The organism is Streptomyces boninensis, assembly GCF_048572725.1.
Lineage (GTDB): Bacteria > Actinomycetota > Actinomycetes > Streptomycetales > Streptomycetaceae > Streptomyces > Streptomyces boninensis.
This window is the reverse complement of record NZ_CP183837.1, coordinates 5332501-5444378: the sequence shown is the minus strand read 5'-3', so window position 1 is coordinate 5444378 and position 111878 is coordinate 5332501. Positions and strand designations below refer to the sequence as shown.

At 70.5% G+C, this 111878-nt stretch carries 108 protein-coding genes, 6 tRNA genes and 2 rRNA genes (2 of these 116 only partly in view); 50 read left to right on the top strand and 66 right to left on the bottom strand.

Annotated elements, in window-relative coordinates:
- Positions 1-40: the 5' portion of a basic amino acid/polyamine antiporter gene (locus ACNNMR_RS24875; RefSeq protein ID WP_419996901.1), read on the bottom strand. It extends 1388 nt beyond the left edge of the window; 40 of the gene's 1428 nt are visible here — the first part of the coding sequence; its start codon is at positions 38-40; the stop codon falls past the left edge of the window.
- Positions 41-305: 265 nt separating this feature from the next.
- Between ACNNMR_RS24875 and ACNNMR_RS24870 the strand changes: the two genes are divergently transcribed.
- Genes ACNNMR_RS24870 through ACNNMR_RS24860 form a run of 3 tightly spaced genes read left to right on the top strand, consistent with a single transcriptional unit; the run spans position 306 to position 3698 of the window.
- On the top strand, positions 306-1598 hold the full coding sequence (locus ACNNMR_RS24870) for a uracil-xanthine permease family protein (protein ID WP_420000455.1): 1293 nt from the start codon (positions 306-308) through the stop codon (positions 1596-1598).
- A complete protein-coding gene (locus tag ACNNMR_RS24865; protein ID WP_419996900.1) occupies positions 1582-2991 on the top strand; it encodes an amidohydrolase family protein in 1410 nt (469 codons plus the stop codon). Before ACNNMR_RS24870 ends, ACNNMR_RS24865 begins: the two co-directional genes overlap by 17 nt.
- Positions 2988-3698, top strand: a complete 711-nt coding sequence (locus ACNNMR_RS24860; RefSeq protein WP_419996899.1) for a sulfite exporter TauE/SafE family protein — start codon at positions 2988-2990, stop codon at positions 3696-3698. Before ACNNMR_RS24865 ends, ACNNMR_RS24860 begins: the two co-directional genes overlap by 4 nt.
- Here ACNNMR_RS24860 and ACNNMR_RS24855 read toward each other — a convergent pair.
- Positions 3695-4726 (bottom strand): LacI family DNA-binding transcriptional regulator, encoded by a 1032-nt coding sequence (locus ACNNMR_RS24855; RefSeq protein ID WP_419996898.1) that lies wholly within the window; start codon positions 4724-4726, stop codon positions 3695-3697. The two genes, ACNNMR_RS24860 and ACNNMR_RS24855, sit on opposite strands and share 4 nt — an antisense overlap.
- Positions 4727-4870: 144 nt before the next feature.
- Here ACNNMR_RS24855 and ACNNMR_RS24850 point away from each other — a divergent pair, with 144 nt between their 5' ends.
- Positions 4871-6097 carry a cytochrome P450 gene (locus ACNNMR_RS24850; protein WP_419996897.1) on the top strand — a complete coding sequence of 409 codons (1227 nt, stop codon included), beginning with the start codon at positions 4871-4873 and terminating at the stop codon, positions 6095-6097.
- Here the strand turns inward: ACNNMR_RS24850 and ACNNMR_RS24845 are convergent.
- The 6 genes from ACNNMR_RS24845 to ACNNMR_RS24820 form a co-directional block, all read right to left on the bottom strand.
- Positions 6060-6869, bottom strand: coding sequence for an ABC transporter permease (locus ACNNMR_RS24845; protein ID WP_419996896.1), 810 nt, complete (start codon positions 6867-6869; stop codon positions 6060-6062). The two genes, ACNNMR_RS24850 and ACNNMR_RS24845, sit on opposite strands and share 38 nt — an antisense overlap.
- Positions 6866-7849, bottom strand: coding sequence for an ATP-binding cassette domain-containing protein (locus ACNNMR_RS24840; protein WP_419996895.1), 984 nt, complete (start codon positions 7847-7849; stop codon positions 6866-6868). The genes ACNNMR_RS24845 and ACNNMR_RS24840 overlap by 4 nt, the downstream gene beginning before the upstream one ends.
- A 49-nt stretch (positions 7850-7898) precedes the next feature.
- Positions 7899-8324, bottom strand: a complete 426-nt coding sequence (locus ACNNMR_RS24835; protein ID WP_419996894.1) for an SHOCT-like domain-containing protein — start codon at positions 8322-8324, stop codon at positions 7899-7901.
- Positions 8325-8362: 38 nt separating this feature from the next.
- Complete coding sequence (locus ACNNMR_RS24830) at positions 8363-8623, bottom strand: hypothetical protein (protein WP_419996893.1); 261 nt, start codon at positions 8621-8623, stop codon at positions 8363-8365.
- Positions 8620-8985 carry a DUF2089 domain-containing protein gene (locus tag ACNNMR_RS24825; protein ID WP_419996892.1) on the bottom strand — a complete coding sequence of 122 codons (366 nt, stop codon included), beginning with the start codon at positions 8983-8985 and terminating at the stop codon, positions 8620-8622. The genes ACNNMR_RS24830 and ACNNMR_RS24825 overlap by 4 nt, the downstream gene beginning before the upstream one ends.
- Positions 8986-9092: 107 nt before the next feature.
- Positions 9093-10484, bottom strand: coding sequence for a serine hydrolase domain-containing protein (locus ACNNMR_RS24820; RefSeq protein ID WP_419996891.1), 1392 nt, complete (start codon positions 10482-10484; stop codon positions 9093-9095).
- Positions 10485-10584: 100 nt separating this feature from the next.
- Between ACNNMR_RS24820 and ACNNMR_RS24815 the strand changes: the two genes are divergently transcribed.
- The 3 genes from ACNNMR_RS24815 (at position 10585) to ACNNMR_RS24805 (ending at position 12484) form a co-directional block, all read left to right on the top strand.
- Complete coding sequence (locus ACNNMR_RS24815) at positions 10585-11307, top strand: TetR/AcrR family transcriptional regulator (protein ID WP_419996890.1); 723 nt, start codon at positions 10585-10587, stop codon at positions 11305-11307.
- A 51-nt stretch (positions 11308-11358) separates the two neighbouring features.
- Positions 11359-11982 carry a LysE family translocator gene (locus ACNNMR_RS24810; protein ID WP_419996889.1) on the top strand — a complete coding sequence of 208 codons (624 nt, stop codon included), beginning with the start codon at positions 11359-11361 and terminating at the stop codon, positions 11980-11982.
- Between the two features lie 61 nt (positions 11983-12043).
- Positions 12044-12484, top strand: coding sequence for a hypothetical protein (locus tag ACNNMR_RS24805; RefSeq protein ID WP_419996888.1), 441 nt, complete (start codon positions 12044-12046; stop codon positions 12482-12484).
- Here ACNNMR_RS24805 and ACNNMR_RS24800 read toward each other — a convergent pair.
- Positions 12481-13860 (bottom strand): glycoside hydrolase family 6 protein, encoded by a 1380-nt coding sequence (locus tag ACNNMR_RS24800; RefSeq protein WP_419996887.1) that lies wholly within the window; start codon positions 13858-13860, stop codon positions 12481-12483. The two genes, ACNNMR_RS24805 and ACNNMR_RS24800, sit on opposite strands and share 4 nt — an antisense overlap.
- Before the next feature lie 358 nt (positions 13861-14218).
- Between ACNNMR_RS24800 and ACNNMR_RS24795 the strand changes: the two genes are divergently transcribed.
- On the top strand, positions 14219-15184 hold the full coding sequence (locus ACNNMR_RS24795; protein ID WP_419996886.1) for a glycoside hydrolase family 6 protein: 966 nt from the start codon (positions 14219-14221) through the stop codon (positions 15182-15184).
- A 51-nt stretch (positions 15185-15235) separates the two neighbouring features.
- Positions 15236-17263 carry a glycoside hydrolase family 48 protein gene (locus tag ACNNMR_RS24790; RefSeq protein WP_419996885.1) on the top strand — a complete coding sequence of 676 codons (2028 nt, stop codon included), beginning with the start codon at positions 15236-15238 and terminating at the stop codon, positions 17261-17263.
- On the opposite strand, the gene ACNNMR_RS24785 is transcribed toward ACNNMR_RS24790, so the two are convergent.
- From ACNNMR_RS24785 to ACNNMR_RS24755, 7 genes are all read right to left on the bottom strand, one after another.
- The gene (locus tag ACNNMR_RS24785) at positions 17260-17793 is read right to left on the bottom strand and encodes a hypothetical protein (protein ID WP_419996884.1); all 534 of its coding nucleotides are present in this window, start codon (positions 17791-17793) and stop codon (positions 17260-17262) included. The two genes, ACNNMR_RS24790 and ACNNMR_RS24785, sit on opposite strands and share 4 nt — an antisense overlap.
- Positions 17794-17799: 6 nt before the next feature.
- Entirely contained in the window at positions 17800-18423 is a 624-nt protein-coding gene (locus ACNNMR_RS24780; protein ID WP_419996883.1) for a hypothetical protein, read from the bottom strand.
- Positions 18420-19052 (bottom strand): hypothetical protein, encoded by a 633-nt coding sequence (locus tag ACNNMR_RS24775; protein WP_419996882.1) that lies wholly within the window; start codon positions 19050-19052, stop codon positions 18420-18422. The genes ACNNMR_RS24780 and ACNNMR_RS24775 overlap by 4 nt, the downstream gene beginning before the upstream one ends.
- Positions 19053-19095: 43 nt before the next feature.
- The gene (locus tag ACNNMR_RS24770; RefSeq protein WP_419996881.1) at positions 19096-20370 is read right to left on the bottom strand and encodes a hypothetical protein; all 1275 of its coding nucleotides are present in this window, start codon (positions 20368-20370) and stop codon (positions 19096-19098) included.
- A 6-nt stretch (positions 20371-20376) separates the two neighbouring features.
- Positions 20377-20649, bottom strand: coding sequence for a hypothetical protein (locus tag ACNNMR_RS24765; protein WP_419996880.1), 273 nt, complete (start codon positions 20647-20649; stop codon positions 20377-20379).
- 78 nt (positions 20650-20727) lie between these two features.
- A complete protein-coding gene (locus ACNNMR_RS24760) occupies positions 20728-21792 on the bottom strand; it encodes a LacI family DNA-binding transcriptional regulator (RefSeq protein ID WP_419996879.1) in 1065 nt (354 codons plus the stop codon).
- Positions 21793-21868: 76 nt separating this feature from the next.
- Positions 21869-22225, bottom strand: a complete 357-nt coding sequence (locus tag ACNNMR_RS24755; RefSeq protein ID WP_419996878.1) for a PRC-barrel domain-containing protein — start codon at positions 22223-22225, stop codon at positions 21869-21871.
- A gap of 171 nt (positions 22226-22396) precedes the next feature.
- On the opposite strand from ACNNMR_RS24755, the gene ACNNMR_RS24750 reads away from it, so the two are divergent.
- The 4 genes from ACNNMR_RS24750 to ACNNMR_RS24735 all read left to right on the top strand — a co-directional run bounded on the left by ACNNMR_RS24750 (position 22397) and on the right by ACNNMR_RS24735 (position 25524).
- Positions 22397-23779 (top strand): M14 family zinc carboxypeptidase, encoded by a 1383-nt coding sequence (locus tag ACNNMR_RS24750; protein ID WP_419996877.1) that lies wholly within the window; start codon positions 22397-22399, stop codon positions 23777-23779.
- Between the two features lie 93 nt (positions 23780-23872).
- Positions 23873-23947: transfer RNA gene (locus ACNNMR_RS24745), tRNA-Asp, on the top strand.
- Between the two features lie 3 nt (positions 23948-23950).
- Positions 23951-24024 (top strand) — tRNA-Phe (locus ACNNMR_RS24740).
- A gap of 153 nt (positions 24025-24177) precedes the next feature.
- Positions 24178-25524, top strand: a complete 1347-nt coding sequence (locus ACNNMR_RS24735) for a ferric reductase-like transmembrane domain-containing protein (protein ID WP_419996876.1) — start codon at positions 24178-24180, stop codon at positions 25522-25524.
- 25 nt (positions 25525-25549) lie between these two features.
- On the opposite strand, the gene ACNNMR_RS24730 is transcribed toward ACNNMR_RS24735, so the two are convergent.
- Positions 25550-26617, bottom strand: a complete 1068-nt coding sequence (locus tag ACNNMR_RS24730; protein ID WP_419996875.1) for an ABC transporter permease — start codon at positions 26615-26617, stop codon at positions 25550-25552.
- 105 nt (positions 26618-26722) lie between these two features.
- Between ACNNMR_RS24730 and hrpA the strand changes: the two genes are divergently transcribed.
- From hrpA to ACNNMR_RS24715, 3 genes are all read left to right on the top strand, one after another.
- The gene (hrpA, locus tag ACNNMR_RS24725) at positions 26723-30697 is read left to right on the top strand and encodes an ATP-dependent RNA helicase HrpA (protein WP_419996874.1); all 3975 of its coding nucleotides are present in this window, start codon (positions 26723-26725) and stop codon (positions 30695-30697) included.
- 85 nt (positions 30698-30782) lie between these two features.
- A tRNA-Asp gene (locus tag ACNNMR_RS24720) sits at positions 30783-30857 on the top strand.
- A 128-nt stretch (positions 30858-30985) separates the two neighbouring features.
- Positions 30986-31162 (top strand): DUF6274 family protein, encoded by a 177-nt coding sequence (locus tag ACNNMR_RS24715; RefSeq protein ID WP_419996873.1) that lies wholly within the window; start codon positions 30986-30988, stop codon positions 31160-31162.
- 415 nt (positions 31163-31577) lie between these two features.
- Here ACNNMR_RS24715 and bldC read toward each other — a convergent pair whose 3' ends face one another.
- Positions 31578-31784, bottom strand: a complete 207-nt coding sequence (gene bldC / locus ACNNMR_RS24710; RefSeq protein ID WP_033321412.1) for a developmental transcriptional regulator BldC — start codon at positions 31782-31784, stop codon at positions 31578-31580.
- 541 nt (positions 31785-32325) lie between these two features.
- On the bottom strand, positions 32326-33201 hold the full coding sequence (locus ACNNMR_RS24705; protein WP_419996872.1) for a hypothetical protein: 876 nt from the start codon (positions 33199-33201) through the stop codon (positions 32326-32328).
- A 164-nt stretch (positions 33202-33365) separates the two neighbouring features.
- Here ACNNMR_RS24705 and ACNNMR_RS24700 point away from each other — a divergent pair, with 164 nt between their 5' ends.
- Positions 33366-34481, top strand: a complete 1116-nt coding sequence (locus tag ACNNMR_RS24700; protein WP_419996871.1) for a Leu/Phe/Val dehydrogenase — start codon at positions 33366-33368, stop codon at positions 34479-34481.
- A gap of 339 nt (positions 34482-34820) precedes the next feature.
- Entirely contained in the window at positions 34821-35090 is a 270-nt protein-coding gene (locus ACNNMR_RS24695) for a DUF3073 domain-containing protein (RefSeq protein WP_419996870.1), read from the top strand.
- A 59-nt stretch (positions 35091-35149) separates the two neighbouring features.
- Here ACNNMR_RS24695 and purM read toward each other — a convergent pair whose 3' ends face one another.
- The 8 genes from purM to purS all read right to left on the bottom strand — a co-directional run bounded on the left by purM (position 35150) and on the right by purS (position 43350).
- Positions 35150-36217: a phosphoribosylformylglycinamidine cyclo-ligase gene (gene purM, locus ACNNMR_RS24690; RefSeq protein WP_419996869.1), complete on the bottom strand. Its 1068-nt coding sequence runs from the start codon at positions 36215-36217 to the stop codon at positions 35150-35152.
- A 42-nt stretch (positions 36218-36259) separates the two neighbouring features.
- Entirely contained in the window at positions 36260-37777 is a 1518-nt protein-coding gene (gene purF / locus ACNNMR_RS24685) for an amidophosphoribosyltransferase (protein ID WP_419996868.1), read from the bottom strand.
- A gap of 105 nt (positions 37778-37882) precedes the next feature.
- A complete protein-coding gene (locus tag ACNNMR_RS24680; RefSeq protein WP_419996867.1) occupies positions 37883-38734 on the bottom strand; it encodes a M23 family metallopeptidase in 852 nt (283 codons plus the stop codon).
- A 28-nt stretch (positions 38735-38762) separates the two neighbouring features.
- Complete coding sequence (locus ACNNMR_RS24675; protein WP_419996866.1) at positions 38763-39275, bottom strand: ArsR/SmtB family transcription factor; 513 nt, start codon at positions 39273-39275, stop codon at positions 38763-38765.
- A 55-nt stretch (positions 39276-39330) separates the two neighbouring features.
- Complete coding sequence (locus ACNNMR_RS24670) at positions 39331-40137, bottom strand: sterol carrier family protein (RefSeq protein WP_419996865.1); 807 nt, start codon at positions 40135-40137, stop codon at positions 39331-39333.
- Between the two features lie 38 nt (positions 40138-40175).
- Positions 40176-42425: a phosphoribosylformylglycinamidine synthase subunit PurL gene (gene purL, locus ACNNMR_RS24665; protein WP_419996864.1), complete on the bottom strand. Its 2250-nt coding sequence runs from the start codon at positions 42423-42425 to the stop codon at positions 40176-40178.
- Positions 42422-43102 (bottom strand): phosphoribosylformylglycinamidine synthase subunit PurQ, encoded by a 681-nt coding sequence (purQ, locus tag ACNNMR_RS24660; protein WP_419996863.1) that lies wholly within the window; start codon positions 43100-43102, stop codon positions 42422-42424. Before purQ ends, purL begins: the two co-directional genes overlap by 4 nt.
- Positions 43099-43350, bottom strand: a complete 252-nt coding sequence (gene purS, locus ACNNMR_RS24655) for a phosphoribosylformylglycinamidine synthase subunit PurS (RefSeq protein ID WP_419996862.1) — start codon at positions 43348-43350, stop codon at positions 43099-43101. The genes purQ and purS overlap by 4 nt, the downstream gene beginning before the upstream one ends.
- A gap of 262 nt (positions 43351-43612) precedes the next feature.
- Between purS and ACNNMR_RS24650 the strand changes: the two genes are divergently transcribed.
- From ACNNMR_RS24650 to ACNNMR_RS24610, 9 genes are all read left to right on the top strand, one after another.
- The gene (locus tag ACNNMR_RS24650; RefSeq protein WP_419996861.1) at positions 43613-43930 is read left to right on the top strand and encodes a histone-like nucleoid-structuring protein Lsr2; all 318 of its coding nucleotides are present in this window, start codon (positions 43613-43615) and stop codon (positions 43928-43930) included.
- A gap of 93 nt (positions 43931-44023) precedes the next feature.
- Positions 44024-44095, top strand: a tRNA-Gly gene (locus ACNNMR_RS24645).
- 27 nt (positions 44096-44122) lie between these two features.
- Positions 44123-44195: transfer RNA gene (locus ACNNMR_RS24640), tRNA-Gly, on the top strand.
- 126 nt (positions 44196-44321) lie between these two features.
- Positions 44322-45269: an ABC transporter ATP-binding protein gene (locus ACNNMR_RS24635; protein WP_419996860.1), complete on the top strand. Its 948-nt coding sequence runs from the start codon at positions 44322-44324 to the stop codon at positions 45267-45269.
- Positions 45266-46084, top strand: a complete 819-nt coding sequence (locus ACNNMR_RS24630) for an ABC transporter permease (RefSeq protein WP_419996859.1) — start codon at positions 45266-45268, stop codon at positions 46082-46084. The genes ACNNMR_RS24635 and ACNNMR_RS24630 overlap by 4 nt, the downstream gene beginning before the upstream one ends.
- 20 nt (positions 46085-46104) lie before the next feature.
- The gene (locus ACNNMR_RS24625; protein WP_419996858.1) at positions 46105-47334 is read left to right on the top strand and encodes a sensor histidine kinase; all 1230 of its coding nucleotides are present in this window, start codon (positions 46105-46107) and stop codon (positions 47332-47334) included.
- A complete protein-coding gene (locus ACNNMR_RS24620; protein WP_419996857.1) occupies positions 47331-47936 on the top strand; it encodes a response regulator transcription factor in 606 nt (201 codons plus the stop codon). Before ACNNMR_RS24625 ends, ACNNMR_RS24620 begins: the two co-directional genes overlap by 4 nt.
- 78 nt (positions 47937-48014) lie before the next feature.
- Positions 48015-48090 (top strand) — tRNA-Gly (locus ACNNMR_RS24615).
- 83 nt (positions 48091-48173) lie between these two features.
- Positions 48174-49079, top strand: coding sequence for an A/G-specific adenine glycosylase (locus tag ACNNMR_RS24610; protein ID WP_419996856.1), 906 nt, complete (start codon positions 48174-48176; stop codon positions 49077-49079).
- Positions 49080-49091: 12 nt separating this feature from the next.
- Here the strand turns inward: ACNNMR_RS24610 and ACNNMR_RS24605 are convergent, their stop codons facing one another.
- The 3 genes from ACNNMR_RS24605 to ACNNMR_RS24595 all read right to left on the bottom strand — a co-directional run bounded on the left by ACNNMR_RS24605 (position 49092) and on the right by ACNNMR_RS24595 (position 51818).
- Positions 49092-49529, bottom strand: coding sequence for a VOC family protein (locus ACNNMR_RS24605; protein ID WP_419996855.1), 438 nt, complete (start codon positions 49527-49529; stop codon positions 49092-49094).
- A gap of 25 nt (positions 49530-49554) precedes the next feature.
- On the bottom strand, positions 49555-49953 hold the full coding sequence (locus ACNNMR_RS24600; protein ID WP_420000454.1) for a helix-turn-helix transcriptional regulator: 399 nt from the start codon (positions 49951-49953) through the stop codon (positions 49555-49557).
- A 284-nt stretch (positions 49954-50237) separates the two neighbouring features.
- A complete protein-coding gene (locus ACNNMR_RS24595; RefSeq protein ID WP_419996854.1) occupies positions 50238-51818 on the bottom strand; it encodes an MDR family MFS transporter in 1581 nt (526 codons plus the stop codon).
- A gap of 129 nt (positions 51819-51947) precedes the next feature.
- Between ACNNMR_RS24595 and ACNNMR_RS24590 the strand changes: the two genes are divergently transcribed.
- Positions 51948-52505 (top strand): TetR/AcrR family transcriptional regulator, encoded by a 558-nt coding sequence (locus ACNNMR_RS24590; RefSeq protein WP_419996853.1) that lies wholly within the window; start codon positions 51948-51950, stop codon positions 52503-52505.
- A gap of 82 nt (positions 52506-52587) precedes the next feature.
- On the opposite strand, the gene ACNNMR_RS24585 is transcribed toward ACNNMR_RS24590, so the two are convergent.
- A complete protein-coding gene (locus tag ACNNMR_RS24585) occupies positions 52588-55116 on the bottom strand; it encodes an ATP-dependent Clp protease ATP-binding subunit (RefSeq protein WP_419996852.1) in 2529 nt (842 codons plus the stop codon).
- Positions 55117-55538: 422 nt separating this feature from the next.
- Here ACNNMR_RS24585 and ACNNMR_RS24580 point away from each other — a divergent pair, with 422 nt between their 5' ends.
- Complete coding sequence (locus ACNNMR_RS24580) at positions 55539-55952, top strand: hypothetical protein (protein WP_419996851.1); 414 nt, start codon at positions 55539-55541, stop codon at positions 55950-55952.
- A gap of 55 nt (positions 55953-56007) precedes the next feature.
- Here the strand turns inward: ACNNMR_RS24580 and ACNNMR_RS24575 are convergent, their stop codons facing one another.
- The 11 genes from ACNNMR_RS24575 to ACNNMR_RS24525 form a co-directional block, all read right to left on the bottom strand.
- The gene (locus ACNNMR_RS24575) at positions 56008-56340 is read right to left on the bottom strand and encodes a histone-like nucleoid-structuring protein Lsr2 (protein WP_419996850.1); all 333 of its coding nucleotides are present in this window, start codon (positions 56338-56340) and stop codon (positions 56008-56010) included.
- A 132-nt stretch (positions 56341-56472) separates the two neighbouring features.
- On the bottom strand, positions 56473-56991 hold the full coding sequence (locus tag ACNNMR_RS24570; protein ID WP_419996849.1) for an amino-acid N-acetyltransferase: 519 nt from the start codon (positions 56989-56991) through the stop codon (positions 56473-56475).
- 9 nt (positions 56992-57000) lie between these two features.
- Complete coding sequence (locus ACNNMR_RS24565) at positions 57001-57396, bottom strand: BlaI/MecI/CopY family transcriptional regulator (RefSeq protein WP_419996848.1); 396 nt, start codon at positions 57394-57396, stop codon at positions 57001-57003.
- 66 nt (positions 57397-57462) lie between these two features.
- Positions 57463-57633: a hypothetical protein gene (locus tag ACNNMR_RS24560; RefSeq protein WP_419996847.1), complete on the bottom strand. Its 171-nt coding sequence runs from the start codon at positions 57631-57633 to the stop codon at positions 57463-57465.
- Between the two features lie 16 nt (positions 57634-57649).
- Positions 57650-58465: a hypothetical protein gene (locus ACNNMR_RS24555; protein ID WP_419996846.1), complete on the bottom strand. Its 816-nt coding sequence runs from the start codon at positions 58463-58465 to the stop codon at positions 57650-57652.
- A gap of 99 nt (positions 58466-58564) precedes the next feature.
- Complete coding sequence (locus ACNNMR_RS24550) at positions 58565-60160, bottom strand: hypothetical protein (RefSeq protein ID WP_419996845.1); 1596 nt, start codon at positions 60158-60160, stop codon at positions 58565-58567.
- Between the two features lie 82 nt (positions 60161-60242).
- Positions 60243-61040 carry a type III pantothenate kinase gene (locus ACNNMR_RS24545; protein ID WP_419996844.1) on the bottom strand — a complete coding sequence of 266 codons (798 nt, stop codon included), beginning with the start codon at positions 61038-61040 and terminating at the stop codon, positions 60243-60245.
- A gap of 7 nt (positions 61041-61047) precedes the next feature.
- Complete coding sequence (gene nadC / locus ACNNMR_RS24540) at positions 61048-62049, bottom strand: carboxylating nicotinate-nucleotide diphosphorylase (RefSeq protein WP_420000453.1); 1002 nt, start codon at positions 62047-62049, stop codon at positions 61048-61050.
- 41 nt (positions 62050-62090) lie between these two features.
- The gene (locus tag ACNNMR_RS24535) at positions 62091-63851 is read right to left on the bottom strand and encodes an L-aspartate oxidase (RefSeq protein WP_419996843.1); all 1761 of its coding nucleotides are present in this window, start codon (positions 63849-63851) and stop codon (positions 62091-62093) included.
- Positions 63848-64708: a pantoate--beta-alanine ligase gene (gene panC / locus ACNNMR_RS24530; protein ID WP_419996842.1), complete on the bottom strand. Its 861-nt coding sequence runs from the start codon at positions 64706-64708 to the stop codon at positions 63848-63850. Before panC ends, ACNNMR_RS24535 begins: the two co-directional genes overlap by 4 nt.
- On the bottom strand, positions 64705-65613 hold the full coding sequence (locus tag ACNNMR_RS24525; protein WP_419996841.1) for a Rossmann-like and DUF2520 domain-containing protein: 909 nt from the start codon (positions 65611-65613) through the stop codon (positions 64705-64707). Before ACNNMR_RS24525 ends, panC begins: the two co-directional genes overlap by 4 nt.
- Before the next feature lie 148 nt (positions 65614-65761).
- Here ACNNMR_RS24525 and ACNNMR_RS24520 point away from each other — a divergent pair, with 148 nt between their 5' ends.
- Positions 65762-66904, top strand: coding sequence for a threonine aldolase family protein (locus ACNNMR_RS24520; RefSeq protein ID WP_419996840.1), 1143 nt, complete (start codon positions 65762-65764; stop codon positions 66902-66904).
- Here the strand turns inward: ACNNMR_RS24520 and ACNNMR_RS24515 are convergent.
- Entirely contained in the window at positions 66888-67037 is a 150-nt protein-coding gene (locus tag ACNNMR_RS24515; RefSeq protein ID WP_419996839.1) for a hypothetical protein, read from the bottom strand. The two genes, ACNNMR_RS24520 and ACNNMR_RS24515, sit on opposite strands and share 17 nt — an antisense overlap.
- A gap of 107 nt (positions 67038-67144) precedes the next feature.
- Here ACNNMR_RS24515 and ACNNMR_RS24510 point away from each other — a divergent pair, with 107 nt between their 5' ends.
- Complete coding sequence (locus tag ACNNMR_RS24510; protein WP_420000452.1) at positions 67145-68230, top strand: DUF5937 family protein; 1086 nt, start codon at positions 67145-67147, stop codon at positions 68228-68230.
- Here the strand turns inward: ACNNMR_RS24510 and ACNNMR_RS24505 are convergent.
- Both ACNNMR_RS24505 and ACNNMR_RS24500 read right to left on the bottom strand, forming a co-directional pair.
- A complete protein-coding gene (locus tag ACNNMR_RS24505; RefSeq protein WP_419996838.1) occupies positions 68227-68904 on the bottom strand; it encodes a response regulator transcription factor in 678 nt (225 codons plus the stop codon). The genes ACNNMR_RS24510 and ACNNMR_RS24505 overlap by 4 nt on opposite strands.
- A gap of 52 nt (positions 68905-68956) precedes the next feature.
- On the bottom strand, positions 68957-70186 hold the full coding sequence (locus tag ACNNMR_RS24500) for a sensor histidine kinase (protein WP_419996837.1): 1230 nt from the start codon (positions 70184-70186) through the stop codon (positions 68957-68959).
- A 135-nt stretch (positions 70187-70321) separates the two neighbouring features.
- On the opposite strand from ACNNMR_RS24500, the gene ACNNMR_RS24495 reads away from it, so the two are divergent.
- The 5 genes from ACNNMR_RS24495 to ACNNMR_RS24475 all read left to right on the top strand — a co-directional run bounded on the left by ACNNMR_RS24495 (position 70322) and on the right by ACNNMR_RS24475 (position 74096).
- Positions 70322-71269, top strand: coding sequence for an SAM-dependent methyltransferase (locus tag ACNNMR_RS24495; RefSeq protein WP_420000451.1), 948 nt, complete (start codon positions 70322-70324; stop codon positions 71267-71269).
- A gap of 183 nt (positions 71270-71452) precedes the next feature.
- Positions 71453-71818: a dihydroneopterin aldolase gene (gene folB / locus ACNNMR_RS24490; RefSeq protein ID WP_419996836.1), complete on the top strand. Its 366-nt coding sequence runs from the start codon at positions 71453-71455 to the stop codon at positions 71816-71818.
- The gene (gene folK, locus ACNNMR_RS24485; RefSeq protein ID WP_419996835.1) at positions 71815-72408 is read left to right on the top strand and encodes a 2-amino-4-hydroxy-6-hydroxymethyldihydropteridine diphosphokinase; all 594 of its coding nucleotides are present in this window, start codon (positions 71815-71817) and stop codon (positions 72406-72408) included. The genes folB and folK overlap by 4 nt, the downstream gene beginning before the upstream one ends.
- A gap of 33 nt (positions 72409-72441) precedes the next feature.
- Positions 72442-72924 carry a DUF3180 domain-containing protein gene (locus ACNNMR_RS24480; protein ID WP_419996834.1) on the top strand — a complete coding sequence of 161 codons (483 nt, stop codon included), beginning with the start codon at positions 72442-72444 and terminating at the stop codon, positions 72922-72924.
- A gap of 26 nt (positions 72925-72950) precedes the next feature.
- The gene (locus tag ACNNMR_RS24475) at positions 72951-74096 is read left to right on the top strand and encodes an NADH-quinone oxidoreductase subunit D (RefSeq protein WP_419996833.1); all 1146 of its coding nucleotides are present in this window, start codon (positions 72951-72953) and stop codon (positions 74094-74096) included.
- 14 nt (positions 74097-74110) lie between these two features.
- On the opposite strand, the gene ACNNMR_RS24470 is transcribed toward ACNNMR_RS24475, so the two are convergent.
- From ACNNMR_RS24470 to ACNNMR_RS24455, 4 genes are all read right to left on the bottom strand, one after another.
- Complete coding sequence (locus tag ACNNMR_RS24470) at positions 74111-75016, bottom strand: hypothetical protein (RefSeq protein WP_419996832.1); 906 nt, start codon at positions 75014-75016, stop codon at positions 74111-74113.
- Between the two features lie 103 nt (positions 75017-75119).
- On the bottom strand, positions 75120-76109 hold the full coding sequence (locus ACNNMR_RS24465) for an ABC transporter substrate-binding protein (protein WP_419996831.1): 990 nt from the start codon (positions 76107-76109) through the stop codon (positions 75120-75122).
- Positions 76110-76174: 65 nt separating this feature from the next.
- Positions 76175-76891, bottom strand: coding sequence for an ABC transporter permease (locus ACNNMR_RS24460; RefSeq protein WP_419996830.1), 717 nt, complete (start codon positions 76889-76891; stop codon positions 76175-76177).
- A 4-nt stretch (positions 76892-76895) separates the two neighbouring features.
- On the bottom strand, positions 76896-77633 hold the full coding sequence (locus ACNNMR_RS24455) for an ABC transporter permease (RefSeq protein ID WP_419996829.1): 738 nt from the start codon (positions 77631-77633) through the stop codon (positions 76896-76898).
- 123 nt (positions 77634-77756) lie between these two features.
- Here ACNNMR_RS24455 and ACNNMR_RS24450 point away from each other — a divergent pair, with 123 nt between their 5' ends.
- On the top strand, positions 77757-78917 hold the full coding sequence (locus ACNNMR_RS24450; RefSeq protein WP_419996828.1) for an ABC transporter ATP-binding protein: 1161 nt from the start codon (positions 77757-77759) through the stop codon (positions 78915-78917).
- Positions 78918-79033: 116 nt separating this feature from the next.
- Here ACNNMR_RS24450 and folP read toward each other — a convergent pair whose 3' ends face one another.
- From folP to ACNNMR_RS24420, 6 genes are all read right to left on the bottom strand, one after another.
- Complete coding sequence (folP, locus tag ACNNMR_RS24445; protein ID WP_419996827.1) at positions 79034-79894, bottom strand: dihydropteroate synthase; 861 nt, start codon at positions 79892-79894, stop codon at positions 79034-79036.
- Positions 79895-79946: 52 nt separating this feature from the next.
- Positions 79947-80552, bottom strand: a complete 606-nt coding sequence (folE, locus tag ACNNMR_RS24440; protein WP_419996826.1) for a GTP cyclohydrolase I FolE — start codon at positions 80550-80552, stop codon at positions 79947-79949.
- A gap of 122 nt (positions 80553-80674) precedes the next feature.
- The gene (ftsH, locus tag ACNNMR_RS24435; RefSeq protein WP_420000450.1) at positions 80675-82744 is read right to left on the bottom strand and encodes an ATP-dependent zinc metalloprotease FtsH; all 2070 of its coding nucleotides are present in this window, start codon (positions 82742-82744) and stop codon (positions 80675-80677) included.
- Positions 82745-82991: 247 nt separating this feature from the next.
- The gene (hpt, locus tag ACNNMR_RS24430; protein WP_419996825.1) at positions 82992-83531 is read right to left on the bottom strand and encodes a hypoxanthine phosphoribosyltransferase; all 540 of its coding nucleotides are present in this window, start codon (positions 83529-83531) and stop codon (positions 82992-82994) included.
- Between the two features lie 45 nt (positions 83532-83576).
- Complete coding sequence (gene tilS / locus ACNNMR_RS24425; protein WP_419996824.1) at positions 83577-84623, bottom strand: tRNA lysidine(34) synthetase TilS; 1047 nt, start codon at positions 84621-84623, stop codon at positions 83577-83579.
- Between the two features lie 166 nt (positions 84624-84789).
- Positions 84790-85923: a zinc-dependent metalloprotease gene (locus ACNNMR_RS24420; RefSeq protein ID WP_419996823.1), complete on the bottom strand. Its 1134-nt coding sequence runs from the start codon at positions 85921-85923 to the stop codon at positions 84790-84792.
- Between the two features lie 254 nt (positions 85924-86177).
- Here ACNNMR_RS24420 and pstS point away from each other — a divergent pair, with 254 nt between their 5' ends.
- The 4 genes from pstS to pstB all read left to right on the top strand — a co-directional run bounded on the left by pstS (position 86178) and on the right by pstB (position 90292).
- Entirely contained in the window at positions 86178-87308 is a 1131-nt protein-coding gene (gene pstS, locus ACNNMR_RS24415) for a phosphate ABC transporter substrate-binding protein PstS (RefSeq protein WP_419996822.1), read from the top strand.
- Between the two features lie 114 nt (positions 87309-87422).
- Positions 87423-88424: a phosphate ABC transporter permease subunit PstC gene (gene pstC, locus ACNNMR_RS24410; protein WP_419996821.1), complete on the top strand. Its 1002-nt coding sequence runs from the start codon at positions 87423-87425 to the stop codon at positions 88422-88424.
- Positions 88421-89488 carry a phosphate ABC transporter permease PstA gene (gene pstA / locus ACNNMR_RS24405; RefSeq protein ID WP_419996820.1) on the top strand — a complete coding sequence of 356 codons (1068 nt, stop codon included), beginning with the start codon at positions 88421-88423 and terminating at the stop codon, positions 89486-89488. Before pstC ends, pstA begins: the two co-directional genes overlap by 4 nt.
- Before the next feature lie 27 nt (positions 89489-89515).
- Positions 89516-90292, top strand: a complete 777-nt coding sequence (gene pstB / locus ACNNMR_RS24400) for a phosphate ABC transporter ATP-binding protein PstB (RefSeq protein ID WP_419996819.1) — start codon at positions 89516-89518, stop codon at positions 90290-90292.
- Between the two features lie 80 nt (positions 90293-90372).
- Here the strand turns inward: pstB and ACNNMR_RS24395 are convergent, their stop codons facing one another.
- Both ACNNMR_RS24395 and ACNNMR_RS24390 read right to left on the bottom strand, forming a co-directional pair.
- Complete coding sequence (locus tag ACNNMR_RS24395; protein ID WP_419996818.1) at positions 90373-91368, bottom strand: anion permease; 996 nt, start codon at positions 91366-91368, stop codon at positions 90373-90375.
- A gap of 5 nt (positions 91369-91373) precedes the next feature.
- Complete coding sequence (locus ACNNMR_RS24390; protein ID WP_419996817.1) at positions 91374-91994, bottom strand: DUF47 domain-containing protein; 621 nt, start codon at positions 91992-91994, stop codon at positions 91374-91376.
- A 203-nt stretch (positions 91995-92197) separates the two neighbouring features.
- Here ACNNMR_RS24390 and ACNNMR_RS24385 point away from each other — a divergent pair, with 203 nt between their 5' ends.
- The gene (locus ACNNMR_RS24385; RefSeq protein WP_419996816.1) at positions 92198-92542 is read left to right on the top strand and encodes a metal-sensitive transcriptional regulator; all 345 of its coding nucleotides are present in this window, start codon (positions 92198-92200) and stop codon (positions 92540-92542) included.
- Positions 92543-92626: 84 nt separating this feature from the next.
- Here ACNNMR_RS24385 and ACNNMR_RS24380 read toward each other — a convergent pair whose 3' ends face one another.
- A complete protein-coding gene (locus ACNNMR_RS24380; RefSeq protein WP_419996815.1) occupies positions 92627-92806 on the bottom strand; it encodes a hypothetical protein in 180 nt (59 codons plus the stop codon).
- A 202-nt stretch (positions 92807-93008) separates the two neighbouring features.
- Complete coding sequence (locus ACNNMR_RS24375; protein WP_419996814.1) at positions 93009-93863, bottom strand: hypothetical protein; 855 nt, start codon at positions 93861-93863, stop codon at positions 93009-93011.
- A 491-nt stretch (positions 93864-94354) separates the two neighbouring features.
- On the opposite strand from ACNNMR_RS24375, the gene ACNNMR_RS24370 reads away from it, so the two are divergent.
- A complete protein-coding gene (locus ACNNMR_RS24370; RefSeq protein WP_419996813.1) occupies positions 94355-95938 on the top strand; it encodes an FAD-binding oxidoreductase in 1584 nt (527 codons plus the stop codon).
- A 9-nt stretch (positions 95939-95947) separates the two neighbouring features.
- On the opposite strand, the gene ACNNMR_RS24365 is transcribed toward ACNNMR_RS24370, so the two are convergent.
- The 3 genes from ACNNMR_RS24365 to ACNNMR_RS24355 form a co-directional block, all read right to left on the bottom strand.
- On the bottom strand, positions 95948-96688 hold the full coding sequence (locus tag ACNNMR_RS24365) for a phosphatase PAP2 family protein (RefSeq protein WP_419996812.1): 741 nt from the start codon (positions 96686-96688) through the stop codon (positions 95948-95950).
- Between the two features lie 253 nt (positions 96689-96941).
- Positions 96942-97964 carry an NlpC/P60 family protein gene (locus ACNNMR_RS24360; protein WP_419996811.1) on the bottom strand — a complete coding sequence of 341 codons (1023 nt, stop codon included), beginning with the start codon at positions 97962-97964 and terminating at the stop codon, positions 96942-96944.
- Between the two features lie 67 nt (positions 97965-98031).
- Positions 98032-99777 carry a serine/threonine-protein kinase gene (locus ACNNMR_RS24355; protein ID WP_419996810.1) on the bottom strand — a complete coding sequence of 582 codons (1746 nt, stop codon included), beginning with the start codon at positions 99775-99777 and terminating at the stop codon, positions 98032-98034.
- 332 nt (positions 99778-100109) lie between these two features.
- Here ACNNMR_RS24355 and ACNNMR_RS24350 point away from each other — a divergent pair, with 332 nt between their 5' ends.
- The 7 genes from ACNNMR_RS24350 (at position 100110) to ACNNMR_RS24320 (ending at position 108762) form a co-directional block, all read left to right on the top strand.
- The gene (locus ACNNMR_RS24350) at positions 100110-100418 is read left to right on the top strand and encodes a hypothetical protein (protein ID WP_165237338.1); all 309 of its coding nucleotides are present in this window, start codon (positions 100110-100112) and stop codon (positions 100416-100418) included.
- Positions 100419-100893: 475 nt separating this feature from the next.
- On the top strand, positions 100894-101811 hold the full coding sequence (locus ACNNMR_RS24345) for a hypothetical protein (protein ID WP_419996809.1): 918 nt from the start codon (positions 100894-100896) through the stop codon (positions 101809-101811).
- Positions 101801-103147, top strand: coding sequence for a hypothetical protein (locus ACNNMR_RS24340; protein ID WP_419996808.1), 1347 nt, complete (start codon positions 101801-101803; stop codon positions 103145-103147). Before ACNNMR_RS24345 ends, ACNNMR_RS24340 begins: the two co-directional genes overlap by 11 nt.
- Positions 103144-104709, top strand: a complete 1566-nt coding sequence (locus tag ACNNMR_RS24335; RefSeq protein WP_419996807.1) for an SCO6880 family protein — start codon at positions 103144-103146, stop codon at positions 104707-104709. The genes ACNNMR_RS24340 and ACNNMR_RS24335 overlap by 4 nt, the downstream gene beginning before the upstream one ends.
- A 7-nt stretch (positions 104710-104716) precedes the next feature.
- Positions 104717-106159 (top strand): ATP-binding protein, encoded by a 1443-nt coding sequence (locus ACNNMR_RS24330; protein ID WP_419996806.1) that lies wholly within the window; start codon positions 104717-104719, stop codon positions 106157-106159.
- Positions 106160-106162: 3 nt separating this feature from the next.
- Positions 106163-107830: a type VI secretion protein gene (locus tag ACNNMR_RS24325; protein WP_419996805.1), complete on the top strand. Its 1668-nt coding sequence runs from the start codon at positions 106163-106165 to the stop codon at positions 107828-107830.
- Positions 107831-107934: 104 nt separating this feature from the next.
- Complete coding sequence (locus ACNNMR_RS24320; RefSeq protein ID WP_419996804.1) at positions 107935-108762, top strand: alpha/beta fold hydrolase; 828 nt, start codon at positions 107935-107937, stop codon at positions 108760-108762.
- A gap of 12 nt (positions 108763-108774) precedes the next feature.
- Here the strand turns inward: ACNNMR_RS24320 and ACNNMR_RS24315 are convergent, their stop codons facing one another.
- The 4 genes from ACNNMR_RS24315 to ACNNMR_RS24300 form a co-directional block, all read right to left on the bottom strand.
- A complete protein-coding gene (locus ACNNMR_RS24315; protein WP_419996803.1) occupies positions 108775-109365 on the bottom strand; it encodes a dihydrofolate reductase family protein in 591 nt (196 codons plus the stop codon).
- Between the two features lie 106 nt (positions 109366-109471).
- Positions 109472-110314, bottom strand: coding sequence for a DUF6597 domain-containing transcriptional factor (locus ACNNMR_RS24310; RefSeq protein WP_419996802.1), 843 nt, complete (start codon positions 110312-110314; stop codon positions 109472-109474).
- A 95-nt stretch (positions 110315-110409) separates the two neighbouring features.
- A 5S ribosomal RNA gene (rrf, locus tag ACNNMR_RS24305) occupies positions 110410-110526 on the bottom strand.
- A gap of 90 nt (positions 110527-110616) precedes the next feature.
- Positions 110617-111878: ribosomal RNA gene (locus tag ACNNMR_RS24300) — 23S ribosomal RNA — on the bottom strand; it runs 1863 nt beyond the window's last position.

Sequence of the window (111878 nt, the reverse complement as noted above, 5' to 3'; positions counted from 1 at the left end):
TCAGCTTGGCGGTGGCTGGCTGCTGCCGGGTTTCTTCCATATTCGCTAAGTGTGTGGCGGTATGTGGCGGGGCGCACACGCTGTGCCTCCAGCGGGTCACCGATGGATGCCCGGCAACTGGTTGACGTCCCGCCACGGCCGCCTTACGGTAACGGCCAAATCGATTTGGCCAAATCGATTTGGCCGTTTACCCAGCGAACGGAGTGTCCACCGTGTCGACGCACACCGCTCCACATCTCGCACCACCCAGTCAGGACCCCGCAGCCGCCGTGCACCCGGTCGACGAATACCGGCCGCTGCACCGGATGCTGCTCTTCGGCGTCCAGCACGTGCTCGTGATGGCCGCGACGCCGATCTCCAGCGTCTTCCTGGTCAGCGCCACCCTCGACCTCTCGGCCGAACTCACGGTCAACCTGCTCGCGGCGGCCTTCGTCCTCTCCGGGCTGGGGTCGCTGCTGCAGTCCTTCGGGCCGTGGAAGGTCGGCGTGCGGCTGCCGTTCGTGATGCTGCCCGGGGGTGCGCCGCTGATCCTGTTCCTGGCGATCGCCCAGGAGCACGGGGTGCGTACCGCCAGCGGGGCCGTGATCATCACCGCCGCCTTCTACTTCGTCGTGCTGCCGGTCTTCTCCCGGCTGCTGCGGTTCTTCCCGCCGCTGGTCATCGGCACGATGATCGTGATCGTCGGCGTCAACCTGGTGAAGGTCGGCGGCCTCCTGGTCACCGGGCAGCCGGGCAAGCCGGGGTTCGGCGAGCCGCGGAATCTCGTCCTCGGCCTGGCCACCATCGGCTTCACCGTCGCCGCGTACTGGCTGCTGCGCGGCGTGCTGCGCCAACTCGCCGTCATGATCGGGCTGATCGCCGGCACGGTGCTCGCCGTCTTCTACGGCGGCCTGGACACGGGCACGGGCGGCCACGGCGGCATCTTCCACGCGCCCGAGGTGCTGCCCTTCGGCGCACCGGAGTTCAGCCTGGTCGCGTCGATCCCGCTACTCATCTACAGCCTCGCCTCGATGGCCGAGGCCACCGGGCAGACCGTCATCAACGGCGAGGCGGTGGGCAAGGAGATCGACGCCCGGCGCGACGCCCCGAAGACGATCCGCGGCGACGCCGTCGCCTCCCTCGCGGGCGGCTTCTTCGGGCTGCCGCTGATGGTCACGAGCGGCGAGAACATCGGCATCGTGCGCCTCACCGGCGTCCGCAGCCGGTACGTCACCGTCGCCGCCGGGCTCATCCTCATCGCCATCGGCTTCCTCGCCCCCATCACGCAGGCGGTCAGCGCCATCCCGGAGGCGGTCGTCGGCGGCACCGCAATGATCGTCTTCGGCGTGATCACGGTGCTGGGCATCCAGATGCTCGCCCGCAGCCGCCTCGACGACCACACGAATGTCTTCATCGTCGGCGTGGCCCTGGCGCTCGGGCTGCTGCCCATCCTGATTCCCGGGGTGTACGACGCGCTGCCGGCCAATGCGGCGATCCTGCTGGAGAGCGGCGTGGCCGTGGGGGCGTTCACCGCCGCGGTGCTGCACGCCCTGTTCAGCAGGTCGGCTTCTCCGGACGACTCACACAAGGAAAAGGAAACGAATGCGTCACCCAGCTGAACCCGGCCACCTCACCAGCGACCGGCTCCTCCTGGTGCCCGACGTGGTGCTGCTGCCCGACGGACCGGTCCGCGACCACGCCGTCCTCGTAACCGGCGGAATCTTCCAGGCCGTCGGCCCGACCGAGCAGCTGACCCGCGAACATCCGCAGCACACCCCGCAGCACCTGCCGGGAACCGCCCTGCTCCCGGGCTTCATAGACGCCCACCACCACCTCACCCAGAGCTTCGGCTCCGCCCTCGCCTTCGGCGAACCCTCGGAGATCTTCCGCCGGGTATGGCTACCGCTGGAGGGCTCCCTCGACGAGGAGTCGGCGTACGTGGCCGCGAAGATGGCCGCGTGGGAGGCGCTGCGCGGCGGCTTCACCACCGTGGCCGACGCGGGCACCCGTGCACCGGTCGACGTGGAGGCGGTGGCCGCCGCGGCCCGCGACGCCGGCCTCCGCTGCGTACTCGGCCTGGTCTGCAACGACGCCGACGAGCCGCGCCAGGCCGCCGACGCGACCGACGCCCTGGCCGCCGCCGACAAACACCTCACCCGCTACGCCACCGACCCCCTCATCCACCCGTCCCTGGCCATCTCGATCCCCGAGTCCGCTACCGCCGCCACCCTCGCGGCGACCGCGCAACTGGCCGCCGACGCCGGGACGGTGGTGCAGATCCACGTCAACGAGCACCTCGCCGGCGTCGAGCGCTCTCTGATACGGCACGGCCTGCGCCCTCTCGAATACCTCCGCCAGGTCGGCGCCCTCGGCCCGCAGCTGCTCGGCGCCCACGCCACCCTGCTCACCCCGGCGGAGCTGAGCATGCTGCGCGACAGCGGCGCCGCCCTCAGCTACAACCCGGTGGCCAGCGCCTGGAAGGGCAACGCCGTCGCCCCGGCAACCACTTGGGCCGAGCGCGGCATCCGCTTCGGGCTCGGCACCGACGGCACCCGCGGGGACGCCTTCCGGCTGCTGGACGCGGCCGAGTTCGCGCAGCGGCTCACGTACGGGCTGGCCACCGGCGACTCGTCGTGCGGCGCCGGCTGGACCTGGCTGGACCACGCGACCCGGCTCGGCGCCGACGCCGTCGGGCTCGGCGGGCACACCGGCCGGATCGCCGCCGGACTGGCGGCCGACTTCCTGCTCGTCGACCTGGACGCGCCGGAGCTGACCCCGTCCTGGGACCTGCCGTGGGAGCTCGTACGGCTCGGCAACCGCGATCAGATCACGGCCGTTTACGTCGCCGGGGAGCTGCGCATGTGGCAGGGCCGGCCGACCGGTTTCGACGGCGACGCGCTGCGCTCCCGGGCCGCCGAGCTCGGCCGGAAGGCGGTGGAGCGGGCGCCGATCGTGCGCGCCCACCCGACCTCCGCCGAGCACCGCACCACGGGTGCCGGCGGCGCCCGATGAGCCCCGAGACCATCGCCCTGCTCGCGCTGACCGTGGCCGTGGCCGCCTTCGTGCAGGGCGCCAGCGGCCTCGGGTACGCGCTGATCGTCGCGCCCGTCGCCGGGATGCTGGATCCGCAGATGATCCCGGTGTTCCTGCTCGCGTCGATGATTCCGCTGAACGGCTACATCGCCTGGCGCGAGCGCTCCAGCCTCGACCTGCGCGGCGCCGGCTGGGTCACCGGCGCGCGGCTGGCCGCCACCCCGGGCGGGCTGCTGGTGCTGTGGGTGATCCCGGCCGGGGACCTCGGCCTGTACGTGGGCGCGGCGACGATGCTCGCCGCGCTGGCGAGCCTGGCCGCGCCGTCGTTCGCGCCCGGCCGCGGGGCGTACGTGGGCGCCGGGCTGATCACCGGCGTCACCGAGACCGCCACGGGGGTCGGGGGCCCGCCGCTGGCGCTGGTCTACCAGCACCGGCCGCCCGCCGAGCTGCGCGCCACCGTCTCCGTCTGCTTCCTGGTCGGCGAAGTCGCCTCGCTGGCCCTGGTCTTCGGGACCGGCAAGGGCGATGCGGACCAGCTGTGGCCCGCACTGCTGACGCTGCCCGCGCTGGCCGCGGGGGCGGCGCTGAGCCGACTGGTGCACGAGCGGATCGACGGCCGCCGGATGCGGCTGCTGGTGCTGGTCTTCGCGCTCGTGTCGGGGGCGGTGCTGATGCTGGGGGTCTAAACGACGTGGCGGACCGACGACGCGCGCCGTACCAGCAGCGGCTCGGGCGTGCGCAGCACCGCGGCGGTCTCCTCGCCCCGCAGCCGCCCCAGCAGCAGCTCGACCGCCTCGGACGCGGCCTGTTCCAGATGCAGGTCGACCGCGGTCAGCGGCGGCTCGCAGATCCGGGCCCGCACCCCGTCGTACCGGGTGACCACCAGCACGTCCTCCGGCACCGACCGCCCGCTGTCCCGGACGGCCTGCACCGCGCCGACGGCGAAGGCGTCCACCAGCACGCACAGCGCGTCGATCCCGGGGTGCTCCGCCAGCAGCGCGGCGGTCGCCTCGTAGCCGCCCCGCTCGCCGTCGGCCTCCGGAGCCACCGCCGTGAGCTGCGCCCAGCCGTGCTCGGCGCCGAGCCGCCGGAAGGCGGCGCGGGCGTCAAGGTCGGCGTACCGGGCGTCGGCGCCGGTGATCAGCGCCGGATGCCGTACGCCCTGCTCCCGCAGATGCCCCAGCAGCAGCTCGGCGACCGCCTCCCCGCGCAGATCGACGTACGGGGCGTCGCTCTCCCCCACCGGCCGGCCGAGGCATACGTACGGCAGCCCGCGCTCGCGCAGCGCCGCCACCACCGCGTCGGACTCGGCCGGCTCGACGACGATGGCGCCGTCCACATCCACGCTGCCCAGCGCGGCGCCCGACTCCCCCGGCGGCAGCAGGATCAGCGCGAAGCCGTGCCGGAAGGCGTGCTCGGCGGCGGCCGCCGCCACCTCCATGGAGAAGCCGAGCCGCGACGGCCCGCCGGCCACCGCCAGCGGCATCGAGGACACCAGCGCGATCGTCTGCGCCTCGCCCAGACGCAGCCGCTGCGCCCGCAGGCTCGGCAGATAGCCGAGCTCGTCGGCGATCCGCCGGACGCGGGCGCGGGTTTCGGCGTTGACCTTGCCGCGGTCGTTGAGCGCGTGGGAGACGGTGGTACGGGACACCCCGGCGGCCCTGGCGACATCGGCGATGGTCGGCTTGCGGACGCCGGACCCCGTACGGGACATCTGCGCACCCTCTCCTCACTGCCGCGACACTGCCGCGAATCGCCACGGCGCAACATTCTCCCCCAAGGCCTGGACCCGGCGAACGGGTAGTTCACTCGGGCCACCGCGGTCGCCGACATCCGCCGCCGCGGCAATAGTGGCGGTATGTCTGCAGAGAAGGCTCCGGCCGCGGAGCAGGACCCGGCGATCCGCACCTGGCCGGTCGAGGATCTCCCGGGGCTCGACTACGACCCGCTGCTGCTCCAGGTGCTCGCCGAGGATCCGGTGACCCGTATCAAGCTGCCCTTCGGCGAGGGGCATGCCTGGCTGGTCACGCGGTACGACGACGTGAAGCTGGTGACCTCCGACCCGCGCTTCAAGCGGGACCTGGTCGTCGACCGGGACGTCACCCGCTCCATCCCGGCGCCGGTGGCGGCGCAGCGGGCCAGCCTGCAGTACCTCGACCCGCCGGACCACACCCGCCTGCGCAAGGTGGTGGCCCGGGCCTTCACCGCTCGGTCGATGAAGCGGCTGCGGCCGATGGCCGAGGCCAAGGCGGCCGAGCTGCTGGAGAACATGGCGGGACAGGGGGCGCCGGCGGATGCCGTCGAGCACCTCAACGACCCGTTCCCGCAGGCCGTGGTGAACGACCTGCTGGGCGTGCCCGAGGAGGGCCGCGAGGTGCTCGGCGCCCTGGGGGACCAGATCCTGAGCGCCGACGACGACCACGAGCGCCGCCGGCAGGCCAGGGCCGCCGCCCGCAAGGTGATCGTCGACCTGCTGGCCAGCCGCCGCACCGATCCTGAGGAAGACCTCGCGGGGGTGCTGGCGCAGGCCACCGACGCGGGCGAGATCAGCGAGGACGAGGCCGTATCGCTGGCCACCGCCATCCAGATCAGCGGCGGCCATGCCGTACGGAACAACACCGCCAACATGATCTACGCACTGCTCACCCACCCCGAGCAGCTGGCCCGGCTGCGGGCGGAGCCGGAGCTGCTGCCGCAGGCGGTGGACGAGCTGCTGCGCTACATCCCGCACCGCAACGGCGTCGGCATCCCCCGTATCGCCACCGAGGACGTCGAGGTCGGGGGCCGGACCATCAAGGCGGGCGAGGTGGTCTACAACTCCTACGTGGCCGCCAACCGCGACCCCGCGGCCTTCCCCGACCCGCACGCCCTCGACATCACCCGCCCCGCCCTGTCCCACCTGTCCTTCGGGCACGGCCCGCACCACTGCCTGGCCGCGGCGCTGGCCCGGATGGAGTCGGAGGTGCTGATCGCCGCGCTGCTCGGCCGGTTCCCCGACCTGCGGCTGGCCGTGCCGGCCGAGGAGATCGAGTGGCACACCCGCGCCCTCATCCGCGGCCCGAAGGCACTTCCGGTCGCCTGGTGAAGAGGGACCTGGACCAGTAGTAGCCGAGGACCGTCAGGCCCACGCACCAGGCGACGGCCAGCCAGCCGTTGGGCCCGATCTCCGTGCCGAGGAGCAGGCCGCGCAGCGTCTCGATGGCCGGGGTGAAGGGCTGGTACTCGGCGACCGGCTGGATCCAGCCCGGCATCGTCTCCGCCGGGATGAACGCGGTGGAGATCAGCGGCAGCAGGATCAGCGGCATGGCGCTGTTGCTCGCCGCCTCCACATTCGGGCTGGCCAGGCCGAGGCCCACCGCGATCCACGTCAGCGCCAGCGAGAAGAGCGCCACCAGACCGAAGGCCGCCAGCCACTCCAGCACCCCGGCGTCGGTCGAGCGGAAGCCGATGGCCACCCCGACGGCCCCGACGAGCACCACGCTCAGCACCGACTGCAGCACGCTGCCCGCGACATGCCCGATGAGCACGGATCCGCGGTGGATCGACATCGTACGGAAGCGGGCGACGATGCCCTCGGTCATGTCCATCGCCATGTAGACCGCGGCGCCGATCGTGGTGCTGCCGACGGTCATCAGCAGGATGCCCGGGACGATATACGCGACGTAGTCGGAGCGGTCCGCGCCGCCGCCGCCGAGGCCCGCGCTCATCGCGTCGCCGAAGATGTAGACGAAGAGGAGCAGCAGCATGACCGGGGTCAGCAGCAGATTCAGCGTCGCGGACGGATAGCGGCGGGCGTGCAGCAGATTGCGGCGCAGCATGGTGCTGGAGTCGCGTACGGCCAGGGACAGCGAACTCATCGGACGGCCTCCTCGGCCTGGGCGGTGACGCCGCTGCCGGTGAGGGCGAAGAAGACGTCGTCGAGGTCGGGGGTGTGGACGGTGAGCTCGTCGGCCTCGATGCCGGCGGAGTCCAGCCAGTCGAGGATGGAGCGGAGCTCGCGCTGGCTGCCGTCGCTGGGGAGTTGCAGGGCGAGCGCCTCGTCGTCGCGCTGCACCTCGCGCAGTGCGGTGGCGGCGTTCTGGTACGCGGCCGGGTCGTGGAAGCGGAGCCGGATGTGGCCGCCGGGGATCATCCGCTTGAGCTCGGCGGCGGTGCCTTCGGCGGCGATCCTGCCGTCGTTGAGTACGGCGATGCGGTCGGCGAGTTCGTCGGCCTCGTCCAGGTACTGGGTGGTGAGGAAGACGGTGACGCCGTCGGCGACGAGGCCGCGGATGATGCCCCAGGTGTTGTGGCGGGAGCGCGGGTCGAGGCCGGTGGTCGGCTCGTCGAGGAAGATGATCCGGGGGCTGCCCATCAGGGTCATGGCGATGTCGAGGCGGCGCTTCATGCCGCCGGAGTAGCTCAGCACGGGCTTGGCGGCGGCCTCGGTGAGGTCGAAGCGCTCCAGCAGCTCGGCGGCGCGGCGGCGGCCCTCGGTCTTGGGGAGGTGGTTGAGGTCGGCCATCAGGCGCATGTTCTCGGCGCCGGTGATCAGGCCGTCGACGGCGGAGAACTGGCCGGTGACGCCGATCGCGGCCCGTACGCCGTCGGGTGCGGTGGCGATGTCGTGGCCCGCGACCTGGGCCTGGCCGCCGTCGGCGGCGATGAGGGTGGAGAGGATTTTTACGGCGGTGGTCTTGCCGGCGCCGTTGGGTCCGAGGAGTGCGAAGACCGAGCCCGCCGGGATGTTGAGGTCGATGCCGTCGAGGACGGTCTTGTCGCCGTACGACTTGCGCAGGTCGATGGCCGAGATGGCAGGCGTAGTGTTTTTGGGCATGGGCATGACAGATGAAGGCATGGCGCCCTCCCTTATGAAGGCTTGAATCAGATGGGGCTGCGAGGGAACGTCACTCGCAGAAGATGCGCACCTTGGAGCCGGGGTCGTCGACGTCGATGATGACGTCGTCGAGGTGGTCGACCAGGTCCTCCAAGTGCTGCGGCTTGAGTTCGGCGAGGTCGATGGGGACGCCGGCCTTCTTCAGCTCCGCGTTGGCCTTGGTGATGGCCACCGGCGGGAGCAGGCTGGTGAGCCGGACGCCGGCGCGGAGCAGCTGCAGCGGTACGCGGATGTTGATCCGGCTCGCGCCGTCGGCGCCGGATTCGTCGGCGGCGTCGATGACGACACGCAGGTACTTGGCCTTCTTGCCCGCGGCCGGCCCGGTCGGCGCGGCGGGCTCGTCGCGCTGCAGCGCCTCGATCAGCCGCTCGGCCTCGTCGGCGGTGATCTTTCCTTCGGCCAGCATCTCCAGGATCTGGCGTCGCTGCTCATTCATGGGTGTGCTCCTGCTCCTGCTTGGACTTGGGTGTGACGTCATCTGACGCTGACCAGCACGGCCGTCCGGCCCTCCGCCATCTCGAAGCGGGTGCCGGGCAGCGCCCACACCACCCGCCCGTAACCGCGCAGCGCCGCCCCTGGCGGGATCCCGTAGATGCGGCACGCGATGCAGCCGCCCAGCACGGCGAGCAGCAGCAGCGGCGACAGCACCAGCACCACCGGCACGACCGGGACGAACAGCCGCACCCGGCGGCCGTTGGTGCGCCGCACCCGCACCGTCACCAGCTGCGGCATCATTGCGGCCGCTCCAAGGCGGCCAGCGCGTCCTCGGTGCTGATCTCGCCGCGGCGCAGGCGGTCGACGACATCGGCGGCGTCGTTGGGCGCCGGGTCGACGTCGACGAAGTCGAGGTGCTCGCCGATCCGCTTCAGCCGGGACTTGACCGTCGGATAGCTCACGCCGAAGATCCGCTCCATCTCCTTGATGGAGCCGTGCGCCCGGACGAACGCGGCCACAAATACCTGGTCGTCCATGCTGAGCTGCGCCAGCTGCGGCGGCTCGAACCGCCCCTCGATCGCGACGCCGCTGTCGGCCAGGCGGACTCGCTCGACCTCGAACGGCCGGCCGCGCGTCAGGTCCGTCAGGTCCTGCCAGTCCACCCTCGGCTCCTCACTCTCGGCGACCTTTGCATGCTTCAGGTCTACCTTGAGATTTTTAAGGAGTCAACTCACAGGGTTTGAGATTCTTAATTCACACCTTGACGTGACTAGGCGACCTTCGGGCCGCAGCGCATGCCGATGTAGCAGCAGCCGGTGCCGTCCGGGAGCGTGGCGAAGACCACCGGCGTGTAGTCCGTGCTGAAGGCCGCGCCCACGCCCGTACCGGCGAAGACCGTGTCCGTCACCGGCAGCAGGTCGATGTTCAGCGGCGGGGACATGTCCTTCATGCCGTCGACGAACTCGTAGCGCGCGTGCCCGGCGCCGTCCTTCTCCGTCACCGTGATGACCACGCCCTCGCGCCTGTACGTGCCCACCAGCGGCGCCCAGTCGACCGCGGGCGGGGTGGCCGGCGGGGCGAAGGGCGCCGGCATCGTCACCCCGGCCAGCTCGGCCAGCAGCTCGCGGTAGAGCTCCGTGTACACCTCGCGCGCACCGCCGCCGTTGGTGAGCAGCGCGACCGCCACGCCTGCGGACGGCACCACGCGCAGGTAGCCGTACTGGCCGATGGAGGCGCCGTCGTGGCCGTAGCCGCCGACGCCGTTCCAGTCGTACAGCGTCCAGCCCAGGCCCCAGCCGTCCGAGCTGACCGTCCACTTGTCGGGGCAGTCCACCACCCGGCGCTGCATCTGCGCGACGGTCTCCTCGGACAGCACCCGGGTCCCGTTCTCGCCCACCCCGCCCGCGAGATGCATGCGCGCGATCCTCGCGAGGTCCCCGGCGCTGGCGATGACCCGGCCGTACGGGCCCGCCGAGCGCGGCATCAGGTCCCACTCGGGCGCCGGGTCCGGCTCCTCGCCGGGCTCGCCCAGGTGCCCCATCGCGGCGCGGAAGCGCAGCGCCTCCTCGGGGAGCGTCATGGTGTGGGTGAGGCCGAGCGGGGTGAGGAGCAGGTCCTTCAGCGCCTGGTCCCAGACCTTGCCGGTCACCACCTCGATGATCCGGCCGAGGACGTTGTAGCCGACGCTGCTGTACGAGATGACGGTGCCCGGCGGGCAGTCGAGCGCGACGCCCTTCGCGGCCTCCACGTACTTGGCGAGGCAGTCGTCGCCGCGGCCGCTGTCGTGGGTGAAGTCGCAGGTGAGGCCGCCGGTGTGGCTGAGCAGCCGGCGGGTGGTGATCGTTCTGGTGGCCTCCGGGTCGGCGACCGAGAACTCCGGCAGCACGTCCACGACCGGGGCGTCCAGGTCGAGTTGGCCCGATTCGGCGAGCTGCATGACGAGGGTGGAGGTGTAGATCTTCGCTATGGAGCCCATCTGGAAGACCGAGTCGGTCGTCGCCTCCACGCCGGTGCCGCGGTGCAGCACCCCGCTCGCCAGCTCGTGCACCTCGCCGTCGACGAGGACGGCGAGGGCGGCGCCCGGCACGTGATGCTCGGCGCGCAGCTGGTCGAGGCGGGACTGCCAGTGGGCGAGATCCACCTTGATTGTGCTCGTTGACATGCCAACTCCCCCTGGTGCGTGCACCGTTCGCTTGATGCGCACAGTGTGCGCACAGGCGAATGATGTGCGCAAGGCCCGCACGACGTGCACCATAGAGGTCATGTCGGACGACGAGAACCCGATCGCCTCGGTGTGGACCCGGCCGCGCCCCCGGCAGCGCGAGCATCTGACCCGCGAGCTGATCGTCGCCGAGGCCGTCCAACTGCTGGACGCGGAGGGCATCGCGGCGCTCAGCATGCGCCGGCTCGGCGCGCGCCTGGACGCGGGGGCCACCTCCCTGTACCGGCATGTGGCCAACAAGCAGGAGCTGATCGAGCTCGCCGTGGACGACGTGCACGGCGAGCCGGAGGTCCCGGCCGTCACCGACAGGACCTCCTGGCGCCAAGCCACCACCCGCACCGCGGGCCAGCTGCGGGCCATGGTCCTGCGGCACCCGTGGATCGCCCCCGAGCTGGGCCAGGTCGGCCTCATCCACATCGGCCCGAACGCCACACGGATGGCGTCCGGGCTGCTCGCGCAGTTCGAGGCGGCGGGCTTTCCCGCGGACGAGATGGATCAGGCGATGGGGACGCTGATGGCGTACGTCATCGGCACCGCGACCCCCGAGGCCGCCTATCTCTCGCTGATCGCCCGCAGCGGCAAGACCGAGCAGGAGTGGGTCGCGGGCCTGCGCCCCGCCTTCGACGAGGCCTCCCAGGAACACCCGCGGCTGCGCGCCGGCCGCTCCGCCCGCGCGGACCTGCCACCGCAGCGGATCCGGGACGAGAGCTTCGCGTACGGCCTGGAGCGCGTGCTGGACGGTCTCGCGGCCCGGCTCCGCTGACGCCGCGGAAATCGCTGGCGCCGCACCGCCGGTCCTCGCCAGGATGGCGCGATGGTGACTTCACTGCTCGCTTTCCTCGGTGCCTGCACACTGATTGCCGCGACTCCCGGCCCCTCCACGGTGCTGATCATCCGGCAGTCGCTGCAGAGCAGGCGCGCCGGGATGGCGGCGGTGCTCGGCAATGAGACCGGCGTCTTCCTGTGGGGCGTGATCGCGGCCTGCGGGCTGACCGCGCTGCTGGCCGCGTCCGAGGTGGCGTACGACGTGATGCGCTATGTCGGCGCCGCGGTGCTGCTGTGGTTCGGCGTACAGGCGCTGCGGTCGGCCCGGCGCGGGGGCGCGGAGGGCTTCGCCGAGGAGGGGGCGACGGAGCCGTCGCCGCGGCGCGCGTACCGCACGGCGCTGCTGGTGAACCTCGCCAACCCCAAGGTCGGCGTCTTCGCGATGTCCTTCCTCCCGCAGTTCGTGCCGCACGGCGCCCCGCACCTGGCGACGACGGTCGCGCTGGCCGCGATCTGGGCCGCGTACGAGGTCGCCTACTACGCCGTATACGTGTGGGGCGTGCAGCGGCTGAAGAGCGTGCTGGCGCGGGCCGGGGTGCGCAAGCGGCTTGAGCAGGTGTGCGGGACGGTGCTGATCGCGCTGGGTCTTCGGCTCGCGGCGGACGCGCGGTAGGCTGCGGGCCCCCGCCCCCGACCAGGGCGGTCCCGCTACTGCCCCATCAGGGAGTGGTCGCATGCCACACCGCGTGCAGGGCGGCTCCCTGCCTCTCCCCCACCCGGCCGCGCTCGGCGCCGCGGTGGTCGTGCTCGCCGCGGTGGCCGCCCTCGTCGTCGAGCCCGACGACAGCGGGCAGCCCGCCGCCAACAAGCCCGCCACGGTCGCCGGACAGGACGCCGGAGAGGGCGCCCGCCCGAAGCCCGGCGAGATGCCGGACGTACGGAAGGGCGCCCACGGTGCCGCGGTGAAACAGCTGAAGCGCGCCGGGGCCACGATCATCAGCACCACCAGCGCCGTCAATGACGCGAAGGTGCGGCGGATGCCGAAGACGGACATCGACGACTGGCGGGTGTGCTTCCAGAGCCCGTCACCGGGCGCCAAGGTCGGCGACCGGTTCGAGGCCCGGCTGTACGCGGTCCCGTCCGGCTACGACTGCCCGCGGCGGAACGCCGGCTAGGACAGCGGAGGATTGGCGTTCTGCACCAGCTGCTGGAACTGGGCGGAGAACCAGTGCCCGGCCAGCGGCGAGTCCGGCAGCGCGCCCGGGGGGTTGTTGCCGTTGCGCGGATTGCCCTCGTACGTGGGGTCACACATACGGTCGAAGCCCTTGCCCTCGTCGTTCGGGATCTCCTTGCTGGAGCCGTCCGACTCCCCCGGCGGCTTGGCCCAGACGTACGCGTCGATGCCGGCCGCGGGCGCCGCCGTCGGCCGCTCGCCGATGCCCGCGCCGGTCTGGTTGCACCAGTTGCCGAGGTGGATGCGGCGGTCGATGCGGCCGCCGTTCACGTAGTCGTCCACGGAGGTCATCGGGCCCGGACCCGAGGGCCGGTCCGCGCCGCCCCAGCCGTTGCGGCCGGTGTCGATCAGCATGCCGATGTCGGACGCGAAGCCCTTGCTGACGGCCATCTCGCGCAGGGCCTGGGCGAAGGACTGCGCGTCCACGTACTGGTTCCAGTCCACCCACTTCGACTGCCGCACGGTGGTGCCGTTCACCGTGTCGGTGACCTTGAAGTACGGCTCGGTGGTCGCGGTGTAGTTCGCGGTGTTGACTATGAAGCCGTCGACGTCGGCCACGGTCGCGCCGGAGATCGTCGCGGCCTTCTTGAAGACATCGACCGCCGGGCCGAGGTTGGTGTCCCAGCCGAGCCAGCCGTGGTGGCCGGCGTCGACGTAGTTGTAGACGTTCGGGACCGCGCCCAGGGTGTGCAGCGCGTAGCCGACGCCCTTCTCGTAGTTGCCGTTCGCCTTCATCACCCGGCAGGCCTCGGTCGCGCCCGGCTGCTGGTCGGCGTTGGTGACCAGGTTGGGCAGCGAGTCGGGCTCGATGATGTTGACGATCTTCAGGTCCGCGTACTTGGGGTCCTTGTAGATCTCGGCGATCGGGTCGATGTACTCGCTCTGGTACCGGTCGATCTCGGTCGGGCCGAGCTCGCCGTTGGAGGCCAGCGCGGCGCAGTCGCGGCCCGGCAGGTCGTAGATGACGATCTGCACCAGGTCGGCGCCCTGCTCGAGCGCGGTGTCGAGATGCGCGCGCAGGCCGCGGGCGCCCCCGGTGCCCTCGATCGCGGCGATCCGGTCCATCCACACGAAGGTGGGCTGGTCGGCGACGGCGCCGCCGCCCGGCTCCGCGGCGGCCTTCGCCGACCAGTCGGGGTTGACGTAGGGCTTGGCGCCCTCGTAGGGGTTGTCGGCCTGCGCGGCGGCGGCCGCGGCGGTGTCCTCGGGGGGTACGGCACCTGAGGACTGGGTGGTCACGGTGAGCCCTAGCGCCAGGGCCAGGGCAGCCGCGGCCGGCAAAGCACGGCGGCCGCGTCTGGGGGTTATGGGGGTCATGGAGCGAGGTCCCTTTCTGCTACTCGTCGTGGGGACCGGGGCACCTGGCTCGCGGGGCAGTGGCACGTGTGGGATTGAACGCGGGACAGGTCACCCCGGGACGTGCGGCTGTGCGGACACGCTGTTCTCAGGAACTGTGCGTGGGAGCGCTCCCATTGACATGACCGTATCAGCGCCGTAACACAACCGGAAGAGGTCTCGGCGGAACTTGACGTCAAGGGTTGTACGCAACTCCCGTTGCCGCTACGGTCCTTGGCGTGTGGGAGCGCTCCAATCGTTCGGTTTGTGATGCCGGGCGTGCCGGTGTCGCCGGGCGGTGGTTCACCGCAGCCGAGCAGCCTTCAAGGAGCACACCTCCATGCCTCCCAACCCCCCACGGCGCCGCGTCGGCCTGGCCCTCGCCGGGCTGGCGTGCGTCGCCGCGCTGATCCCGTTCGCGCCATCGGCCCTGGCCGAAGCGGCCCCTGCGGCGGCCCCCGAAGCGGACGGCCTCTACGTCGACCCCAACTCCCAGGTCAAGCGCTGGGTCGCCGCCAACCCCGGCGACTCCCGGCAGCCGGTCATAGCCGACCGCATCGCCTCCCAGCCCCAGGCCCGCTGGTTCGCCAACTTCCGCCCGGACACCGTCCAGCAGGAGGTGTCGGATTACGTCACCGCCGCCGGCGACAAGATCCCCGTGATGTCCGTATACGGCATCACCAACCGGGACTGCGGCGGCCCGAGTTCGGGCGGTGCCCCTGACCTCACCGCGTACCAGGGCTGGATCGAGAAGATCGCCGCCGGGCTCGGCGACCACCCGGTCCTGATCATCCTGGAGACCGACTCCCTGGCCCTGCAGACCTGCCTGAACCCGGACGAGCTCGCCGCCCGCAACGCGGCCCTGCACAAGGCCGTCACCACGCTCAAGTCCGCCGACCCCGCCGCCCGCGTCTACCTCGACGGCGGCCACTCGGGCTGGAACAGCGCCGCCGACCAGGCCGCACGGCTCAAGGCGGCCGGGGTGACCGATGCCGACGGCGTCTACACCAACGTCTCCAACTTCAACCCGACCGACGCCGAGGTCGCGTACGGCAAGCAGATCCTGGCCGCGATCGGCGACCAGGACCTGGGCCTCGTCGTGGACACCAGCCGCAACGGCAACGGCTCCAACGGCGAGTGGTGCGACCCGCAGGGCCGGGCGCTCGGCCAGAACCCCGCACTCGCGCCGGGCGACGCCGCCGTCGACGCGTATCTGTGGGTCAAGCCGCCCGGCGAGGCGGACGGCTGCGCGGCGCAGGCGGGGCAGTTCGACCCCGCGCTCGCGTACGCACTCGCCACCAACTGACCCGCCCGCGCAAGCAATCCCCCCAGCTACCCCCCTCACAGGAGATCTGTCATGCCTCTGTCACGAAGAGAGTTCGGCGCCGCGCTCGGCAGCGCCGCACTGCTCGCCGCCGCGGCCCCGCTCACCGCGCGCGCACAGACCAACGACGGGCTGCGCGGCAGCGCGCGAGCCGCCGCCGCGGGCCCGTACGACGAGCTGTTCCTGACCCAGTACGAGAAGATCAAGGACCCGGCCAACGGCTACTTCAGCCCGGACGGCATCCCGTACCACTGCGTGGAGACGCTGATCGTCGAGGCGCCCGACCACGGGCACCAGACCACCTCGGAAGCCTTCAGTTACTGGATGTGGCTGGAGGCGGCGTACGGGCGGGTCACCGGCAGCTGGGGGCCGTTCAACGAGGCCTGGGCGGTGACGGAGAAGTACATCATCCCGACCGCCGCCGACCAGCCCACCAACGGCTCGTACAACCCGTCGGCCCCCGCCACCTACATCCCGGAGTGGCCGGACGTCACCAAATACCCGTCCGCCCTCGACCCCGCCGCCAAATCGGGCGCCGACCCGATCGCCGCCGAGCTGAACTCCGCGTACGGCACCGCGGATGTCTACGGCATGCACTGGCTGCTGGACGTCGACAACACGTACGGCTACGGCAACACCCCGGGCAGCGGCGGCCAGAACGGCCCCGGCGCCGGCCCCTCGTACATCAACAGCTACCAGCGCGGCGCACAGGAGTCGGTGTGGGAGACGATACCGCAGCCGACCACGGACCTGTTCAAGCACGGCGGGACCAACGGCTACCTCGACCTCTTCGTCAAGGACTCCGCGTACGCAAAGCAGTGGAAGTACACCAACGCCCCGGACGCCGACGCGCGGGCGGTGCAGGCCGCGTACTGGGCCAACCAATGGGCCACCGACCAGGGCAATCAGGCGCAGATCTCCGCCTCGGTGGCCAAGGCCGCCAAGATGGGCGACTACCTGCGCTACGCGACCTTCGACAAGTACTTCAAGAAAATCGGCGACTGCACCAGCCCGACGGGCTGCACGCCGGGGTCCGGACGCGACTCCCAGCACTACCTGCTGTCCTGGTACTACGCCTGGGGCGGCGCCGAGCCGGGCGGCGGCTGGGCCTGGCGGATCGGCGACTCGGCGGCCCACCAGGGCTACCAGAACCCCCTCGCCGCCTGGGCCCTGGCCAACGACCCGGCACTCACCCCCAAGTCCCCGACGGCGAAGGAGGACTGGGCGAAGAGCCTGAAGCGGCAGCTGGAGTTCTACCGCTGGCTGCAGTCCCCGGACGGGGCCATCGCGGGCGGCTGCACCAATAGCTGGGAGGGGCAGTACGGGGCGCCGCCGGCCGGGACGCCGACCTTCTACGGGATGGCGTACGACTGGCAGCCGGTCTACCACGACCCGCCGAGCAACAACTGGTTCGGCATGCAGGTGTGGGCGATGGAGCGGGTGGCGGAGCTGTATTACGTCACCGGGGACGCCGACGCGAAGGCGGTGCTGGACAAGTGGGTGCCGTGGGCGGCGAAGAACACGGAGGTGAGCGGGGAGAGTTACGCCATCCCGGCCACGCTGAGCTGGAGCGGGGCGCCCGATACATGGGACCCGGCGAGCCCCGGCGGCAATGCGGGCCTGAAGGTCTCCGTCGCGGAGAAGTCCCAGGACGTCGGCGTCGCGGCCGCGCTCGCCAAGACGCTCACGTATTACGCCGCCAAGGCGCAGGACGCGGACGTCGCCGCGCTGGCGAAGGGCCTGCTCGACGCGATGGCGGCGAAGGCCGACGCCAAGGGCATCGCGGTCCCGGAGACCCGCGCCGACTACAAGCGCTTCGGCGACGAGGTGTACGTGCCGGCGGGCTGGTCGGGGACGATGCCGAACGGCGATGAGATCAAGCCGGGCGTGACCTTCGCGGGCCTGCGCTCCTGGTACCAGGACGACGCCGACTGGCCGAAGGTGCAGGCCTTCCTCGACGGCGGCGCGGCACCGGAGTTCACGTACCACCGCTTCTGGGCCCAGGCGGGCATCGCGATCGCCTTCGCCGTCTACGCGGAACTCTTCCCCGCGGCCGGCTAGCGCCTGTCGATCGATCCCCAGGCCCGCTGAGGGTGCTGCGGGCCTGGCGGCTGGGCGGCGTTCCGGGCGGCGGCAGTAGCCTGCCGTGCCTGTGAGCGCCGCTCCCGCACGCCGATCAGCTGCAGGAAGAGCAGCAGGCACGTCATCAGCAGCAGAAAGCCGCCGAAGGCGAAGCTGCCGACCGCCGAGCCGGCGTCGCCGTCCCGCAGCGCCCGGACGCCGGTGACGAGGAAGATCGCGGCGAGCACCGCGGGAGCCGGCAGCCACGGCCAGGCGGCGGGGTCCTCCGGGGGTTCCGAGGTCCCGTCCGCGCGGTAGTTCACGTACCAGAAGCGGACGCACCACCAGGTGATCAGAAACGCCGAAGCCGAGGTCGCGGCGAAGGCGGCCAGCGCCATGGGCCGGTCGGTCGAGTTCAGGGCCACGGCGGCCAGCACCACGCCGAGCAGGGTCGCCGGCACGGTGAGCAGCGCGCTGTTGACCAGGCGGCTGCGGCGGCTGCCGCTGAGGGCGTTGCGGGGGATGTACACGATCGGTCAGTCCACCGCGATCTCGTTGGGGTGGACCACCTTCAGACGGCGGGCGAACTCGTCGAACGCGTCTACGTTCGCGGTCACCCAGCCGAGGTCGTCGGCGACGGTGCGCAGGGACAGGTCGAGGCCGTGCGAGTCCACGCGCCAGCCGTAGTTGACGGACATGAGGAGGGCCTCGCCCCCCTTCGGGACGAAGTAGCGGATCGAGCGGCGGCCCTTGCCGAGGTTGTCCGTGCTGAATTCGACGATCTCCGGGTCCTGCGCCGCCCCGGGCTCGTTGCGCTGCACGATCTCGTCCAGGACGTCGTCCACGGGGCCGCCGGACTCTACCGCGTAGACGAAGAACGGCAGAATCGGCCGACGCAGATCAGGGGCGTAGGCGAACAGATACTGCATCGGGATCTTCGCCGGAAATTGCTCGGAGAATCCTTCGAGCACGCTCGCCAGCCACTTCACGTCATTCTTGTCGCGCGGGCCTTCCTCCGCCAGTGCCCACCGCAACTCGGCAGTCTTTTTCGCCCACTTGCGCCGCTGCCGGTCCGCGCCCTTCCCGTCGATGACCGGAATAGCGAGCCAGGCTTCCGGCGCGGGGTCTTCGGTGAAATCGAGTGCGTACGGAATGCTCATGCTGGGCTCCAGCGGAAGGTGGTCATTGAGGCGTCGAAGAGTTCGCTCAGCAGCTCGGCGAACTCTCTCGGAAGACCCTCGGGGGTGAGCAGCGTGAACGAGATGACGAGCCATTCGCTCACCTCTTCGGGGTCCGGCACCGGCACCACATAGGTCACCTGCCGGCTGGGCGCCGAATCCTCGTCGCCGGGCTTTGCGGGGACGAGGCGCTCACAGCGGACGCCCGCCACACCGTCCAGCGTGACGTCCTCCGAGGGCCCGAAGTCCTTGGTCAGATGACGCATGGTCTCGGCCGGGGAGACCTGCGCGGCGACCCCCGGGGTGATCTTGGAGACCAGGAACGAGGCGGGGGCGAGGAAGCCACGGATCGGCTCCACGGGGATGTAGATGTCGATGCCGTTCTTGCGCCTGGCTTCCGTCGCGGTCCGGTTCAGCCGCTTGTGCAGTTCCAGCCGGGCATCCGTCACCCGGTCCTTGGGGGCCGCGGGATCCACGTTCCCGGCGATGGCCTTGTCCACGATCGTCTTGATCGCGTCCTGGGTCTCCGGCTTCGACGTCAGCGGGATACGGTCCCACCCGGGGGGCATGAGGACGGAGTAGCCGTCCACCGCCATCTTCGGAATCTGCACGTGCTGAATCCCTGCGTCTCGTCGTCGCGTCTCGTGGTCGCCGCTACCAGGCCGAGCGGGCCGGGGCCTGCCAGGTGTTGCCCTTGAAGTCGTTGTACGCGTCCCAGCTGTCCTTTTTCCAGCCGCCGGTGTGCTCGCCGACCCAGTTGAGCGTGTCGTTGTCGCCCAGGACCTTGTCGCCCACGTCCGAGCCGATCCCGGCCCAGGCTGCGGTCGCGGCGGCTCCGTAGGCCACCTTCGCCCCGGTGACGGCGCCGCCGGGAACGGCGTCCGGGAAGCGGCTGGCGTTCGTCATCACGTTCTTGTAGACGCCGTACGCCTCATCGTCGCCGAGGTTGGCGGCCTTGGCGAACTTCCCGACCGGGGGCGCACCGTCCGCGACCTTTCCGGCGTCCCTGGAGATCAGCTTCCGCAGGGTATTCATCTCGGACCTGATGGCGGCCTTCGAGGCGTCGTCCGAGGCGCCCGCCAGCGCGGTGGCGAGGCGGTTGCGCATGAACTTGGTGGCCGCCAGGCCGTCCTTCAGTTTGGCCACGCGGCTCGTCGAGGCGGCAGCCTTCGCGGTCGCGCCTGCGCCCTTGAGACCGGCCATCGCGATCTTCCCGGCGCCGAAGCTGAGCAGGCCGATGGAGTCGATCGCGACATCCATCCAGGTGGCCTCGCCCGCCGCCACCAGCAGCGCCCTCCCGGCGACCACCGCCAGGCCGATGCCGATGCCGATGATGACCAGCAGATTCACGCCCGGAATGAACATCGAGACGATGGCCAGGGCCGTGCCGATCCAGCTGAGCACGTCGAGGAAGAGCTTGAACCCCTCGGCGTGGTCCTTCACCCAGCCGACCACGTCGTCGAAGAAGCCGTCCTCGACCGCGTCGTCGATGGCATCGTCGATCTTGTTGGCGATCTTGCCGCCGAGGCTCACGTAGTGGCGGATGCCCTCGCCCATCTTGCCCTTGGCATCCTTGACCCGGTCCTCGTCCTTCGGGTCCACCTTGGCGTGGCTGAGGGCCTTGCGGGTCAGCTCCTGGGCGTGTTCGAGCTCCTTCGCCCATTCCCTGAGGTGGTCGCCGACCTTGTCGTACCTGCCCTCGGCCTTGCTGAGCTTGTCGGCGAGGTCCTCGGCGCCCTCTTTGAGCTTGTCGGCGTACTGGCCCTTGAGGTTCTTGGCCTTCCCCGCCTCGCGGAGCAGCTTCACCTGGTCCCGGATGGTGGCGGCGATGTCCTCGAGCCGTTTGGCTTCCTGCCGGACCTCGTACGGGTCGCCGGGGGTCGGGTCCGCGTCGGCGATCGGGGACCAGTCAACGGGTCGGTTTCCCACGGTGCGTCACCCCTCCCCGTTGTCGACCTTGTTGAAGCCCTTGATGATCTTCTTGACGTGCTCTTCGGTCTTCTTCAGCTGGTCAGTAAGCTCTTTGCGGTGGTCGTCCCAGTTGTCCGCGAAATCTTCCATTGCATTCCGGATGGCGTAGCTTCCGTATGCATCACCCATCGAGTCCTGATTCGACCCGCAGTTGTTGAATTCCCGGCTGAGGGTGGCGAAGTTCTTCTTCAGCGATTCCAGCTCGCTGTAGTCGACTATCAGGTCACTGTCGCCCATATCGGCACCCCCGGGGTGAATCCATGCTCGGGCGGCGCTTTGGCCGCGATCGCCGGGACAGCATACGCGGGACGCGTTTCAGCCGGAGGCGCGTATGACGACGTCGGTCGGCAGCACGAGGCTCGGAGTGCCCCGCCCTGTGCCGCCGGCTCCGGCCCCGGCGGGGTGCTCGCCGAGCCGGTCGAGGAGCATTCGCACCATCGCCTGCCCCATCTCCTCGGTCGGCTGTCGTACGGACGTCAGCGGCGGGTCCATGTGCCGGGCCACCGGAGAGTCCTCGAAGCCCACCACAGCCACGTCGCCAGGCACCCGCAGCCCCGCCGCGCGCAGCACCTGCAGCGCGCCCGCCGCCATCAGGTCCGAGGCCACGAAGACCGCGTCCGGCGCCGCCCCCGACTCCCGCCCCTGGTCGAGCAGCTCCCGCATCGCGCGGCGGCCGCCGTCCTCGGTGAAGTCGCCGTGGGCCACCGGGCCTTCCGCGAGACCCGCCGCGGTGAGCGCCTGGCGCCAGCCGTCGAGGCGGCACTGGGCGACGTACATGTCCAGCGGTCCGGTGATGGTCGCGATCGCGCGGCGGCCGCGGGTGAGGAGGTGTTCGACGGCCGCGCGGGCGCCGCCCGTGTTGTCCGAGTCGACGTACGGGAGCGGCTCCTCCGCGTGGCGGCGGCCGTTGAGGACCACCGGCAGGCCGAGCTGCTCAAGACGGGCGGGGAGCGGGTCGTCCTGGTGTACGGAGACCAGCAGGACGCCGTCGACGCGGTCGCGGCTGAGGTAGTGCGAGAGGCGCTCGCGCTCCTGCGGGGTGCCGATGAGGGCGAGGAGCAGCTGCTTGTCGGCGGCGGAGAGGGCGGCGCTGACGCCGCGGATCACGCCGGAGAAGTACGGCTCGGCGAAGAGGCGGGTCTCCGGCTCGGGTATCACCAGCGCGACCGCGTCGGCGCTGCCCGCGGCGAGGGCGCGGGCGGTGCGGTTGGGGACGTAACCGAGGTCGGCTATCGCGCGCTGGACGGCGGCCCTGGTCTGCTCGCTGACCTTGGCGGAGCCGTTGATGACCCGCGAGACCGTGCCCCGCCCCACCCCTGCGAGCGCGGCCACCTGTTCCAGCGTGGGCCGGCCCCCGCCGCGCATCGTCCTGCCCGCCATGCGCTCTCCTCCCCGCCCCGTGGCGCCTGTTCGCGCCTGTCGAACGCTGTCGAACCTACTCCATTCCCGCGGGAGCTCAGCGGCGCGCCAGCCGCCGCTCGCCCGCGCCCCCGGCCTCGTACGCCATCCCGTAGTGCCCGAACACGTCCGGCTCCGCGTCGGCCGGCAGCTCGCCGTCCGTGGCGATCGCCGGGGCGTCCTTGACCTGCCGCTTCTCGAAGGCGACATTGAGATGGCCGGGGCTGACGGTGGCGTCGAGGAGCGGCACGAAGACCAGCCGCTGGCTGCCGAGCATCCCGGTCTTGACCGTGGCGAAGAAGGGCCTGTCGGTGCGGGTGTCGACGTAGATCGCCTCCAGCTCGCCGATCTTGCCGCCGTCGGCCCCTCTGACCCCCTGTCCGACCCACTGCCGGATGTCCTGCGCTGGAAACACCGAGCCTCCTCGGTCGCCGCCCGTACGTCTGCGGGCCACAGTAGTCCGCAATCCAGCATTACGCGCATTTCGGACACGGTCGCGCACTGCGCGTCTGTGGCAGGGCACATTGCGTATCCGCTCCAGGTGCGGTACCTCGGTGACGGCACACAAACTGCAGGAAGAGAGCGGATGAGCCACGAGCCCGCCCCCATATCGCACGACCCCGCCCACTGGACGCGGCACGTGACCTCCGTACCAGCGACCGATCACTACCCGGGCGTGGACGAGCTCCTCGACTCCTTCCGCGAGCTCGCCGCCAGATATCCGGCACTGATCACCGAGCGGCGGATCGGCACATCGCGGCTGGGCGAGCCGCTGTACTGCTTCACGGTGGGCGCGGGCGCGAGCGACCTGGTCGTGGTGGGCGGAGTTCACCCCAACGAGCCCGTCGGCGCGGTCACCGCCCTCCACCTGGCGAGCTCGCTGTGCGCCGACGACGCCCTCCGCGGCCGCTACGGCGCCACCTGGCACATCGTGCCGTGCATCGACCCGGACGGCGCCCGCCTCAACGAGGACTGGTTCCAGGCCCCGGCCGACCGCATCCGCTACGGCCGCTCCTTCTACCGCCCGCCGGGCCACGAACAGGTCGAGTGGACCTTCCCGTTCAGCTACCGCGACGCCTACTTCGACGCCGCGCTGCCCGAGACCTTCGCCCTGATGCGGCTGATCGACGCCACCCGGCCGCGCTTCCTCTCCACCCTGCACAACTGCGAGGAGGGCGGCGTCTACTACTACCTGAACCGCCCCGCCCCCGCCCTCTACGCCACCCTCGCCGAGATCCCCACCGCCGCCGGCCTCCCGCTGGCCACCGGCGAGCCGGAGGCGCCGCACGTCCCGGTGTACGCCCCGGCCGTCTACGGCTCCATCGACATGCGCGCCGCGTACGACTACCTCGAAGCCCACGGCGACGACCCCGCCGCCCGCATCGCCGGCGCCTCCAGCGCCTCGTACGCGGAGCCGTACGGCACCTTCTACTTCGTCACCGAGGTACCGCACTGGTCGCACCCGGACGCCGACGACCCCACCCCCACGCCGGAGCGCTACCCGGAGATCCTCCGCGAGCGCGCCACGGCGCTGCGCGAGGCCGGCGCCTTCCTGAAGGACGTCCTCGACGCCGCGGAGCCGTACCTGACGATCGACTCCCCGTTCCTGCGCGCGACGAAATCCTTCGCCCCCGGCCTGATCGCCGACGCCGACGTGGAGGCGGCCCGCGCCGCGGCCGCCGAGGACCGGCCGGCCACCGTCTCCGAGCGCTACTCCTGCCGTGCCTCGGTACACAGCTGCCGGATCCGCTTCGGCGGCATGCTGCTGCGCGCCCTGGCCGCCGAGCTCGCCGCCGGTACGGCCCCGCCCGCCGTCCGCCGGCTGCACCGGCGGCTGGCGGAGCGCTACCAGGACTGGGAGAAGGACGCCGAGCCGCTGCACGGCTCCCCCATCCCGATCGCCGCGCTCGCCGGGGTCCAGTACGCGGCGCTGCTGGCGGCCGCCGATCACGCGGTGCACGGGGACTGAGCGGGGACTGAGCGGCGGACGAATCCGGTTTGGAGCACGCCTCGGACTGTGCGAGACTGTCTCTCGCGCAAGTGAACGTACGTCGCGCAGCAAGGTCCTGTGGAGCAGTTTGGAGTGCTCGCCACCCTGTCAAGGTGGAGGCCGCGGGTTCAAATCCCGTCAGGACCGCGCGGCTGGGTAGCTCAGTTGGTACGAGCGACCGCCTGAAAAGCGGTAGGTCGCCGGTTCGATCCCGGCCCCAGCCACAGCGAAGCCCCTTCCGGATAGCCGGAGGGGGCTTTTTCGTTGCGGTTCCGGTTAACCGACCCCGAGCCCGCCCTTAACCGCGCCCTAAGGATCGCGCCCGCGCCCCTTTCCGCCGGATTCGCCCTCCCGCCCCACTCGTAGCGTGTGCCCCCGTGAGCACCGCAGCACCCCCCACACAGGCCGCCCCGCCGACCCCCCACCGCGTCCCCGCCCGCACCCTCGCACGCGGGCTCGGGACGGGCGGGGCGGCCGTGCTGCTGCTCTGGCTCGTACAGCTGCGGCCCTCCGCCCGCCCCGACGCGCTCTTCGCCACCGCCGCGCACGGCTGCGGGCTGCTCGCGGGGTACGGGGTGCTGGTCATGCTGCTGCTCACGGCGCGGGTGCCGGCGATCGAGCACGGCGTCGGCGCCGACCGCCTCGCCCGCTGGCACGCGCGCCTCGGCCGCTGGGTGCTCACCTCGCTGCTCGCCCACGCCGTCCTCGCGCTCGCCGCGCACGCAGTCCACCGCGAGACCGACCTCGTCGCCGCGACCGCCGAGCTGCTCGGCGACCCCGCGATCGCCGCCGCCACCGCCGGCACGGCCCTGCTGATCGCCGTCGCCGCCGCCTCCGCCCGCGGGATACGGAGCCGGGTGCGGCACGAGACGTGGCGGGCGGTGCACCTGCTGGCGTACGCGGGCGGCGCGCTCGGCTTCCTCCACCAGCCGGCCGGGCCCGACCTCTCCGGCAGCCCCGTCACCGTATGGCTGTGGTCGCTGCTGCACGCCACCGTCGCCGCACTGCTGATCCACTACCGGCTCGTGGCCCCCGCACGGCAGGCGCTCCGGCACGAGCTGCGGGTGACGGAGGTACGGGTCGAGGGCCCGGGCGTCGTCAGCATCACCATGGCCGGCGAGCGGCTGGCGGAACTGGGCGCCGAGTCCGGGCAGTTCTTCCGCTGGCGCTTCCTCACCCGGCGGCTGTGGCGCACCGCGCTGCCGTTCTCGCTGTCGGCGCCGCCGGGCGGCGACACCCTGCGCATCACCGTCAAGGCGGCCGGCGACCACACCCGGCGGATCCGGCGGCTGCGGCCCGGCGTGCGGGTGCTGGCCACCGGCCCGTTCGGCGCCCTCACCGCACACCGGCGCACCAGGCGGCGGGTGCTGCTGGTCGCCGGCGGCACCGGGATCACGCCGCTGCGGACGCTGTACGAGACGCTGCCCGCCCGGCCCGGCGAGCTCACCCTGCTCTATCGCGCGACCGCGGCGCAGGACCTGGTGCTCACCGGCGAGCTGGAGGCGCTGGCCGCGGCGCGCGGCGCCCGGCTGCACTATCTGCTCGGCCCGTCGGACGGCCCGTACAACCCCCTGGCTCCCGCCGCCCTCACCGGCCTGGTGCCCGGCCTGACCGCGCACGACGTGTACGTCTGCGGCCCGCCCGGCATGACCACGGCGGCGACGGAGTCCCTGCGGCGCGCGGGCGTCCCGGCGCGCCGTATCCACACGGAAAGCTTCGCTTAGCCCTCTCGTCGCTTAGCCCCCTCGCCTAGCCCGCCGCCGCCCCCGAGGCCGCGGCATGCGCGGGCGCCCCGGCCTCGCGCCCGCCCGGGTGGCGGTGGCGCCAGATCCAGAAGACCGCCGTCGCCACGATCGCCCACGCCGCCAGCACCACGTACGGGAAGACGTGCTGGTGGCCCGCGAAGTACACGGCCGTGTGCTGCGCGTTCACCGAGGCGCCCGGCGGCAGGAAGCGGCCGATCTCGCCGAGCGGGGAGGGCAGCAGCGGCCAGGAGACAGCGCCGCCCGAGGACGGGTTGCCGACCAGCACCATCAGCACCCAGGTCGGGATGATCGCCCAGCGCCCGAAGAGGGTGTTGAACATCGTGAAGACCATCCCGGACGTGAACATCGTCAGCGCCAGGATCAGCCACGACTGCGGGAACGGCAGCTCGATCACCCCCAGCAGCAGATCCACCACCGCGTAGATCGCGAAGCCGCCCAGCAGCGCATACGCCGCCGTGAAGGCGATCCGCTCCAGCGGCTGCAGCGTCCGCGCGTGCACGCTCAGCTGGATCGCCCCCATGAAGCCGATGATCACCGCGGCCAGGGAGATGTAGAAGAGCGCCAGGCCCTGCGGATCCCCCGACTGCATCGGCTTGATGTCCCGTACCTGCACCGGCACGTCCACCGCCTTGCCGACCTTCGGCACCGTCGCCGTCAGCACCCGCGCCACGGACGCGCCGGTCGCGCTCGCGAGGTCGAAGCGGACCGAGCCCCCCGGCTTCACCTCCATGATCGCGAAGACCTGCTGCTGCTCGACGGCGTCCTCGGCGGCCGCGTACGAGTCGTAGCGGCGCAGGTCGAGCGAGGCATTGAGCGCCTTCTCCAGGCCCTGGGTGAAGGCCTGCGCCTTCGGCTCCGAGTCGGGCTCGCCGACGACCGCCGCCGGGATCCGGTGCGGGGTCGGGTTCGCCATCGCCGCCGTGTACGAGCCCGCGAAGAGCCCGGCACCGGCGGCGAGCAGCAGCACCAGCACCGCGGCGGCGAAGAAGGGCGAGTGGCGGAAGTGCTCCCAGCGGGAGCCGAGGGTGGGTTCGCGGCGGTGCTCAGTCACGCTATGACCATAAATCAGGATAGATGTCCACCAAGCACCCCCTCCGGCCGGGCCGCTGAAATGATTCGCCTGTCCCGACCCGCAGGTGAGATCCTTGACCTACGTATGTCCACTCCGCCTGCCGCATCCGCCGAACCGACCTTCGCCGCCCTCGGCCCCCGCCTCGCCGCCCTCACCCTCCGCGACGAGCAGCGCATCGGCCGCCGCCTCGAAGGCGCCCGCCGCATCCGCAAACCCGAGGCGCGCGCCGCCGTGCTCAAAGAGATCGCGGACGACATAGGCGCCGCCGAGCTCCGCGCCGAGAGCCGCCGGGCCGCCGTCCCGGCGATCACGTATCCGCAGCAGCTCCCGGTCAGCCAGAAGAAGGACGACATTCTCGAGGCGATCCGCGACCACCAGGTCGTGATCGTCGCGGGCGAGACCGGCTCCGGCAAGACCACCCAGATCCCCAAGATCTGCCTGGAGCTCGGCCGCGGCGTCCGCGGCCAGATCGGGCATACGCAGCCCCGCCGCATCGCCGCCCGTACGGTGGCCGAGCGCGTCGCCGAGGAGCTGAAGACGCAGCTCGGCGAGGCCGTCGGCTGGAAGGTCCGGTTCACCGACCAGGTCGGCAGCGACACCCTCGTCAAGCTGATGACGGACGGCATCCTGCTCGCCGAGATCCAGACGGACCGCGAGCTGCGCCAGTACGACACGATCATCATCGACGAGGCCCACGAGCGCAGCCTCAACATCGACTTCCTGCTCGGCTACCTCGCCCAACTCCTCCCGCGCAGGCCCGACCTCAAGGTCATCATCACCTCCGCGACCATCGACCCGGAGCGCTTCAGCCGGCACTTCGGCGACGCTCCGATCGTCGAGGTCAGCGGCCGTACGTACCCGGTGGAGGTGCGCTACCGGCCGCTCCTGGAGGAGGACTCGGACGCCGACGACCGCGACCAGGTCACCGCCATCTGTGACGCGGCCGCCGAGCTGCAGCGCGAGGGCGACGGCGACATCCTGGTCTTCCTCTCCGGCGAGCGCGAGATCCGCGATACGGCGGACGCGCTGGAGAAGAAGAGACTCCGGAACACCGAGATCCTCCCGCTGTACGCCCGCCTCTCCCACGCCGAGCAGCACCGCGTCTTCCAGCGCCACTCGGGCCGCCGCATTGTCCTGGCCACGAATGTCGCCGAGACCTCACTGACCGTCCCGGGCATCCGCTACGTCATCGACCCGGGCTTCGCCCGCATCTCCCGCTACAGCCACCGCACCAAGGTGCAGCGCCTCCCCATCGAGCCGATCTCGCAGGCCAGCGCCAATCAGCGCAAGGGCCGCTGCGGCCGTACGGCGGACGGCATCTGCATCCGGCTGTACAGCGAGGACGACTTCGTCACCCGGCCCGAGTTCACCGACGCCGAGATCCTCCGTACGAACCTGGCCTCCGTCATCCTGCAGATGACCGCGGCCGGGCTCGGCGACATCGAGAAGTTCCCCTTCATCGACCCGCCGGACCGGCGCAACATCAAGGACGGCGTCCAGCTCCTGGAGGAGCTGCACGCCCTCGACACGGCCCAGAAAGACCCGAAGAAGCGTCTGACGCCAACCGGCCGCAAGCTCTCCCAGCTCCCGGTCGACCCCCGCCTGGCCCGCATGGTGCTGGAGGCGGAACGTAACGGCGTCATCCGCGAGGTCATGGTCATCGCCGCCGCCCTGTCCATCCAGGACCCGCGCGAGCGCCCCGCCGAGAAGCAGCAGCAGGCCGACCAGCAGCACGCCCGCTTCCGGGACGAGACGTCGGACTTCCTGACGTACCTGAACCTCTGGCGGTACGTCCGCGACCAGCAGAAGGCGCTGTCGTCGTCGGCGTTCCGGCGCATGTGCAAGCGCGAGTTCCTGAACTACCTGCGGATCCGCGAGTGGCAGGACATCTTCCACCAGCTGCGCACGGTCGCGAAGACCATGGGCATCACCCTCAATGAGGCGCGCGACGAGGTCGACGGCGACCGCATCCACCAGTCGCTGCTGGCCGGGCTGCTCTCGCACATCGGCCTGAAGGACACCGAGAAGAACGAGTACTTGGGCGCCCGCAGCGCGAAGTTCGCGGTCTTCCCCGGCTCCGCGCTCTTCAAGAAGACGCCGCGCTGGCTGATGTCCGCCGAGCTGGTGGAGACCTCGCGCCTCTGGGCCCGGGTCAACGCCAAGATCGAGCCCGACTGGATCGAGCCGCTCGCCGGCCACCTGGTCAAGCGCAACCACAGCGAGCCGCACTGGGAGAAGGACCGCGCGGCGGTCGTGGCGCTGGAGCGGGTCACGCTCTACGGCGTCCCGATCGTGACCGAGCGCAAGGTCAATTACGGGAGCATCGACCCGGAGACCTCCCGCGACCTCTTCATCCGTAACGCGCTGGTGGAGGGCGACTGGCGCACCCACCACAAGTTCTTCGCCGACAACCGCAAGCTGCTCACCGAGGTCGAGGAGCTGGAGCACCGCGCCCGCCGCCGCGACATCCTGGTCGACGACGAGGCCCTCTTCGACTTCTACGACCAGCGCATCCCGGCCGACATCGTCTCCGGCGCCCACTTCGACTCCTGGTGGAAGAAGAAGCAGCGCGACGAGCCCGACCTGCTGGGCTTCGAGAAATCGATGCTGATCAACGAGCGGGCCGAGGGCGTCACGAAGGACGACTATCCGGACAGCTGGCGCCAGGGAAAGCTGAAGCTGCGCGTCACGTACCAATTCGAGCCGGGCACGGACGCCGACGGCGTCACCGTCCACGTACCGCTGCAGGTGCTGAACCAGCTGTCGTCGGACGGCTTCGAGTGGCAGATCCCGGGCCTGCGCGAGGACGTGGTGACGGAGCTGATCCGCTCCCTCCCGAAGCCGATCCGGCGGAATTACGTGCCGGCGCCGAACTTCGCGAAACGTTTCCTGGACCAGGCGGTGCCGCTGCAGGAGCCGCTGACCACGGCGATGGCGCGCGACCTCCAGCGCATGGTCGGGGTCCGGATCTCGCCCGAGGACTTCGACTGGGACAAGGTCCCGGACCACCTCAAGATCACCTTCCGGGTCTCGGATGAGCGGCGTCGCAAAATCGCGGAGGCAAAGGACCTGGAGACCCTCCGGATCAAGCTCAAGCCGAAGACCCGCGCCGCCATCAACAAGGCCTTCGAGCAGGCCTCGACGACCCGCGACGCGGAGGGCGCCCCCGCCGCCCCCATGCAGCGCACAGGCCTGACCTCCTGGACCATCGGCGCCCTCCCCCGCACCTTCGAGACCCGCCGCGGCGGCCAGCCGGTCAAGGCGTACCCGGCGCTCGTGGACGAGGGCGAGACGGTGGCCGTGCGCCTCTACGACACCGAGCCCGAGCAGGCCGAGGCCATGTGGCGCGGCACCCGCCGCCTCATCCTCCTGAACCTGCCCTCCAACCCCGCCAAGTTCGCCAACGACACGTTGAGCAACCAGCAGAAGCTCGCCCTCTCCCGCTCCCCGCACGGCAGCGTCCAGGCGCTCTTCGAGGACTGCACGACGGCGGCGGCGGACCGGCTGATCGCGGCGAACGGCGGGCCCGCGTGGGACGAGGAGAGCTTCAAGAAGCTCTTCGACGCGGTACGGGCCGACATCGTCGACGCGACGATGGCGACGATCCGGCAGACGCAGGAGGTCCTGGCGGCCTGGCACTCCTGCGAGGGGCGGCTGAAGTCCATCAAGAGCCCGGTGCTCCTCCCGTCGCTGACGGACGTACGCAATCAGCTGGCGGCGCTCATCAAGCCCGGCTTCGTGACGGAGCACGGCGTCCGTAGGCTGCCGGACCTGATGCGCTATCTCGTCGCCGCCGACCGCCGCCTGACGCAGCTCCCCACGAACGCTCAGCGGGACGCCGCGCGGATGGCGAAGGTGCACGAGATGCAGGACGAGTACGCCTGGCTGCTGGAGCAGCTGCCGCCGGGCCGGCCGGTGCCGGCCGCGGTCCGCGACATCCGCTGGATGCTGGAGGAGCTGCGCGTCAGCTACTTCGCGCACGCCCTGGGCACGGCCTACCCGATCTCGGACAAGCGCATCGTGAAGGCAATCGACGCCCAGGTCCCCCCGGCCCGCTAAAGGGCTAGGGGATCCAGTTCGACCGCACCCCTTGACCTGGGGTACAGTCAGTTCTCGCACGCCGCGTTCTGCGGCGCGGCTCCCAGGTCCTGTGGAGCAGTTTGGAGTGCTCGCCACCCTGTCAAGGTGGAGGCCGCGGGTTCAAATCCCGTCAGGACCGCAGCAAGTGAAGGGCCCGTCCCCCACCCGGGGACGGGCCCTTCTGCATGTCCTGGACCCGCCTCCGCCCGGTCCAGACCTCTCGTCGCCCATCTTGACTCCCCGCAATGCGGCAGCTACGTAGGGCATATGACGGCGGTGCGGAAGCGGCATGAGACGCGGGCGCTGCTGCGTGCCCATCTGGCCGCGGCGAGCTCCTACCGGCATCTGACGCGGCACTGCCCGATATGCCATCAGCTGCTGCGCCTCGCCATGGCGCAGGAAGGGACCAAGGTCCCCCCACCCAGTGACCAAAGCCAGGCCTGACACCGCACCAGCGGTGGAAGGCTGTGATCAGCAGGAAGAGCCGGTCTCCTCTACCGCAGCGCTGTGCTGAGCGGCAACAGCGCTGCAGCGTGACGGGAGTCACCAAAGCGGTTCTGAATTGGGGAACTTTAGCCCCCGCTTAGACCCGGTCAATTTGATATGTGCAATTGCACCTCAGCGACGAGGTGCCCCATCAGCCCCACCAGACCCATGGGTTACCGAGCCGAGGGCGAGCCCGCGGCAGCCCCGGCCCCGCCCTCACCCCGCGGCACCGGCGCCGCCGGCCCCGTACGCGGGCAAAAGAGAATCGCGCTGGACCCGGCGGAGTCCAGCGCGATCCGCGACGCTGCGCGTCGCCGTGGTGCTTGTGCGGCTACCGGGATGGGGGTCCCGGAAATGCCGATATATGCGCCTTTCAGGCCTCGGTACGCTGCTGCGGAATGCCCGCCAGCAGCGCGCGGACCTCGGCCTCGCGGTAGCGGCGGTGCCCGCCGAGCGTGCGGATCGACGTGAGCTTGCCGGCCTTTGCCCAGCGCGTGACCGTCTTCGGGTCGACGCGGAACATCGTGGCAACCTCAGCTGGGGTCAGCAGCGGCTCGGCATCAGGGGTGCGAGCGGTCATGAGCGGCCTCCTCGGGAGAACCGACGTTCTCGGTTCTTTCCTCTAAATTCTGCACCTTGACCCGCGTTGCCCGAAATGGCGGGACGCGGGACGAGTCGGTTATAGGACGAACGGCTTGTCCTCGGCACTACAACTACACCATCTGTCCAGCGCCGTGGCTCAAACCGACGGAATTGCCCTCTGAGGTGTTCAACCCCAGCGGAAGCCGATGGACCGTGCCATAACGGACAGTCACGTCATCGTGACGATCAGTCACAGCGCCATCAGTGGCCACAAGGCCCCCCAGAAAGATCAATATCCGGCAATCCGCCCGAAGTTGGATGCCGGACAACCCTCCCGGGCTCCTTGTCCTATTTTGACACGAGAGCGGGGCATGACCGCAAGGCCCTTAAACGTGCCGTCCATCACGCTTGCGCGCAATGACCGGATCGGGACCTACGTCCCAGCCTTACGGACACATCCGGAGGACCATAGTCCAGATGAAGGAATCGCACTAGTTACCGAAACCGACTCGTAATCAGCCCTCGCGATCAGCTCGCGATCAGCTCGCGAACTGCCGGTCCCGCACCGAGGTCCAACGCTCCGTCAGCCGCTCGTACGCAAGACCCGCCCGCTCGGCGTCCCCGTCGCGCAGCGCCTGCATGCCCTCGGCGACATCCGCGGCCGACCTGTCCTCCGCCAGCCACTCCTTCGACAGCACATGCGCGAGGCCGCCGTAGTCCAGCTCGACCAGGGAGCGCGGGTGGAACTCCTCCAGCCACCGGCCCACGTCCGTAAGCCCCTCGATCAGGGGCAGGTGCGGCGACTCGTCCACGTCGTCGTCCTCCCCCGCGGCCGCGGGCGCCTCCCGCAGCGCGCGCAGCGCCCGCGCCACCCGGCGGCGGGCCTGCGCCATCGGCGTCCGGTAGCGCAGGAAGGGCTGCGGCGCCCCCGGCTCGTACTCACGCTCCTCGTCACCGAAGAGGACGAACCAGCGCACCGGCACCGTCCACACCGCGCCGCGGATCCAGGGCCGGGCGTCGGGGTTCTCCTCGCGCCAGCGCTCGTAGTCGCCGCGGGCCTGTTCCCGTACGACCTTGGGCAGCGCCAGCTCCAGCACCGGGGCCGGCAGCTCGCGCTCCAGCTCCTGCAGCGCCAGCCAGCCGCGCAGCCGGGTCCGCCAGGGGCAGACGCAGGTGACGCCGTCGACCTCGGCGATGAAGGCCTCCGCCGACTCGTGCGGCCGTACGGCGACCGGCGGCACGCTGAGCAAGTCGCGCAGCGAGCGGCGGAGTTCGTCCTGCGCGCCGGGACGCCGCTCCGTGGCGGCGTAGCGGCGCCAGTGGCCCCGCTCCGGCTCTGGAAACGCCGCCAGCGGTTCGTACACCCGCAGGTACGACGCGTACGGGACCACCAACGACGACGAATCCGAAGCCACGCGCGCTCTCCCCTTCCGATGCTCCGATGTCGAGTCTCCCCCACACTTGTGAGATCCAGCCCACCTGGGGCCCGGTGAGCGCCGCACGGCCCTACGCTTATGGATCGACAGGCTCTCCCCACCCACAGGAGGGCGTCACCGCGACACAAACCGGAGTCACCACCGTGACCGACGTACGTCACTCCGCAGCCGCCGACGGCAGCTCGTCGGATGTCCTGCACACCCTGTTCCGCTCCGAGCAGGGGGGCCACGAGCAGGTCGTGCTGTGCCAGGACCGCGCCAGCGGCCTGAAGGCCGTCATCGCCATCCACTCCACCGCGCTGGGCCCGGCGCTCGGCGGCACCCGCTTCCACGCCTACGCCAATGAGACGGACCCCGAGGCCGCCGCCGTACGCGACGCCCTGAATCTGTCCCGCGGCATGTCGTACAAGAACGCCCTCGCCGGGCTCGACCACGGCGGCGGCAAGGCCGTGATCATCGGCGACCCCGACCAGGTCAAGACCGAGGAGCTGCTTCTCGCGTACGGCCGCTTCGTCGCCTCGCTCGGCGGGCGCTACGTCACCGCCTGCGACGTCGGCACGTACGTCCACGACATGGACGTCATCGCCCGCGAGAACAAGTGGACCACCGGCCGCTCCCCCGAGAACGGCGGTGCAGGGGACTCCTCCGTCCTCACCTCCTTCGGCGTCTTCCAGGGCATGCGCGCCGCCGCGCAGCACCTGTGGGGCAGCCCCTCGCTGGCCGGCCGCCGGGTCGGCGTCGCCGGCGTCGGCAAGGTCGGGCACTACCTGGTGGACCACCTCATCGAGGACGGCGCCGAGGTCGTGATCACCGACGTCCGCCAGGAGTCGGTCGCGCGCGTGCAGAAGGCGCACCCGAAGGTCGCCGTCGCCCTCGACACCGACGCGCTCATCCGCGAGCCGCTCGACATCTACGCCCCCTGCGCCCTCGGCGGCGCGCTCAATGACGAGACCGTCCCGGCGCTCACCGCCAAGGTCGTCTGCGGCGCCGCGAACAACCAGCTCGACCACCCGGGCGTGGAGAAGGACCTGGCCGACCGCGGCATCCTCTACGCGCCGGACTACGTGGTGAACGCCGGTGGCGTCATCCAGGTCGCGGACGAGCTGCACGGCTTCGACTTCGACCGGGCCAAGGCCAAGGCGACGAAGATCTACGACACCACGCTGGAGATCTTCGCCAAGGCCGACGCCGACGGCATCCCGCCGGCCGTCGCGGCCGACCGCATCGCCGAGCAGCGGATGGCGGACGCCCGCCGCTGATCCGCCGGCACCACCGTCGCGGGCCACGCGGCAGAGCCGCACATCGACACTGTGCGGCTTTGCGCTGGCAATCCCCCGGTACGGAAAGTAGCGCATGTCATAGCCCCCGGCGGGTCGCGCCTCGTCAGACGATAGAATTGGCTTCTGACCAGCAAGGACACGGGTTCCAAGGGGTCCGCTGACGGGGCACGTGCTGTGAGCGGCGTACCGGATGGCGGCAGAAGAAGGTACGGTTGAACCCCTACGGACCGGTCTCTCCCAACGAGAGTCCGTTCTGAATCATGAACGCGTGTCAAGACTCTGGGGCCGGAGAGCCCCGCCGTATAAGGGGGTCGAGCCATGGGGCGCGGCCGGGCCAAGGCCAAGCAGACGAAGGTCGCCCGCCAGCTGAAGTACAACAGCGGTGGGACGGACCTTTCCCGCCTGGCCGATGAGCTGGGTGCATCGCCTTCACAGCCGCAGCAGCCGACGAACGGTGAGCCGCGCGAAGAAGACGATGAGCAGGACGATGACCTTTACTCGCGCTACGCGGATCTGTATGACGACGTAGACGACGAGGAAGAGGACGAGGACGACGAGTCGTCCGGCTCCTCTGGCAAGAGTCGCTGAAGTCGTAGCAAATTGGAGCCTGACTCCGGGGCGCACCCGGGCAGGCCCTTTTTGCTGTCCTAGCCCGCATAGTCCCCGGTCAGCGCGGCGCCTTCGGCCTGCTCGCCCCGCTCCGTGACCTCCCCGGCCACCCACGCGTCCACGCCCCGGTCGGCCAGCGCGGTCAGCGCCACGTCCACGGACTCCGGCGGCACCACGGCGATCATGCCGACGCCCATGTTCAGCGTCTTCTCCAGCTCCTCGCGGGCCACCTTGCCGACCTCGCCGACCAGCGGGAACACCGGGTCGGGCGTCCAGGTGGAGCGGTCCACGACGGCGTGCAGATGGTCCGGGATGACCCGGGCGAGGTTCGCCGCCAGGCCGCCGCCGGTCACATGCGAGAAGCCGTGCACCTCGGCCGTACGGATCAGAGCCAGGCAGTCCAGCGAATAGATCCGCGTCGGGACCAGCAGCTCCTCGCCGAGGGTGCGGCCGAACTCCGGCACCTCGCGGTCCAGCGCCCAGCCGGCCCGGTCGAGGAAGACGTGCCGGACCAGCGAGTACCCGTTGGAGTGAAGGCCCGAGGAGGCCATCGCGATGACGGCGTCACCCTTACGGATGCGATCCGCGCCGAGCACCATGTCGGCCTCGACCACGCCCGTACCGGCGCCTGCCACGTCGTATTCGTCCGGGCCCAGCAGACCCGGGTGCTCGGCGGTCTCGCCGCCGACGAGGGCGCAGCCGGCCAGCGCGCAGCCCTCGGCGATGCCCTTGACGATGGCGGCGACCCGCTCGGGGACGACCTTGCCAACGCAAATGTAGTCCGTCATGAAGAGCGGCTCGGCGCCGGTGACCACGAGGTCGTCGACGACCATGCCGACCAGGTCGTGCCCGATGGTGTCGTGCACGTCCATCTGCTGCGCGATGGCCACCTTGGTGCCCACGCCGTCGGTCGCGGAGGCCAGCAGCGGCCGCTCGTAGCGCTTGAGGGCGGAGGCGTCGAAGAGCCCGGCGAAGCCGCCGAGGCCGCCGACGACCTCGGGGCGCTGGGCCTTCTTCACCCACTCCTTCATGAGCTCTACGGCGCGGTCGCCGGCCTCGATATCGACTCCGGCGGCCGCATAGCTCGCACCACTGTGCTCAGACATGAACGATTGATCCTTCTCGGTCTTGCGCGACATGCGTGGTGATTACGGGCGGCGCAGCGCGTCTGCGGCGTCCCGGCCCCCGGCGACCTCGGTCTCCAGCAGGTGCTTGCCGAGGAGCTCGGGGTCGGGCAGGTCCATCGGGTACTCGCCGTCGAAGCAGGCCCGGCAGAGGTTGTCCTTGGGGATCGCGGTGGCGTCGATCATCCCGTCGGTGGAGATGTAGGCAAGCGAGTCCGCGCCCAGCGACGTGCCGATCTCCTCGACCGTCATGCCATTGGCGATCAGCTCCGCGCGGGTGGCGAAGTCGATGCCGAAGAAGCACGGCCACTTGATCGGTGGCGACGAGATCCGGATGTGCACCTCGGCGGCGCCGGCCTCGCGGAGCATCTTCACGAGCGCGCGCTGGGTGTTGCCGCGGACGATCGAGTCGTCGACGACCACCAGGCGCTTGCCCCTGATGACTTCCTTGAGCGGGTTGAGCTTGAGGCGGATGCCGAGCTGCCGGATGGTCTGGGAGGGCTGGATGAAGGTCCGGCCCACATAGCTGTTCTTCACCAGCCCCGCGCCGTACGGAATGCCGCTGGCCTCGGCGAAGCCGACGGCGGCCGGGGTGCCGGACTCCGGAGTCGGTATCACCAGATCGGCCTCGGCCGGGGCCTCGGCGGCGAGCTTGCGACCCATCTCGACGCGGGAGAGGTAGACGTTCCGCCCGGCGATGTCGCTGTCGGGGCGGGCGAGGTACACGTACTCGAAGACGCAGCCCTTCGGCTTTGCCTCGGTGAAGCGCTGGGCGCGCAGGCCGTTCTCGTCGATGGCGACCATCTCGCCGGGCTCCACCTCGCGTACGAAGGAGGCGCCGACGATGTCGAGGGCGGCGGTCTCGGAGCAGACCACCCAGCCGCGCTCCAGGCGGCCCAGGACGAGCGGGCGGATGCCCTGGGGGTCGCGGGCGGCGTAGAGGGTGTTCTCGTCCATGAAGACGAGGCTGAAGGCGCCCTGGACCTGCGGGAGGACGAGGGGGGCGGCTTCCTCGACGGTGAGCGGCTTGCCGTCGTCGTCGACCTGACCGGCGAGGAGGGCGGTGACCAGGTCCGTGTCATTGGTGGCGGCGACCTTCGTCGCGCGGCCGTTGTCGCTCGGGAGCTTGTCGACCAGGGTGGCGAGCTCGGCGGTGTTGACGAGGTTGCCGTTGTGGCCCAGCGCGATGGAGCCGTGGGCGGTGGCGCGGAAGGTCGGCTGCGCGTTCTCCCACACCGATGCGCCGGTGGTGGAGTAGCGGGCGTGCCCGACCGCGATGTGCCCCTGCAGGGAGCCGAGGGAGGTCTCGTCGAAAACCTGCGAGACCAGGCCCATGTCCTTGAAGACCAGAATCTGGGAGCCGTTGCTCACCGCGATGCCCGCGGACTCCTGTCCCCGGTGCTGCAGCGCGTACAGCCCGAAATAGGTGAGCTTGGCGACCTCTTCACCCGGGGCCCAGACACCGAAGACGCCGCAAGCGTCCTGGGGGCCTTTCTCGCCGGGGAGTAGATCGTGGTTGAGTCGTCCGTCGCCACGTCGCACGCTTCGAGTGTAGGACAGTCGCGGGGCGCGCTGGGACGCGCTGCCCGGCGCCGGAGCCCGCTCCCCCCTGTGGAGCGGGCTCCGGCGGGCGGCGGGTGACGGGAATCACGCGGCGGCGGACCGCTCCGCCGCGGCGAAGTACTCCCCGTTCGCGGGCACGCCGATGCCCTCCCAGGCGAAGGGCACGCCCTTGGCGGCGTTGGGGTCGGCGGCGTCCATGAGCTGGAAGTGCAGGTGCGGCTCGGTGCTGTTTCCCGTATTGCCGCACTCGGCGAGCTGCTGGCCCGCGGCGACCCGGTCGCCGGGGCGTACGGAGACGGAGCCGCGCTTGAGGTGGGCGAAGAGGGCATAGACGGGGCGGTCGCCATCCAGCTTTACGGTGACGTGGTTGCCGACGATGTTGCTCTTCGGCCCGACGCCGCGGGCGATCCCCTCCACGAGGAAGAAGTACAGCAGCGCGAGCCAGCTGTTGCGCGCCCGGTGGTCGCGGCGCCAGTCGACGGCCGTGACGACGGTGCCGGCGGCAGGCGCGAGGATCGGGCTTCCGTACGCCGGGAAGTCTTCATTCCGGCGGAATACGGGCCAGAAGCCGAAGGCGGGCGAGCCGGTGTCCTCCGGGACCCGGACGATGTCGATCGCGTAGGTCTGCGCGAGGAAGTGGGTGCCGTGGCTGGGTACCTTGTCGGCGGGGCTGTTGTGCGCTTTCCAGCGGCCGCGGACGGGGGTGGCGACGGTGACGGCGTCGTCTCTGGTGGCGGGTTCGCTGCCGCCGTTACGGGCCCGGCGAACGAGCCCGGCGCCGATGCGTACGAGCACCTCGGCGCACAGCGAGAGCCACAGCACCATGGCGATGACGAACACCCACCGCACGTACGGCAGCAGATTCCAGCCCATGGCGATGAACACCAGCATTCCTGGCACCTGCAGCGGCCGGACCCAGCGGACTATGTCTCGCATTTTCATGTCATGAACCCCCAGTTCGTGGTCATCCCCGCGCCGCCGCCAGCACCACCAGCAGCGGCACCACCCGCGCGCCCGGGACGGCATAGCGCCCCCGCCCCGCGGACTGGAGCCAGCCGGCCGCGCTGAGCTGGCGGAGGTGGTGGTAGAGCTGGCCCGTGCTGCCGGTGCCGGCGAGATCGGTGAGTTCGGCCGTGGTCTGGCGGCCGGAGAGGATCTCGCGGAGCAGGCGGAGCCGGACGGGGTGGCCGAGGGCGGAGAGCGCCTCGGCGGCGCCTTCGTCGTAACCGTCCTCGAGCAGCTCGCCGGTGCCGAGGCCGTACTGCCACTCGTATTGCAGCTCGGACGGCAGCGCGACAGCACCGGTGAAGAGCACACCCCCGCCTTCGCCGGCTTCCCCGGCCTCGGCGAGCTGCGCCTTCAGCCCCTCCAGGGCCCAGAAGACGCCGTCCGCGGCAGGCGGCAGCCCTTCGGACCGCGCGCCTTCGAGGGCGGCGACGCGGCGCTCCAGCTCGGCGACGCGCTCGCTCAGCTCCATAACTACGAAGTTACGGAATTACGGAATAGTTGGCAAGCGGGCGACCCGCGGACGCTCACCCCAGGACCGGCAGCTCCGCGCTGAGATCGGCCCGCTCCCCACTCGCGCTCACCCGCGCCGCCTCGACCTCGTCCGCCCACCTCGTACGGCCGGTGGCGAGCCGGATCCAGGTCAGCGGATCGGTCTCGACGACATTCGGCGGCGTCCCGCGGGTATGGCGCGGCCCCTCGACGCACTGCACGACGGCATACGGCGGGATCCGCACCTCCACGGCCCCGCCCGGCGCCTTCACGGCGAGCGCGTCGGCGAGAAGGCGGGAGACGGCGGCGACGGCCTGCCGATGGAGCGGCACGTCCACGCCGGTCGCCCGCGCGAGATCGTCGCTGTGCACGACGAGCTCCACCAGCCGCGTCACGGTGAAGTCCAGCGACCGCATGGCGCCGAATCGATGCGGCAACAGGCGGTCCGCACGCAGTGCCTCCTCGCGGCAGGGCGCAAGCCGCTCCGCGGCGGCGTCGAGCTCCGCGGCCGGATCGCCGATGCGCGCGGCCGTCTCCCGCGTCTGGGCATCCAGCCGGTCGGCGATCCCCGCGGTGGACACAGCCCAGGTGCTCAGATCCGTAATCGAGGCCCCGCGCGGCGCCGCCGGCTCGCCGAGCAGCCGCGGCACGGCATCGATCTGCCCCACGATGTGCGCGAGCAGGGTGCGCACATCCCACCCGGGCAGCCCGGAGGGCAACGCGAGCTGCTCCGGCTTCAGCCCGGCAGCAGCCGAACGCACGGCGTCCACCTGCGCGTTCAGCGCGTCCCAGGTCTTCTTCGGGTCGTACGTGCGCGGCTTGCGCTTCGGAGCGGGAGGCATGCCGCGAGATTAGCGCGGCCTGCCTCCCGTGCCGTTGCTCAGCCGAAGAGCGCCGGGATCGTCGCTTCCCAGGCCTCGCGGAGCTCGCTCAGCGGCAGGGTGAACTCGCCCTGGAGCTCGACCGCGTCGCCGTCCACCACGCCGATGCGGGTCGCCGGCAGGCCGCGGGCGCCGCACATGTCCGTGAAGCGGAGCTCTTCGCTGCGCGGCACCGCGACGACCGCGCGGCCCTGGGACTCCGAGAACAGGAACGTCGTCGCGTCCAGGCCGTCCGGGAGGACCAGGCGCGCGCCGTGGCCGCCCTTCAGGCAGGACTCGGCTACAGCCTGGATCAGGCCGCCGTCGCTCAGGTCGTGGGCGGCGTCGATCATGCCGTCCCGGGAGGCCGAGATCAGGATCTCGCCGAGCAGGCGTTCCCGCTCCAGGTCCACCGCCGGCGGCTGGCCGCCCAGGTGGCCGTGCACCACGTCCGACCAGGCCGAGCCGCCCAGTTCGTCGCGAGTGTCGCCCAGCAGGTACAGCAGCTGGCCCTCCTCCGCGAAGGCCATCGGCGTACGGCGGGCGACATCGTCGATCACGCCCAGGACGCCGACCACCGGCGTCGGGTGGATCGCCGCGTCACCCGTCTGGTTGTAGAGCGAGACATTGCCGCCCGTCACCGGCGTGCCCAGCTCCAGGCAGCCGTCCGCCAGACCCTTGCAGGCCTCCGCGAACTGCCACATCCCCGCCGGGTCCTCCGGCGACGGGAAGTTCAGGCAGTCGGTGATCGCCAGCGGCTTCGCGCCCGTCGCCGCCACATTCCGGTACGACTCCGCCAGCGCCAGCTGCGCGCCCTTGTACGGGTCGAGCTTCGCGTAGCGGCCATTGCCGTCCGTGGAGATGGCGACGCCCAGGCCCGTCTCGTCGTCGATACGGATCATGCCGGAGTCCTCCGGCTGGGACAGGACCGTGTTGCCGAGGACGAAGCGGTCGTACTGCGAGGTGATCCAGGACTTGTCCGCCTGGTTCGGGGACGAGACCAGCTTCAGGACCTGGTCCCGGAGCCCGGCGCCGTCAGCCGCCCGCGGCAGCTTCGACGCGTCCTCCGCCTGCAGCGCGTCCAGCCACTCCGGCCGCGCCATCGGCCGCTCGTACACGGGGCCGTCGTGCGCCACCGTGCGCGGCGGCACGTCCACGATCTGCTCGCCATGCCAGAAGATCTCCAGCCGGTCGCCGTCCGTCACCTCGCCGATGACGGTGGCGATGACGTCCCACTTCTCGCAGATCGCGAGGAACGCGTCGACCTTGCCCGGCTCCACCACCGCGCACATCCGCTCCTGCGACTCGCTCATGAGGATCTCCTCGGGCGAGAGCGTGGAGTCGCGCAGCGGCACGTCGTCGAGTTCGACGCGCATGCCGCCGGTGCCGTTCGAGGCCAGCTCGCTCGTCGCACAGGAAAGACCCGCCGCGCCCAAGTCCTGGATGCCGACGACCAGATCGGCCGCGAAGGCCTCCAGGGTGCACTCGATGAGCAGCTTCTCCTGGAACGGGTCGCCGACCTGGACCGCCGGACGCTTCGACGGCTTGGTCGAATCGAAGGTCTCCGAGGCGAGGATCGAGGCGCCGCCGATGCCGTCGCCGCCCGTCCTGGCGCCGTACAGGATGACCTTGTTGCCGACGCCCGCGGCCTTCGCCAGGTGGATGTCCTCGTGCTTCATCACGCCTACGCACAGGGCGTTGACGAGAGGGTTCCCCTGGTAGCACTCGTCGAAGACGACCTCGCCGCCGATGTTCGGGAGGCCGAGGCAGTTGCCGTAGCCGCCGATGCCCGCGACCACGCCCGGCAGGACGCGCTTGGTGTCGGGGTGGTCGGCGGCGCCGAAGCGCAGCGGGTCCATCACCGCGACCGGGCGGGCGCCCATGGCGATGATGTCGCGGACGATGCCGCCGATGCCGGTGGCGGCGCCCTGGTAAGGCTCCACGTACGACGGGTGGTTGTGGGATTCCACCTTGAAGGTGACCGCGTAGCCCTGGCCGACGTCGACCACACCCGCCTGCTCGCCGATGCCGACGAGCATCGCGTCGGAGGCCGGGGCCTTGTCGCCGAACTGCTTCAGGTGCACCTTGGAGCTCTTGTACGAGCAGTGCTCCGACCACATCACCGAGTACATGGCGAGTTCGGCGCCGGTCGGGCGGCGGCCGAGGATCTCGCGGATCTGCTGGTACTCGTTCTCCTTGAGGCCGAGCTCGGCCCAGGGGAGCTCGGTCTCGGGGGTCTGTCCGGCGTGCTTGACAGAGTCCAAAGTCATGCGTTGACCAGCCTCTTGAGGATCGAGGTGAAGAAGCCGAGGCCGTCGGTGCGGCCGGTGCCGATGAGCGGCTCGACGGCGTGCTCGGGGTGCGGCATGAGGCCGACGACATTGCCGGCGGCGTTGGTGATGCCGGCGATGTCGCGGAGCGAGCCATTGGGGTTGCCGTCCACGTAACGGAAGACGACCCGCCCCTCCGCCTCCAGCTCATCCAGCGTCCGCTCGTCTGCGGTGTAGCGGCCGTCGATGTTCTTGAGCGGGATGTAGATCTCCTGCCCGGACTCGTAATCCGCGGTCCAGGCGGTGCCGTCGTTCTCCACCCGCAGCTTCTGGTCCTTGCAGATGAAGTGCAGGTGGTTGTTACGGAGCATGGCGCCCGGCAGCAGATGCGTTTCCGTCAGCACCTGGAAGCCGTTGCAGATGCCGAGCACCGGCATGCCCGCCTTCGCCCGCTCGATGACCGTTTCCATGACGGGCGAAAAGCGCGAGATGGCGCCGGCCCGCAGATAGTCGCCGTACGAGAACCCGCCCGGCAGCACGACCGCGTCGACCTGGTGCAGGTCCTTGTCGCGGTGCCACAGCGAAACCGGCTCGGCGCCGGCCAGCTTCACCGCGCGCAGCGCGTCCCGGTCGTCGAGGCTGCCGGGAAAGGTGACGACGCCAATACGGGTGGTCACTGCTGGCCCTCCACCCGAACGGTGAAGTCCTCGATGACGGTGTTGGCCAGGAATGTCTCGGCCATCTTGCGGATCTCGGCGAGGGCGGCTTCATCGGCCGGCCCGTCGGTCTCGAGCTCGAAGCGCTTGCCCTGTCGGACGTCCGCGATCCCTTCGAAACCCAGCCTGGGCAGTGCGCGCTGCACCGCCTGGCCCTGGGGGTCGAGGATCTCGGGCTTGAGCATGACGTCGACTACGACGCGTGCCACTGGTACTCCCGGTGGTGTGATGAGGCGGTCCGCTCAGCGTACCGGGTTCGAAAATCTACGCGAGTAGATATCCTCGGTTACGTTACAGCATCAGCACCGATACCCTCTTGGAAGGCAGCCGCAGAAATCGTATGGTCCAGATTGCGGCATGACACGCAGGGTTAAATCAATCTGCTTCGCAATCAATCACTGCCGCTGTTAGAAAAGAAAAGTCCAGACGCCGCACGTCAGCGCGGCGTGATCCGACGAAAGGACCGATTTCGTGGCGCAGCGCGTAGTGGTGACCCTGTCCGACGACATCGACGGCGGAGACGCTTCCGAGACGGTCATCTTCGGTCTTGACGGGAAGTCGTACGAGATCGACCTCAACAAGACCAATGCCACGAAACTGCGCGGTGCCCTCGCGCCCTATCTCGAGGCCGGCCGCAAGCGCTCGACCTCGGGCAAGGCCTTCAAGCGCACCTCCATCGCCCCGGACCCGGCGACGGTACGCGCCTGGGCGAACTCGCACGGCAAGGAGGTCCCGGCCCGCGGGCGGATCCCGAAGCGGATCTACGAGGAGTTCGAGGCCGCGCACTGACCTTGTGCGGGTACCGACTTGCGCCGCACCCCCGGCCGTGGGCTAGAGTCTGCGCAGCGCCGCAGGGCGGGTGAACAGCCCAGCCCCGGCCGCGCGGGTGTAGCTCAGTAGTAGAGCGCCCTCTTTCCAAGAGGGAGGCGCAGTGTGCGATTCCTGTCACCCGCTCGACTGCTGGTAGTATTCCGGCAGTGCGCGGACGTAGCTCAGCTGGTAGAGCGCAACCTTGCCAAGGTTGAGGTCGCCGGTTCGAACCCGGTCGTCCGCTCTTGAGACGAAGGCCCTGGTCATTGCGACCAGGGCCTTCGCCGTATCCGGGCAGATGACATCTGTCATCCGGGGTCATGACAGGCCGCACTGCCGACGGGCCCGCTCCCCCGGAAGCCTTGAGGGCATGGATGTTGAAGGCACAGACACCGTTATCCAGGCCGCCGGAATCTGGCGGCGCTATCGCGGCTTCGCGGCCGTGCGCGGCATCGACCTGACCGTGGCCAGGGGCGAGCTGTTCGCGCTGCTCGGCACCAATGGCGCGGGGAAGACCTCCACCCTGGAGCTCCTGGAGGGCCAGGCCACCCCCGCCGACGGCACCATCCGGGTGCTCGGGCGCGATCCGTATCGCGAGCGGGATGCCGTGCGCCCCCGGATCGGCGTGATGCTGCAGGAGGGCGGCTTTCCGACCGAGCTGACCGTCGCCGAGACCGTACGGATGTGGGCGGGCTGCACCAGCGGCGCGCGGCCCGTCGGGGAGGCGCTGGAGCTCACCGGGTTGACCAAGCGCGAGTCCGTACGGGTCAAGAATCTGTCCGGCGGCGAGCGGCGGAAGCTGGATCTGTCGCTGGCGCTGCTCGGCTGCCCCGAGGTGCTCTTCCTGGACGAGCCGACGACCGGGCTCGACGCCGAGGCCCGCCACGAGACCTGGGAGCTGGTGCGGCAGCTGAAGGAGCAGGGCACCACCGTGCTGCTCACCACCCACTATCTGGAGGAGGCGGAGCAGCTCGCCGACCGCCTCGCGATCATGCACGAGGGGCGGATCGCGACCACCGGCCGGGTAGCCGACGTGGTCGCCGAGCGGCCCGCCCGGATCAGCTTCGAGCTGCCCGAGCACCTCTTCCTGGGGGATCTGCCGCCGCTGGCCCCGCTGGGTGTGACCCGGCACGAGACGGCGGGCCGGACCGTACGGCTGGAGACCGGGGATCTGCAGCACACCGCGACCGCGCTGCTGGTGTGGGCCGCGGACAAGGGCGTGCGGCTGGCCGGGCTCGACGCCAGGACGGCGACGCTGGAGGAGGCCTTCATGGAGATCGCGAAGGGCCTGGAGCACGAGAGCGAGGCAGTCCGATGACCACGACGACCACGACCCCCGCGGCCGCGTCGACCGCGAGCGCCCCGGCCCGTACGACCGCCGCGGGCCGCCTCGCGGCCCTCGGCCGCGCCGAGCTGACGCTGCTGCTGCGCAGCCGGGCGGCGCTCTTCACCGCGATGCTGGTGCCCGGCATCACCGTCATCTCGGGCCGCTCCATGGTGAAGGGCCTCGACCTCGGCGGCACCGGGCTGAGCGTCGCCACCGTCCTGGTGCCCGGCGCGCTGGCGATGGCGCTGTTCTTCGCCGTCTATACGAACCTGGTGGGCGTGTATGTCGTACGCCGCGAGGGGCTGGTGCTGAAGCGGTTGCGCACCGGGGAGGTGCGCGACTGGGAGATCCTGGCCGGCGGGGCGCTGCCCGCGGTGCTGCTGGCGCTGCTGCAGTGTGCGCTGCTGGCGGTCGGGGTGGCCGCCGTGCTGGACGCACCCGCGCCGGAGGCGCCGCATCTGATCGCGGCGGGGCTGCTGATCGGCCTGGCGTTGCTGGTGGCCGCGGCCGCGGTGACGGCGGGGTTCACCCGTACCGCGGAGAGCGCGCAGCTGACCTTCCTGCCGTTCCTGCTGCTGACGATGGTCGGCTCCGGGGTCTTCGCGCCGCGTGAGGTGCTGCCGGACGCGCTGGCGGATGTGGCGGCGCTGCTGCCGTTCTCGCCGGTGATGGACCTGCTGCGGGGCGGCTGGACCGGGGCGCTGGACGGGTCCGAGCAGGTGCGGGCGGTCGTGGTCGCCTTGGTGTGGACGGGGCTTGCGGTGTTTGCTGTGCAGCGGTGGTTCCGGTGGGAGCCGCGGAGTTGAGCAGCAAGGAGCCGGGTTCGATGAGCGTCGCCGCGTGGGTGGATCGGCTCGGCGGCGCGAGCGGCGTCGAGCGGTTCCGCCGGTACAGCCTCTCCAGCGTCGGCTTCTTCGCGCTCTTCGAGGCCGGGCTGTGGGCCTTCTGGCTCCCGGGCCGGGACGCCGGCACGGGCTGGCTCGCCCTGATCGCGGCGCTGGGTGCGGCGCATGTCGTCGTCCAGGTGCTGCTGCTACGCGCGGCCCTGCGCGGCTATCTCGGCGTCGCGCCCCGCCCGGACGGGCTGATCGCGCTGTACACCGCCCTGACGCTCGCCATGGCCGCCGTGGGCTCCTGGCTGCTGGCCGACGGACAGCTCAGCGACAAGGACGTGGGGCCCCTGCTGCTGTGGCTGCTGATGTTCTACTCGGGTCCGGTGGCCCTCGCGCTGCCGGTGCGCACCGGCGCCGTGCTGATCGCGGTCGTGACGGTGGGGTCGATCGGGGCGGCCGCCGCGTGCGGTCTCTCGGGCGAGCCGCTAGCCATGGTGATCCTCGTCAGCGCGCTCGTCGTGCCGTTCATGGCGGTGGCGATCCGGCTCTCCGGGTGGAGCGTGCGCCTCGTCGAAGAGCTGGCCGGGGCCCGCGAGACCCAGGCCCGGCTCGCGGTCGCCGAGGAGCGGCTGCGCTTCAGCCGGGACCTGCACGACGTGCTGGGCAGCAATCTGTCCGTCATCGCCCTGAAGAGCGAGCTGGCGATGCAGATGGCCCGCCGCGGCATGAACCAGGCGGTGGACCACATGGTGGAGGTGCAGCGCATCGCGCGCGAGTCGCAGCGTGAGATCCGCGCGGTGGTGCGCGGCTATCGCGAGGCCGACCTGCACACGGAGCTGGCCGGCGCCAGGTCCGTACTGGAGGCCGCGGGCATCGGCTGCCGCATCCAGGACGGGCCCGCTGCCGAGCTGCCGAAGGAGGTGCAGGCGGCGCTGGGCTGGGTGGTCCGCGAGGGTACGACCAATGTGCTGCGGCACGCAGCGGACGCCTCGCGCTGCGAGTTCACCGTGCGCACGCCGGGAGCCATCGCCGTACTCACCATGGAGAACGACGGCGCCACCCAGGCCGGTGAAGGCACCGGCTCCGGGCTGCCGGGGCTGCGTGAGCGCCTCGCGGAGCTGGGCGGCACCCTGACCACCGAGCGCCGCCCTGGCGGGCTTTTCCGCCTCACCGCCGAGATCCCCTACGAGGAGGAGCAGGAGCACGTGGAGACCCCGGCATGATCAAGGTTCTGCTCGCCGACGACGAGCACCTCATCCGCGGCGCGCTCGCGGCGCTGCTCGCCCTGGAGGACGACATCACGGTCGTCGCCGAGGCCGGCTCGGGCGACGAGGCCCTGGCGATGGCCCGCGCCCACCGCCCCGACGTGGCGGTGCTCGACCTGCAGATGCCCGGCAGGGACGGGCTCGCGGTCGCGGCCCGGCTGCGCGAGGAGCTGCCCGAGTGCACCTCGATGATCGTCACCAGCCATGCGGCGGCCGGCGCGCTGAAGCAGGCGCTCGCCGCGGGGGTGCGCGGCTTCGTGCCCAAGACCGTCTCGGCGCAGCGGCTCGCGGAGATCATCCGTACGGTGCACGGCGGCGGCCGCTACATCGACCCGGAGCTGGCCGCCGACGCCATCGCCGCGGGCGAGTCGCCGCTGACCGCGCGCGAGGCCGAGCTGCTGGCGCTCGCCGAGGACGGGGCGCCGGTGGCGGACATCGCCGCCCGTGCCGCCCTCTCCCCCGGGACCGTACGCAACTATCTGTCCGCCGCCGCGGCGAAGCTCGGCGCCGAGAACCGGCATGTGGCGGCGCGGCTGGCGCGCGAGCGCGGGTGGCTGTGAACCTGGCTGTGAGCCTGCTCGCACGGGCCTGCGCGGGCGTCCGGAGCGCGAAATACGTCGGTTATAGTTGACGGCAGTGCGGACGTAGCTCAGCTGGTAGAGCGCAACCTTGCCAAGGTTGAGGTCGCCGGTTCGAACCCGGTCGTCCGCTCCAAGCAGCCGCGATGCGGCAGATGCAGCAGGCCTCGGTCATGGTGACCGGGGCCTGAGGCGTTTGTGTGCCAGGATCGTCTTGCCATGACTGCGACGACCGAGACCACGACAGCGACTCCCGCGAGCCTGCACGCACCCGTCATCGACTGGTTCGACGGCTGCGCCCGCGACCTGCCCTGGCGCCGGCCCGAGGCCGGGGCCTGGGGCGTGATGGTCAGCGAGTTCATGCTCCAGCAGACGCCCGTGAACCGGGTGCTGCCCGTATACGAGCAGTGGATGTCCCGCTGGCCCCGCCCCGCCAACCTGGCCGACGAGGCCCCCGGCGAGGCCGTCCGCGCCTGGGGCCGGCTCGGCTATCCGCGCCGCGCCCTGCGCCTGCACTCCGCCGCCGTCGCCATACAGGAGCGCCACAACGGCGATGTGCCGCGCCGGCACGCCCAGCTGCTCGCGCTGCCCGGCATCGGCGAGTACACCGCGGCGGCGGTGGCGTCCTTCGCGTACGGGCAGCGCCATGCCGTCCTCGACACCAACGTCCGCCGGGTCTACGCCCGCGCGATCAGCGGCACCGAGTTCCCGCCAGGGGCCACCACGGCCGCCGAGCGGCGCATCGCGCGCGAGCTGCTGCCCGACGACGAGGCGACCGCCGCGCGCTGGGCCGCCGCCTCGATGGAGCTGGGCGCGCTGGTGTGCACCTCGCGCGCCCCGTCGTGCCACGCCTGCCCCATCGCGCAGCAGTGCGCCTGGAAGCAGGCGGGGTCGCCTGCTTACGCGGGGGCGCCGCGGCGCGGGCAGACGTACGCGGGCACCGACCGGCAGGTCCGTGGCCGGCTGCTGGCGGTGCTGCGGGACGCGGACGGGCCGGTGCCGCAGGCGGCGCTGGACGCGGTGTGGGACGAGCCCGTGCAGCGGGCGCGGGCGCTGGACGGGCTCGTATCGGACGGTCTTGTGGAGCCGCTCGCCGACGGGGTGTACCGGCTGCCGGGGACGTAAGCGCGCGGCGGGCTACCAGGACTTGTCGAAGTCCAGGCCGCCCTCGCGCTTCTGGGTGAGCGAGTACCAGTTGCCGTTGTCGTCCCGGAAGATCGCCTCGGTCCCGTACGGCCGCTCCTGCGGCTCCTGCAGGAACTCGACGCCCTTGCCCTTCAGCTCCTCGTAGCTGGCGCGGCAGTCGGTGGTGTGGAAGGCGCCCGCGCCCAGCACGCCCTTGCTGACCAGCTTGGTCAGCGCCTCGGCGGACTCGGGGTCGAGGCCGGGGCCGTCCGGGCGCATCAGCGCCATGGACAGGTCCGGCTGCCCGGGCACGCCGACGGTGATCCAGCGCATGCCGGGACCCATCTCGACGTCGTCGCGGACCTCGAAGCCGAGCTTCTCGGTGAAGAACTTCAGGGTCCGCGGCTGGTCGGTGGTCCAGACGGTGGTCAGGGACAGGTTCGTAATCATGCTTTTACGGTAGGCCGGGCCCGCCTCACTGCGCTTCTCCAGAATTGCGCGGCTGCTCCCCCGGCTCTATCCGCGGCTTGAAGCCCCCCGTCCACAGCAGCGCGAAGCAGCCGGGGATCAGCGCGGCGCCCTTCCCGACGTGCGTACGCCGGTACTCCCCCGGCGTCTGCCCGGTCTGCTTCTTGAAGGCCGTGGAGAAGCTGCCCAGGCTCGCGAAGCCGACCAGGGCGCAGATCTCCGTCACCGACAGGTCGCAGGTGCGCAGCATGTCCTGGGCGCGGTCGATGCGGCGGCGGGACAGATACTGGCCGGGCGTCTCCCCGTACGCCGCCTTGAAGGCGCGCACGAAATGGAAGCGCGAGTAGCCGGCGGCGGCCGCGGCGGCGTCCAGGTCGAGCTCCGGGTCGGCGAACTCGCGGTCCATGGCGTCCTTGGCCAGGCGGAGGCGGCGCAGGTCGTTCGGATGCACGATGCGAGCCTATGGCTCGCGGGGCTCCGGGGCCGCGGGGCATTCGGCGTGGGCCGGGCCGGGGTTCCGCGACACCACCGAAAAACCGCTGTGGTAGGCCTGCGCCGAGCTCTGGGGTTTTTCGGCGGCGTCGCTCCACCCCGTCCCTTGTGAGGCAGGCGGCCTGCCGCAGGGCACAAAAAGGGCCGCGCCCCCTCCGCCCGCTACTGCGGAGGGGACGCGGCCGGTTCTGGTGGCCGTCAGGCCTTTACGGCGTCCTCGACGGCGGCCTGCGGTGCGGCGTCGTCGTCGCCCTTCTTCTTGGGGGCGGCGCCCTTCAGCGGCACCTCCTTGACGAACCAGGTGGCCAGGAAGGCGAGGAGCGCGACGCCCGCGCCCCACAGGAACACCTGGTGGGTGCCGGCGGAGACGGCGTGCAGGTACGCGTCCTTCACGGGCGCCGGCAGCGACGGGATCTTCTCCGGCGGCAGCTGGGCGGGGATCTTGTTGCCCGCGTCGCCGACCCGCTCCTTGAGCGTGTCCGCGACCCGGCTGCTGAAGATCGAGCCCATCAGTGCGACGCCGAAGGAGCCGCCGATCGTCCGGGTCAGGGTGATCGTGGACGAGCCGGAGCCCATGTCGCGCATCTCCAGGCTGTTCTGGCCGACCAGCATCGTGGTCTGCATCAGGAAGCCCATGCCGGCGCCGAGCGCGGCCATGAAGATGCCGGAGGTGAGCCGGGTGGTGCCGGTGTCCATGGTGGACAGCAGGTACATGCCGAGGACCATCAGCGCGCCACCGATGATCGGGAAGACCTTGTACTTGCCGGTGCTGGTGATGACCCGGCCGACGAACAGCGACACGATCATGACCGGCAGCATCATCGGGAGGAGCAGCAGGCCGGAGTTCGTGGCGTTCGCGCCCTGGACGCTCTGCTGATACAGCGGCAGGAAGGTCGTACCGCCGAACATCACGAAGCCGACGATGAAGCCGACGATGTTCATCAGCGTGAAGTTGCTGTTCTTGAAGATCCGCAGCGGGATGATCGGCTCGGCGGCCCTGGTCTCGGCGAAGCCGAAGGCGGTCAGCGACACGACGCCCAGGACGGCGAGGCCGATGATCTGCACCGAGGCCCAGTCGTACTCGGTGCCGCCCCAGGAGGTGACCAGCACCAGGGCGGTGAGGCCGATGGAGAGCAGCGCTGCGCCCAGGTAGTCGATCTTCGCCTTGACCCGCTTCTTCGGCAGGTGCAGCACGGAGGAGATCACGAAGAGGGCGACGATGCCGAGCGGGATGTTGATGTAGAAGGCCCAGCGCCAGCCGAGGTGGTCGGTGATGGTGCCGCCGACCAGCGGGCCGCCGATGGTGGCGATGCCCATGACCGCCGCCATCATGCCCTGGTACTTGCCGCGCTCACGGGGCGGCACCAGGTCGCCGATGATCGCCATGACGCCGACGATCAGACCACCGCCGCCGAGGCCCTGCACGGCGCGGAAGGCGATGAGCTGCCCCATGTCCTGCGCCATGCCGGAGAGCACGCTGCCTATCAGGAACAGCACGATCGAGGACATGAAGATGCCCTTGCGGCCGTACATGTCGCCGAACTTGCCCCACAGCGGGGTGGAGACCGCGATGGCGAGGGTGTAGGCGGTGACCACCCAGGAGAGGTGGTTCAGGCCGCCGAGCTCGCCGACGATCGTGGGCATAGCGGTGCCGACGATCAGGTTGTCGAGCATGGCCAGCATCATGGTGATCATGAGGCCGAACATGACGAACCAGAGGTTCTTCTGCGGCGGTGCTTCAGGCACCGCCTCGTCGGGTGGGGTGGCTGGCTGAGACATGGTCACTCTCCTACTTACTTGTCGCCCGGCTAGTTCGCTACACTGAAGAAGGTAGGCTTTCACTAGCCGGTCGTCAAGTTAGTTTCGTCAAGGCTCGGTAAACCCCAGGGGACGAGGGAGGAGCGAGGGATGGGCAGCAGGAGTGACACCCGCCAGCGGATCCAGGACGTAGCACTGGAGCTCTTCGCCGAGCGGGGGTACGAGAAGACGTCGCTCCGCGAGATCGCCGAGCGGCTCGAGGTCACGAAGGCGGCGCTGTACTACCACTTCAAGACCAAGGAAGACATCCTCAAGAGCCTCTTCGAGGATCTGACCCGCCCCCTTGACGAGCTGATCGCCTGGGGCGAGAAGCAGCCGCGCACCCTGGCGACGAAGAAGGAGCTGCTGTCCCGCTACAGCGACGCGCTGCAGGACTGCGCGGAGCTCTTCCGCTTCATGCAGGAGAACCAGGGCACGGTGCGCGACCTCAACGTCGGCGAGATCTTCAAGAACCGCATGCTCCAGATGATGGGCCTGCTGCGGGACAAGGAAGCGAGCCTGAAGGACCAGGCCCGCTGCGTCACGGCGCTCTTCAGCATGCACGCCGGGATGTTCGCCATGCGGGACGTCGAGGGCGACCCAGAGGACAAGCGCATGGCCGTCCTGGAGGTCGCCCAGGAGCTGGTGAGCGCCGCGCACCACGCATAGCGGCGACGCGCCTGAGACGCAAAGAGAGCCGCCCCGGACCGTACGGTCCGGGGCGGCTCTCATGCGTAGCACCGCAGAGGCGTTACGCCTCCTTGCTCAGGTTCGGCCCGGCGGTCCCGCCGGCCGCCGCGTCCACCGGCGGCGCGTCCGGCAGCGCGGACTTCTCCTCGCCGCGGAAGGTGAAGCCGGCTTCCTCGCCCTCACCCTCGGTGTCCACGACCACGATCTGACCGGGGCGCAGCTCGTTGAAGAGGATCTTCTCCGAGAGCGTGTCCTCGATCTCGCGCTGTACGGCACGGCGCAGCGGCCGCGCGCCCAGCACCGGGTCGAAGCCCTTCTTCGCCAGCAGCTCCTTGGCCGCCGTCGAGAGCTCCAGGCCCATGTCGCGGTCCTTGAGGCGCTCATCCAGCTCGTCGATCCTGAGGTCGACGATCTCGATGATGTTGTCCGGCGTGAGCTGGTGGAAGACCACCGTGTCGTCGACACGGTTCAGGAACTCGGGGCGGAAGTGCTGCTTCAGCTCCTCGTTGACCTTGGCCTTCATCCGCTCGTACCCGGTCTTGACGTCGCCCTGGGCGGCGAAGCCCAGGTTGAAGCCCTTGGAGATGTCCCGGGTGCCGAGGTTGGTGGTCATGATGATGATCGTGTTCTTGAAGTCCACGACCCGGCCCTGGGAGTCGGTCAGGCGACCGTCCTCCAGCACCTGCAGCAGGCTGTTGAAGATGTCCGGGTGGGCCTTCTCGACCTCGTCGAAGAGGACGACCGAGAACGGCTTGCGGCGGACCTTCTCCGTCAGCTGACCGCCCTCTTCGTAGCCCACGTAACCGGGGGGCGAACCGAAGAGACGCGAGACCGTGTGCTTCTCGGAGAACTCGGACATGTCGAGCTGAATCAGCGCGTCCTCGTCCCCGAACAGGAACTCGGCGAGCGTCTTCGACAGCTCGGTCTTACCGACGCCGGACGGGCCCGCGAAGATGAACGAGCCACCGGGGCGCTTCGGGTCCTTCAGGCCTGCACGAGTGCGTCGGATGGCCTGGGAGAGCGCCTTGATGGCGTCCTCCTGCCCGATGACGCGCTTGTGGAGCTCGTCCTCCATGCGCAGCAGCCTGGACGACTCCTCCTCGGTCAGCTTGAAGACCGGGATGCCCGTCGCCGTGGCCAGGACCTCGGCGATCAGCTCCTCGTCGACCTCGGCCACGACGTCCATGTCGCCGGCCTTCCACTCCTTCTCCCGCTTGGCCTTCGCGGCCAGCAGCTGCTTCTCCTTGTCGCGGAGACCGGCTGCCAGCTCGAAGTCCTGGGAGTCGATCGCCGACTCCTTCTCGCGGCGGACGTCCGCGATCTTCTCGTCGAACTCGCGGAGGTCCGGCGGCGCGGTCATCCGGCGGATCCGCATCCGGGAGCCGGCCTCGTCGATCAGGTCGATCGCCTTGTCCGGCAGGAAGCGGTCCGAGATGTACCGGTCGGCCAGGGTGGCGGCGGCGACCAGGGCGGCGTCCGTGATCGAGACCCGGTGGTGGGCCTCGTAACGGTCGCGGAGGCCCTTGAGGATCTCGATGGTGTGCTGCAGCGAGGGCTCGGCGACCTGGATCGGCTGGAAGCGGCGCTCGAGGGCCGCGTCCTTCTCCAGGTGCTTGCGGTACTCGTCGAGGGTCGTGGCACCGATGGTCTGCAGCTCGCCTCGCGCCAGCATGGGCTTGAGGATCGAGGCCGCGTCGATCGCGCCCTCGGCGGCGCCCGCGCCGACCAGGGTGTGCAGCTCGTCGATGAAAAGGATGATGTCGCCGCGGGTGCGGATCTCCTTGAGCACCTTCTTCAGGCGCTCCTCGAAGTCACCGCGGTAACGGGAGCCGGCGACCAGGGCGCCCAGGTCCAGGGTGTAGAGGTGCTTGTCCTTGAGGGTCTCGGGCACCTCGCCCTTCACGATCGCCTGGGCCAGGCCCTCGACGACCGCGGTCTTGCCGACGCCGGGCTCGCCGATGAGCACCGGGTTGTTCTTCGTACGACGCGACAGCACCTGCATGACGCGCTCGATCTCCTTCTCGCGCCCGATGACCGGGTCGAGCTTGGATTCGCGCGCCGCCTGGGTGAGGTTGCGGCCGAACTGATCAAGGACCAGGGAGGTGGAGGGGGTGCCCTCTGCCGGGCCGCCGGCGGTGGCGGCCTCCTTGCCCTGGTAGCCCGACAGCAGCTGGATGACCTGCTGGCGGACGCGGTTCAAGTCGGCGCCCAGCTTCACGAGGACCTGGGCGGCGACGCCCTCGCCCTCGCGGATCAGGCCGAGCAGGATGTGCTCGGTGCCGATGTAGTTGTGCCCCAGCTGAAGGGCTTCGCGGAGCGACAGCTCCAGCACCTTCTTGGCCCGGGGGGTGAAGGGGATGTGGCCGGACGGGGCCTGCTGGCCCTGGCCAATGATCTCCTCAACCTGCTGGCGGACCGCCTCGAGCGAAATCCCGAGGCTCTCCAGGGCCTTAGCGGCGACACCCTCACCCTCATGGATCAGACCCAAGAGGATGTGCTCGGTGCCGATGTAGTTGTGGTTGAGCATCCGGGCCTCTTCTTGGGCCAGGACGACAACCCGCCGCGCGCGGTCGGTGAACCTCTCGAACATCGTTATCGCTCCTCAGAGCGGTCAGGCAGTAAAGGGGTCGGTCCCCTCCCTGTCCTTCCGCAGCTTAGTCCCGCAAGCGGGGACCGCTCATTCCAACTGCCGACAACCCGTCCATGGCCTCCTGCCCGAACAGCCGACAACAGCTCCAACCCGATGGTGCGGAACGATGTTCCCCCAGGCCAGGCATATACGCTCATTGCCGCTACGCCCATGGCGAACGCCGTCCATCCGCGACCACCGGATGCATCGCTCTCACTAGCCAAGTCTTACCCGCTGGGGGTGCGGCCTCATGCGATTTCGGCCGCGCTTCCCTGCGCTAAGGGCGAACAGACTTACGTTCCATCCGGATACCGCCCGATACGGACCGCGACCACATGCCGCCGGACCGTAACTCTCCGTGCCCGCCGGGCGTTGCTCCGGGCATGACGTACGGGGACGTGCTCGAGGTCCCGGCGGCCGCCGGCTATGCGGTGCTGGGCCGCCGGCTGCGGACCGGTCCGGTGGCCCGGAAGGGGCGGCGGCTGCGGTTCCTGGTGGCGCCTGGGAGCGCGGCGCTGGTGCCAGAGCTGCTGGACTGGCTGGAGTGGGGCGGGATCCCGCTGGATCTGCGGGCATTTCCCGGGGCGGAGGCCACCTGGGAGGGGGCGGTGTGGCTGCGGGCGCCGGCGCCGGACCTGGCGCCGCGGCTGCCGGCGATGCGCCTCGGCGGCGAGGGCGGGCCCGCGCCCGGGGCGCCGGATCTGGTGCGCCTGGTGGCGGCGGCGGCCACAGCCTGTCACCGGATGGCGCTGCTGGGCCCGGCGGCACTTCCCCGCCAAGAAGCCGGAAAAAGATGACGGGGGCGCCTATGGGCGCCCCCGCTCAAATATTGCCGTCGCTTACGCGGCGGACTCAGCCGTTGGCCTTCTCGTACGCCTCACGGACCGACGCAGGAACGCGGCCGCGGTCATTGACCTCGTAGCCGTTCTCCTTGGCCCAGGCACGGATCTTCGCGGTGTCCTGGCTGCCGCCGGAAGCCGCCGCACGACCCTTGCCGCGGGTGCCGCGACCGCCGGTACGGCGGCCCTTGTCCACAAACTGCTCAAGCGCGCCACGAAGCTTGTCGGCGTTCTTGGTGCTGAGGTCGATCTCGTACTGCTTGCCATCAAGCGCGAACGTTACGGTCTCGTCCGCCTCGCCGCCGTCGAGGTCATCCACTAGAAGGACCTGAACCTTCTGTGCCACCGGGCATCCCTTTCATCGAAAACAACGAGTACTGGGCGAAAGCAAACCCCCTTTTCGGAGAAAACACAAACCCTGGACAAGAATCGACCGCAAGTGACCGCACAATAAACGCGCGAATTCGGACATATCGGGTTAGAGCTGAAGCAGCATCCGACTGTTCCCCAGGGTGTTCGGCTTCACCCGCTCCAGCCCCAGGAACTCCGCCACTCCCTCGTCATAGGAGCGCAGCAGCTCGCTGTAGACATCACCGTCCACGGGAGTCTCCCCGATCTCCGTGAACCCGTGCTTGGCGAAGAAGTCGACTTCGAAGGTCAGGCAGAAAATCCGGCGCACACCGAGCCACCTCGCGGTCTGCAACAACTTGTCGAGAAGCAGATGCCCGGCACCGGTCCGCTTCGCCCCCGGATCGACCGCGAGGGTGCGCACCTCGGCGAGGTCCTCCCACATCACATGCAGCGCACCACAGCCGATGACCTCGGCGTCTTCGTCGCGTTCGGCCACCCAGAACTCCTGGATGTCCTCGTAAAGGGTGACCGTCTCTTTGCCGAGCAGGATCCCCTCGGTCACGTACGGATCCAGCAGCCTGCGGATCGCCCGTACGTCACTGGTGCGGGCCCGGCGGACGGTCAGCTGATTAGAAACCGTGGACATGACGGGACGTTATCGCTCGGACACATCCGGTGTGTCACCGGGTTGGTCGAGTTGCACAACGCGTAACGCATCCCGCAAGGCCTCGATCTGTTCCGGGGACATCATCCCGAAGAAGGCGACAAGAGCGGCCGCGGGGTTGTCGCTGGCGGCCCAGGCCTCGTTCATCAGGGCGGCGGAGTAGGCGGCGCGGGTGGAGACCGCCTCATATCTATAGGCGCGGCCTTCTGAAGAGCGGCGGAGCCAGCCCTTCTGATGGAGGTTGTCCATTACGGTCATGACCGTCGTGTACGCGATGGAACGGTTCTGCTGGAGATCCTCCAGGACTTCCCGCACGGTGACGGGCCGGTTCCACTCCCACACCCGGGTCATGACGACGTCTTCGAGCTCTCCCAATGGCCGTACCACGAGTAGAACCCTAGCCGGAATGCGGTGTTCCCGCCCTTAGAAGGGCGTTTCGGACATGCTTCCGGCTTAACCCGCCGACTTCTGGCGGGCCGCTTCCGCCTGGGACAGCGAGGCATCCACCGCGGCGTCTTCCTTGGCCTTGTTCGGGCCGCCCTGGTTCTTCACGATCTTCACGATCAGGACGGTGAAGAAGATCGCCATGACCGTCGGGGGCACGAGCGCAGAGACGTAGTCCATGGCATTCAGCCTACGCTCAGGCGGTTCGCGCCTGAGGCATAGGGCCTGCCTGGAGTTTCCCGTCGTCGCGCGCAGCGCGGCGCAGCGGCGTCCGGTGCGTGCTCTCGGCGTGCGCCGCGGCCGGTCCTGTGGCGGAGCCACCGGTCCGGTCGCGGTGCGCGTCGAGAGTGCGTGCCGGGCGTCGGGGCGCAGACGGGAAACTCCTGGCAGGCCCTAGGTCCTGGGGAGCGGGTGGCTGCTTGCGGCGGGGTGGGAAGACCTCGGCGGGGGTGGGCACCGGGCGGCCGGGGGACGGGGGTGCGGGGCGGGCCGGGCGGGCCGGGGCCGGGTCCTGCTGGCGGTCGGGGGCGGGCTTGTCCTCGTCCGCGCAGCGCCCGCCGGGGAGGGCGAGCAGCCGCGGGGCCGGACGGGGGACGTCGGGGGATGCCGACCGCTGCTCGGATACGTACGGGAGCCGGCGCGCGGCCGCGGCCGCCTCGCAGCGGCGCAGCAGCGCCGTGCGACGGCCGGTCTCCGCGGGGCTCGCCGGGAGCGCGGCCAGGGTGCGCAGCGCCGTCAGGTCGGCGGCCTGGGGGGCGTAGCCGGCGGCGAGGGCTTCCCGCAGCAGCTCGGCATAGCCGGGCGCGGCGGCGGGCAGCGCGGCCCGGTAGCGGGCGAGGTCCGCGATGAGGAAGTCCCGCATCCGTTCGGCCTCGCGGGCCGTTTCGTCCACCGCCGCGGCGAGCCGGAGGCAGTCGCGTACACCATTACTTGCGGCAAGGGCGCCGCGCACGACGCGAAGCTCGTCGGCGCTGAACGCCATGCCGCCTCGGGAACCGTATGGCGTGGGCATAATCCGACTTTAGGCCCTTAATGCCCGGTTCCCGGGTAGCGACACCGGCGATCCGCGGGCGCCGGGAGAGGTCCCCGGCGTCCGCGGACCGGCGCGGGTTCACTGCCCGCGGGACGACCTGCGGCGGGTGACGGCCACCGCGACCGCGCCGAGGCCGAGCGCCGCGGCGGCGGCCGCGAGGATCCACAGGATCCCGTTGCTGCCGGTCCCGGCCATGGAGCCGGAGGCGTCGTCAGAGGAGCCGGCGTCGCCGGACGTACCGGCATCGGCGCCCGCCGAGCCCGAGGAGCCCGAGGTGTCGCCTGAGCTCCCGCCCGAGCCGCCGCCGCCCGAGCCGCCACCGGACCCGGTCGCCTTCAGCTCGATCGGCGCGGCGTCGTTGTCCGGCTTGTTGTCGCGGGTCGGGTAGTCCGTGCGGGCGATCGCCTGGACCTTGCCCTCGGCGCCCTTCACCTTCTTGTCGATGTGGACGTAGAAGACCAGGGTGTCCTTCGCGCCCGCGGCGAAGGTCTCCGGGAGGGTGCAGACGTAGGTGCGGGACTTCTTCGACTTCTTCGAGCAGGCCCAGTCGTCGTCCTCGCCCGGGAACGGGATCTTGGTGATCGTGGTGCCCTCGGGCGGCGTCACCTCGTACGTGCCGGAGCCGTGGCCCTCGCGGTACTGGAGGTCCATCGTGCCGGGCCCGGCATTGCGGACGCCGAGCTCGACCTTGGCCGTAGCACCCTTCTTGCCCTCGATGGTGCCGCCGATCGCCTGGTAGTCGGCGCGCTGGGTGGTGGCGAGGTCGAGGTGGCCACCGTTGCCGGCAAAGGCGGCGGTCTCCTTCAGCGTGAGCGGCGGGCCGCTGCCCTGCTCCGAGTAGTCCTCGGGCTTCTCGTACTCCCAGGGGTTGCCGCTGCCGAGCGCCCAGAAGTGGTAGTTGGCGCTGCCGTACATCTGGTCGCCGGCGACCTTGAAGCGGAAGGGGGCGCTGAACTCGTAGGCCTTGCCCGCCTCGACCGGGGTGTCGAAGGTGCAGTACGCGGCGGTGTCGAAGGACGGCATGTAGTGGCAGTTGCTGTGCTGGCGAGCGACGCGCAGGCCCTCGACCGAGCTCAGCTTGACGCCGATGCCCTTGGGGGCGGCGAGGGTGCCGCGGTTGGCGACGGCCGGGGTGAGGTCGATGGTGGAGCCGGGCTCGACGCCCTTGAGCGGGGCGTGGGTGCGCGCTTCCAGCTTCGGGCCGCCGATGACGGCCTTGGTCTCGGCGGTCGCGGTGGCCGCGTTGGAGGCGGTCGCCGTGTACTTGATGGTGCCGCCGTCGCCGGGCTTCGCGCCCTTGGCGCCGCTGATGTAGAAGGGCTGGACGCTGGTCTTGCCGTCGATGGAGCTGAAGTCGCAGGTGAAGACGTAGCCGCCGGCGTCCTTCTTGCAGACCGGGGAGTCGCCGGTGATGGCGGCCTTCCCCTTCAGCTCCGAGGCGTCGATGGTGAGCTTGACGTCCTTGGCGAGGGGGTCCTCATCCGCGTCGGGGGCCAGGTTGAGGTCGAGGCGGTAGAGGTCGCCGCCCGGCGGGCCCTGGCCGTGCTCGTAGACGTAATACGTCTCCTGCGCCTGAATCTCGAGCACCGGCGCCGCGGCCGCGGCGGTGCCCCCGAGCGCCGCGCTCAGCAGCCCCGCCACGACGGCGGCTGCCGCCGCCAACTTGCCCTTCATTGGCTCCACTCACCTGTCATGGACATCTTTGGTCGGCCGGTGAGACTGCCGGGAGGGTGGAAAGGTTGTAATCGGGCCTGCGTTAGGTGCGGGCGATATTCCGCTCGTAGACGAGGCGGAGGCCGATGAGGGTGAGCCAGGGCTCGTGTTCGTCGATGACGGAGGAGTCGGCGAGCATCAGCGGGGCGATGCCGCCGGTGGCGATGACGGTGACGTCGTCGGGGTCGTCCGCGAGCTCCACCGCCATGCGGCCGACTACGCCGTCCACCTGGCCCGCGAAGCCGTAAAGGATGCCGGACTGCATGGCTTCGACCGTGTTTTTGCCGATGACGCTGCGCGGGCGGGCGATTTCGATTTTACGGAGCTGGGCGCCGCGGACGCCGAGGGCTTCGGTGGAGATTTCGATGCCGGGGGCGATGACGCCGCCCACGTATTCGCCCTTGGCGCTGATCGCGTCGAAGGTGGTGGCCGTGCCGAAGTCGACGACGATGCACGGGCCGCCGTAGAGCTCGGCGGCGGCGAGGGCGTTGATGATGCGGTCGGCGCCGACTTCCTTGGGGTTGTCCATGAGGACGGGGACGCCGGTCTTGACGCCGGGCTCGACGAGGACGGCGGGCACGTCCCCGTAATAGCGCCTGGTCACCTCGCGCAGCTCGTGCAGGACGCTCGGGACGGTGGAGCAGATCGCGATGCCGTCGATGCCGTCGCCCAGCTCCTCGCCGAGCAGCGGGTGCATGCCCATCAGGCCCTGGAGGAGGACGGCCAGCTCGTCCGCGGTGCGGCGGGAGTCGGTCGAGACGCGCCAGTGCTCGACGATCTCCTCGCCGTCGAAGAGGCCGAGGACGGTATGCGTATTGCCGACGTCGATGGTGAGCAGCATCGGGTGCTCAGTCCTCCCTCAGGTCCAGGCCGATGTCGAGAATGCGGGAGGAGTGGGTGAGCGCGCCGACAGCCAGGTAGTCCACGCCGGTGGCGGCGTAGGCGGCGGCGTTCTCGAGGGTGAGGCGGCCGGAGGATTCGAGGGTGGCGCGGCCGTTGTTGATCGCGACTGCTTCCTCGGTCTCCGACGGGGTGAAGTTGTCGAGGAGGATCACGTCGGCGCCGGCGTCGAGGGCCTCGCGGAACTGGTGGAGGGTGTCGACCTCGATCTCGATGTCGAGGTCGGGGAATTCCTGTCGTACGAGCTTGAAGGCTGCTGCCACGCCGCCTGCCGCGACGACGTGGTTGTCCTTGACCAGGGCGGCGTCCGAGAGTGACATGCGGTGGTTGACGCCGCCGCCGGCACGTACCGCGAACTTTTCCAGGGCGCGGAGGCCGGGGGTCGTCTTGCGGGTGTCGCGGACCTTGGCGCTGGTGTCTGCGAGGGCGTCCGCCCAGGCGCGGGTGGCGGTGGCGATGCCGGAGAGGCGGCACAGGACGTTGAGCGCGCTGCGCTCTGCCGTGAGGAGGTCGCGGGTGCGGGTCTTCACGGACAGGAGCTTCTGGCCCTTGGCGACCCGGTCGCCGTCCTCGGCGTGCCGCTCGACCTCGAACTCATCGGTGCAGACGACGGAGAGGATCGCCTCGGCGATGTGCAGCCCCGCGACGACGCCGTCCTCGCGGGCGGTGAAGTCGCCGGTGGCCGTGGCGTCTTCCGGGACGGTGGCGACGGTGGTGACGTCCACGCCGTTGTCGAGGTCCTCCTCGATGGCGAGGTGGGCGATGTCCTCGACCTGCACGGGGTCGAGGCCGGCGTCGGCGAGGAGCTGGGCCAGGTCGGGGTCGAGGCCGCAGGCGAGGTCGTCGTGCTCGTACGCTTCGGCGTCGCCGCCGCCGCATCCGCAGGAGTCGCCGCAGGCGCCGGCGCCTTCGGCGGGGGCGCCGCCGATGGGGAGCAGGGTGAGCTCCACGGGCCGCGGGCGGTTGGGGTCGGACTTGGGGGTCGGGGTGGTCACTTCTGCTCCTGGGTGGGCGGGAAAGCCGTGCCCTGCGTCCGGCGGACGGTGAGGGCGGTGTTGTCTTGGAGGGTGGCTACGAGGTGATGGTGCCAGTTGGCGTCGTCGCGGTCGGGGTGGTCCTCGCGCCAGTGGCACCCGCGGGTCTCCTCGCGGAGGGCGGCGGCGTGGGTGAGGACGGTGGCGACGAGGTGGAGGTTGGTCGCCTCCCAGGTCTCGACGCAGGGGAGCTCGGCGTCGGGTTTGGCTTCGTCGCGTATGCGCTGCAGCTGCGCTGAGGCTTCGGCGAGGCTTTCCGCGGAGCGGAGGACGCCGGCGCCGGTGGTCATGGTGCGCTGGATCGCGTAGCGCGCCTCGGGCGGGAGCAGGACGCCTGCGGCGCCTGGCTCTTGCCCGCCCACAGACCGCCCGTTGCTGTCTCGGGCAGGAGCTATGGCCGTCTCGGGCGGCGCGGCCGCCACGTCCTCGAGCGAGTTCAACGGGCGGGCCGGGTGGGAAGCGTCCCGCGCCGCAGGCGCGGTCGCCGCGATCGAGGCCGCGATCCGCTCCGCGAAGACCAGGCCCTCCAGCAGCGAGTTCGACGCCAGGCGGTTCGCGCCGTGGACGCCCGTGCACGCCACCTCGCCGCACGCGTACAAGCCCGGCACCGTCGTGCGGCCCTCCCGGTCCGTCCTCACCCCGCCGGAGGCGTAGTGGGCGGCCGGGGCCACCGGGATTCCCTCCGTCGCCGGGTCGATGCCGTGCGCCTCGCATGCCGCCAGGATCGTCGGGAAGCGGGTCTCCCACATCTCCCGGCCGAAGTGGCGGCCGTCCAGGTACACATGGTCCGTGCCCTGCTCCGTCATCCGCCGCAGGATGCCCTTCGCCACCACATCGCGCGGCGCCAGCTCCGCCAGCTCGTGCTGGCCCACCATGAAGCGCACGCCCTCCGCGTCCACCAGGTGCGCACCCTCGCCCCGCACCGCCTCCGACACCAGCGGCTGCTGGCCCTCGGCGTCCGGGCCCAGGTACATCACCGTCGGGTGGAACTGCACGAACTCCAGGTCCGAGACCTCCGCCCCGGCCCGTAGCGCAAGCGCGACGCCGTCGCCGGTCGACACCGGCGGATTCGTCGTCGCCGAGAAGACCTGGCCCATGCCGCCCGTGGCCAGGACGACGTACTGCGCCCGGACCGCGCCTACGCCGTCCCGCGCGCCCTCGCCCATCACGTGCAAGGTCAGGCCCGCCGTGCGGCCCGCCTCGTCCTTCAACAGGTCCAGGACCAGGGCGTGTTCGATCGTCTCGATCCCCGCACTCCGGACCGCGGCCACCAGCGCCCGCGAGACCTCCGCGCCTGTCGCGTCGCCACCCGCATGCGTGATCCGCCGCCGGTGGTGGCCGCCCTCGCGCGTCAGCTGCAGATCGCCCGTCGCCTCGTCCGCGTCGAACTCCGCCCCCGCGGCGATCAACCGCCGCACCGCCCCGGGCCCCTCCGTGACCAGCGTCCGCACCGCCGCCTCGTCGCACAGGCCCACGCCCGCTACCAGCGTGTCCGCGAGGTGCTGCTCAGGAGTGTCGCCCTCGCCCAGCGCCGCCGCGATGCCGCCCTGTGCCCAGCGCGTGGAGCCGTCGTCGAGCAGCGCCTTGGTGATCACGATCGTGCGCAGCCCGGCCGCGGCGCAGCGGAGCGCGGCGGTCAGCCCGGCGACGCCGGAGCCGACTACGGCCACGTCGGCGTCGGTGTACCAGCCGGGGGCTGGGGCGGGGAGACGATTCATCGGAGGGCTCCGAAGGTCAGGCGGACGTTGTCGATGAGGCGGGTGGTGCCTACCTTCGCTGCCACTGCCAGGACGGCCTCGCCCGCATAGTCGTCCGGTACGTCAGTGAAGTCGGACGGGTCGACCAGCGCGAGATAGTCGAGGCCGAGCGGCGGGTCCGCCTTCCCGGCCTCGTCCAGTACGGCCCGCGCGGCCTCGCGCACCGCGGCCGGGGTGCGCTGCCCGGCGCCCGCGAACAGCGCCCGGGACAGCGCGAGTCCGGTCTCCCGGTCGGCGGCGGACAAGTAGCGGTTACGGGACGACAGCGCCAGGCCGTCCTCCTCGCGGACCGTGGGGGCGCCGACCACCTCCACCGGGAAGTTCAGATCCCGCACCATCCGCGTGATCAGCGCCAGCTGCTGCGCGTCCTTCTGCCCGTAGAAGGCGATGTCGGGCGCGGTCAGGTGGAGCAGCTTCGCCACGACCGTGAGTACCCCGTCGAAGTGCCCCGGCCGGTACGCCCCTTCGAGCCGCGTCCCCATCGGGCCCGCGCTGATCCGTACCTCCGGCTCGCCGCCCGGATACACCTCGTCGATAGCCGGGGCGAAGACGACGTCCGCGCCCTCCTCGCCCGCGATGGCGACGTCGGCGTCGAGAGTGCGCGGGTAGCGGTCGAGGTCCTCGTTCGGGCCGAACTGGAGCGGGTTGACGAAGACCGTGACGACCACCTGGCCTGCCGGGCCGACCCGGTCGCGGGCGGCCCGTACGAGCGTGGCGTGCCCGGCGTGCAGCGCGCCCATCGTCATGACGACGGCGCGCGCGCCCGCGCGCGGCTGCGCCGCGAGCTCGGCGGCCGTATGGACAACAGTCGGGGTCACTGCGGCCCCCGCCTCTCCGCCAGGACCCCCAGCAGATCCTCGGCCAGCTCCGGCTTCAGCACCCCGTGCGCCAGCGCCCGATCCGCCGTGGCGCGGGCCATCGCCACGTACGACGACACCGCCTGCGGCGCATGCGCGCGCAGCTGCTCGATGTGGGCGGCCACGGTGCCCGCGTCGCCGCGCGCGACCGGGCCGGTGAGCGCGGCGTCGCCGCTGCGCAGCGCATTGTCGAGGGCGGCGCCGAGGAGCGGGCCGAGCATCCGCTCGGGGGCCTGGACGCCGGCCCTGCCGAGCAGCTCCATGGACTGGGAGACCAGCGTGACCAGGTGGTTCGCGCCGATCGCGAGGGCGGCGTGGTAGAGCGGGCGGGCCGCCTCCTCGACGTACTCGGGCTCGCCGCCCATCTCCACGACCAGCGCCTCCGCCGCGAGCCGCAGCTCCTCCGGGGCCGTGACGCCGAAGGAGCAGCCGGCCAGGCGCTGCACGTCTACCTGCGTGCCGGTGAAGGTCATCACCGGGTGCAGCGCGAGCGGCAGCGCGCCGGCGCGCGTGGCGGGGTCCAGGACGGTGGCGCCGTAGCGGCCAGAGGTGTGTACGAGGAGCTGCCCCGGTCGTACGGCGCCGGTGTCGGCGAGGCCCTCGACGAGGCCGGGGAGGACGTCGTCGGGGACGGTGAGCAGGACGAGGTCGGCGTGCGCCAGCACCTCGGCCGGGTCGCTGACGACGGGGACGCCGGGGAGCAGGTCGGCGGCGCGGGTGCGGGCGGCCTCGGAGACGGCGTTGACCGCGACGGGGCGGTGTCCGGAGAGCGCGAGGGCGGCGGCGAGGGCGGGGCCCACGCGGCCTGCGCCCACGACGCCGATGGTCAGGCGCGCAGGCTTTTCCTGCGGCTCGGGTCCGTTCACGGCTGCCCCTTCGGCCCTTCGGCAGTTCCGGTCCTCTAGGGGGTACCGGACTTGTCGTCAATCTTACGCGATCCCCTGCGGGGGGCCACGGCGACGGCGGTGGGGTTGGTCACGGTACGGGCCCGGGCTGGTGGCAGGCTGCTGTGCCATGAGCGACGACGAAGAGCGGGTGAAGGCGCGGCAGCAGGCCGCGTGGCGGGGCGCGGAGCGGGTGCTGGCGGATACGTTCACCGAGGGCGTCGGGGAGCGGATGCGGCGGCTGCTGGCCGCCGCCCCGGACGCGTACGACCTGGAGCAGCCCGTCGACATGTACGGCAACGGGATCGTCGCCGGGCTGGAGCGGCGCACCGCGGAGCTGCTCGGCCACGAGACCGCCGCTTTCTTCCCCACCGGGACGATGGCGCAGCAGGTCGCTCTGCGCTGCTGGGCCGCCCGCACCGGCAACGCCACCGTGGCCACCCACCCGCTCGGCCACCTGGAGCTCCACGAGCGGGACGCCTATGCGGTGGTGAGCGGCCTGCGGACCGTACATCCGACCGCAGAGCCGCGGCTGCCGACCGCCGCGGAGGTGGCGGACCTGGACGAGCCCTTCGGGACGCTGCTGCTGGAACTGCCGCTGCGCGACGCCGGTTTCATGCTCCCGGACTTCTCCGGGCTCACCGCCACCGTCGCCGCGGCCCGCGAGCGCGACGCCGTCGTGCACTTCGACGGCGCCCGGCTGTGGGAGACCACCACGCACTTCGGGCGGACGCTGCCGGAGATCGCGGGCCTGGCGGACAGCGTGTACGTGTCGTACTACAAGTCCCTCGGCGGCCTCGGCGGCGCCGCGCTCGCCGGGCCCGCGACGCTCGTCGAGGAGGCGCGGGCGTGGCGGCACCGGTACGGCGGGCAGGTCTTCCAGCAGTGGCCGACCGCGCTGGCGGCGCTGGTGGGACTGGATGAGGAGCTGCCGCGGCTGCCGGAGTACGTGGCGCAGGCGCGGGTGGTCGCGGGGGCGCTGCGGGAGGCGTTCGCGGGCACGGGCTGGTTCCGGGTGCATCCCGGGGAGCCGCACACGCACCAGTTCCAGGTCTGGCTGCCGTACGGGGCCGGGGAGCTGACCGAGGCGTCGGTTCGGCTCGCCGAGGAGGAGCGGACCATGCTGTTCCGGCGCTGGCGGGAGCCGGCGGGCGGGCCGCCGGGCGTCGCGGTGACCGAGGTGACGGTTGCCGCGCCCGGCCTGCGGTGGTCGGCGGCGGACGTACGGGAGGCCGCCGCCGCGTTCCTGCGGCTGCTCACGCCGCCCGGGTGAAGCGGGCGCGGCGGCGGTCGGCGAGGGCCTGGCGGACGACCCGCCACACGTTGAGCTCGGGAGCGGGCGGGGCCGGGACGCCGTGCCTGGCGGCGCGGGCCGCGTCGAGTGCGTACTGCTGGTGAAGAGTCATGCCATCGACCGTGCGCCCGCCGCCGACCAGCGGTCACGTCACTTGACCGAGGCCGTCAAACGACTCGGGCCGCGCCCGGGGGCCGGGGCACCATGGGGTACGTGAGCATCAAAATCGACGTCACCGGGCTGCCGCCCGAGCGCATCACCTTCGCGCCCTCCCCGCTCGCCGAGCTGGGCGCGATGCTGCACGCGCTCTCCGAGCCCGCGCACCACCCGGGGCTGCACGGCTGGGCCACGGCCACCGCCGCCGCACTGAAGCCGGTGCTCGCCGACCGCCTCACCGAGGCGGACTTCATGTGGCGGTCCGCCCGCTCCGACCTCCTCGCGCCGCCGCACCCCGGCGCCACCCTCGCCGAGGACCTGGACTGGATCGACAGCCTCGACAACCGCCGGTTCGTGAAGGCGGCCTTCGAGATCAGCTGCAATTCGTCGTACGAGTCGACCGTCTCCCCGCTCGACGACGCCGCCGAACGCGCCAAGGTCCTGGACCTGGCGGCGGCGCGCGGGCCGCGGCAGGCGCAGTTCACCGAGCGGATGCTGGACGACCCGGACGGGCTGCGGATCTGGCTGCGGCGCCTCTTCGAGGACTGCGAGCAGGCGTTCTTCGGCGATACGTGGCAGCGGGTGCGGGTCCAGCTGGCCGCCGACGCCCGGCACAAGACGGAGCTGCTGCAGCGCAAGGGACTCGCGGAGACGGTGTCCGCCGTATCCGAGGCCATCCGGCTCGAGGAGTACGGCACCGGCGGGTCCCGGCTCGTCCTGGACAAGCTGTCCACCGGCTTCACCAGCGCCACCGTCGAGGGCGGGCTGACCTTCCTGCCCACCGCCTTCGGCTGGCCGCACCTGTTCGCGGGGCACGCCCCCGGCTGGCGGCCGGTGATCCTCTATCCGGTCGCGACGCCCGAGCTGCCCCGCCCCGAGGCCCTGGAGATGGTGCAGGCGCGCCTCGAAGCCCTCGCCCACCCGATGCGCATGCGCCTGACCCGGATGCTGGCCCGCAGCTCGCACTCCACGGGCGAGCTGGCGACGGCGTTCGGCATCACCGCGCCCGAGGTCTCCCGGCACCTGGCCGTGCTGAAGAAGGCCGGCCTGATCTCCACCCGCCGCCGCGGCCGCTACGTCCTCCACCAGCTGGAGCTCCAGACGGTCGCGCGGCTGGGCTCCGACTTCCTGGAGACGGTGCTGCGCTAGCCGCTGGAGCCCGCCCGGACGAGGCCCGTCTCGTACGCGAGGACCACGGCCTGCACCCGGTCGCGCAGCTCCAGCTTGGTCAGGATGCGGCCGACGTGGGTCTTCACGGTCGCCTCCGAGAGGACCAGGCGCGCCGCGATCTCGCCGTTGGACAGGCCCTGCGCGACCAGCAGCAGCACCTCGCGCTCGCGGTCGGTGAGGCGGTCGAGCTCGGGGTGGGCGCGGTCGCCGCCGGAGACCGGCATGACGTCGGCGAAGCGGTCGATCAGGCGGCGGGTGGTGGAGGGGGCGACGACCGCGTCGCCGTTGTGGACGGCGCGGATCGCGGTGAGCAGCTCGCCCGGCGGTACGTCCTTGAGCATGAAGCCGCTGGCCCCGGCCTGGAGCGCGGAGAAGGCGTACTCGTCGAGGTCGAAGGTGGTGAGGATGAGGACCTTCGGGGTCACGGAAGGCTCGCCCGCGCAGATCACCCGGGTCGCCTCGACCCCGTCCAGGCGCGGCATGCGTACGTCCATCAGGACCACGTCCACCGGCGTCGTCTTCAGCTTGTCCACCGCCTCCTGCCCGTCCCCGGCCTCGGCGACGACCTCCATGTCCTCCTGGGCGGCGAGCACCATGCGGAAGCCGGTGCGCAGCAGCACCTGGTCGTCGACGAGCATGACGCGGATCGGCATGGGATTCGGACCTTCTCTCGTAGCGGTGAGATCAGTATCGGTGGTGGGGTGCTCAAGTCACCGGTTTCAGCGGCAGCGTCGCCGTAATACGGAAGCCGCCGCCTGGTCGCGGGCCCGTCTCCAGGCGGCCGCCGACCATGCCGACGCGCTCGCGCATGCCGATGAGGCCGTGGCCGAGGCCGTCGGCGCCGCCTTCCTCGTACAGCTCGCGCTCCGCGCCGCGGCCGTCGTCCTCGACGAGGAGCTCGACGCCGCTGTCGCCGTAGGTGAGGCGGACGGTGGCGCCGGCATTCGGGCCGCCGTGCTTGCGGGTGTTGGTCAGCGCTTCCTGGACGATGCGGTACGCCGTCAGCTCGATGCTGCTGGGCAGCTCCCGCGGGCTGCCGTCGACCTTGAAGTCGACGGTGAGGCCGGTGCCGCGGACCTGCTCGACCAGGTCGGTGAGCTGGTCGACGCCGGGCTGCGGTACGTACTCGCCGACCTGCTCGCTGCCGTCGCCGGTGCGCAGCACGCCGAGCAGCCTGCGCATCTCCGTCAGCGCCTGGCGGCCGGTCGAGGAGATCGTGCCCAGGGCCTGCTTTGCCTGCTCGGGGGCCTGGTCGAGGACGTACGCGGCGCCATCGGCCTGCACCACCATGACGGAGACGTTGTGCGCGACGACGTCGTGCAGCTCGCGGGCGATACGGGCCCGCTCGGCGGCGACCGCGACCCGCGACTGGGCCTCGCGCTCCTTCTCCAGGCGGCGGGCGCGCTCCTCCAGCTCGGCGTAGTACGCCCGGCGGGTGCGGATGGAGTCGCCGAGCACCCAGGCGAGGACGAAGGTGATCGTCATGAAGATGGTGCCCGCGATGGCGCTCGAAATCGGCTGGTTCGAGTCCGGCCAGCGCACCGACGAGATCGTGGGGGCCGCCGCGGAGGCGGCGAGGGCCAGCCGGGAGGCCCAGCGGGCGCCGCGGGAGGCCGCGGTGAAGACGATGACGACGAGGGCGAAGTGGGCGGGGCCGACGCCGACGTCGGTGCCCAGCTGCAGCACGCCCAGCCCGATGGTGGCGAGGAGCACCCGCTCCGGATAGCGGCGGCGCAGCGCGACGCAGACGGCGAAGGCGACGGCGAAGCCGAGGGCGGTGGCCTTCTCGATGTCCGTGTGCGGGGAGTGGTCGGGGCGCGACGGCGTCTCGTCGATCGTGACGACCCAGAGCAGGCTCATCATGACCAGGACAACAGCCCAGAAGCTGTCGACCAAGGTCGGATGCCTGCGGAGGAAGTCGTAGACGCGTTGCACGTTACCCAGCGTAGGCATCCCGCCAAGCCCCGGGAGTCAGCCCCGGGGGCGATCCGGAAACGGCGGGCTACTCCGCAAGTTGGAGTTGCGTAGCGTTGACCTGTGATTTCGGCTGAGGAGAAGTGGGGCGCCGCGATGCGTACCGCCCTGTACGGAGAGCGCGGCTTTTATGTGCGTCCCGGGGGCGGCGGCCCCGCCGCCCACTTCCGCACCTCGGTGCACGCCTCCCACCTCTACGCGGCCGCCGTGGCCCGGCTGCTGCACCAGGTCGCCGAGGCGCTCGGGCATCCGGCGGAGCTCGCCTTCGTGGACGTCGGCGCGGGGCGGGGCGAGCTGGCGGCGGGGGTGCTCGAGGCGTACGAGGGCGAGGCCCTCACGGTGTACGCCGTGGAGAAGGCCGCGCGCCCCGAGGGGCTCGACGCCCGGATCCGGTGGGTCGCCGAGCCCCCGGCGGGCGTCGAAGGACTGCTCTTCGCGAACGAGTGGCTCGACAACGTTCCCCTTGACGTCGCCGAGGCCGACGCCACCGGGGTACCGCGGTACGTCCTCGTCGCCCCCGACGGCACCGAGCGGCTCGGCGAGCCCGTATCGGACGCCGACGCGGCCTGGCTGCGGCGCTGGTGGCCGCTGTCCGCGCCCGGCGAGCGGGCCGAGCTCGGGGCGCCGCGGGACGCTGCCTGGGCGGCGGCGGTCGGCAGCCTCGCCCGCGGAGCGGCGGTGGCCGTCGATTACGCGCATGCCGCCGGCGCCCGGCCCCCGCACGGCACGCTGACCGGCTTCCGGGACGGGCGCGAGGTACGGCCGGTGCCGGACGGCAGCTGCGACCTCACCGCCCATGTCGCGCTGGACGCGTGCGCGGCCGCGGGCGGGGGTCCGTACCGGCTGCTGACCCAGCGCGCGGCGCTGCACGCGCTCGGCGTGCGCGGCGCCCGGCCGCCGCTGGCGCTCGCCTCGTCGGACCCGGCGGCGTATGTGCGGGCGCTCGCGGGGGCGGGCGAGGCGGCGGAGCTGACCGCGGCGGGCGGATTGGGGGATTTCGGGTGGCTGGTGCACGACGTGGGTGGCGTGCGGTTGCAGCTGTGACGTGTGAGACCGGACACGGTCAACTCGGCGCCGCCGCAGCGCGTCCATTAGGGGCGGATCCGGTCCGGAGCGGCGTGCGGGTGCCTTCCCGGGGGTAAGCGCGGCCCGAACCTGGGGAGAAGCCTGTCGGCGCTCGCAGGTAGATTCGATGAGGGGCACAGCTAATCGAAGGGAGCCACGCAAGTGGATCGTGTCGCGCTGCACGGCCTGCGGGCCCGAGGCCACCACGGCGTGTTCGACCACGAACGCGCCGAGGGGCAGACCTTCGTGGTCGACCTCGTGCTCCACCTGGACACGAGCGCGGCCGCGGCCGGCGACGACCTGGGCAAGACGGTGCACTACGGCATCGTCGCCGAGGAGGTCGCCGCGATCGTGAGCGGCGAGCCCGTCGACCTCATCGAGACGCTGGCCGAGCGGATCGCCGCTCAGTGCCTGAAGCACGACCCCGTGCAGCAGATCGAGGTGACCGTGCATAAGCCGGACGCCCCGATCACCGTCCCGTTCGACGACGTGACCGTGACCATCACCCGTACCCGAGGACGTGTATGAATCGCAGCGACCCCACCGTGCAGCCCGTGCCGGTCGACATCGTCCGGCAGGTCGACGCGGCCGACACCACCCTGCACAATCCCAAACGCGCCGTGCTCGCCCTCGGCTCCAACCTCGGCAACCGTCTCGAGACCCTGCAGGGCGCCGTCGACGCCCTGGAGGACACGCCGGGCCTGCGGGTCAAGGCCGTCTCGCCGGTGTACGAGACCGAGCCGTGGGGCGTCGAACCCGGCACCCAGCCCACGTATTTCAACGCGGTCGTGGTCATCAAGACCACCCTCCCGCCGTCGTCCCTGCTGGAGCGCGGCCTCGCCATCGAGGAGGCCTTCGAGCGGGTCCGCGACGAGCGCTGGGGGCCGCGCACCCTCGACGTCGACATCGTGTCGTACAACGGCGTCGTCTCCGACGACCCGCAGCTGACACTCCCCCACCCTCGTGCGCACGAGCGCGCCTTCGTGCTCGTACCGTGGTACGACGTGGACCCCGGCGCGGAGCTGCAGGGCCGCGGCCGGGTCGTCGACCTGGTGTCCGCGGTGGACCGCGACGGCGTGGTGCAGCGCCAGGATCTGGAGCTGCGGCTGCCGGAGTAGGCGACTTACACGGAATCGGGAGAAGAGAGCGCTGTGAAGCCACTGCGGATCGGAGTGCTGGCCGGCTCGTTCATCGTGGCCGGGGTGCTGGCGTGGGCGGGGGCCCGGCTGTGGAACTCCATGGGCACCCTCCCCAGCGTCCCCGTCGCCGCCCCCATCGTGCTGGCCGTGATCGCCACGATCCTGCTCGCCACGGCGCTGTCCATGCGCGCCCGGCTGCGCGCGCAGCGCGACCGGGAGCAGGGCGCGAAGGGCGTCGACCCGATGCAGGCGGCCAGGGCGGTGATCCTGGGGCAGGCGAGCGCGTATGTGGCGGCGCTGGTCGGCGGCATGTACGGCGGCTTCGGCCTGTTCCTGGTGGTGGACGGCCTCGACTTCGGCGCCCGCCAGCGGCAGTCGGTCTATGCGCTGCTGGCGGTGCTGGCGGCGGGGCTGGTGATCGCGGCCGCGGTCTTCCTGGAACGGGTCCTCAAACTCCCCGACGACGAAGAAGACCCGCACAGCCCGGCCCTGTAGCGGCGCCGAGTGGCAGACTCTCCCCCATGACTACGGAGACGACCGTCGGCATCGGCGGGGCCGGCGAGGCCACCGACATGGTGCTCAACATCGGCCCGCAGCATCCCTCCACCCACGGCGTGCTGCGGCTGAAGCTGGTCCTCGACGGCGAGCGCATCGTCTCCGCCGACCCCGTCATCGGCTATATGCACCGCGGCGCCGAGAAGCTCTTCGAGGCCCGCGACTACCGCCAGATCATCATGCTCGCCAACCGGCACGACTGGCTGAGCGCCTTCTCCAACGAGCTGGGCGTGGTGCTGGCCGTCGAGCGGATGCTCGGCATGGAGGTCCCCGAGCGCGCGGTCTGGCTGCGCACCCTGCTCGCCGAGCTGAACCGGGTCCTCAACCACCTGATGTTCCTCGGCTCTTACCCGCTCGAACTCGGCGGCATCACCCCGATCTTCTACGCCTTCCGCGAGCGCGAGGACCTGCAGGCGGTCCTCGAAGAGGTCTCCGGCGGGCGGATGCACTACATGTTCAACCGGGTCGGCGGGCTGAAGGAGGACCTCCCGTACGGGTGGACCGAGCGGGCGCGGGCCGCGGTGAAGGCGGCGCGGTCCCGGATGGACGTCTTCGACAACCTCGTCCTCGGCAATGAGATCTTCCGCGGCCGCACCCGCGGCGTCGGCGTGCTGACGCCCGAGGTGGTGCACGCGTTCGGGGTGAGCGGGCCGATCGCGCGCGGCTCCGGCGTCGACTTCGACCTGCGGCGGGACGAGCCCTATCTGGCGTACGGGGAGCTGGCGGGCACGCTCAAGGTGGCCACGCGGCAGGAGGGCGACTGCCTGGCCCGCTTCGAGGTGCTGCTCGACCAGGCGCACAACTCCCTCGACCTCGCCGACGCCTGCCTCGACCGGCTCGCCGAGCTGCCGCAGGGGCCGGTGAACCAGCGGCTGCCGAAGGTACTGAAGGCCCCCGAGGGCCACACGTACGCCTGGACGGAGAACCCGCTCGGCCTCAACGGCTACTACCTGGTCTCGAAGGGCGAGAAGACCCCGTACCGGATGAAGCTGCGCTCCGCCTCGTACAACAACATCCAGGCGCTGACGCAGATACTGCCGAATGCGCTGGTCGCGGACATGGTGGCGATACTGGGGTCGATGTTCTTCGTGGTCGGCGACATCGACAAGTAGACATCGGCGCGGGGCTACTTGGCCGCCTGCAGGTCGATGACTTTGGAGATCTTGTCGTCCCTGGCGGGCTTCTCGGGCTCTTCCTCGGGCTCCGCCTCGGCCTCTTCCGCCTCCGCGCGGACCTCGGCGAGGATCTCGGGGCCGACGACGTCCGCGAGGTCCGTGTCCGCGCCGACTCCGTCGTCCTCCTCGCGGTCGGCGCTGTCCTCGGGCTGCCGCGGGGCGGGCGGGCCGCCGCCGGTCTTGCGGCCGAAGTAGTCGAAGTGGCTGCCGCCGCGGGCGCCGGTGCCGCCCGCGTCCGCCGACTCGTGGCCCTGGCCCTGGCCGCGGCCCTGCCGGGAGGCGTTGTCGGCGAGGTGGCGCAGCGCGACGGAGGCGCGGAGGTATGTGGCGGGGGTGGGGGCGCCGGTGGCATTGCGGTCCGCGTTGGCCGGGGGCAGCGCCCGGACCGGCTCGGCGGCCTCGATGGCGAGCTGGCGGCGGCCCTCCAGGGCGTCGGCGCGGTCGGTCTCGGCGGTGGCGTAGCGACGCAGCAGGGTGGCGTGCTCGCCGCGGAGATGGCCCAGCTCGGCCAGGCGGGTGCGGAGCCGGCCCTCGAGCTCGGCGCGCACCTTGCGGGAGTCCTCGAGGTCGTCCTCCAGCTCGGAGACCTTCTCCTCGTGACGTATCTCTGCTCGTGCGCGGGAGCCGGCCGCCTCGGCGAGGCGCAGGCTCGCGGTGCGGTCCCACTTGCGCAGCAGGACTGCACCGGCCGTGGCGGCGGCCGCCGCTCCCGCGACCAGCCACCTGAGCACCTGGGCATCGCTGCCGGCCACGGCCCAGGCCGCGGCGGCGCAGCCGACAGCGGCTGCTGCTACCGCCAGTGGGGGAAGCAGCCTGCGGACCGGCGACGAGAAACGGTGGCGTCCACGAGGTGGCATGGCTGGAAACTTACCGCCTGGGTGTGCTAACGGGGAATGGCGCCCAACGATCGTTTCCCGGTGGTTACTTAATTCTCTTTGGGCGCCACCCCCTGTGAGCTGGCTACTTCACCAGGCCCTTCTCCTTGAGATAGTCCGCCACCACATCGGCGGGCTTGGCGCGCTCAAGGTCGACCTTCTTCGACATGGCGATCAGGTCGTCGGTCGTCAGGGTGCGGTTGAGCTTATCGAGGGCATTGGCGATCTTCTTGTCGCCGGCCTCCTTGGTGTTGACGACGGGCAGCACGTTGTCCGCGTTCTGCAGCTTCTTGTCGTCCTCCAGCGCCACCAGGTCGAACTTGTCGAGCGAGGTGTCGGTGGAGTTGGTGAGCACCAGTTGGTCGGTGCCGTCCTGCACCGCCTGCTTGGACTGCGGGGTGGAGACGCCCTTCGGGTCGATCTTGCCGACCTTGATGCCGTACTTGTCCTTCAGCCCGGGCGCGCAGAAGGGCCGCTCCTCGCATTCGACGCCGGCCGCGATATTCACCGTCAGGCCGGACTTGCCCAGGTCGGAAAGGGTCTTGAGGTTGTGCTTCTTGGCGAGCGCCTTGGTGGTGGCGAAGGTGTTCTGGTCGACGGCCTTGCCGACCGCCAGGGCCTCGATGCCGCGCGGCTTCGCGAGCTTCTGCAGCGCGGCCACCGTCTTGTCGGGGTCGCTGGAGGCGACCGGCTTGTCGATGGTGGCCGTCTCGCCGTTCTCCTTCGTGTTCAGCCACTCGGCGAAGGTCGCCGCGAACTCCGGGACGACGTCGATCTGCCCCTTCTCCAGCGCGGGCTCGTACAGCTCGCGGTTCTTCACCGTCTTGATGGATGCGTTGTATCCGGCGTCGTCGAGCAGCGCCTTGTACGACTCCGAGAGCAGGCGGTGCGACGTGAAGTCGGCGGAGCCGATGACGATCGACTTGCCGCCGCCCCCGCCGCCCGAGCCGCCCTTCTCCTCCAGGCTGTCCCCGCCGCAGGCGGCCAGGGCCCCGGACAGCACCACCACGGCCGCGACCGCGCCGGTCGCCCGTATGCCACTGACACTGCGCTGAGCTGTGCGCTTGGTCTTCAAGGGACTGCTCCATCCATGGTTAACAGAAAGCTTTGGAGATGATGCCGGATGCCCCGGCCCGCCGCTCATGCGGCCACCTTCACCACGGCCGCGTCCCGCGGCTCCGCCGGGTCGGGGCGGCGTTTGCGGAGCGGGTCGACCAGCCGCTGGCCCAGCACCAGCAGCACCTCGACCAGCAGTGCCAGAGCCGCCACCAGCAGGGCGCCGGCGACCACCTCGTAGGTGCGGTTGGTGGCGAAGCCGTGGGTGATGATCCGGCCCAGGCCGCCGCCGCCGGCGAAGGCGGCGAGCGTGGCCGTGGCGATGATCTGCACCGCCGCGGACCGGATGCCGGTCATGATCAGCGGCGAGGCCAGCGGCACCTCGACCCGGCCCAGCAGCTGCGCCGGCGACATCCCCATGCCGCGGGCCGCCTCCACCACATCCTTGTCCGCCTCGCGGACGCCGACATAGGCGTTGGTCAGCAGGGGCGGGATGGCGAAGAGGACCAGGGCGATGATCGTCGGCCAGTTGCCGTGCTGCCGCAGCGGCGTGAGGGCCAGCAGGCCCAGCACGGCGAGGGTGGGCACGGCGCGGCCGACATTGGAGATGTTGATGGCGAGGGCGCCGCCCTTGCCGATATGGCCGAGCCAGAGCGCCACCGGGAGGGCGATCAGCGCCGTGATCACCAGGGCGACCGCGCTCAGCCACAGATGCTCCCCGAGCCGCGCCCCGATGCCCGTGGCCCCCGACCAGTTCGACCCGTCCGTCAGCCAGGACCAGGCGTCCGCGATGGCTCCCATGGCTTTACGCACCCGCCTTCGCGGCCCTGCGGCCCAGGCCCGTGCCGCCCCAGCGGCGCGACTTCGCCCGCCGCTGCGCCCGCTCCCACGGCGTCAGCAGCCGCTGCAGCCCCAGCAGCAGCACATCCGCCAGCACCGCCAGCGCGACGCACAGCACCGAGGCGGTCAGCACCTGCGCCTTGAACAGTGTGTCCATGCCCTCGAGGATCAGATTGCCGAGCCCGCCATAGCCGACGATCCCGCCGACGGTCGTCATCGCGATCGTCGAGACGGTGGCGATCCGGATGCCCGCCATCATCGCCGGCACCGCCAGCGGCAGCTCGACCCCGAACAGCAGCCTGGCGGGCCCGTAACCCATCCCGCGCGCCGCCTCCCTGGCCTCCTCGGGGACGGCCTCGAGCCCGGCGAGGAGATTGCGCACCAGCACGGTCAGCGAATAGAGCACCAGGCCGGTGATCACCACCGAGGCCGAGAGCCCCATCCAGGGCACCAGCAGCGAGAACATCGCCAGCGACGGGATCGAATACAGCAGCGTGGTCAGGCCCAGCACGGGCGCCGCCACCGCCTTGTACCGCCGCGCGAGGAGCGCCAGCGGGAAGGCGACGAGCAGCCCGATCGCCACCGAGACAACGGTGATCCACACATGCTGCACGGTGGCATCCACCAGCTCCTGGCTGCGGGAGCGGACATACTCGCCGCAGATCCATTCGTTGTCCGCCAGACAGCTCTGCTTCGTCGCCACGCTCCCACCTCCCAGTTCGTGCCACCACCCTAAGCACGACCACTGACAGCCGCCCCCCGGCCTGCGGGATCCGCAACGCAACCTTCACGCACGGCGCCCGCAACCGGGGCAGAATGGTGAAGCATGATCCGGTTCGAGAACGTCACCAAGCGCTACGCCCACGGCCCTGGTGGTACCGCGGCCGTCCACGACCTGTCGTTCGAGGTGGCCGAGGGCGAGCTGGTCACGCTCGTCGGCCCCTCCGGCTGCGGCAAGACCACCACGATGAAGATGGTCAACCGCCTCATCGAGCCGACCTCCGGCCGGATCCTCGTCGAGGGCCAGGACGTCGCCGGCATCGACCCGGTCGAGCTGCGCCGCCGCATCGGGTACGTCATCCAGCAGGTCGGCCTCTTCCCGCACAAGACGGTGCTGGAGAACACCGCCACCGTTCCGTACCTCCTCGGCTGGCCGAAGGCCAAGCGCCGGGAGCGCGCGGCCGAGTTGCTCGACCTGGTGGGCCTCGACCCGTCCACGTACGGCAACCGCTACCCCGACCAGCTCTCCGGCGGCCAGCGGCAGCGCGTCGGCGTCGCCCGCGCGCTGGCGGCGGATCCGCCGGTGCTGCTGATGGACGAGCCGTTCGGCGCGGTGGACCCGGTGGTCCGCGAGCACCTGCAGAACGAGTTCCTCCGCCTCCAGGCCCAGATGCACAAGACGGTCCTCTTCGTCACCCACGACATCGAGGAGGCGGTCCGCCTCGGCGACCGCATCGCGGTCTTCGGCCAGGGCACGATCGAGCAGCTGGCGCCCCCCGCGGAGGTACTGGGCGCACCCGCGACCCCGTACGTGGCCGACTTCGTCGGCGCCGACCGCGGCCTGAAGCGGCTGTCGGTGACCGAGATCGAGACCGGCGATCTCGAACAGCCCCCAGTGGTCCACTTGGATGACGCGGCGGAGGAGGCGGCGTCCCGCCTGCGCGCCAAGGACGCCCCTTGGGCGGTGGTCCTGGACGACGCGGACACCCTGCACGGCTGGGTGGCGGCGACGGACCTGACGTCAGGGTCCGTACGCGAACACGCCCGCCGCATGGAGGCCTGGCTCCCGGTCGGCTCCACGCTGAAGCAGGCCTTCGCGGTGATGCTGCAGCACGACGCGGGCTGGATCGCGGTGGTGGACGGCGAGCGCTTCACGGGCGTCCTGACCCCCGCGGGCCTGCACGAGGCCCTGCGACGGTCGATCGACGCTGACGCGCGCGATGTGGACCGCGCAGACGCGGTGGTGGACTCGGTCCCGGGGAACTAGAGGCACCTCCGGGGAGGCGCTGACGCAACTCCGGGGGAGGGCGTCCCGCAAGGCGGGACGGGCTGGCCCGGGACGTTTCGCGCAGCCGCCCCACCCAACCCGCACCGAGACCGGACCTACGCGCCCTCCAGCGACCGCGCCACCCTGACCGCGTCAGCGGTCGCCCGCACCTCATGCACCCGCACAGCCCACGCCCCCTCCCGCGCAGCGATCGCCGACACCGCCGCCGTAGCGGCATCCCGCTCCCGCGCGGGAGGCGGAGACGCGCCCTCCCCCGCCAGCACCCGCCCGAGGAACCGCTTCCGGGACGCGGCCACCAGCAGCGGCCGCCCGAGCTCACTCCGCAGCCGGCCCAGACTCGCCAGCAGGGCGAGATCGTGCGGCGCCTCCTTCGCGAAACCCAGGCCCGGGTCGACCACGATCCGCTCCAGGGCGATGCCGCCGTCCACGGCCCGCTCGACGCTCCGCCGCGTCTCCTCGATCACCTCGGCGACGACGTCCGCGTACACCGCCCGGTTGTTCATGTCGATCGACTGCCCGCGCCAGTGCATCACCACGAACGGCGCCCCGGAGTCCGCCACCACCGGCACCATCTCGGGGTCTGCGAGCCCCCCGCTCACGTCGTTCACCAGCCGCGCCCCGGCGGCAACCGCCTCCGCCGCCACCCGCGAGCGCATCGTGTCCACCGACACCACCACGCCCTCGGACGCCAGCCCGCGCACCACGGGCAGCACCCGGCGCAGCTCCTCGTCCTCGTCGACCCGCGTGGCGCCGGGCCGCGTGGACTCGCCGCCGACGTCCACCAGGTCGGCGCCGACCCCGACCAGGTCGAGGCCGTGCTTGACCGCGGCCGTGGTGTCGAACCACAGCCCGCCGTCCGAGAAGGAGTCGGGCGTCACGTTGACCACGCCCATCACCGCGCAGCGGTCGAAGTCCGGCAGTCCCGCGACCCGCCCGCGTACGTCATTGGAGCTCATGCGGCCAGCGTAGCCACCGCCGCCCGCAAGCGGCTCGGCGCGCCCAGCGCGCTCAGCGCGCCATGATCAGGCTCATCGCCTCGGACCGCGTCGCCGGATCCCGCAGCTGCCCGCGCACGGCCGACGTCAGCGTCTTGGCGCCCGGCTTGCGCACCCCGCGCATGGTCATGCACATGTGCTCGCACTCGATGACCACGATCACTCCGCGCGGCTCCAGGATCTCCATCAGCGAGTCCGCGATCTGCGTGGTCAATCGTTCCTGCACCTGCGGGCGGCGGGCGAAGACGTCGACCAGCCGGGCCAGCTTCGACAGCCCAGTGATCTTGCCGTCGTGCGACGGGATGTAGCCGATGTGGGCGGAGCCGACGAACGGCACCAGGTGATGCTCACAGGACGACATCACCTCGATGTCCTTCACCAGCACCATCTCGTCGTGGCCCAGGTCGAAGGTCGTCGTCAGGACCTCCTCCGGCGTCTGCCGCAGCCCCGCGAATATCTCCTTGTACGCCCGCGCCACCCGCGCAGGCGTCTCCCGCAGCCCCTCCCGGTCCGGGTCCTCGCCCACGGCGATGAGCAGCTCGCGCACGGCACTCTCCGCGCGCTTCTCGTCGAACTCGCCGATGGCTCCGTCGCCGGCAAGCGTTACGGGATCGATCATGTGCCTAGGCCTCGCTCCTGGTCCGTACGGCGGCATCCGCAGCGGCATATGCAGAAAGCCGCGCCCCTCAAGGCTAGAACCTTGGGGACGCGGCCTGCATTCCGGGACTGGAGTGACCCGAGCTACGCCTCGCTGTTGCCCGACGCCGCCGGCGGGGTGTCCTCGGGCCCTGCGGACCCGCTGTGGCCCGGCAGCTCCACGGTCTCCGGCGACGGCTGACCGTCCGGCTTGGCCAGGATCGACGGCTGGACGCCGTTGGTCGCCGACAGCTCCTTCGGCGAGAGCACCGGCGGGCGCGTCGAGGGCGTACGCCGGGACGACCCGGTCCACGCCGGACGCTCGGGGCGCTTGACGAGGTCCTTGAAGATCTCGGCGAGCTGCTCCTTGTTCAGCGTCTCCTTCTCCAGGAGCTCGAGGACCAGGTTGTCGAGGACGTCGCGGTTCTCGACCAAGATCTCCCAGGCCTCGTTGTGCGCGGTCTCGATGAGCTTCTTGACTTCCTCATCGACCAGCGCGGCGATCTCTTCCGAGTAGTCGCGCTGGTGCGCCATCTCCTTGCCGAGGAACGGCTCGCTGCCATCCGAGCCGAACTTGATCGCGCCGAGCCGCTCGGTCATGCCGTACTGCGTGACCATGGCCCGGGCGGTCTTCGTGGCCTTCTCGATGTCGTTGGCCGCGCCCGTGGTCGGGTCGTGGAAGACCAGCTCCTCCGCCGCGCGCCCGCCCATCATGTACGACAGCTGGTCGAGCATCTGATTGCGCGTCGTGGAGTACTTGTCCTCCTCGGGCAGCACCATCGTGTAGCCCAGCGCCCGGCCTCTGGACAGGATCGTCACCTTGTGCACCGGGTCGCCGGAGGGAGAGGCCGCCGCGACCAGGGCGTGTCCGCCCTCGTGGTACGCGGTGATCTTCTTCTCCTTCTCCGACATGATCCGGGACCGCTTCTGCGGTCCCGCGACCACGCGGTCGATGGCCTCGTCGAGGACCTTGTTGTCGATCAGCTTCTTGTCGCTACGGGCCGTGAGCAGGGCGGCCTCGTTGAGGACGTTGCTCAGGTCCGCACCGGTGAAGCCGGGGGTCCGCTTGGCGACGGCCGACAGGTCGACGTCCGGCGCGATCGGCTTGCCCTTCTGGTGCACCTTGAGGATCTCCAGGCGGCCGTTCAGGTCCGGCGACTCGACCGCGATCTGCCGGTCGAAGCGGCCCGGGCGCAGCAGCGCCGGGTCGAGGATGTCGGGCCGGTTGGTGGCCGCGATGAGGATGACGCCGCCCTTGACGTCGAAGCCGTCCATCTCGACCAGCAGCTGGTTCAGCGTCTGCTCGCGCTCGTCGTGGCCGCCGCCCATGCCGGCGCCGCGGTGCCGGCCGACGGCGTCGATCTCGTCCACGAAGACGATCGCGGGAGCGTTCTGCTTGGCCTGCTCGAACAGGTCGCGCACCCGCGACGCACCGACACCGACGAACATCTCGACGAAGTCGGAGCCGGAGATCGAGTAGAACGGCACCCCGGCCTCACCGGCGACCGCACGGGCGAGCAGCGTCTTGCCCGTACCGGGCGGCCCGTACAGGAGCACGCCCTTCGGGATCTTGGCGCCGACGGCCTGGAACTTCGCCGGCTCCTGCAGGAACTCCTTGATCTCGTGGAGCTCCTCGACGGCCTCCTCGGCACCCGCCACGTCCGAGAACGTGGTCTTCGGGGTGTCCTTGGTGATCAGCTTGGCCTTCGACTTCCCGAAGTTCATCACCCGGGAGCCGCCGCCCTGCATCTGGTTCATCAGGAACAGGAAGACCAGCACGATGAGGACGAACGGCAGCAGCGACAGCAGGATGCTGACGAAGGGGTTGTCCTTCGTCGGCTTCACCGAGTAGCCGTCGGAGATGTTGCCGTCGTTGAAGGAGGACTGCAGCTGCTTGGCGATCTCGACACCCTGCTCGTCGATGTAGTTCGCCTTGACCTTGTTGCTGCCGTCGATCTTGTCGTCGCCCTTGAGCTGAATCTTGACCGTCTGATCATTGCCGGTCGTCAGCTCTGCCGACTTGACTTTGTTCTGGGAGATCGCCTGAACGACCTTGCCGGTGTCCACCGATTTGTAGCCCTCGGAAGAACCGACGAGCTCAATGAGCAGGACCACGGCGAGGACGGCCAGCACGATCCACATGACTGGCCCACGGAAGTAGCGCTTCACGTCCATCCACACGGGGCGAGTTGCACCCCGTACCTCCTGCCACAGTGAGGCGCGGCGGACCCTGGGGGGCCTGTGCCGCGCGTACGTGTATTAACCGGTCCTGGCGCCACTTGCAAAAAACGGCGACTAGCTTTCGACGGTACCCCAGCATTGTCACCCGTCGCGGCGGGGGCAGCGAAGTCAGGCACCTTCGCATGCTCCAACGGCGGGAACGAGCCATCCGTTCCCGCCGCCAAATGGGCCTGTCAGAGCGTCAGCCCCCGTACACGTGCGGGGCGAGGGTGCCGACGAACGGAAGATTCCGGTACTTCTCCGCGTAGTCCAGCCCGTACCCGATGACGAACTCGTTGGGGATGTCGAAGCCGACCCACTCCACGTCGATCGCGACCTTCGCCGCGTCCGGCTTGCGCAGCAGCGTGCACACCTTGAGGGACTCGGGCTCGCGCGAGCCGAGGTTCGACAGCAGCCACGACAGGGTCAGGCCCGAGTCGATGATGTCCTCGACGATCAGGACGTGCTTGCCCTTGATGTCGGTGTCCAGGTCCTTGAGGATCCGCACCACGCCCGAGGACTGGGTGCCCGCGCCGTACGAGGACACCGCCATCCAGTCCATCGTGGCCGGGGTGGACAGGGCCCGGGCGAGGTCCGCCATCACCATGACGGCGCCCTTGAGGACGCCCACGAGGAGCAGGTCCTTCCCGGCGTACTCCGCATCGATCTTCGCGGCCAGCTCGGCGAGCTTCGCGTCGATCTCTTCCTTGCTGATGAGGACCGACTTGAGGTCGGCCCCCATGTCCTTATCGTCCACCCGCGCCGTCTCTCGCTCGGTAGCTAACGGTCAGTTCTCCGCGGCCGCCTCATCGCGGCGCCGGATCACCAGTCTGCCATCCGCACGCCAGGCCTCGACACGCCCGGGGAGGCTAATGGCCTTCTGGCCGCGCCAGCTGGTCAGCAGCCGGTCGACCTCTTCGATGTGCCGGGAGAAGAGCGAGCCGGCGGGCGCGCCCGCCTCGATCACGGCGCGGCGCAGCACGCGGCGGCGGACGGCGGGCGGCAGCGCGTACAGCCGGGTGGTGTCATAGCCGCCGTCGGCGAGCCGGACCTCGGCGCCGGCGGAGGCGGCCCAGGCGTCGAGGGCGTCGGCGTCGTCGCGGGAGAGCTGGGCGGTGCGGGCGAGGGCGGAGACGACGCCCTTGCCGAGCGCTTTTTCCAGTACGGGCAGGGCCTCGTGGCGGACGCGGGAGCGGGTGTACGCGGGGTCCACGTTATGCGGGTCGTCCCAGACCGGGAGGGACTGGACCATGCAGGCCTTGCGGGCGACCTGGCGGTCGATCTCGAGGAAGGGGCGGCGGTAGCGGCGGCCGGAGGAGGAGGGGCCGGTGGCGGCGGCCATGCCGGACAGGGAGCGGGTGCCGGAGCCGCGGGCGAGGCCGAGGAGCACGGTCTCGGCCTGGTCGTCGCGGGTGTGGCCGAGCAGCACGGCATGCGCGCCGAGGCGCTCGGCGACGCGGTCGAGGGCGGCATAGCGGGCGTCACGGGCGGCGGCTTCGGGGCCGCCGGTGCGGCCGACGTCGACGCGGATGGATTCGACCGGCTTCAGGCCCATCGAGGCGAGACGGTCGGCGACCTCGGTGGCGCGGCGGTCGGAGCCGTCCTGCAGGCCGTGGTCGACGGTGATGCCGCCGGCGCGGATCTGCAGCTTGGGGGCCTCGAAGGCGAGGGCGGAGGCGAGCGCCATCGAATCGGCGCCGCCGGAGCAGGCGACCAGGACGAGCGGCTTGTCGGGCCTGCGGAGGGGGTGGAGTGTCGCGTGTTCTGCCGCTACGTCGTGCAGGACGCGGCGGACTGCGAGACGTATCGCGGCGACCGCGGGATGGGGACCCATGGCTTTCACTTCTTTCGGCGGAGGGCCTCTGTCGAAAAGCCAGCACTGTCACTGTGCGTATCGCAATGGTGACAGAGGAGAGCTGACATCCGAGCATTGCACGTCGGTGGTGGCCGTTACGCTCCCTCGGAAGGGTGAATACCGCGTCCGCCGGGGGACGTGCGCGTCAGCTCTCCGTCTTACTGTGCACCCGCGCGATCCAGTCCGCCGGTTTAGCGATCTCCGCCTTGGTCGGCAGCGTGTTCGGAGACGTCCATACGCGGTTGAAGCCGTCCATGCCCACGGCGTCGTTCACGGCTCGTACGAACTTCTCGCCGTCCTTGTACTGCCGCAGCTTCGCGTCCAGGCCGAGCAGCTTGCGCAGCGCCTGGTCGAGCCGGCCCGCGCCCTTGGCCCGGCGCTGCTGGAACTTCTCGCGGATCTCCGCCACGGAAGGCACCACCTGCGGCCCGACGCCGTCCATGACGTAGTCCGCATGCCCCTCCAGCAGCGACATGACGGCGGTCAGCCGGGAGAGGATCTCGCGCTGGGCCGGGGTCTGGACGATCTCGACGAGGCTGCGGCCGCCCTCGTCCTCCTCCTCGGCCTTGTTGCCCGACAGCGCCTGCGCGGCCTCGCGGAAGCGCTCCAGCAGGGTGGACGGGTCGACCTCGGTCTCGGCGAGGAAGGCCTGGATCTCGCTCTCCAGGTGGTCGCGCAGCCACGGCACCGCGGTGAACTGCGTGCGGTGCGTCTCCTCATGGAGGCACACCCACAGCCGGAAGTCGTGCGGGGCCACCTCCAGCTCGCGCTCCACATGCACGATGTTCGGCGCTACGAGCAGCAGCCGGCCCGCGCCGTGCCCCGTACCGGCCGGGAGATCGCGGGTGGCCGGGGCGAAGGTCTCGTACTGGCCGAGCACCCGGGAGGCGAGGAAGGACAGCAGCATCCCGAGCTCGACGCCGGTGACCTTGCCGCCGACGGCGCCCAGCACGGCGCCGCCCGGCATGCTCGCCCGGCGCTCCTGCATCTTCTCCAGCAGCGGCGTGAGGACGGCCTTGAAGCCGGCGACATTGGCGCGCACCCAGCCCGGCCGGTCGACGACCAGCACCGGGGTGTCGTGCTCCTCGGGGGCGCCCTCGGGGAACATCCGGGTGAATTCCCGGACATGCGCCTCGGACACCTTCGCGTGCTTGCGCAGCTCGGCGACGATCGCGCGGGCGTCGTCGCGGCTCACCTCTGGCCCGGGCCGTACGAGCCGGGTCGCGGTCGCCACCGCGAGATTCCAGTCGACCATCTCCGCACCACCGATGCTCGTCATGCCTCTCACCGTACGTGCCGCGCGGACGGCGCGGGAGGTTCAGCGGAGATGAGCGGGCCAGACCTTTGCGGCATAGGTCACACACGGTCACCAGGCTGACCTATTCACTTCACTTTGAGTTCACTTTCGAAAGCTGATCGCTTCACCTGGTCTGCCTAATTTCGGTTACGTCACCGAGTCCCACCAGGCGAGACGCACGCGAACGCGCGTGACTGAGAAGAAGGTCTCGCACCAGAACCGAAGGAATCACCGCCGTGAAGCTCCTCCGCACAAACCGCACGCGCGCCGCCGCCCTCGGCGCCGTCGCCCTGTCCGGCGCCCTGGTGCTCAGCGCCTGCGGCTCCGACGACAACACCGGCAACGGTGGCGGCGCCGCCCCCACCTCCGGCGCCTCCGACATCGAGTGCGGCAATGCCAAGGGCCAGCTGCTGGCCTCCGGCTCCTCCGCCCAGAAGAACGCCGTCGACCAGTGGGTGAAGGACTACACCGCCGCCTGCTCCGGCGTCACCGTCAACTACAAGGCCACCGGCTCCGGGGCCGGCATCCAGGAGTTCCTGCAGGGCAAGACCGGCTTCGCCGGCTCCGACTCCGCGCTGAAGCCGGACGAGGTCACCCAGTCCAAGAAGGTCTGCAAGTCCGGCCAGGGCATCAACCTCCCGATGGTCGGCGGCCCGATCGCGGTCGGCTTCAACGTCGACGGCGTCGACAAGCTCACCCTCGACGCCCAGACCCTCGCCCAGATCTTCAACGGGAAGATCAAGACCTGGGACGACGCCGCCATCAAGAAGCTCAACCCGGACGCCGACCTCCCGGACACCAAGATCCAGCCGGTCAGCCGCTCCGACGAGTCCGGCACCACCGACAACTTCACCTCCTACCTCGCCGAGGCCGCCCCCAAGGCCTGGCCGCACGAGCCCGGCAAGAAGTGGCCGGTCAAGGGCGGCCAGTCCGCGGACGGCTCCGCCGGCGTCTCCTCGCAGGTGAAGCAGACCTCCGGCGCCATCTCCTACTTCGAGCTGTCGTACGCCCACGCCAACAGCATCAAGACCGTGGACATCGACACCGGCTCCGGCGACCCGGTCGAGGCCACCACCGCGAACGCCTCCAAGGCCATCGCCGCGGCCAAGGTCACCGGCAAGGGCAAGGACCTCGCCATGGAGCTCGACTACACGACCAAGGAGCCGGGCGCGTACCCGATCACCCTCCTCACCTACGAGATCGCCTGCGACACGGGCAACAAGAAGGACACCCTCGACGCCGTCAAGTCCTTCCTGACCTACACCGCCAGCGACAAGGGCCAGGACGTCCTCGACGACCTCGGCTACGCCCCGCTGCCGGCCGAGGTCCAGAAGAAGGTCCAGGACGTCGTCTCGACTCTCTCCTGACCCCGGCCCACCCCCTGACGCACCACCCCCGCATCACCATCCGGTGCACCGCCGCCGGGGCGGCCCCGTGACGACCTCACGGGCCCGCCCCACACCAGACCGGAGAACCACCCCATGACCACCGACATACGCACCCCGGCTCCGCCGCCGCCACAGGCCGCGCAGCCGGGACCCCTGAACTCCGCCAAGGGCACCGGCCGCCGCGGCGACAAGGTCTTCCTCGGCCTCTCCCGCGGCGCCGGCATCACGCTCCTGGTCCTCATGGGCGCGATCGCGGTCTTCCTGACCATCCGCGCCGTCATGGCCCTCTCCCAGAACGAGGGCAACTTCCTCACGACCTTCGAGTGGAACGCCAACTCCACCCCGCCGGTCTTCGGCATCGCGGTCCTGGCCTTCGGCACGATCGTCTCGTCGGTCATCGCGATGCTCATCGCCGTCCCGATCGCCGTCGCCATCGCGCTCTTCATCACGCACTACGCGCCGCGCAGGCTCGCCACCCCGATCGCGTACGTCATCGACCTCCTGGCCGCGATCCCCTCGATCGTCTACGGCCTGTGGGGCGCCCTCTTCCTGGTCCCGCACCTGACGGGGCTCTTCAAGTGGCTGGACTCCTGGCTCGGCTGGACCGTCGTCTTCTCGTACGACGGCGGCGCGGCCAGGTCGCTGGGGACCGTCGGCATCCTCCTGGCGATCATGATCCTGCCGATCATCACCAACGTCTCCCGCGAGGTCTTCGCGCAGGCCCCCAAGATGCACGAGGAGGCCGCCCTCGCGCTCGGCGCCACCCGCTGGGAGGTCATCCGCATGTCGGTGCTGCCCTTCGGCCGCTCCGGCGTCATCAGCGCGTCCATGCTGGGCCTCGGCCGCGCGCTCGGCGAGACGATGGCCGTCGCGACGGTCCTGTCCCCCTCCGCGATCCTCTCGGCGAAGATCCTGGAGCCCGGCGGCGGCACCTTCGCGCAGAACATCGCCTCCGCCTTCAAGGAGGCGGGCGAGTTCGGCCGTGACGCCCTCATCGCCTCCGGCCTGGTGCTCTTCGTCATCACGCTGCTGGTGAACGGCGCTGCGCGCCTGATCATCGCCCGCCGCAAGGAGTACTCGGGGGCCAACGCATGACCACCACGACCGTGACCCCCACCGACCGCGCCGACCACCTCGGCATCCACCAGCCCCGGCTGCCCAAGTGGGGCCCGGCGCTCATAGCCGCCGGCTCCCTCGCCGTCGCGGTCGCCATCGGCCTGGCGGCCGGGCTGCAGAGCAAGATCCAGTGGGGCCTGATCGCCGCGGTGCTGTTCGTCATCGGCCAGTACGCCATCGCCGCCCGGGTCGAGGGCAGCCGCCAGGCCAAGGACCGCCTCGCGACGGCCCTCGTCTGGGTCGCCTTCCTCCTGGCCGTCATCCCGCTGGCCTCGCTGATCTACGAGACCATCGCCCGCGGCGTGAAGGTCCTCGACCCGTACTTCCTCACCCACTCCATGAACGGCGTGGTGACCATCCAGCCCGGCGGCGGCGTCTACGCCGCCCTGATCGGCACCATCGAGCAGGTGGCGATCGCGACGCTGATCGCGGCCCCCATCGGCCTGCTGACGGCGATCTATCTGGTCGAGTACGGCAAGGGGAAGCTCGCGAAGGCGGTCACCTTCTTCGTCGACGTCATGACCGGCATCCCGTCGATCGTCGCCGGCCTCTTCATCCTCAGCGTCTGGATCATGATGCTGGGCTTCGGCTACTCCGGCTTCGCCGGCTCCCTGGCGCTGGCGATCCTGATGATGCCGACCGTCGTCAGGTCGACCGAGGAGATGCTCAAGCTGGTCCCGAACGAGCTGCGGGAGGCCTCGTACGCGCTGGGCGTACCGAAGTGGAAGACCATCCTGAAGGTCGTCCTCCCGACCTCCATCGGCGGCATCACGACCGGCGTGATGCTCTCGATCGCCCGCATCACGGGCGAGACGGCCCCCCTCCTGCTGCTGGTCTTCGGCAACCCGATGATCAACAACAACCCCTTCGAAGGCGCCCAGGCCTCCCTCCCGCTCTACATCTACGAGCAGTGGGCCAACGGCAACGAGGCCAGCTACGACCGCGCATGGGCGGCCGCTCTGGTGCTGATCGCCTTCGTCATGATCCTCAACCTGGTGGCTCGCGGCATCGCCCGCTGGAAGTCCCCGAAGACCGGCCGCTGACGGCCACGCGAAAGAAGTGATTTAGACATGGCCAAGCGAATCGATATCAACGGCCTGAACGCCTATTACGGCGACTTCAAGGCAATCGAGGACATCTCGATGACGGTGGAGCCCAAGTCGGTCACGGCCTTCATCGGCCCCTCCGGCTGCGGCAAGTCCACCTTCCTCCGCACCCTCAACCGCATGCACGAGGTCGCCCCCGGCGGCCGCGTCGAGGGCGAGGTGCTGCTGGACGGCGAGAATCTGTACGGCCCCGGGGTCGACCCGGTCGCGGTGCGCCGCGTGGTCGGCATGGTCTTCCAGCGCCCGAACCCGTTCCCCACGATGTCGATCTACGACAACGTGGCGGCGGGCCTGAAGCTCAACGGCAACGTGAAGAAGTCGGAGCTGGACGGCATCGTCGAGGAGTCGCTGAAGGGCGCCAACCTCTGGAACGAGGTCAAGGACCGCCTGAACAAGCCCGGCTCCGGCCTCTCCGGCGGCCAGCAGCAGCGCCTGTGCATCGCGCGCGCCATCGCCGTACAGCCGCAGGTCCTGCTCATGGACGAGCCGTGCTCGGCCCTGGACCCGATCTCGACGCTCGCGATCGAGGACCTGATGGTGAAGCTGAAGGACCAGTTCACGATCGTCATCGTCACCCACAACATGCAGCAGGCCGCCCGCGTCTCCACCCGCACGGCCTTCTTCAACCTGGCGGGCGTGGGCCAGCCCGGCCGCCTCATCGAGGTGGACGACACGGAGAAGATCTTCTCCAACCCGACCGAGCAGGCGACGGAGGACTACATCTCCGGCCGCTTCGGCTAAGCCCGTCCTGCGACGCTGCATGGCGGTGCCGCCGCAGGACGAAGGCCCGCCCCCTGTGCGGGGGCGGGCCTTATTTCCATCTACTCAAAAATCAAGTGCACGATCAGATAGCAGAAGGCGGCGACCACCGCGGCAGCAGGCATCGTGATGAACCACCCCGCCACAATGTTCTTCGCGACGCCCCACCGCACCGCCTTCACGCGCTTAGTGGCCCCCGCACCCATGATCGCCGAGGTGATCACGTGCGTGGTCGAGATCGGCGCCGAGAACACGTACGACGCGCTGTACATGATCCCAGCCGCCGTGGTCTCCGCGGCGAAGCCTTGCGCCGGCTGCAGCTCAATGATCCGCCGCCCCAGCGTCCGCATGATCCGCCACCCACCGGCGTACGTCCCCAGCGACAGCATCAGCGCACACGCGAACTTCACCCACAGCGGGATGTCATGACCGTCCGTCTTGTCCGCGATGATCAGGGCCATCACCACGATGCCCATCGTCTTCGCCGCGTCCTGCAGACCATGCCCGAGCGCCATCGCCGCCGCGGAGATCGTCTGCGCGATACGGAAGCCGCGCTGCGCCTTGTGCGGGTTGGAGTTGCGGAACATCCAGAGGATCGCCGTCATCACCAGATAGCCGGCCCCGAGGCCGACGATCGGCGAGACGAACATCGGGATCACGACCTTCTCGACGACACCGCTCCAGATGACATCGATGCCACCCGCGAGCGCCGCGCCCACCATGCCGCCGAAGAGGGCGTGCGAGGACGACGACGGCAGGCCGAAGTACCAGGTGATCAGGTTCCAGACGATCGCGCCGACCAGCGCGGAGAACAGGATCCACATCCCGTGATCGCCGTGCGGCGTCTCGATGATCCCCTTGCTGACGGTCTTGGCGACGCCGGAGCCCAGAAAGGCACCGGCGAGGTTCATGACCGCCGCCATCAGCAGCGCCGCCCGCGGCGTCAGCGCCCGCGTCGAGACCGAGGTCGCGATCGCGTTGGCCGAGTCGTGGAAGCCGTTCGTATAGGTGAAGAACAGCGCGACGCCGATGGTGAGGACGAGGGCGAACGTATCCAAGGGGTTCAGGACTCCTTGACCGCGATGGTCTCAATCGTGTTCGCCACGTGCTCGAAGGCGTCCGCCGCCTCTTCGAGTACGTCCACGACCTGCTTGAGCTTCAGCACCTCGATCGCGTCGTACTTGCCGTTGAAGAGGGTGGCGAGCAGCTTGCGGTGGATCTGGTCCGCCTGGTTCTCGAGGCGGTTCACCTCGATCCAGTACTCCGGAAGGTTGTCGAGGGTGCGCAGGTGGGGCATCGCCTCGGCGGTCAGCTCGGCGGCCCTGGCGAGCACCTCGACCTGCTGCTCGACGCCCTTGGGGAGCTCCTCGACCTGGTACAGCACAACCAGGTCGACGGCCTCCTCCATGAAGTCCATGCAGTCGTCCAGCGACGACGCGAGACGATAGATGTCCTCGCGGTCGAACGGCGTGATGAAGGAGGCGTTCAGCTGGTGGAGGATGGCGTGCGTGGCGTCGTCGCCCGCATGCTCGGCGGCGCGCATGCGCTCCGCGATCTCGGCGCGCGCGGAGGAATCCGCACCGAGCAGTTCCATGAGGAGCTTCGAGCCGGTCACGATGTTGTCCGCGGAAGCCGCGAACATGTCGTAGAAGCTCGTCTCCCTGGGGGTAAGACGAAATCGCACGGTGTGGTCCTCAAGGAAAGTGACATTGGCGGCTGGCGCCGCGGATAAGCGGATGCGTCTCGATGATGCTAGGCGCATCACGCGAGCACGGCGAACCGGCACCCGTACCTTGGGTAACCCGGTGTCGCCACGGGAAACCGGTAGAATATACCCCTGGCGGGTATGCAATGGGCGCGTAGCCCGGCAAACGGGAGGAGCGGACAATGAACGCGGAGACCGCGGCAGCGGAGACCGAGACCGTAGAGGCGGCGCCCACGCACACCGGCCCGCACGGCTACACCAAGGAAAAGGACCTCCACCTCAAGCGGCTGCGCCGGATCGAGGGCCAGATCCGCGGCCTGCAGCGCATGGTCGAGGAGGACGTCTACTGCATCGACATACTCACCCAGGTCTCCGCGAGCACGAAGGCGCTGCAGTCCTTCGCCGTCCAGCTGCTCCAGGAGCACCTGCGGCACTGCGTCGCGGACGCGGCGTCGACCGGCGGCGGCGATGTGGACGCGAAGGTGGAGGAGGCGACGGCGGCTATCGCCCGGCTGCTGCGGTCGTAGGGCCGGTCGTACGGCCACTCCCGTGCAGCCGGGCGTCGGGCGATCGGACGGTTCGTACGGCTTCCGTTCGTACGGCCGGAGGGCTCAAGCCTCCCGGTCATCCGCCGACGAGCCGACGGGGTGAGACGCCACCTTCAGCACTTCATCGATCCGGTCGTGGCTCAGCCGCTCCTCGGGCGTGCTGCTGGCCGCGATGATCAATTCCCCGCACAGCTCGATCTCGGCGAGTGCCACATGGTCCTGGACAGTCGTTCCGGGAGCCACGCAATCACCTCGCTTTCTCCCTTCCCGGCACCTGCCGGGGCCACCACCGCACAGCGTAGGGAGGGCGACACAGTCCGCGCATGACACGTCTGGACCATTTTCACGCCGTACCCCCTTGCGCAACCGGTGGTTTCCGGCTAATGCCCCGCAGCCGTCGCTCGCGACCCGCCGCTCACGGCTGGGCACGGCAGTCTGCGGCTGTTTACGGCTGCACCTTCCCCGAGTAGATGTCCCGCTCCGGCGGCAGCGCCACCTTCACCCGCTCCCCGAAGCCGTAGATCTCGGTCGTGGAGACGACCTCGACCTCCTTCTGCTGCGCGAAGGCGAACTCGTACCGCACCTTCCGCAGCCGCCCCTCGTCGTCCAGATACGCGTCGAAGGGCACCGTGTCCTTGGCGAAGCCCTTCGCGGCCGCCTTCAGCGAGCCGCGCGCGTAAGGCGAAGCGGCCTTCGCCGCCCGCGCGATGTCGGTGGTGCCGCGGCAGCGGCGCACCTCGGCGCCGCGCAAACGATCCTCCCCCGCGCAGGTCACCTTGCCCGCGCCGCGCAGCAGTTCGGCGGCGGTGAGCGGGTCGGTGGCGCCGTTGGTGACGAGATTGCCGTCGGCGAGGTCGGTGGTGTCCAGGCGGAGCCACTTGCCGGCGGGGACGCCGGCGCCGCGGTTCTTCATGTACAGCGCCCCGGCCGCGTACAACTCCCGGATCGGCGCGGGCCGCTCGCGGCCGCCGCCGGGGCCGCTCTGCGGCAGCACGATGTCGAGCCGGCCGCGGCGGGCGCCGTAGTCGAAGCCGCCGGTGCCGCGGACGGTGACGCGGGTGCCGCCGCTGTTCATCTCCATGGCCGTACGAGCCGCCGAACTCCCGGACTGCACCAGGCCGTCGGCGGCGCCGCGCACCGCCCGCGCGAGCCGCGCGGGGTCGCCGGAGGGGCGGCCGTCGGCGATCGCGCCGTGCTCCGAGCAGCCGCCGGCCGCGAGACAGGCCAGCACCGTGAAGGCCGCGGCGGACGCCGCGCTCGACCGGATCGCGCCTGACCTTGTCGCCTTTGACCTGCCCACGGATGACCTGCCTGCCCCGGCCCCAGAATGGCCCCAGAATGGTTTCGATTCGAATAACGAAGAGGGGCAGGCTGCGTCACGGCCGGGCAGGGTGTGAGCGCTGATTCTCGGCCGAGATCAGGAAGTCTGGTGCCCCGGGGAATGTCCCGCCGCGTCCTCGCGGGCCCGCACCCGCGCCCGCCGGGCAGGCCCGGTCCAGCCGCAGCTGCAGCGCGCCAGCGCGAATGACCCCTGCTCTTCCGTGGATGTCACATGCGCGTCGCCGTCCGCATGGTGGGGCGGCAGGCGACGGGCGGGTCCGGGGCGATTTCCGGGGCCGTGGTTGAGCACACCTTCACCGTACCGGCCGCGATCGCGGCCCACCGCCGGGGTCCGGCCCTCATGCATCCGTGCGCCCCCGCGCGCTGGGCGAGTGGCGTCTGGTGCCGCCGATTACCGCCGGGTACGCACAGGGTCTGGCGGTTCCGGCCCGGCTGCGGTGCACTGTCCCGATGGACAGGCGGAAGGTCATCAAGGCAGGGCTCGCCGCAGGGGTGGTGGGCGGCGCGAGTGCGGCGCTGGCGACCGGGTGCACGAGCGGTGACGACGGCGGCAAGGAGGATCGCAAGCGCCCCCGCGGCAGCGGCAAGGGCGCCGACTGGCCGGCCCTCGCGGCCTCCCTCGAAGGCAAGCTGGTACGGCCCGACGACGCCGCGTACAAAACCGCCCGGCAGCTCTACAACTCCCGCTACGACACCCTCGAACCCGCCGCCATCGCCTACATATCCTCGGCCGCCGACGCCCGCGAATGCCTCGACTTCGCCCGCCGCGCCCACGTCCCGGTCGCGATCCGCAGCGGCGGCCACTCCTACGGCGGCTACTCCAGCGGCAACGGCCGCCTCATCGTCGACGTCTCCGCCCTCGACTCCGTCGAGACCTCCGACAAGGGCAAGAAGGCCACCATCGGCGCGGGCGCCCGCCTCATCGACGTCTACTCCGGCCTGTCCACCTCGGGCCGCACCGTCCCCGCCGGCTCCTGCGCGACCGTCGGCATCGCCGGCCTCACCCTCGGCGGCGGCCACGGCGTCGTATCGCGGGCGTACGGCCTGACCTGCGACAGCCTTACGGGCGCCACGATCGTCACGGCCGACGGCAAGGTCCTGGAGGTCTCCGCGGACCGCGACAAGGACCTCTTCTGGGCGCTGCGCGGCGCCGGGAACGGCAACTTCGGCGTCGTCACCGAGCTCCGCTTCCGTACGCACAAGGCGGACGATGTGGCGATGGCGCAGATGTCCTGGCCGTGGTCGAAGGCCGAGGCGGTGGTGCGCTCCTGGCAGCGCTGGGGCCCCGACCAGCCGGACGAGATCTGGTCGGCCTGCCACCTGGGCGCCAACGCGGGCGCCGACCCGACCGTCTCCGTCAGCGCCCTCTCCCTGGGCTCCGAGGCCGAGCTGAAGAACGCCGTCGACCGCCTCGCGGACGCGGCCGGCGGGCCGGGCCCGGCGAAGGCGGTGAACGTCAGCACGGTCACGTACCAGCACGCGATGAACGTCTACGCCGGCTGCACCGCGGTCGGCGCCGAGCAGTGCCACCTGCCCGGGTCGGTGCCGGGCCGCAATCGCAGCGGCGTGATGAAGCGCGAGGCCTCGTCGGCGCGCTCGGACTTCTTCGACGGCGGCATCGGCGAGGGCGGCGTACGCGCCCTGGTCGAGCACGCCGAGCGGGCGAGCCGGGCCGGGCGCGGCGTCGACGGAATGATCCTTCTTACGGCGATGGGCGGCGCCGTGAACCGGGTCGGCGAGGACGAGACGTCCTTCGTCCACCGCGGCACGCGGGTGCTCGCGCAGTACTACGCGAAATGGGCGGGCGAGGACGCATCGGACGGGCGGAGCTCCCCGAAGCCCGCCGAAGCCTGGCTGGATCGCACCCATGCGGCGCTGCGCCGCGACGCCTCTGGGGCGGCGTACCAGAACTATGCGGACCCGCGGCTGAAGGGGTGGCGCAAGGCGTACTACGGCGGCGCGGTCAAGCGCCTGGAGCGGGTGAAGGACCGGTACGACGCCGAGCGGCTGTTCTCGTACGGGCAGGGAGTGTGAGGGGCCGGCTCAGGCGGCGCGGCCCGGGTCCTCCCACAGCTGTTGATCGCTGCTGCGCCCCGGCGCGGGAATCGCGGCCCCCGCATCGGCCTCTGTCACGGGCCGGGCGCCGGGCGCCAGCCACGGCACATGGCGGAGCAGCCGCCCCAGCCACGCCGTCCCGAGCGGCGCCAGCAGCAGCGCCACCGCCGTCCCGAGCGCGAAGCCGCCGACGACGTCCGATGGGTAGTGCACGCCGAGATAGACGCGGCTGAGCCCTTCGGCGAGGGCGATGACGAGCGCCACCACCCCGAACCGCCGGTTGGCCATATAGATACCGACGGCGAGCGCGGCAGCGACCGTCGCGTGATCGCTGACGAACGAATAGCCGCCCTTGCCGGACAGCAGCAGCGTGATCCCGTCGTGGTGGTCGACGAAGGGCCGCGGCCGCTCCACGAAATTGCGCAGCGGCACATTGACCAGAATCGCGATCGCCGCGGCGCAGGGCGCCCACAGCAGCGCGGCCACGGAGGCGGTCGCGCCCTGCGGCGCCGCCGCCCGCCGCACCCGCCACCAGCAGGCGACGAGGATCAGCCCGAGCAGCAGCACCAGACCGTACTCACCCGCGAAGGCAATGCCCCGGTCCAGCCAGTGCGGCGTGGAGCCGGCGATGCCGTTGATGTCCTGCAGTACGGACACGTCCGGGTTGGAGCCGCTCGGCGGTGCTCCGGCGACAGAGGTGGGGGTGTCGTCGTCGTACGGCCATGGCATGTGCTGGTGCCCGTCCTTCGCTGTGGGGGGTGGCTGTGTGCGTTGCGGGTGGCCTCCGTGGTCAGTGGCGGCTACTGGCGCTTGCTGGTCGCTTGGTCTTCCCGTGGTCTTCCCGGCAGTTGTACCTGCTGGTGTTCCGTTTCGCACCATGAGAACGCGACAGGAGTAACGCCGGTTCCGGGCCTTACCGAAAGATCACCTGCCGGTTATCCACCGGTGACCGAAGTGAGCCGAGGCACCCGGCGTCACCGGCTCACCTCTTCGGCAGCGCCTTCGCCCCGTCCTCCGTCACCCGGGTCGCCCCGATGTAATCCGGCGAGTCGATCTTGTCGAACCGGATCTTGGCCCCGGTGTACGGCGCATTGATCATGTACCCGCCGCCCACGTACAACCCCACGTGATGGATCGACCGCGGATCGTTCAGGTCGTACGCGAAGAACACCAGATCCCCCGGCAGAAGCTCACTCCGCTTCGGATGCGGCCCGGCGTTCCACTGATCATTGGCCACCCGCGGCAGCTCGATCCCGACCGAGTGATACGCCGCCTTGGTCAGCCCCGAGCAGTCGAACCGCCCACCCTGCTCCGGCGTCCCGTTCCCACCCCACAGATACGGCGTCCCGAGCTTGTCCTGCGCATAGTGGATCGCCCCGGCAGCGGCCTTGGAGGGCGAGAGGCGGGAGCTGGGGGCGGCGAAGCTCTTCTCCAGGGCGCGGATAATCTTGACGTAATTCTGCGTCTCCCGGATCGCCGGCACCCCGCCCGCCTTGAGGACGCGGTACGGGCCCGCGTTGTACGCCGCCAGCATGTTGTCCGTCTGATCGCCCGGGACGTTCTTGACGTCTGCGGCCAGCTCGCAGTCATAGCTGGCCGCCGAGGGGATGGCGTCCTCGGGGTCGCGCACATCCCGCTTGCCGTCGCCATTTCCGTCGATGCCGTGCGTCGCCCACGTGCCCGGGATGAACTGGGCTATGCCCTCGGCATCGGCCGGGCTGACCGCATTCGGATCCCAGCCGCTCTCCTGATACAACTGCGCGGCGAGCAGCGCCGGACTGATCGCGGAGCACAGATTCCCCCACTTCTGCACCAGCGGCTGATACGCAGCCGGCACGGCCCCCTTCGCGAGCCCTCCCGCGCGTCCGCCCGCCGCGCCCCCGGCCGCCATGTACGTACCGAGAATGAGGAATCCGAGGAAGCCGAACAGCAGGGCAGAGCTGACCGACCCGATCAGCCACACCTTGCCCAGGCCGCGCCTGCGGCCGCCTCCCACGCTCGCCATGCCCCCAACCATCCCCCATCCACGACCCGTTGCGCACCCACCTGTGGATAACTCGTCACGCAGGGTGCTACTTGACCTCGAAGCCGTCGCAGGCGATGAGGCGGTAGTCCGTGGGCGACTTCACGTGGAAGAAGAGCACGGACCACGCGCCCGGGTCGTTGCGCAGCGGGATCGGGCCGCCCGGCAGCTCCTTGATCTTCGCGTCCGCGTGCGGCAGCGGGTTGCGGAAGTCCTCGGGGTACGTGACCTCGTCCGCCTTCTCCGCGCTGTCGAAGAGATCCATGGGCTTGGAGACGTAACTGAGCGACCGGTTCTGGCTCTCGAGCTCGTTGGGGCGGCCCGTCGAAGGATCGATGTCGTGCGGCGGCCGGACCGCGGCCACGACGTAGTAGGGCTTGTCCTTCTCCATCTCCACCGCCCGGTAGTTGGCCGCCCATCCCACCTTCACGGAGGCTGCGGTGGCCTGTACGGGCTGCCTCGGCGCCTCATGGAGGAAGCCCTTGGCCTGCTCGGCGAATCCGTCGGTAAAGCAGCGCCCGTCCGATTCCCCCGGCCCCGGCGGCTGCCACCACTCCTGATGGGGGTTGAGTTCGCGGATGTTGGCCGGAGCCCCACCCGGATCCGCCGACGGCTTGTCACCGGCGGGCGACTTCGGCGCAGCCGACTTCTCCCCCTTCCCGGTCGGGTCCTTCCCGGCCTGGTCCTTTCCGCCGCTCTCGTCATCAAGAGGCAGCAGCCAGATGCCCAGCCCCGCCAGGACCGCCACGGCCACAGCCGCGCCCGCCGCCGCACCGATCCAGCCCCTACGACGACGGCCGCCGGCCGGCACCTGCGCGGTCGACGCCCCCTGTTGCGCGGCAACAGTGGGCACATATGTGGCCGGATGCGCCTGCGGCGCGCCACTCACCGTCCTACTCACCGGCGGCCCGAATCCAGCAGGCACCGCTTCGTCCGGGCCCGCCGGCGCCGCCAGCGCCCCGTACTGCGGATCCTCCACCAGCGCCGTCGTCACCGCACACCGCCGGATGACCTCCGCCAACCCGGGCCGCTCGCCCGGCTCCTTGGCCACGCAGGCTCGGATCAGCTCCGCGGGCCCCGACGCCGCCCCGGCGAGGTCGATGTCCTCGTGCACCACCCGGTACGAGACGCCATGCGCCTGCCCCTCCCCATAAGGCGCCCGCCCCGTCGCCGCGTACGCCATCGTGGCGCCCAGCGCGAAGACGTCCGCCGCCTCGCCCGCCTCGTTCCGTATGAGCACCTCGGGCGCGAGGAAGCCCGGCGTCCCCGGCACCATCCCCGTATGCGTCAGAGCGCTTTGCTCCAGCCCGCGCGCGATGCCGAAGTCGATCAGCTTCGGACCGACCGGCGACAGGATGACGTTGTGCGGCTTGAGGTCGCGGTGCAGCACGCCGTACGCATGCACGCTCGCCAGCGCCTCGGCGAGCGCGGCGAAGAGCCGCAGGCAGGTGTCGGGCGGCAGCGGGCCGTGCCGGCGGACCGCCTGGAGCAGCGTGGGGCCCGGCACGTACTCGGTGGCCAGCCAGTACGGCGGGGCATCCAGGGAGGCGTCGACGAGGTTCGCCGTATACGCGCCGTGCACTGCGCGCACCGTCTCCACCTCGCGCCGGAAACGCTCCAGCGCGTCCGGAGCGGCATCGGCGAAGTCATCGCGGATGACTTTGATGGCGAGTTGGCGGCCGCCCGGTGAACGCCCGAGGTACACCTGCCCCATCCCGCCGGCGCCGAGCCGGCCGAGGAGGATGTGCGGGCCTAATTGGGCAGGGTCTTGGGGGCGCAGGTGTTCGGGAGCCACGCTGGGACTCTGGCATGCGAGGAAAGGCCGTTCAAGCGGCTTCTTGATCCTGGGTGGCCACGGCACCGCGGTCGTCACGCTGCGTGCGGGACTCGTCAACGGCGTTGCCCAGAGTCACCCATCGTGATACACAGAGTAAGCAACTCAGGGGAGGTCTGCGACCCCGGCCCCGCCCCAGCGGTCCGGCTTTGCAGGAAGTTCGTATCTGCACACAACGCCCGTACGGATGACGCCAAATCGACATCCGCATCGGAGTTCATCGGGGAGGATGGGAGAGACCCGCCGACCGGCGGGCGTACGGCAACGCACCACTAGGGGCGGTGAGTTACGAGATGTTCATGGCGGCCGAGAAGGGTGACATCAACACCATTATCGATGGCATCGCCCCTGACTGGGGCCCATTCGGCAGCTTGGGCCAGGAGGCCCGGGTCATGGTGGAGGTCGTGATGGCCTTCGCCATTCTGCTGTGTCTGGCCATCGCGATCTGGGGCGCGGCGAAGCAGCGCATCGGCGCCACGGCGCTGCGCGACACCTTCAGCGCGGAGCAGGGCAAGGGGTTGATCGTCGCCGGGCTGACGGGCGTATTCATCATCGGATCGCTCGGCACGGTCTTCACCATCGTCTACGGAATGGCGGTGTAGCCCGACGGCCCGCGAGGGTCGGCGGGTTGCGCCGACCGGTCGGCCGGTGGTGGCGGCAGCAGGCTCGCACGGTGCTGTGTAGCCCGCCTGCCCGCGCCGGACCTGTCGATTCGGCTCCGCCCGGCCCTCACCCCGGCCCTCACCCTTGCCTCTCAACTCCGAGCCGCGACCGGCCCCGTACCCAACGGGGGCAGCGCGGCCCTCTCGCTTTCCGACGGCCCAGAAGGGGGGTGCGGACGGTGATGGCGACCACGGCGACGATCCATACGACGTCCGCGACCTCCGCGGCCTCCGCGACTGACGTCACGATGTCAGTGCCGGATGTCACGCTGAGTGGTGGCGCACACCGTGTGCCGACGCGTCCCGTACCCGCGCCCTGCCAAAGCGGGGTGCGGTCCTCCGGTTGGGTTGTGCGGGCGCTACGGTCCTATGTCGCAAGGGAGTTGGCGGCGTCCGCTGAGCAAGGAGCTATCCGATGAGCCACGGCGACGAGCGGTTCGACGACGTCGGCGGGCGCAACGACGGCGATTACGACTACGGCTTCGCCTACGGAGCGGGCGGCGCCGGCGAGCGCCGCCAGACGCGATTCCGGTTGCCCGGGGGCGAGGACGACTCCTTCGAGTCCGGCACGGGCGGCCCCCGCGGAGGCCGCGGCGGCCGGGGCGGGTCGAGGGCCGGGGCATCGCGCAGCATGATGGCGGTCGTCGGAATCGTGGTGGTCCTCATCGCGGCGATCGCCTTCGCCACGCGCGGCGGGGGCGGGGGCGGCTCCGGCGATGGGGAGAGCAAAGGCGGCTCGGGGACGGAGCCGACTGCTCCTAGTGGAGAGCGGCCGGTTGAGGGGAAGAACGGGGGGATCCCGGCGGGATTCGCCAAGACGGAGCAGGGGGCCCAGTCGGCGGCGGCCAATTATGCGGTGGTGCTGGTGTCCGACGACATCCTCAAGCCGGACAAGCGGCACGAGATCGTCGACCGCCTCTTCGTGCCCGCCAAAGTCGACGCCCTGCAGAGCCGGTTCGACAAGACGTACTCGAAGGACCTGCTGGACAAGCTCGGCCTCAACGAGAACGGTGAAGCGCCCAAGGGCATGACGTACATCTCCCGGACCTCCCCCATGGGCACCAAGCTGACCGACTTCAGCGACAAGGCGGCCACGCTGGAGGTCTGGTGCACGGGCGTCTACGGAACCGCGGGCGAGCGCTCGACCAACCCCGTGACCAGCGACTGGTTCACGCTGAACCTCAAGCTCCGCTGGGACAACGGCGACTGGAAGGTCGAGTCGTTCTCCCAGAAGGCAGGCCCCACCCCCGTCAACGGCGACGAGCGCGCCTCGGCCGCGGATGAGATGGCCAAGGCGGTCGACGAGTTCGGAGGGTTCACGTATGCCCGCTAACCGACGCCGAGCGCTATCCACCGCCGCCGTGCTGGCGTCGGTGCAGGCCACCGCGGTCGTATTCGCGGCGCGGGTCGCCGCGGCGCCGTCACCCGATCCGACGGACGATCGCTGCGATCTCATCGTGGGCCCCGCCGCCGACTACTGCAAGAACGAGGACTCCGGCGGCAAAGGCAACACCCCCTCCCCCTCCGACGTAGGCGACTCCGTAGACCCCCTCTCCTCCCTCGCCAAAGGCTGCGCCAAAGCCGCGTCCTGGACGATCGACAAGCTCGGCGAGGCGGTCAAAGAGACCACCACGGTCGACTTCACCAATACGACCTTCCTCCGGCAGTACGCCGTCGTCTTCGCCGCCTCCACCATCCTCACCCTCACCCTCTGGCTGCTGGCGGTCGCCAAGCGCGCCATCCGCGGCGTCCCGCTCACCGAGGCGCTCACCGAAGCCATCGGGTTCCTGTGGCTCACCGTGCTGGCCTCCGCCTTCACGCCGCTGGTCCTCTACACCGTGGTCGCCGCCACCGACGGCGTCACCGAAGCCATCGGCAGCGGTACGGCGCAGGACACCGACACCTTCTTCGGTGGCTTCTCCGAGGCGCTCAAGAAGGGGAATGACATCGGCGGCGGCCCGATCATGCTGATCGTCGTGTCACTCGTCTCCGTACTCGCCGCAGGAGTCCTGTGGCTTGAGCTCGTCATCAGAGCAGCGCTGCTGTACGTAGGCGCGATGCTCGGCACCGCCGTGTACGCCGGGCTGGTCGACAAGAACATGTGGCACCACGTCCGCCGCTGGGCGGGCATCATGATCGCCGTCATCCTGGTCAAACCAGTGGTCGTCATCGTGCTCAGCCTCGCCGGCGCGCTGTCGGCCGACGACGGGCCGGATTCCTTCTCCGCCGTCGTCTCCGGCCTCGCGATCATCCTGCTGGCCATCTTCGCCAGCGCGATGATCTACCGCTTCGTGCCGGGCTTCGGCGACGAGATCATGTCGGCGAAGGCGGGCCGCAGGGCGAGCTCGTCCAACCCGGCCGCCGCGGTCATGGCGTCCCCGGCCGCGCTGGTCTCGCAGGGCATCAAGACGCACAGCTCCCGCTCGTCCTCCAAGAGCGAGTCGCCGAACGGCGGCGGCCAGGGCCGTCCCACGAACCCGGCCTCCGGCGGCGTAGCCGCCCACAGCACCCGCACCAGCGGCGGAGGAGGAGGCGGCGGACAAGGCGGCGGAGCCAACGGCGCCCCGCAGAACCGCCCCCGCGCCGCCCAGCCCCCGCCGCAGGCCCAACCGCACCAGCCGCGCCCATCCCGCAGGAGCGGCCCCAACCGAGGAGGTGACCAGCGGTGACGACGGAAGCGCACGGAGCGCCCCTCACCCCCCGACGCACGTACCTCATCGGCAAGTCGAGACCCAACGCCATCGTCGGCCGCAACCGCGAGTCCGGCGAGATCGCGCTGATCATCGCGGGCGCCGCCATCGGCATGATGTGCGGCCTCCTCGTCCCCGTCCTCTCGCTCCGCATCGTCACCCTGCTCGGCTTCCCCCTCGTCGCGCTCGCCGCGGTCTATGTGCCGTACCAAGGGCGCACCTTCTACCGGTGGTTCGAGATCAAACGCACCCATAAGCGCACCCTCCGCCAGGGCACCACCTACCGCTCCGCCGCCCCCGAGGCAGGCATCCGCCTCGACGGCAGCGAGGCCGAGGTCGCCCCGCCGCCCGGCATCGGCCGCATCAACTGGCTGGCCGCCCCCTTCGGCCCAGACGAGGTGGCGGTCCTCCTGCACGCCGACCGCCGCACCGTGACCGCCGCCATCGAGATCGAGGGCCCGGGCGTGGGCCTGCGTGACAGCGAGGACCAGGAGGCCCTCGTCGACCGCTTCGGCACCCTCCTGAAGCATGTGGCGAACGGCGACGGTTACGTTTCCCGGCTGCAGATGCTCGCCCGTACGCTGCCCGCCGACCCGGACGCGCACGCCAAGGACGTCGCGCAGCGCGGCGACGTCCAGGCGCCGCCGTGGATCCAGGACTCGTACGACCAGCTGCAGTCCATGGTCTCCACCTCCTCGGAGCAGCACCGCGCCTACCTGGTCGCCTGCATGCCGTACACCCGCGAACTCGGCCAGGAGGCGACGGCCGTGGCGAAGTCGGGCCGCGCGGCCCCCGGCGGCAAGCGGCAGCGGCTCAGCCGCGACGACGGCCTGGCGATCGTGATGGCCCGCGAGCTCGGCGACATCTGCGCGCGGCTCGCGGAGGCCGACATCCGCGTACGGCAGCCGCTCGGCAAGGCGCGGCTTTCGTCGCTGGTCCATGCGATGTACGACCCCGACCACGCGATAGATCACATCCAGGCGATGTCGGAGCGCAACGCCTGGCCGGCCGAACTGGACGCCATGGAGCCCACGTACGTGACCGCGAAGACCCGCGAGTCGGCGACCCGGGAGCCGTGGTGCCATGCCACGGCCTGGGTGAAGGAGTGGCCGATGACGCCCGTCGGCGTCAACTTCCTGGCGCCGCTGCTCGTCCACACCCCGGATGTGATCCGTACGGTCGCGGTCACCATGGACCTGGAGCCCACCGAGCTCGCGATCGAGCGGATGCTGACGGAGAAGACCAACGACGACGCGGAGGCATCCCGCGCGGCCAAGATGAACCGCGTCGTGGACCCGCGTGACATCGCCCACCACTCCCGCATCGACCAGCGCGGCGACGACCTGGCCTCGGGCGCCGCGGGCGTCAACCTCGTCGGCTACATCACCGTCTCCGCCCGTACGCCAGAAGCGCTGCACCGCGACAAGCGGACGATCCGCGCCTCGGCCGGCAAGTCGTATCTGAAGCTGGAATGGTGCGACCGCGAGCACCACCGCGCCTTCGTCAACACCCTCCCCTTCGCCACCGGAATCCGGCGGTGATGCGGCCATGCCTTCGAACTCGCGGTATTCGAGCGGCGATATCCTCTCGCAGGTCACGGAGGCCTTCACCGGCCTGGTCTTCGGCAAGGTGGAGACCCAGCGGATCCCGGTCCGGACCTCCACGAACCAGGCCCAGGCCGTCTATCTCCCGACGGCCGCGCCAGGGCTCGGCGACTCGGGCGTGATCATCGGCCGCGAGGTCTACAGCGGCAAGGGCTACATCTACGACCCCTTCCAGCTCTACGGACAGCAGCTCCCCGCCCCGCACTGGCTGGTGCTCGGCGAGTCGGGCAACGGCAAGTCGGCGCTGGAGAAGACCTACGTGCTGCGCCAGCTCCGCTTCCGCGACCGCCAGGTGGTGGTGCTCGACGCGCAGGGCGAGGACGGCGTCGGCGAGTGGGCGCTGATCGCCCAGCAGCTCGGCATCACCCCGATCCGCCTGGACCCGATGGCCGCCCTCAACGACGGCATCCGCCTCAACCCCCTCGACCCGGCGATCACCCAGACCGGCCAACTGGCCCTGCTCCGTACGATCATCGAGGTCGCCACCGGCAACCCCCTGGACGAGCGCTCCGGCTTCGCGCTGAAGGTGGCCCACGCCTCGGTCAACGACTGGGCGGAGCAGGCCACCGCCAAGGAGGGCGCGCAGGCCCGCCAGCCAGTCCTCACCGACATCGTCGAGCAGCTCCGCCACCCCGAGCCGACCGCCGCCGAGGCGATGAACGTGGAGGTGGAGGACGTACGGGCCTGGGGCCTTGACGTGGCGCTGGTGCTGGACCGGCTGGTGGACGGCGACCTGCGCGGCATGTTCGACGGCCCGACCACCATCGGCATCGACCTCGACTCGCCGCTGATCGTCTTCGACCTCTCGCACATCGACCGCAATTCGATCGCCATGCCGATCCTGATGGCGATCGTCGGGGTGTGGCTGGAGCACACCTGGATTCGCCCCGACCGGGTCAAGCGCATCTTCCTGGTGGAAGAGGCCTGGCACATCATCAACTCCCCCTTCGTCGCCCAGCTCTTCCAGCGCCTGCTGAAGTTCGGCCGCCGGCTCGGCCTCTCCTTCGTGGCGGTGGTCCACCACCTGTCGGACGTCGTCGACGGCGCGGCGGCGCGAGAGGCGGCCGCGATCCTGAAGATGGCCTCGACGCGGACGATCTACGCCCAGAAGGCCGATGAGGCGAGAGCGACGGGCAAGGTGCTCGGCCTGCCACGCTGGGCCCAGGAGATCATCCCGACGCTGACGCCGGGCATCGCGGTCTGGGACGTCAACGGCAATGTGCAGGTGGTCAAGCACCTGGTCACGGAGGCGGAACGCCCCCTGGTCTTCACGGACCGGGCGATGACCGAGTCCTCGACGGATCTGGACCACCGGCCGGAGCTGGAGGCGGGCGACGGCGAGCTGACGGGGTCGCCGTCGCTCACGAAGCGCTCGACGGTGGCGTAGCGGATGGCGGGCGGCGGCATTGGAGCCGGGGCTGGGGCCGACGGGCGGCGCGAGCGGGGCATCCCGGATGCGCTGCTGGTCGGCTCGCTGGCCTTCCTGCTGTCGCTGACGGCGCTGGTGTGGTCGTCGACGGGTCTGGCGGGGGTGCTGGCGCACGGGGCGTGGCCGAAGGGCGTGACGTTCTCCCGTACGCCGGTCGCGATGCGCGAATTGATCAAGCAGCCGCACGACTTGACGGGCGCGTGGCCGGAGACGCCGGCGGCGGCGCTGTCGGGATGGGGGCTCTTCTGGGGCCTGCTCATCGGGCAGGTGCTGGTGCTGCTGACGCTGGTCCTCTTCGCAGCGACGACGGTGACGCGGTGGCGAGCGGTGCGCGGGGCGCGTGCTGCGCACGACGCGCGCGCGAAGGAGTGGGCGGGCGATGAGGCGCTACGGGCCTCGCTGTCCGCGGAGGAAGAGCCCGCGCCCCGGTCGCGGGAGGATCAGCGGCCCGCTTCGCCGCGGAAGGGGGAGCGGCAGCGGCCCGCCCCGCCGCAGGACACGGAGCCGTCCGCCCCTCCGCGGCAGCGTGAGCCGCAGCCATCAGCCCCGTCGTGGGACAACTTCCCGCAAGACGAACCGGACCGGCGCCACGAACCCGCCGACCATGCAGGCGACCCAACCCCCCACCCGACAGCCGCACACCTCGCCGACCCGACTCCGACCACACCGCCCGACCCGCCCGGCAGGGCCCAGCGCACCGGCCTCCTCTACCGCCGCACCCTCACCCCCGGCGAGCCGGAGGCCATCGCCCGCGACACCCTCCTGGCCGCCGAAGGCCCCGCCGTCGTCGTGACGTCCAACCCCACCCTCTGGTCCGACACCAAGGACTCCCGCGCCAAGCTGGGCCCCACGCTCCTCTACGACCCCGCCCAACTCTGCGACACCCCCGACCGCTTGCGCTGGTCCCCCGTCCGCGGCTGCGCCGACCGTACGGAAGCCACCACCCGCGCCGCGGCCCTCCTCACCCCGCTCCGCTCCCCGCACCGCGCCGACCCGGTCGCCGACGCCGCGCAAACCCTCCTGGCCTGCTGGCTGCACGCCGCAGCCGTCGACGACCGCAACTTCAGCCACGTACACCGCTGGGCAGCCGCCAAGGGCGCCGCCCACGAGCCGGTCCGCATCCTGCGTACATCGACGAAGGCGGCCTCCGGCAGCGCGGGCGAACTGGAATCCATCCTCACCGCCCACCCCGAACGCCGCGACGAGGCCCAGGACTTGGTAAAACGTGCTCTCGGCGTCCTCTCCACGCTCCACATCCGGAACGCGACCAACCCAAATCGGACAGATTCGCTCACGCTGGAGTCATTTATCGACGAGGGGGGAACGCTCTACGCGGTGGGCGAGGCGATCGAAGACCCGCGCCGCAGCCCCGGAGCCATGCCGCTCCTGACGGCATTGGCAGCAGACGTGGTCGAGCACGGCCGCCGCATGGCCGCACGGTCATCCACCGGCCGGCTCGACCCACCACTCACCCTCGTCCTGGACGACGTGGCCGCCGTCGCCCCGATCCCCACGCTCCCGGACCTCCTGGCCCCGGCCACGGCAGAACGCACCGGCATCCCGGTCCTGGCCCTCCTCCGCTCCCCGGAACAGGCCACGGCCCACTGGCCGAAGCTCACGGAGGGCTGACAACTGGGGCCCTTTCCCCAAGTATGTGGCTGTGGCTGTCGCTGTCAGGACAGGCAGCACGGCTACACAGGCTACGGCGGGGGCGGGAAGGCAGGCGGAGGACGTTGACAGAGTTCCTGAAGGCAGCGGGCGGCGAGCTGGCGTACGAGGTGACCGGCGAAGGCCCGCTCGTGGTGCTGGCGCACGGCATGGGCGACGGCCGCAAGGCGTACCGCCACCTGCTCCCCCACCTGACCGGCTACCGGGTGGCCACGCTGGACATCCGCGGACACGGCGAGTCGAGCACGGGCTGGCCGAGCTACACCCGCACTGACGTGGCAACCGACATCCTGGCCCTCATCCGCCACCTGGACAGCGGCCCAGCGGTGGTAGTGGGCCACTCCTTCGCCGGCGGCGCGGCCACCATCGCGGGCGCCGAGGCGCCGGAGCTGATCACGGCGGTGGTGGAGATCGGCCCGTTCACGAAGGACCAGAAGATCGACGTCGGCGGCCTGCTGCGCAACGCACACCACCGCAGAGGCATCGTCCGCCTGATGGGCGCGGCGCTCTTCAAGAGCCCGCGGCTGTGGCGTAGATACTTGGACGTGTCGTACGCGGGCGCCCGCCCGACCGACTACAAGGCGTACGTGGAGGCGCTGGACGCGGACCTGCGCAGAGCGGGCCGCTTCGATGTGGTCAGCAAGATGGGCATGTCGAAGCCATCGGACGCGGGCGCCCAACTGCCCAACCTGCACCGCCCGGCGCTCATCCTCATGGGCACACGCGACCCCGACTGGGCCGACCCGCGGGCCGAGGCGGAGTCGATCGCCGCGCAACTGTCCGACGCGACCGTCGTGATGATCGAAGGCGCGGGCCACTATCCGCACGCCCAGTTCCCGGAGGAGGTCGCCGCGGCCCTGCTGCCCTTCCTCAAGGCGCACACCGGCGCCTAGCGCATGCGGCGCCTAGCGCTTGCGGCGTACCTTGAACCTGAGGTGGAGCACCCGGTCGCCTTGGATGACCACGTGGGGGTCCTCCAGCAGCTGCTGGTGGTCGATGCTGCCGAAGTAGCGTTTGCCGCCGGACCCGAAGACCACCGGTACGACGTCCATGGCCACCTCGTCCACAAGTCCGGCCGCGAGGATCTGACCGCCCACCTCGCCGGCGCTCACCGCAACGACTCGCTCCCCGGCGAGCTCCTGGGCCCTGTCGATGGCAGCCTGCACACCGTCGACGAAGTGGAACGACGCCTCGGGGTGCCAGCCCTCCGGCTTGGGGCGGTGGGACACGACGACCACGTGCTCGCCGGCGGGCTGCTTGCCTTCCCAGCCATTCATCAGGTCGAAGAAGTGGCGGCCCATCACGATCGTGCCGATCGACTCCCACATCGGCCGGACGTACGCCGCCGACGCCGGGGAGACTTTGAAGCCGCTGGCGGCACTGGTGATGGGGGTGTCCCCGCTGAAGTACCAATCGTGGAGCGGCCCGACGTCGTCGTTGGCGTCGGCGATGAAGCCGTCCGCCGACACCACGTTGTGCATGATCACTGTGCCCATGAGTCCTCCTCGGGTCCGCCTCGGCCGCTCGCCCGCGTCTACGCGTGCACCCCGATCATGTCGCGCCGGGGCGGAGCCGGGCATGTAAGAAATCAATCGGCGGAAATCAATCGGCGGGCATCGGACCGGCGTCCGGCGGGAACCCCGGCGCGGCGGGGAATCGGCGCCGCAGGGCCAGGTACTCCGTCGGAGTATGCCCGGTGAAGTCCTTGAACTCCCTGCTGAAATGCGCCCGGTCGAAGTAGCCCGCCTCGTGCGCGAGCTCCGACCAGTCGACCGGCCGCAGAGCATCCACGGACAGGATCAGCCGCGCGAACCGGTAGATCCGCGCCACCCGCTTCGGCGTGACCCCGACATGAGCCTTGAACTGCGCGGCCAGGTGGTTCCCGCTCACCCCGGCACCCGCAGTGAGCACACCGATCGGGACGGTGCCGCTGGACGTCGCCAACCGCCCGCCCGCGTGCAGGACCAGGCCAAGCCCGCGCGCAGGCGCCTCGGCCAGCCGCGACAGCAGCTCCGCCTCCAGCACCCGCAGTGTCTCGCCCGCCGAGGCGACGCCGCCGACCTGGTTACGGATACGGTCCACCGACCGCTGCCAGACGACATCGACCGGCACCCACCGGTCCCGCAGCTCGCTGGCCGGCATATCGACGAACGGCGACATCCCCCACGGCTTGAAGTGCACACCTACGAGCCGGACTCGTGCGGGGTACTCGACGAGGAAACGCCTGGTCCACACGCCCATGAACCACCCATCGGCCAACACGGCCGGCGCAACGCCAGGCTGGGAGTCCCACAGGCGGACGGGCTCGCCGAGGTTGAGGAAGAGGTGCGCCGACGGCATCGGCGGGATGTTCATCCGGCGGTGGTGCGGCACTCCGGTCAGGCAGTAGATGTCGTCGATGAACCGGTCGAGGGGCGGACAGGGCACCCGGCCGACGTATTCCACCGGCACAGTGTGCCCGGCAGCCATTGAAGATCGCTAGGGGCGGGTGAAACGCAAGAAGGCCCCCGCCTGTTGGCGGGGGCCTTCTTACAAAGATTGTTCGGCGGCGACCTACTCTCCCACACAGTCCCCTGTGCAGTACCATCGGCGCGGAAAGGCTTAGCTTCCGGGTTCGGAATGTAACCGGGCGTTTCCCTAACGCTATGACCACCGAAACACTATGAAACACACAAACCGGAGCACCCGACCTGGGGTGCTGCGAGACGGTTGTTGTCTCAGAAACCAGACAGTGGACGCGAGCAGCTATGGACAAGTCCTCGGCCTATTAGTACCAGTCAACTCCACCCCTTACAGGGCTTCCATATCTGGCCTATCAACCCAGTCGTCTACTGGGAGCCTTAACCCCTCAAAGGGGGTGGGAGTCCTCATCTCGAAGCAGGCTTCCCGCTTAGATGCTTTCAGCGGTTATCCTTTCCGAACGTAGCCAACCAGCCATGCCCTTGGCAGAACAACTGGCACACCAGAGGTCCGTCCGTCCCGGTCCTCTCGTACTAGGGACAGCCCTTCTCAAGACTCCTACGCGCACAGCGGATAGGGACCGAACTGTCTCACGACGTTCTAAACCCAGCTCGCGTGCCGCTTTAATGGGCGAACAGCCCAACCCTTGGGACCGACTCCAGCCCCAGGATGCGACGAGCCGACATCGAGGTGCCAAACCATCCCGTCGATATGGACTCTTGGGGAAGATCAGCCTGTTATCCCCGGGGTACCTTTTATCCGTTGAGCGACGGCGCTTCCACAAGCCACCGCCGGATCACTAGTCCCGACTTTCGTCCCTGCTCGACCCGTCAGTCTCACAGTCAAGCTCCCTTGTGCACTTACACTCACCACCTGATTACCAACCAGGCTGAGGGAACCTTTGGGCGCCTCCGTTACTCTTTGGGAGGCAACCGCCCCAGTTAAACTACCCACCAGACACTGTCCCTGATCCGGATCACGGACCGAGGTTAGACATCCAGCACGACCAGAGTGGTATTTCAACGACGACTCCACCCATACTGGCGTATGAGTTTCAAAGTCTCCCACCTATCCTACACAAGCCGAACCGAACACCAATATCAAGCTATAGTAAAGGTCCCGGGGTCTTTCCGTCCTGCTGCGCGAAACGAGCATCTTTACTCGTAGTGCAATTTCACCGGGCCTATGGTTGAGACAGTCGAGAAGTCGTTACGCCATTCGTGCAGGTCGGAACTTACCCGACAAGGAATTTCGCTACCTTAGGATGGTTATAGTTACCACCGCCGTTTACTGGCGCTTAAGTTCTCAGCTTCGCATGATCGAAACCACGCTAACCGGTCCCCTTAACGTTCCAGCACCGGGCAGGCGTCAGTCCGTATACATCGCCTTACGGCTTCGCACGGACCTGTGTTTTTAGTAAACAGTCGCTTCTCGCTGGTCTCTGCGGCCACCCCCAGCTACGAGGAGCAAGTCCTCTCACCGGGTGTGGCCCCCCTTCTCCCGAAGTTACGGGGGCATTTTGCCGAGTTCCTTAACCATAGTTCACCCG

Excerpts from the sequence above, each read along its gene's own strand:
- ACNNMR_RS24870 (WP_420000455.1), top strand. The coding sequence starts at position 306 with ATGCTGCTCTTCGGCGTCCAGCACGTGCTCGTGATGGCCGCGACGCCG.
- ACNNMR_RS24865 (WP_419996900.1), top strand. The coding sequence starts at position 1,582 with ATGCGTCACCCAGCTGAACCCGGCCACCTCACCAGCGACCGGCTCCTC.
- ACNNMR_RS24860 (WP_419996899.1), top strand. The coding sequence starts at position 2,988 with ATGAGCCCCGAGACCATCGCCCTGCTCGCGCTGACCGTGGCCGTGGCC.
- ACNNMR_RS24855 (WP_419996898.1), bottom strand. The coding sequence starts at position 4,726 with ATGTCCCGTACGGGGTCCGGCGTCCGCAAGCCGACCATCGCCGATGTC.
- ACNNMR_RS24850 (WP_419996897.1), top strand. The coding sequence starts at position 4,871 with ATGTCTGCAGAGAAGGCTCCGGCCGCGGAGCAGGACCCGGCGATCCGC.
- ACNNMR_RS24845 (WP_419996896.1), bottom strand. The coding sequence starts at position 6,869 with ATGAGTTCGCTGTCCCTGGCCGTACGCGACTCCAGCACCATGCTGCGC.
- ACNNMR_RS24840 (WP_419996895.1), bottom strand. The coding sequence starts at position 7,849 with ATGCCTTCATCTGTCATGCCCATGCCCAAAAACACTACGCCTGCCATC.
- ACNNMR_RS24835 (WP_419996894.1), bottom strand. The coding sequence starts at position 8,324 with ATGAATGAGCAGCGACGCCAGATCCTGGAGATGCTGGCCGAAGGAAAG.
- ACNNMR_RS24830 (WP_419996893.1), bottom strand. The coding sequence starts at position 8,623 with ATGATGCCGCAGCTGGTGACGGTGCGGGTGCGGCGCACCAACGGCCGC.
- ACNNMR_RS24820 (WP_419996891.1), bottom strand. The coding sequence starts at position 10,484 with ATGTCAACGAGCACAATCAAGGTGGATCTCGCCCACTGGCAGTCCCGC.
- ACNNMR_RS24815 (WP_419996890.1), top strand. The coding sequence starts at position 10,585 with ATGTCGGACGACGAGAACCCGATCGCCTCGGTGTGGACCCGGCCGCGC.
- ACNNMR_RS24810 (WP_419996889.1), top strand. The coding sequence starts at position 11,359 with ATGGTGACTTCACTGCTCGCTTTCCTCGGTGCCTGCACACTGATTGCC.
- ACNNMR_RS24805 (WP_419996888.1), top strand. The coding sequence starts at position 12,044 with ATGCCACACCGCGTGCAGGGCGGCTCCCTGCCTCTCCCCCACCCGGCC.
- ACNNMR_RS24800 (WP_419996887.1), bottom strand. The coding sequence starts at position 13,860 with ATGACCCCCATAACCCCCAGACGCGGCCGCCGTGCTTTGCCGGCCGCG.
- ACNNMR_RS24795 (WP_419996886.1), top strand. The coding sequence starts at position 14,219 with ATGCCTCCCAACCCCCCACGGCGCCGCGTCGGCCTGGCCCTCGCCGGG.
- ACNNMR_RS24790 (WP_419996885.1), top strand. The coding sequence starts at position 15,236 with ATGCCTCTGTCACGAAGAGAGTTCGGCGCCGCGCTCGGCAGCGCCGCA.
- ACNNMR_RS24780 (WP_419996883.1), bottom strand. The coding sequence starts at position 18,423 with ATGAGCATTCCGTACGCACTCGATTTCACCGAAGACCCCGCGCCGGAA.
- ACNNMR_RS24765 (WP_419996880.1), bottom strand. The coding sequence starts at position 20,649 with ATGGGCGACAGTGACCTGATAGTCGACTACAGCGAGCTGGAATCGCTG.
- ACNNMR_RS24760 (WP_419996879.1), bottom strand. The coding sequence starts at position 21,792 with ATGGCGGGCAGGACGATGCGCGGCGGGGGCCGGCCCACGCTGGAACAG.
- ACNNMR_RS24750 (WP_419996877.1), top strand. The coding sequence starts at position 22,397 with ATGAGCCACGAGCCCGCCCCCATATCGCACGACCCCGCCCACTGGACG.
- hrpA (WP_419996874.1), top strand. The coding sequence starts at position 26,723 with ATGTCCACTCCGCCTGCCGCATCCGCCGAACCGACCTTCGCCGCCCTC.
- ACNNMR_RS24715 (WP_419996873.1), top strand. The coding sequence starts at position 30,986 with ATGACGGCGGTGCGGAAGCGGCATGAGACGCGGGCGCTGCTGCGTGCC.
- bldC (WP_033321412.1), bottom strand. The coding sequence starts at position 31,784 with ATGACCGCTCGCACCCCTGATGCCGAGCCGCTGCTGACCCCAGCTGAG.
- ACNNMR_RS24695 (WP_419996870.1), top strand. The coding sequence starts at position 34,821 with ATGGGGCGCGGCCGGGCCAAGGCCAAGCAGACGAAGGTCGCCCGCCAG.
- purM (WP_419996869.1), bottom strand. The coding sequence starts at position 36,217 with ATGTCTGAGCACAGTGGTGCGAGCTATGCGGCCGCCGGAGTCGATATC.
- ACNNMR_RS24680 (WP_419996867.1), bottom strand. The coding sequence starts at position 38,734 with ATGCGAGACATAGTCCGCTGGGTCCGGCCGCTGCAGGTGCCAGGAATG.
- ACNNMR_RS24675 (WP_419996866.1), bottom strand. The coding sequence starts at position 39,275 with ATGGAGCTGAGCGAGCGCGTCGCCGAGCTGGAGCGCCGCGTCGCCGCC.
- ACNNMR_RS24670 (WP_419996865.1), bottom strand. The coding sequence starts at position 40,137 with ATGCCTCCCGCTCCGAAGCGCAAGCCGCGCACGTACGACCCGAAGAAG.
- purL (WP_419996864.1), bottom strand. The coding sequence starts at position 42,425 with ATGACTTTGGACTCTGTCAAGCACGCCGGACAGACCCCCGAGACCGAG.
- ACNNMR_RS24635 (WP_419996860.1), top strand. The coding sequence starts at position 44,322 with ATGGATGTTGAAGGCACAGACACCGTTATCCAGGCCGCCGGAATCTGG.
- ACNNMR_RS24630 (WP_419996859.1), top strand. The coding sequence starts at position 45,266 with ATGACCACGACGACCACGACCCCCGCGGCCGCGTCGACCGCGAGCGCC.
- ACNNMR_RS24625 (WP_419996858.1), top strand. The coding sequence starts at position 46,105 with ATGAGCGTCGCCGCGTGGGTGGATCGGCTCGGCGGCGCGAGCGGCGTC.
- ACNNMR_RS24620 (WP_419996857.1), top strand. The coding sequence starts at position 47,331 with ATGATCAAGGTTCTGCTCGCCGACGACGAGCACCTCATCCGCGGCGCG.
- ACNNMR_RS24610 (WP_419996856.1), top strand. The coding sequence starts at position 48,174 with ATGACTGCGACGACCGAGACCACGACAGCGACTCCCGCGAGCCTGCAC.
- ACNNMR_RS24605 (WP_419996855.1), bottom strand. The coding sequence starts at position 49,529 with ATGATTACGAACCTGTCCCTGACCACCGTCTGGACCACCGACCAGCCG.
- ACNNMR_RS24600 (WP_420000454.1), bottom strand. The coding sequence starts at position 49,953 with ATGGACCGCGAGTTCGCCGACCCGGAGCTCGACCTGGACGCCGCCGCG.
- ACNNMR_RS24595 (WP_419996854.1), bottom strand. The coding sequence starts at position 51,818 with ATGTCTCAGCCAGCCACCCCACCCGACGAGGCGGTGCCTGAAGCACCG.
- ACNNMR_RS24590 (WP_419996853.1), top strand. The coding sequence starts at position 51,948 with ATGGGCAGCAGGAGTGACACCCGCCAGCGGATCCAGGACGTAGCACTG.
- ACNNMR_RS24585 (WP_419996852.1), bottom strand. The coding sequence starts at position 55,116 with ATGTTCGAGAGGTTCACCGACCGCGCGCGGCGGGTTGTCGTCCTGGCC.
- ACNNMR_RS24580 (WP_419996851.1), top strand. The coding sequence starts at position 55,539 with ATGACGTACGGGGACGTGCTCGAGGTCCCGGCGGCCGCCGGCTATGCG.
- ACNNMR_RS24570 (WP_419996849.1), bottom strand. The coding sequence starts at position 56,991 with ATGTCCACGGTTTCTAATCAGCTGACCGTCCGCCGGGCCCGCACCAGT.
- ACNNMR_RS24560 (WP_419996847.1), bottom strand. The coding sequence starts at position 57,633 with ATGGACTACGTCTCTGCGCTCGTGCCCCCGACGGTCATGGCGATCTTC.
- ACNNMR_RS24555 (WP_419996846.1), bottom strand. The coding sequence starts at position 58,465 with ATGCCCACGCCATACGGTTCCCGAGGCGGCATGGCGTTCAGCGCCGAC.
- ACNNMR_RS24550 (WP_419996845.1), bottom strand. The coding sequence starts at position 60,160 with ATGAAGGGCAAGTTGGCGGCGGCAGCCGCCGTCGTGGCGGGGCTGCTG.
- ACNNMR_RS24545 (WP_419996844.1), bottom strand. The coding sequence starts at position 61,040 with ATGCTGCTCACCATCGACGTCGGCAATACGCATACCGTCCTCGGCCTC.
- ACNNMR_RS24535 (WP_419996843.1), bottom strand. The coding sequence starts at position 63,851 with ATGAATCGTCTCCCCGCCCCAGCCCCCGGCTGGTACACCGACGCCGAC.
- ACNNMR_RS24520 (WP_419996840.1), top strand. The coding sequence starts at position 65,762 with ATGAGCGACGACGAAGAGCGGGTGAAGGCGCGGCAGCAGGCCGCGTGG.
- ACNNMR_RS24515 (WP_419996839.1), bottom strand. The coding sequence starts at position 67,037 with ATGACTCTTCACCAGCAGTACGCACTCGACGCGGCCCGCGCCGCCAGG.
- ACNNMR_RS24505 (WP_419996838.1), bottom strand. The coding sequence starts at position 68,904 with ATGCCGATCCGCGTCATGCTCGTCGACGACCAGGTGCTGCTGCGCACC.
- ACNNMR_RS24495 (WP_420000451.1), top strand. The coding sequence starts at position 70,322 with ATGCGTACCGCCCTGTACGGAGAGCGCGGCTTTTATGTGCGTCCCGGG.
- folK (WP_419996835.1), top strand. The coding sequence starts at position 71,815 with ATGAATCGCAGCGACCCCACCGTGCAGCCCGTGCCGGTCGACATCGTC.
- ACNNMR_RS24475 (WP_419996833.1), top strand. The coding sequence starts at position 72,951 with ATGACTACGGAGACGACCGTCGGCATCGGCGGGGCCGGCGAGGCCACC.
- ACNNMR_RS24470 (WP_419996832.1), bottom strand. The coding sequence starts at position 75,016 with ATGCCACCTCGTGGACGCCACCGTTTCTCGTCGCCGGTCCGCAGGCTG.
- ACNNMR_RS24460 (WP_419996830.1), bottom strand. The coding sequence starts at position 76,891 with ATGGGAGCCATCGCGGACGCCTGGTCCTGGCTGACGGACGGGTCGAAC.
- ACNNMR_RS24450 (WP_419996828.1), top strand. The coding sequence starts at position 77,757 with ATGATCCGGTTCGAGAACGTCACCAAGCGCTACGCCCACGGCCCTGGT.
- folP (WP_419996827.1), bottom strand. The coding sequence starts at position 79,894 with ATGAGCTCCAATGACGTACGCGGGCGGGTCGCGGGACTGCCGGACTTC.
- folE (WP_419996826.1), bottom strand. The coding sequence starts at position 80,552 with ATGATCGATCCCGTAACGCTTGCCGGCGACGGAGCCATCGGCGAGTTC.
- ftsH (WP_420000450.1), bottom strand. The coding sequence starts at position 82,744 with ATGGACGTGAAGCGCTACTTCCGTGGGCCAGTCATGTGGATCGTGCTG.
- hpt (WP_419996825.1), bottom strand. The coding sequence starts at position 83,531 with ATGGGGGCCGACCTCAAGTCGGTCCTCATCAGCAAGGAAGAGATCGAC.
- tilS (WP_419996824.1), bottom strand. The coding sequence starts at position 84,623 with ATGGGTCCCCATCCCGCGGTCGCCGCGATACGTCTCGCAGTCCGCCGC.
- ACNNMR_RS24420 (WP_419996823.1), bottom strand. The coding sequence starts at position 85,923 with ATGACGAGCATCGGTGGTGCGGAGATGGTCGACTGGAATCTCGCGGTG.
- pstC (WP_419996821.1), top strand. The coding sequence starts at position 87,423 with ATGACCACCGACATACGCACCCCGGCTCCGCCGCCGCCACAGGCCGCG.
- pstA (WP_419996820.1), top strand. The coding sequence starts at position 88,421 with ATGACCACCACGACCGTGACCCCCACCGACCGCGCCGACCACCTCGGC.
- pstB (WP_419996819.1), top strand. The coding sequence starts at position 89,516 with ATGGCCAAGCGAATCGATATCAACGGCCTGAACGCCTATTACGGCGAC.
- ACNNMR_RS24385 (WP_419996816.1), top strand. The coding sequence starts at position 92,198 with ATGAACGCGGAGACCGCGGCAGCGGAGACCGAGACCGTAGAGGCGGCG.
- ACNNMR_RS24370 (WP_419996813.1), top strand. The coding sequence starts at position 94,355 with ATGGACAGGCGGAAGGTCATCAAGGCAGGGCTCGCCGCAGGGGTGGTG.
- ACNNMR_RS24365 (WP_419996812.1), bottom strand. The coding sequence starts at position 96,688 with ATGCCATGGCCGTACGACGACGACACCCCCACCTCTGTCGCCGGAGCA.
- ACNNMR_RS24360 (WP_419996811.1), bottom strand. The coding sequence starts at position 97,964 with ATGGCGAGCGTGGGAGGCGGCCGCAGGCGCGGCCTGGGCAAGGTGTGG.
- ACNNMR_RS24350 (WP_165237338.1), top strand. The coding sequence starts at position 100,110 with ATGTTCATGGCGGCCGAGAAGGGTGACATCAACACCATTATCGATGGC.
- ACNNMR_RS24345 (WP_419996809.1), top strand. The coding sequence starts at position 100,894 with ATGAGCCACGGCGACGAGCGGTTCGACGACGTCGGCGGGCGCAACGAC.
- ACNNMR_RS24340 (WP_419996808.1), top strand. The coding sequence starts at position 101,801 with ATGCCCGCTAACCGACGCCGAGCGCTATCCACCGCCGCCGTGCTGGCG.
- ACNNMR_RS24330 (WP_419996806.1), top strand. The coding sequence starts at position 104,717 with ATGCCTTCGAACTCGCGGTATTCGAGCGGCGATATCCTCTCGCAGGTC.
- ACNNMR_RS24325 (WP_419996805.1), top strand. The coding sequence starts at position 106,163 with ATGGCGGGCGGCGGCATTGGAGCCGGGGCTGGGGCCGACGGGCGGCGC.
- ACNNMR_RS24315 (WP_419996803.1), bottom strand. The coding sequence starts at position 109,365 with ATGGGCACAGTGATCATGCACAACGTGGTGTCGGCGGACGGCTTCATC.